At 60.5% G+C, this 115,343-nt stretch carries 94 protein-coding genes and 3 pseudogenes (2 of these 97 running past the window's edge); 36 read left to right on the top strand and 61 right to left on the bottom strand.

All coding sequences use genetic code 11. The features are described from left to right. From CAF63_RS06190 to CAF63_RS06180, 3 genes are all read right to left on the bottom strand, one after another. Positions 1–116: the 5' end (the start) of a DUF3829 domain-containing protein gene (locus tag CAF63_RS06190; protein WP_085683829.1), read on the bottom strand. 880 nt of this gene lie to the left of the window's left edge; the window shows 116 of its 996 coding nt (coding positions 1–116); its start codon is at positions 114–116; the stop codon falls past the left edge of the window. Beyond that, positions 113–1,759, bottom strand: coding sequence for a J domain-containing protein (locus CAF63_RS06185; RefSeq protein ID WP_085683828.1), 1,647 nt, complete (start codon positions 1,757–1,759; stop codon positions 113–115). Before CAF63_RS06185 ends, CAF63_RS06190 begins: the two co-directional genes overlap by 4 nt. 148 nt (positions 1,760–1,907) lie before the next feature. Next, a complete protein-coding gene (locus CAF63_RS06180; RefSeq protein WP_085683827.1) occupies positions 1,908–2,333 on the bottom strand; it encodes a YciI family protein in 426 nt (141 codons plus the stop codon). A 271-nt stretch (positions 2,334–2,604) separates the two neighbouring features. Here CAF63_RS06180 and tpx point away from each other — a divergent pair, with 271 nt between their 5' ends. The 7 genes from tpx to CAF63_RS06140 all read left to right on the top strand — a co-directional run bounded on the left by tpx (position 2,605) and on the right by CAF63_RS06140 (position 15,661). Next, complete coding sequence (gene tpx, locus CAF63_RS06175) at positions 2,605–3,105, top strand: thiol peroxidase (protein ID WP_085683826.1); 501 nt, start codon at positions 2,605–2,607, stop codon at positions 3,103–3,105. Positions 3,106–3,280: 175 nt separating this feature from the next. Further along, positions 3,281–4,588 carry an MdtA/MuxA family multidrug efflux RND transporter periplasmic adaptor subunit gene (locus CAF63_RS06170; RefSeq protein ID WP_085683825.1) on the top strand — a complete coding sequence of 436 codons (1,308 nt, stop codon included), beginning with the start codon at positions 3,281–3,283 and terminating at the stop codon, positions 4,586–4,588. Then, positions 4,585–7,680: an MdtB/MuxB family multidrug efflux RND transporter permease subunit gene (locus CAF63_RS06165; protein WP_085683824.1), complete on the top strand. Its 3,096-nt coding sequence runs from the start codon at positions 4,585–4,587 to the stop codon at positions 7,678–7,680. The genes CAF63_RS06170 and CAF63_RS06165 overlap by 4 nt, the downstream gene beginning before the upstream one ends. 142 nt (positions 7,681–7,822) lie before the next feature. Next, positions 7,823–10,930, top strand: a complete 3,108-nt coding sequence (locus CAF63_RS06160) for an efflux RND transporter permease subunit (protein ID WP_085683823.1) — start codon at positions 7,823–7,825, stop codon at positions 10,928–10,930. After that, positions 10,927–12,396 carry an efflux transporter outer membrane subunit gene (locus tag CAF63_RS06155; RefSeq protein WP_085683822.1) on the top strand — a complete coding sequence of 490 codons (1,470 nt, stop codon included), beginning with the start codon at positions 10,927–10,929 and terminating at the stop codon, positions 12,394–12,396. The genes CAF63_RS06160 and CAF63_RS06155 overlap by 4 nt, the downstream gene beginning before the upstream one ends. Before the next feature lie 351 nt (positions 12,397–12,747). Beyond that, the gene (locus CAF63_RS06145; RefSeq protein WP_085683820.1) at positions 12,748–14,829 is read left to right on the top strand and encodes a bifunctional diguanylate cyclase/phosphodiesterase; all 2,082 of its coding nucleotides are present in this window, start codon (positions 12,748–12,750) and stop codon (positions 14,827–14,829) included. Positions 14,830–14,914: 85 nt separating this feature from the next. Then, on the top strand, positions 14,915–15,661 hold the full coding sequence (locus CAF63_RS06140; RefSeq protein WP_085683819.1) for an SDR family oxidoreductase: 747 nt from the start codon (positions 14,915–14,917) through the stop codon (positions 15,659–15,661). Between the two features lie 147 nt (positions 15,662–15,808). Here CAF63_RS06140 and mapR read toward each other — a convergent pair whose 3' ends face one another. The 3 genes from mapR to CAF63_RS06125 all read right to left on the bottom strand — a co-directional run bounded on the left by mapR (position 15,809) and on the right by CAF63_RS06125 (position 19,225). Continuing rightward, on the bottom strand, positions 15,809–17,218 hold the full coding sequence (gene mapR / locus CAF63_RS06135) for a GntR family transcriptional regulator MpaR (RefSeq protein ID WP_039772397.1): 1,410 nt from the start codon (positions 17,216–17,218) through the stop codon (positions 15,809–15,811). A gap of 132 nt (positions 17,219–17,350) precedes the next feature. Beyond that, positions 17,351–18,781 (bottom strand): cytochrome c oxidase accessory protein CcoG, encoded by a 1,431-nt coding sequence (ccoG, locus tag CAF63_RS06130; RefSeq protein ID WP_085683818.1) that lies wholly within the window; start codon positions 18,779–18,781, stop codon positions 17,351–17,353. A 195-nt stretch (positions 18,782–18,976) separates the two neighbouring features. After that, a complete protein-coding gene (locus tag CAF63_RS06125) occupies positions 18,977–19,225 on the bottom strand; it encodes a DUF3203 family protein (RefSeq protein WP_011333950.1) in 249 nt (82 codons plus the stop codon). Between the two features lie 124 nt (positions 19,226–19,349). Here CAF63_RS06125 and CAF63_RS06120 point away from each other — a divergent pair, with 124 nt between their 5' ends. Beyond that, on the top strand, positions 19,350–19,886 hold the full coding sequence (locus CAF63_RS06120) for an MgtC/SapB family protein (RefSeq protein WP_085683817.1): 537 nt from the start codon (positions 19,350–19,352) through the stop codon (positions 19,884–19,886). Here CAF63_RS06120 and CAF63_RS28800 read toward each other — a convergent pair whose 3' ends face one another. After that, entirely contained in the window at positions 19,887–20,045 is a 159-nt protein-coding gene (locus CAF63_RS28800) for a hypothetical protein (protein WP_007952133.1), read from the bottom strand. 218 nt (positions 20,046–20,263) lie between these two features. Here CAF63_RS28800 and CAF63_RS06115 point away from each other — a divergent pair, with 218 nt between their 5' ends. The 3 genes from CAF63_RS06115 to glgB all read left to right on the top strand — a co-directional run bounded on the left by CAF63_RS06115 (position 20,264) and on the right by glgB (position 27,998). Continuing rightward, positions 20,264–22,261: an alpha-1,4-glucan--maltose-1-phosphate maltosyltransferase gene (locus CAF63_RS06115; protein ID WP_085683816.1), complete on the top strand. Its 1,998-nt coding sequence runs from the start codon at positions 20,264–20,266 to the stop codon at positions 22,259–22,261. Between the two features lie 152 nt (positions 22,262–22,413). Continuing rightward, the gene (treS, locus tag CAF63_RS06110) at positions 22,414–25,755 is read left to right on the top strand and encodes a maltose alpha-D-glucosyltransferase (protein WP_085683815.1); all 3,342 of its coding nucleotides are present in this window, start codon (positions 22,414–22,416) and stop codon (positions 25,753–25,755) included. A gap of 2 nt (positions 25,756–25,757) precedes the next feature. Beyond that, positions 25,758–27,998, top strand: a complete 2,241-nt coding sequence (gene glgB, locus CAF63_RS06105) for a 1,4-alpha-glucan branching protein GlgB (RefSeq protein ID WP_085683814.1) — start codon at positions 25,758–25,760, stop codon at positions 27,996–27,998. 86 nt (positions 27,999–28,084) lie between these two features. Here glgB and CAF63_RS06100 read toward each other — a convergent pair whose 3' ends face one another. The 19 genes and pseudogenes from CAF63_RS06100 to CAF63_RS29170 all read right to left on the bottom strand — a co-directional run. Further along, positions 28,085–29,155, bottom strand: coding sequence for an autotransporter outer membrane beta-barrel domain-containing protein (locus CAF63_RS06100; RefSeq protein WP_085683813.1), 1,071 nt, complete (start codon positions 29,153–29,155; stop codon positions 28,085–28,087). A 389-nt stretch (positions 29,156–29,544) separates the two neighbouring features. Then, complete coding sequence (locus CAF63_RS06095) at positions 29,545–30,342, bottom strand: endonuclease/exonuclease/phosphatase family protein (protein WP_085683962.1); 798 nt, start codon at positions 30,340–30,342, stop codon at positions 29,545–29,547. An 87-nt stretch (positions 30,343–30,429) separates the two neighbouring features. After that, positions 30,430–31,191: a PIG-L deacetylase family protein gene (locus CAF63_RS06090; RefSeq protein ID WP_085683812.1), complete on the bottom strand. Its 762-nt coding sequence runs from the start codon at positions 31,189–31,191 to the stop codon at positions 30,430–30,432. Between the two features lie 183 nt (positions 31,192–31,374). After that, positions 31,375–31,667: pseudogene (locus tag CAF63_RS28940) on the bottom strand (glycosyltransferase family 2 protein); the annotation flags it as partial. 4 nt (positions 31,668–31,671) lie between these two features. Continuing rightward, positions 31,672–32,271 (bottom strand): SAM-dependent methyltransferase, encoded by a 600-nt coding sequence (locus tag CAF63_RS06080; RefSeq protein WP_085683811.1) that lies wholly within the window; start codon positions 32,269–32,271, stop codon positions 31,672–31,674. After that, entirely contained in the window at positions 32,268–33,026 is a 759-nt protein-coding gene (locus CAF63_RS06075) for a PIG-L deacetylase family protein (protein ID WP_085683810.1), read from the bottom strand. Before CAF63_RS06075 ends, CAF63_RS06080 begins: the two co-directional genes overlap by 4 nt. After that, entirely contained in the window at positions 33,023–34,021 is a 999-nt protein-coding gene (locus CAF63_RS06070; RefSeq protein WP_085683809.1) for an acyl-CoA dehydrogenase family protein, read from the bottom strand. The genes CAF63_RS06075 and CAF63_RS06070 overlap by 4 nt, the downstream gene beginning before the upstream one ends. Position 34,022: 1 nt before the next feature. Continuing rightward, positions 34,023–36,182, bottom strand: coding sequence for a glycogen debranching protein GlgX (gene glgX, locus CAF63_RS06065; RefSeq protein WP_085683808.1), 2,160 nt, complete (start codon positions 36,180–36,182; stop codon positions 34,023–34,025). Positions 36,183–36,403: 221 nt separating this feature from the next. Beyond that, positions 36,404–36,739: a DUF2934 domain-containing protein gene (locus CAF63_RS06060; protein WP_085683807.1), complete on the bottom strand. Its 336-nt coding sequence runs from the start codon at positions 36,737–36,739 to the stop codon at positions 36,404–36,406. Between the two features lie 29 nt (positions 36,740–36,768). Next, on the bottom strand, positions 36,769–39,546 hold the full coding sequence (locus CAF63_RS06055; RefSeq protein WP_085683806.1) for a malto-oligosyltrehalose synthase: 2,778 nt from the start codon (positions 39,544–39,546) through the stop codon (positions 36,769–36,771). Further along, positions 39,543–41,621, bottom strand: coding sequence for a 4-alpha-glucanotransferase (gene malQ, locus CAF63_RS06050; protein ID WP_085683805.1), 2,079 nt, complete (start codon positions 41,619–41,621; stop codon positions 39,543–39,545). The genes CAF63_RS06055 and malQ overlap by 4 nt, the downstream gene beginning before the upstream one ends. Further along, positions 41,618–43,423 carry a malto-oligosyltrehalose trehalohydrolase gene (gene treZ, locus CAF63_RS06045; RefSeq protein WP_085683804.1) on the bottom strand — a complete coding sequence of 602 codons (1,806 nt, stop codon included), beginning with the start codon at positions 43,421–43,423 and terminating at the stop codon, positions 41,618–41,620. Before treZ ends, malQ begins: the two co-directional genes overlap by 4 nt. A gap of 15 nt (positions 43,424–43,438) precedes the next feature. Continuing rightward, positions 43,439–45,025, bottom strand: a complete 1,587-nt coding sequence (gene glgA, locus CAF63_RS06040) for a glycogen synthase GlgA (RefSeq protein WP_085683803.1) — start codon at positions 45,023–45,025, stop codon at positions 43,439–43,441. 522 nt (positions 45,026–45,547) lie between these two features. Then, on the bottom strand, positions 45,548–46,501 hold the full coding sequence (locus CAF63_RS06035; RefSeq protein ID WP_085683961.1) for a D-2-hydroxyacid dehydrogenase family protein: 954 nt from the start codon (positions 46,499–46,501) through the stop codon (positions 45,548–45,550). 13 nt (positions 46,502–46,514) lie between these two features. Beyond that, entirely contained in the window at positions 46,515–47,540 is a 1,026-nt protein-coding gene (locus CAF63_RS06030) for an alpha/beta fold hydrolase (RefSeq protein WP_085683802.1), read from the bottom strand. 85 nt (positions 47,541–47,625) lie between these two features. After that, a complete protein-coding gene (locus CAF63_RS06025) occupies positions 47,626–48,060 on the bottom strand; it encodes a YqaA family protein (protein WP_085683801.1) in 435 nt (144 codons plus the stop codon). Then, positions 48,060–48,506: a DUF411 domain-containing protein gene (locus tag CAF63_RS06020; protein WP_085683800.1), complete on the bottom strand. Its 447-nt coding sequence runs from the start codon at positions 48,504–48,506 to the stop codon at positions 48,060–48,062. The genes CAF63_RS06025 and CAF63_RS06020 overlap by 1 nt, the downstream gene beginning before the upstream one ends. Before the next feature lie 164 nt (positions 48,507–48,670). Beyond that, positions 48,671–49,198: pseudogene (locus tag CAF63_RS29175) on the bottom strand (methyl-accepting chemotaxis protein); the annotation flags it as partial. A gap of 333 nt (positions 49,199–49,531) precedes the next feature. Further along, a pseudogene (locus CAF63_RS29170) lies at positions 49,532–50,662 on the bottom strand (cache and HAMP domain-containing protein); the annotation flags it as partial. 382 nt (positions 50,663–51,044) lie between these two features. On the opposite strand from CAF63_RS29170, the gene CAF63_RS06010 reads away from it, so the two are divergent. Continuing rightward, positions 51,045–51,578, top strand: a complete 534-nt coding sequence (locus CAF63_RS06010; RefSeq protein ID WP_085683798.1) for a hypothetical protein — start codon at positions 51,045–51,047, stop codon at positions 51,576–51,578. A gap of 39 nt (positions 51,579–51,617) precedes the next feature. Here CAF63_RS06010 and CAF63_RS06005 read toward each other — a convergent pair whose 3' ends face one another. The 6 genes from CAF63_RS06005 to CAF63_RS28795 all read right to left on the bottom strand — a co-directional run bounded on the left by CAF63_RS06005 (position 51,618) and on the right by CAF63_RS28795 (position 59,064). Next, positions 51,618–52,535, bottom strand: coding sequence for a GNAT family N-acetyltransferase (locus tag CAF63_RS06005; protein ID WP_085683797.1), 918 nt, complete (start codon positions 52,533–52,535; stop codon positions 51,618–51,620). Next, positions 52,523–53,824 (bottom strand): phenylacetate--CoA ligase family protein, encoded by a 1,302-nt coding sequence (locus CAF63_RS06000; protein ID WP_085683796.1) that lies wholly within the window; start codon positions 53,822–53,824, stop codon positions 52,523–52,525. Before CAF63_RS06000 ends, CAF63_RS06005 begins: the two co-directional genes overlap by 13 nt. A 10-nt stretch (positions 53,825–53,834) precedes the next feature. Continuing rightward, a complete protein-coding gene (locus CAF63_RS05995; protein WP_085683795.1) occupies positions 53,835–56,270 on the bottom strand; it encodes an aldehyde dehydrogenase family protein in 2,436 nt (811 codons plus the stop codon). Position 56,271: 1 nt separating this feature from the next. Beyond that, the gene (locus tag CAF63_RS05990) at positions 56,272–57,402 is read right to left on the bottom strand and encodes an acyl-protein synthase (protein WP_085683794.1); all 1,131 of its coding nucleotides are present in this window, start codon (positions 57,400–57,402) and stop codon (positions 56,272–56,274) included. Further along, complete coding sequence (locus tag CAF63_RS05985; protein ID WP_085683793.1) at positions 57,402–58,661, bottom strand: MFS transporter; 1,260 nt, start codon at positions 58,659–58,661, stop codon at positions 57,402–57,404. The genes CAF63_RS05990 and CAF63_RS05985 overlap by 1 nt, the downstream gene beginning before the upstream one ends. A gap of 262 nt (positions 58,662–58,923) precedes the next feature. After that, entirely contained in the window at positions 58,924–59,064 is a 141-nt protein-coding gene (locus CAF63_RS28795) for a hypothetical protein (RefSeq protein ID WP_178081266.1), read from the bottom strand. 157 nt (positions 59,065–59,221) lie between these two features. Here CAF63_RS28795 and CAF63_RS05980 point away from each other — a divergent pair, with 157 nt between their 5' ends. Continuing rightward, complete coding sequence (locus CAF63_RS05980; RefSeq protein ID WP_085683792.1) at positions 59,222–59,410, top strand: hypothetical protein; 189 nt, start codon at positions 59,222–59,224, stop codon at positions 59,408–59,410. A gap of 18 nt (positions 59,411–59,428) precedes the next feature. Here the strand turns inward: CAF63_RS05980 and CAF63_RS05975 are convergent, their stop codons facing one another. Then, positions 59,429–59,806, bottom strand: a complete 378-nt coding sequence (locus CAF63_RS05975; RefSeq protein ID WP_085683791.1) for a fe2+ zn2+ uptake regulation protein — start codon at positions 59,804–59,806, stop codon at positions 59,429–59,431. A gap of 299 nt (positions 59,807–60,105) precedes the next feature. On the opposite strand from CAF63_RS05975, the gene CAF63_RS05970 reads away from it, so the two are divergent. Next, complete coding sequence (locus tag CAF63_RS05970; RefSeq protein WP_085683790.1) at positions 60,106–62,448, top strand: acylase; 2,343 nt, start codon at positions 60,106–60,108, stop codon at positions 62,446–62,448. Positions 62,449–62,511: 63 nt separating this feature from the next. Here CAF63_RS05970 and CAF63_RS05965 read toward each other — a convergent pair whose 3' ends face one another. After that, positions 62,512–63,513 (bottom strand): FecR family protein, encoded by a 1,002-nt coding sequence (locus CAF63_RS05965; protein ID WP_085683789.1) that lies wholly within the window; start codon positions 63,511–63,513, stop codon positions 62,512–62,514. A gap of 154 nt (positions 63,514–63,667) precedes the next feature. Here CAF63_RS05965 and CAF63_RS05960 point away from each other — a divergent pair, with 154 nt between their 5' ends. Beyond that, positions 63,668–63,937: a PepSY domain-containing protein gene (locus CAF63_RS05960; protein WP_085683788.1), complete on the top strand. Its 270-nt coding sequence runs from the start codon at positions 63,668–63,670 to the stop codon at positions 63,935–63,937. Positions 63,938–64,000: 63 nt separating this feature from the next. Here the strand turns inward: CAF63_RS05960 and CAF63_RS05955 are convergent, their stop codons facing one another. Next, the gene (locus CAF63_RS05955; RefSeq protein WP_085683787.1) at positions 64,001–68,776 is read right to left on the bottom strand and encodes a dermonecrotic toxin domain-containing protein; all 4,776 of its coding nucleotides are present in this window, start codon (positions 68,774–68,776) and stop codon (positions 64,001–64,003) included. Between the two features lie 205 nt (positions 68,777–68,981). On the opposite strand from CAF63_RS05955, the gene CAF63_RS05950 reads away from it, so the two are divergent. Then, positions 68,982–70,013 (top strand): Ldh family oxidoreductase, encoded by a 1,032-nt coding sequence (locus CAF63_RS05950; RefSeq protein ID WP_085683786.1) that lies wholly within the window; start codon positions 68,982–68,984, stop codon positions 70,011–70,013. 56 nt (positions 70,014–70,069) lie between these two features. Here the strand turns inward: CAF63_RS05950 and CAF63_RS05945 are convergent, their stop codons facing one another. After that, positions 70,070–70,387, bottom strand: a complete 318-nt coding sequence (locus tag CAF63_RS05945) for a YqjD family protein (protein WP_007957537.1) — start codon at positions 70,385–70,387, stop codon at positions 70,070–70,072. A 153-nt stretch (positions 70,388–70,540) separates the two neighbouring features. Here CAF63_RS05945 and CAF63_RS05940 point away from each other — a divergent pair, with 153 nt between their 5' ends. Beyond that, positions 70,541–70,795, top strand: coding sequence for a hypothetical protein (locus CAF63_RS05940; protein ID WP_007957535.1), 255 nt, complete (start codon positions 70,541–70,543; stop codon positions 70,793–70,795). Here CAF63_RS05940 and CAF63_RS05935 read toward each other — a convergent pair whose 3' ends face one another. After that, complete coding sequence (locus CAF63_RS05935; RefSeq protein ID WP_085683785.1) at positions 70,796–71,710, bottom strand: LysR family transcriptional regulator; 915 nt, start codon at positions 71,708–71,710, stop codon at positions 70,796–70,798. An 84-nt stretch (positions 71,711–71,794) separates the two neighbouring features. Between CAF63_RS05935 and CAF63_RS05930 the strand changes: the two genes are divergently transcribed. After that, positions 71,795–72,718 (top strand): carbon-nitrogen hydrolase family protein, encoded by a 924-nt coding sequence (locus CAF63_RS05930; protein ID WP_085683784.1) that lies wholly within the window; start codon positions 71,795–71,797, stop codon positions 72,716–72,718. 12 nt (positions 72,719–72,730) lie between these two features. Here CAF63_RS05930 and CAF63_RS05925 read toward each other — a convergent pair whose 3' ends face one another. From CAF63_RS05925 to CAF63_RS05915, 3 genes are all read right to left on the bottom strand, one after another. Continuing rightward, positions 72,731–73,204, bottom strand: a complete 474-nt coding sequence (locus tag CAF63_RS05925) for an LEA type 2 family protein (RefSeq protein ID WP_085683783.1) — start codon at positions 73,202–73,204, stop codon at positions 72,731–72,733. A 69-nt stretch (positions 73,205–73,273) separates the two neighbouring features. Continuing rightward, a complete protein-coding gene (locus CAF63_RS05920) occupies positions 73,274–74,740 on the bottom strand; it encodes a nucleobase:cation symporter-2 family protein (RefSeq protein ID WP_085683782.1) in 1,467 nt (488 codons plus the stop codon). A 99-nt stretch (positions 74,741–74,839) separates the two neighbouring features. Beyond that, complete coding sequence (locus tag CAF63_RS05915) at positions 74,840–75,739, bottom strand: LysR family transcriptional regulator (RefSeq protein WP_085683781.1); 900 nt, start codon at positions 75,737–75,739, stop codon at positions 74,840–74,842. 99 nt (positions 75,740–75,838) lie between these two features. On the opposite strand from CAF63_RS05915, the gene CAF63_RS05910 reads away from it, so the two are divergent. The 7 genes from CAF63_RS05910 to CAF63_RS05880 all read left to right on the top strand — a co-directional run bounded on the left by CAF63_RS05910 (position 75,839) and on the right by CAF63_RS05880 (position 81,540). Further along, positions 75,839–76,930, top strand: a complete 1,092-nt coding sequence (locus CAF63_RS05910; protein WP_085683960.1) for a polyamine ABC transporter substrate-binding protein — start codon at positions 75,839–75,841, stop codon at positions 76,928–76,930. Positions 76,931–76,956: 26 nt separating this feature from the next. Then, the gene (gene speB / locus CAF63_RS05905) at positions 76,957–77,916 is read left to right on the top strand and encodes an agmatinase (RefSeq protein WP_085683780.1); all 960 of its coding nucleotides are present in this window, start codon (positions 76,957–76,959) and stop codon (positions 77,914–77,916) included. A 178-nt stretch (positions 77,917–78,094) separates the two neighbouring features. Then, the gene (locus tag CAF63_RS05900; protein ID WP_085683779.1) at positions 78,095–78,811 is read left to right on the top strand and encodes a YafY family protein; all 717 of its coding nucleotides are present in this window, start codon (positions 78,095–78,097) and stop codon (positions 78,809–78,811) included. A 51-nt stretch (positions 78,812–78,862) separates the two neighbouring features. Further along, positions 78,863–79,204, top strand: coding sequence for a nuclear transport factor 2 family protein (locus CAF63_RS05895; protein ID WP_085683778.1), 342 nt, complete (start codon positions 78,863–78,865; stop codon positions 79,202–79,204). A gap of 22 nt (positions 79,205–79,226) precedes the next feature. Continuing rightward, on the top strand, positions 79,227–80,345 hold the full coding sequence (gene zapE, locus CAF63_RS05890) for a cell division protein ZapE (protein WP_085683777.1): 1,119 nt from the start codon (positions 79,227–79,229) through the stop codon (positions 80,343–80,345). Positions 80,346–80,362: 17 nt separating this feature from the next. Further along, positions 80,363–80,944 carry a DinB family protein gene (locus CAF63_RS05885; protein ID WP_085683776.1) on the top strand — a complete coding sequence of 194 codons (582 nt, stop codon included), beginning with the start codon at positions 80,363–80,365 and terminating at the stop codon, positions 80,942–80,944. Positions 80,945–81,042: 98 nt separating this feature from the next. Beyond that, positions 81,043–81,540, top strand: a complete 498-nt coding sequence (locus tag CAF63_RS05880; RefSeq protein WP_085683775.1) for a GNAT family N-acetyltransferase — start codon at positions 81,043–81,045, stop codon at positions 81,538–81,540. An 83-nt stretch (positions 81,541–81,623) separates the two neighbouring features. Here the strand turns inward: CAF63_RS05880 and CAF63_RS05875 are convergent, their stop codons facing one another. The 4 genes from CAF63_RS05875 to CAF63_RS05860 all read right to left on the bottom strand — a co-directional run bounded on the left by CAF63_RS05875 (position 81,624) and on the right by CAF63_RS05860 (position 86,553). Then, complete coding sequence (locus tag CAF63_RS05875) at positions 81,624–81,830, bottom strand: hypothetical protein (RefSeq protein WP_085603949.1); 207 nt, start codon at positions 81,828–81,830, stop codon at positions 81,624–81,626. 185 nt (positions 81,831–82,015) lie between these two features. After that, positions 82,016–84,262: a TonB-dependent siderophore receptor gene (locus CAF63_RS05870; protein ID WP_085683774.1), complete on the bottom strand. Its 2,247-nt coding sequence runs from the start codon at positions 84,260–84,262 to the stop codon at positions 82,016–82,018. Positions 84,263–84,408: 146 nt separating this feature from the next. Next, positions 84,409–86,157 carry a phosphoethanolamine transferase CptA gene (locus CAF63_RS05865; protein ID WP_085683773.1) on the bottom strand — a complete coding sequence of 583 codons (1,749 nt, stop codon included), beginning with the start codon at positions 86,155–86,157 and terminating at the stop codon, positions 84,409–84,411. 213 nt (positions 86,158–86,370) lie between these two features. After that, positions 86,371–86,553 (bottom strand): DUF6026 family protein, encoded by a 183-nt coding sequence (locus CAF63_RS05860; protein ID WP_085683772.1) that lies wholly within the window; start codon positions 86,551–86,553, stop codon positions 86,371–86,373. Positions 86,554–86,826: 273 nt separating this feature from the next. Here CAF63_RS05860 and gnd point away from each other — a divergent pair, with 273 nt between their 5' ends. The 3 genes from gnd to CAF63_RS05845 are packed head-to-tail and all read left to right on the top strand — an operon-like array spanning position 86,827 to position 90,127. Further along, positions 86,827–87,807: a phosphogluconate dehydrogenase (NAD(+)-dependent, decarboxylating) gene (gene gnd / locus CAF63_RS05855; RefSeq protein WP_085683771.1), complete on the top strand. Its 981-nt coding sequence runs from the start codon at positions 86,827–86,829 to the stop codon at positions 87,805–87,807. Beyond that, on the top strand, positions 87,804–89,327 hold the full coding sequence (gene zwf, locus CAF63_RS05850; RefSeq protein WP_085683770.1) for a glucose-6-phosphate dehydrogenase: 1,524 nt from the start codon (positions 87,804–87,806) through the stop codon (positions 89,325–89,327). Before gnd ends, zwf begins: the two co-directional genes overlap by 4 nt. Then, complete coding sequence (locus CAF63_RS05845; RefSeq protein ID WP_085683769.1) at positions 89,324–90,127, top strand: Cof-type HAD-IIB family hydrolase; 804 nt, start codon at positions 89,324–89,326, stop codon at positions 90,125–90,127. The genes zwf and CAF63_RS05845 overlap by 4 nt, the downstream gene beginning before the upstream one ends. A gap of 110 nt (positions 90,128–90,237) precedes the next feature. Here CAF63_RS05845 and nhaB read toward each other — a convergent pair whose 3' ends face one another. The 3 genes from nhaB to CAF63_RS05830 form a co-directional block, all read right to left on the bottom strand. Beyond that, positions 90,238–91,740 carry a sodium/proton antiporter NhaB gene (gene nhaB / locus CAF63_RS05840; RefSeq protein ID WP_085683768.1) on the bottom strand — a complete coding sequence of 501 codons (1,503 nt, stop codon included), beginning with the start codon at positions 91,738–91,740 and terminating at the stop codon, positions 90,238–90,240. Between the two features lie 74 nt (positions 91,741–91,814). Next, complete coding sequence (locus CAF63_RS05835; protein ID WP_085683767.1) at positions 91,815–93,104, bottom strand: hypothetical protein; 1,290 nt, start codon at positions 93,102–93,104, stop codon at positions 91,815–91,817. Positions 93,105–93,388: 284 nt separating this feature from the next. Beyond that, entirely contained in the window at positions 93,389–93,655 is a 267-nt protein-coding gene (locus tag CAF63_RS05830) for a hypothetical protein (protein ID WP_085683766.1), read from the bottom strand. Between the two features lie 343 nt (positions 93,656–93,998). Here CAF63_RS05830 and CAF63_RS05825 point away from each other — a divergent pair, with 343 nt between their 5' ends. Next, on the top strand, positions 93,999–95,324 hold the full coding sequence (locus CAF63_RS05825; protein WP_007957480.1) for a sigma-54 dependent transcriptional regulator: 1,326 nt from the start codon (positions 93,999–94,001) through the stop codon (positions 95,322–95,324). Between the two features lie 96 nt (positions 95,325–95,420). Here the strand turns inward: CAF63_RS05825 and CAF63_RS05820 are convergent, their stop codons facing one another. The 9 genes from CAF63_RS05820 to CAF63_RS05780 form a co-directional block, all read right to left on the bottom strand. After that, complete coding sequence (locus CAF63_RS05820) at positions 95,421–96,725, bottom strand: transporter (RefSeq protein ID WP_085683765.1); 1,305 nt, start codon at positions 96,723–96,725, stop codon at positions 95,421–95,423. A gap of 45 nt (positions 96,726–96,770) precedes the next feature. Further along, a complete protein-coding gene (locus CAF63_RS05815) occupies positions 96,771–97,517 on the bottom strand; it encodes a hypothetical protein (RefSeq protein ID WP_085683764.1) in 747 nt (248 codons plus the stop codon). A 44-nt stretch (positions 97,518–97,561) separates the two neighbouring features. After that, positions 97,562–98,242 carry a C39 family peptidase gene (locus CAF63_RS05810; protein ID WP_085683763.1) on the bottom strand — a complete coding sequence of 227 codons (681 nt, stop codon included), beginning with the start codon at positions 98,240–98,242 and terminating at the stop codon, positions 97,562–97,564. Positions 98,243–98,304: 62 nt separating this feature from the next. Then, positions 98,305–99,306 (bottom strand): heme utilization protein, encoded by a 1,002-nt coding sequence (locus CAF63_RS05805; protein ID WP_085683762.1) that lies wholly within the window; start codon positions 99,304–99,306, stop codon positions 98,305–98,307. Positions 99,307–99,377: 71 nt separating this feature from the next. Beyond that, a complete protein-coding gene (locus CAF63_RS05800) occupies positions 99,378–99,950 on the bottom strand; it encodes an adhesin (protein ID WP_085683761.1) in 573 nt (190 codons plus the stop codon). Position 99,951: 1 nt separating this feature from the next. Beyond that, positions 99,952–100,401 carry a hypothetical protein gene (locus CAF63_RS05795; RefSeq protein WP_085683760.1) on the bottom strand — a complete coding sequence of 150 codons (450 nt, stop codon included), beginning with the start codon at positions 100,399–100,401 and terminating at the stop codon, positions 99,952–99,954. A 356-nt stretch (positions 100,402–100,757) separates the two neighbouring features. Beyond that, positions 100,758–101,282, bottom strand: a complete 525-nt coding sequence (locus CAF63_RS05790) for an AAA family ATPase (protein WP_085683759.1) — start codon at positions 101,280–101,282, stop codon at positions 100,758–100,760. After that, a complete protein-coding gene (gene pnuC / locus CAF63_RS05785) occupies positions 101,279–101,842 on the bottom strand; it encodes a nicotinamide riboside transporter PnuC (protein WP_085683758.1) in 564 nt (187 codons plus the stop codon). The genes CAF63_RS05790 and pnuC overlap by 4 nt, the downstream gene beginning before the upstream one ends. A gap of 80 nt (positions 101,843–101,922) precedes the next feature. Beyond that, complete coding sequence (locus CAF63_RS05780) at positions 101,923–103,557, bottom strand: methyl-accepting chemotaxis protein (protein ID WP_085683757.1); 1,635 nt, start codon at positions 103,555–103,557, stop codon at positions 101,923–101,925. A 304-nt stretch (positions 103,558–103,861) separates the two neighbouring features. On the opposite strand from CAF63_RS05780, the gene CAF63_RS05775 reads away from it, so the two are divergent. Both CAF63_RS05775 and CAF63_RS05770 read left to right on the top strand, forming a co-directional pair. Beyond that, entirely contained in the window at positions 103,862–104,692 is an 831-nt protein-coding gene (locus tag CAF63_RS05775) for an undecaprenyl-diphosphate phosphatase (RefSeq protein ID WP_085683756.1), read from the top strand. Continuing rightward, positions 104,689–105,117 carry a DUF1294 domain-containing protein gene (locus CAF63_RS05770; RefSeq protein WP_085683755.1) on the top strand — a complete coding sequence of 143 codons (429 nt, stop codon included), beginning with the start codon at positions 104,689–104,691 and terminating at the stop codon, positions 105,115–105,117. The genes CAF63_RS05775 and CAF63_RS05770 overlap by 4 nt, the downstream gene beginning before the upstream one ends. Here CAF63_RS05770 and CAF63_RS05765 read toward each other — a convergent pair. Together CAF63_RS05765 and CAF63_RS05760 are read right to left on the bottom strand one after the other, a co-directional pair. Then, positions 105,114–105,473, bottom strand: coding sequence for an MmcQ/YjbR family DNA-binding protein (locus tag CAF63_RS05765; RefSeq protein ID WP_085683754.1), 360 nt, complete (start codon positions 105,471–105,473; stop codon positions 105,114–105,116). The two genes, CAF63_RS05770 and CAF63_RS05765, sit on opposite strands and share 4 nt — an antisense overlap. After that, positions 105,470–106,378: a LysR substrate-binding domain-containing protein gene (locus CAF63_RS05760; protein WP_085683753.1), complete on the bottom strand. Its 909-nt coding sequence runs from the start codon at positions 106,376–106,378 to the stop codon at positions 105,470–105,472. The genes CAF63_RS05765 and CAF63_RS05760 overlap by 4 nt, the downstream gene beginning before the upstream one ends. A 126-nt stretch (positions 106,379–106,504) precedes the next feature. Here CAF63_RS05760 and CAF63_RS05755 point away from each other — a divergent pair, with 126 nt between their 5' ends. Beyond that, positions 106,505–107,116, top strand: a complete 612-nt coding sequence (locus CAF63_RS05755; protein WP_085683752.1) for an FMN-dependent NADH-azoreductase — start codon at positions 106,505–106,507, stop codon at positions 107,114–107,116. Positions 107,117–107,351: 235 nt separating this feature from the next. Next, positions 107,352–108,389 carry a dienelactone hydrolase gene (locus CAF63_RS05750; protein WP_085683751.1) on the top strand — a complete coding sequence of 346 codons (1,038 nt, stop codon included), beginning with the start codon at positions 107,352–107,354 and terminating at the stop codon, positions 108,387–108,389. Between the two features lie 4 nt (positions 108,390–108,393). Here CAF63_RS05750 and CAF63_RS05745 read toward each other — a convergent pair whose 3' ends face one another. Both CAF63_RS05745 and CAF63_RS05740 read right to left on the bottom strand, forming a co-directional pair. Further along, the gene (locus tag CAF63_RS05745; RefSeq protein WP_085683750.1) at positions 108,394–109,581 is read right to left on the bottom strand and encodes an MFS transporter; all 1,188 of its coding nucleotides are present in this window, start codon (positions 109,579–109,581) and stop codon (positions 108,394–108,396) included. A 305-nt stretch (positions 109,582–109,886) separates the two neighbouring features. Then, positions 109,887–111,473 carry an ABC-F family ATPase gene (locus CAF63_RS05740; protein ID WP_085683749.1) on the bottom strand — a complete coding sequence of 529 codons (1,587 nt, stop codon included), beginning with the start codon at positions 111,471–111,473 and terminating at the stop codon, positions 109,887–109,889. A gap of 389 nt (positions 111,474–111,862) precedes the next feature. On the opposite strand from CAF63_RS05740, the gene lpxO reads away from it, so the two are divergent. Further along, the gene (gene lpxO, locus CAF63_RS05735; protein WP_085683959.1) at positions 111,863–112,762 is read left to right on the top strand and encodes a lipid A hydroxylase LpxO; all 900 of its coding nucleotides are present in this window, start codon (positions 111,863–111,865) and stop codon (positions 112,760–112,762) included. A 42-nt stretch (positions 112,763–112,804) separates the two neighbouring features. Here lpxO and CAF63_RS05730 read toward each other — a convergent pair whose 3' ends face one another. Beyond that, positions 112,805–113,665: a Ku protein gene (locus tag CAF63_RS05730; RefSeq protein ID WP_085683748.1), complete on the bottom strand. Its 861-nt coding sequence runs from the start codon at positions 113,663–113,665 to the stop codon at positions 112,805–112,807. A 176-nt stretch (positions 113,666–113,841) separates the two neighbouring features. On the opposite strand from CAF63_RS05730, the gene CAF63_RS05725 reads away from it, so the two are divergent. Both CAF63_RS05725 and CAF63_RS05720 read left to right on the top strand, forming a co-directional pair. Beyond that, a complete protein-coding gene (locus tag CAF63_RS05725; protein ID WP_085683747.1) occupies positions 113,842–114,183 on the top strand; it encodes a hypothetical protein in 342 nt (113 codons plus the stop codon). A 39-nt stretch (positions 114,184–114,222) separates the two neighbouring features. Further along, positions 114,223–115,343 carry the 5' portion of a PQQ-dependent sugar dehydrogenase gene (locus CAF63_RS05720; RefSeq protein ID WP_085683746.1) on the top strand. 25 nt of this gene lie beyond the right edge of the window, so 1,121 of the gene's 1,146 nt are visible here — the first part of the coding sequence; the start codon lies at positions 114,223–114,225; its stop codon lies off the right edge, out of view.

The following is a 115,343-nucleotide window of genomic DNA, read 5'->3' as shown; positions in this document are numbered from 1 at the left end:
GCATCACGTCCATCCAGCCAGAGATCGATCTGGAGGAAAGGACGGGTCGTACTGGTCAGCGCCATCACTACCAGCGCGAAGAAAATACCGACGCAAAACATTACTCTCGTGGTCATGGTCGCGCCTCCTTGCCGTACCACTGTTCAACGGTGGCCGGTGCGCTGCATTCGGCGGTGGTGGCCGGCAAGCGGCTGCACAGGCGTTCGGCCCAGGGTTGCAGGCCCTGATTGCGATTGACTGTGCCTTGGCTGGCGACCACCTTGAACACGCCGAGCACGAGGGCCAGCACCACAATCCCGAGGATCGTCACGCCGACTTTCACGGCAGGTCGGCTCTCTTCCCAGGACACCCGTGGCCGGGACTGCCAGCGCCGCACCAGTCCGAACGTTACAAGGGTTGCGGCATACACCACGCCGGCAATCGGGCCGAAAAACCAGGCAAGCCCGGCCACCATCAGCGCACCGGGCACGAAGTCGCGCAGCACGCCGAACGGCGGCCAGTCTTTGAGGGATCCGGGGCAAAGGCTTGTGCTGAGCCGGTCATCCAGCCGCCATACGCGATGAGCAGCGTTGTGCACCAACCAATTGAGCCCCGCCACGATCAGGCCAAACACCACGGTCGAGATCATGACGATATTGATCAGTCCACTGAGGCGCGCGCCCAACGGAATGTAATGGGTGAACGCGCCTATCAGGCAGGCCAACACCACGCCCACGTAGGTTGGCCAGTCATTGAAACTCAGCTCCCAGTCGCGCCAGAAAAACGCCGTGCCGCCGGGCATCTGCGCGCAGACATTGGGGTGATTGGCATACAGCTCCGAACTCAACTTGCGGCACTGCGCCCAGTCTTCTTCGCGCAAGCGTCGGGCCAGTGCGCGGCGGGCGCTGAACGAGCCGGTGCCCAGCAGCAGGCGGGCGGCGCGGTGTTCGGGGGTGGCGGGTGGTTCCAGGGCGAGCTGTTGCTGGCGTGCCACAAAAAACGGCGCATTTTGTCGAGCCAGCAGGCGTTGCCATTCGCCGTCAGGGCAGGGATTTCCTGTGCCGCCGTGCCAGCCTTGACCGCTGCGCACCCGTTCGAATACCTCGGGAGACCAAAAAGGCGAATCCAGCAGCATCTGGCTCAGGGCACGGTTGAACCATTGCTGATGTTGTTCAATCGCCAGCCAGTTGAAATCCGCACGGCGGGCGTAAGCCTGGAGGAATCCGTCGACGTCTTCGCGTTCGAGGGCATCACGCATCGGTTGCGTGATACGCGTGCGCTGCCGGGCCAGCAACAGCTCGATCGATTCCTCATCCAGCTCCAGCCGTTGCCAGGCGCTGAACCAGAAAAAGGTCGGCACTGCCCAGTCCACCAAGCTGTCGGAGGATTGCGGGTGTTCGATGCAGTGATGCAGCAGCGTGTCCTCGAAGATGTGCGCACAGCCTTGTTCGAGGGCGACGGTGTGGCGACGTTCGAGCTCTTCAACGCTGAGCCCGTCCAGCGAGCGGGTTGCCAGTTGCAGGGCGTCGACCTCGACCACGGTCAGGCCGCTCAAGTCCCAGGATTCTTCAATACCCTGTTCTTGCTCTTCGTCCTGATTCTGCTCGTGATACTGCTGCCATTCCTTGTACGCCAGCGCCTGCTCATAGGCATCGCGCAGCCGCTGGAAACCCTCGGGGTCGTCGTCTGGGCGGGTCTGTTTGAGCAGGACGGCATATTGGCGTTTGATAGTGCGCACATCGGCGTCGGCCGACAGGCCAAGGACGGTCCAGCAACTCATTGCGATGACAACTCCATAAAAACCGCGACACGATCCAGTGGTGGCATTGTGATGTTGCGCACCCTACCTGTTTCGCGTCGAAAAGTCCTCGTGTCTGTTCAGTCGCCACCGGCCGTACAGAAAATGCTGATGTTCTCCATTCGGGGCTTCAGTTTTTTTTGGCCTGCTCGCGTATGCGTTCTTCCTGCTCGCGCAGCTCCGGGGTGAACTCGGCGCCGAAATCTTCCGGGCTGAACACCTGGCGAATCTCGATTTCCGATTCAGTGCCTGGCATGGGGTTCGGGCAACGCTTGACCCACTCGATGGCTTCTTCTTTCGAGTTCACGTCCCAGATCCAGTAACCGGCGATCAGCTCCTTGGTTTCGGCGAACGGGCCGTCGATCACGCTGCGGCTTTCACCACTGAAGCGCACGCGGGCGCCTTTGCTGCTGGGGTGCAGGCCGTCGGCTGAAACCAGGATGCCGGCCTTGGCCAGTTGTTCGTTGTAGTTGCCCATGTCGGTCAGCAATTGCTCGCTGGGCATCACGCCGGCTTCGGAATCGTGGCTGGCTTTGACAATGATCATGAAGCGCATGGTGTTTCTCCGCAGGTGAGTGAGGGATTCATGGCTTAGTCGAACGGCTCGGGTCGGAATCGACAGGTCGTTAAAGAAAAGATGCAGACTCGCGTTTTAACAAGCATCACCTTCATTCGGAATGTGTCTGCCTTCGTCAGGCGCAGGGTTGTATCCAGTTCTGTGTGCCAGCACATGACAATTTCAGTTCAGGCATAGGTCGTCGGACAATTTCGTGGTTAACTTCCGCCTCTTGCATGCTTTCCCAACAACGTTAAGAAGGACTCCGTTCATGGCTCAAGTCACGCTCAAAGGCAACCCGGTTCAAGTCAACGGCCAACTGCCACAAGCCGGTTCCAAGGCGCCAGCCTTTTCCCTGGTAGCCGGCAATCTGTCCGACGTCACCCTGAAAGACTTCGCCGGCAAGCGCAAAGTGCTGAACATCTTCCCAAGCGTCGACACCCCGACCTGCGCCACTTCCGTGCGCAAGTTCAACGCTCAGGCCAACGAACTGGCCAACACCGTGGTGCTGTGCATCTCGGCTGACCTGCCGTTCGCCCAAGCCCGTTTCTGCGGTGCCGAAGGCCTGGAAAACGTACAAAACCTGTCGACCCTGCGCGGCGCCGAGTTCATCGAGAACTACGGTGTGGCCATCGCTGACGGCCCGCTGAAAGGCCTGACCGCCCGTGCGGTGGTTGTTCTGGACGAAAACGACAACGTCCTGCACAGCGAACTGGTCAAGGAAATTGCAGAAGAGCCTAACTACGAAGCGGCGCTGTCCGTTCTCAAGTAAGCGCTTTTACAATTGTTAACGGCCTGGCCCTGTCCAGGCCGTTTTCATTTGTGTATCAGTGTTTTGCCTCACACCTTGAAACGTAAGTGGAAGGTAAATTGCCGGTAAAGCTGCTTTGCTAAATCCCTGCCAGTGCTTATCGTTCAGCCTCCCGTAAAAGAAGCCCACGCGCCCAATGGTTAATCACTCCATGCAATCGTCTTCCCGAAACTCCCGTCGCTGGCTGTTGAGCCTGCTTGTCCTGCTGGTCATTGCCGGTCTGTGCTGGAAACTCTGGCCCGCCGGTTCGACCCACAAGGAGGGCGGCGAGAAGGCGCAGGCCGGGCACACCGGCCGTTCGGGGATGATGCGTCCGGGCTTCGGCGGGGCGGGCGGGCCGATTCCGGTGCGCGTGGCGCCCGCTGTCACCGGGGACTTCCCGCTGTACTACAAGGCCCTGGGCACGGTGACGGCGCTCAACACCATCAATGTGCGCAGCCGGGTCGGCGGCGAGCTGGTGAAGATCTATTTCGAGGAAGGGCAGATGGTCAAGGCCGGCGACCTGCTGGCGGAGATCGACCCGCGCCCGTACCAGAACGCCTTACTCCAGGCTGAAGGCACCTTGCTGCAGAATCAGGCGCAGTTGAAAAATGCCCAGGTCGATGTCGAGCGCTATCGCGGTCTGTATAAGGAAGACAGCATCGCCAAGCAGACGCTGGACACCGCTGAAGCGCTGGTCGGCCAATACCTCGGCACCGTGAAAACCAATCAGGCGGCGGTCAACGACGCCAAGCTCAATCTCGAATTCACCAAGATCCGCGCACCGATTGCCGGTCGCGTCGGCCTGCGTCAGCTCGATGTCGGCAACCTCGTGGCGGCCAACGACACGACTTCCCTGGCGGTGATCACCCAGACCCAGCCGATCAGCGTCGCTTTCACTCTGCCGGAAAACAGCCTGGAAACCGTGCTTGCCCGCTACCGCAGCGGCGCCAAGCTGCCGGCCGAGGCGTGGGACCGTGGCGACACCAAACTGCAAGCCACCGGCGTGTTGCAAAGCCTCGACAACCAGATCGACGTGACCACCGGCACCCTGAAATTCAAGGCGCGCTACGAGAACCGCGATCAATCGCTGTTCCCCAACCAGTTCGTCAACGTGCACCTGCTGGCTGACACCTTGAAAGGTGTGGTGCTGGCGCCGTCGGCTGCCATCCAGTTCGGCACCAATGGCACCTTCGTCTACGCGCTGGACGGCGACAAGAAAGTCACCATCCGCCAGTTGAAGATCGGCGCCAGCGACGGCGAAAACACCGTGATCACCGAAGGCCTGGCCGCCGGTGATCGCGTAGTACTGGAAGGCACCGACCGCCTGAAGGAAGGCAGCGAAGTGGAAGTGGTCAACGACAGCAAGGATGTGCCGACCACCCCGACCGAACACCTGCAAGGCAAGTCCGCCGCCACCGCGCCTGAGGCCACCGTCACTGACAAGGCCAAGAAGGGCGCATGAACATTTCGCGTCTGTTCATCCTCCGCCCGGTCGCCACCACGCTGAGCATGCTGGCCATCGTGCTGGCCGGTCTGATTGCCTATCGCCTGCTGCCGGTCTCGGCCTTGCCGCAGGTCGATTACCCGACCATCCGGGTCATGACCCTATATCCGGGCGCCAGTCCGGACGTGATGACCAGTGCCGTCACCGCGCCGCTGGAACGCCAGTTCGGGCAGATGCCGGGCTTGACGCAAATGGCTTCGACCAGCTCCGGCGGTGCCTCGGTGCTGACCTTGCGTTTCAGCCTCGACATCAACATGGACGTCGCCGAACAGCAGGTGCAGGCCGCGATCAACGCCGCGACCAACCTGTTGCCGACCGACTTGCCCGCGCCGCCGGTGTACAACAAGGTCAACCCGGCGGACACCCCGGTGCTGACCCTTGCCATCACTTCGAAAACCATGTTGCTGCCCAAGCTCAATGATCTGGTCGATACGCGCATGGCGCAGAAGATCGCCCAGATCAGCGGCGTCGGCATGGTCAGCATTGCCGGCGGCCAGCGTCAGGCGGTGCGGATCAAGGTCAACCCGGAGGCGCTTGCGGCCAACGGCCTGAACCTGTCGGACGTGCGCACGCTGATCAGCGCGTCCAACGTCAACCAGCCCAAGGGTAACTTCGACGGCCCGACCCGGGTGTCGATGCTCGACGCCAACGACCAGCTGACTTCGCCCAAGGATTACGCCAACCTGATTCTGGCCTACGCCAACGGCGCACCGCTGCGGCTCAAGGACGTCGCGCAGATCGTCGACGGCGCCGAGAACGAGCGTCTGGCGGCGTGGGCCAATCAGAATCAGGCCGTTCTGCTGAACATCCAGCGTCAGCCGGGCGCCAACGTCATCGAAGTGGTTGACCGGATCAAGGCGTTGTTGCCGAGTATCACCGACAACCTGCCGGCCGGTCTTGAAGTGACCGTGTTGACCGACCGCACCCAGACCATCCGTGCCTCGGTGAAGGACGTGCAGCACGAACTGCTGATCGCCATCGCGCTGGTGGTGATGGTGACGTTCCTGTTCCTGCGGCGTGCCAGTGCGACGATCATTCCGTCGGTGGCCGTGCCGCTGTCGCTGATCGGTACGTTCGGCGTGATGTATCTGGCCGGGTTCTCGGTCAACAACCTGACCTTGATGGCCCTGACCATCGCCACCGGTTTTGTGGTCGACGATGCGATCGTGATGCTGGAAAACATCGCGCGTTTCATCGAGGAGGGCGACAGCCCGATGCAGGCTGCGCTCAAGGGCGCGAAGCAGATCGGTTTCACCCTGATTTCCCTGACCCTGTCGCTGATCGCGGTACTGATTCCGCTGCTGTTCATGGCTGATGTGGTGGGGCGGTTGTTCCGCGAATTCGCCATCACCCTGGCGGTGGCGATCCTGATTTCCCTGGTCGTCTCGCTGACCCTGACGCCGATGATGTGCGCGCGTCTGCTCAAGCGTGAGCCGGAAGCACATGAGCAGGGCCGTTTCTACCGCGCCAGTGGTGCGTTCATCGACTGGATGATTGCCGCTTACGGGCGCAAGTTGCAGTGGGTGCTCAAGCACCAGCCGCTGACCCTGCTGGTGGCCATCGGTACGCTGGCCCTGACCGTGTTCCTTTATATGGTCGTGCCCAAAGGCTTCTTCCCGGTGCAGGACACCGGGGTGATCCAGGGCATTTCCGAAGCGCCGCAGTCGATTTCCTTCGCCGCGATGGGCGAGCGGCAGCAGGCGCTGGCGAAAATCATTCTGGAGGATCCGGCCGTCGAGAGCCTGTCGTCCTACATCGGTGTCGACGGTGACAACGCCACGCTCAACAGCGGTCGTCTGCTGATCAACCTCAAGCCCCATGGCCAGCGTGACCTGACGGCTGCCGAAGTGATTGCACGCTTGCAACCGCAGCTGGACAAGCTTGTCGGCATCCGCCTGTTCATGCAGCCGGTGCAAGACCTGACCATCGAAGACCGCGTCAGCCGCACCCAGTATCAGTTCAGCATGTCGTCGCCGGATTCCGAATTGCTCAGTCTGTGGAGCGGGCGTCTGGTCGAGGCCCTGGCGCAGCGTCCGGAGCTGACCGACGTCGCCAGCGACTTGCAGGACAAAGGGTTGCAGGTGTTCCTGGTGATCGACCGCGACGCCGCGTCACGGCTGGGCGTGTCGGTGTCGAATATCACCGATGCGCTGTACGACGCCTTTGGCCAGCGGCAGATCTCGACCATCTACACCCAGGCCAGCCAGTACCGCGTGGTGCTGCAGGCGCAGGCCGGGGAGAAGATCGGCCCGCAGGCGCTGGATCAGATTCACGTCAAGACCACCGATGGCGGCCAGGTGCGGTTGTCGAGTCTGGCCCACGTCAAGGAGCGTCAGGCGCAACTGGCGATCACCCACATCGGCCAGTTCCCGGCGGTGATGATGTCGTTCAACCTCGCGCCCGGCGTGGCGCTGGGGCATGCAGTCGACATCATCGAGCAGGTGCAGAAGGACATCGGCATGCCGATCGGCGTGCAGACCCAGTTCCAGGGCGCAGCCGAAGCGTTCCAGGCGTCGCTGTCGAGCACCTTGCTGCTGATTCTGGCGGCGGTGGTGACCATGTACATCGTGCTGGGCGTGCTCTACGAGAGCTACATCCACCCGATCACCATTCTGTCGACCTTGCCGTCGGCGGCGGTCGGTGCGTTGCTGGCGTTGCTGCTCAGTGGCAACGACCTGGGGATGATCGCGATCATCGGCATCATTCTGCTGATCGGTATCGTGAAGAAGAACGCGATCATGATGATCGACTTCGCCCTCGACGCCGAACGCACCCAGGGCATGGCGCCGGAACAGGCAATCTATCAGGCAGCGCTGTTGCGCTTCCGGCCGATTTTGATGACGACGCTGGCGGCGCTGTTCGGTGCGGTGCCGTTGATGCTGGCTACCGGTTCCGGCGCTGAATTGCGTCAACCACTGGGTCTGGTGATGGTTGGCGGGTTGCTGGTGAGTCAGGTGCTGACGCTGTTCACCACCCCGGTGATCTACCTGTACTTCGATCGTCTCGGCCGGCGCTTCGGCAAAACCAATGCTGAAGAGGTTGCGGTATGACTGTCTTGGCACATAACCCCTGTGGGAGCGAGCTTGCTCGCGAAAGCGGTGGGTCATTTATCACCCGTGTCGGATGTGCCATTGTCTTCGCGAGCAAGCTCGCTCCCACAGGAAAACTGTGTGAAGGCGGGGACTGCGGTCGATGAACCTGTCCGGTCCTTTCATCAAGCGCCCGGTGGCGACCATGCTCCTGAGCCTGGCGATCATGCTGCTGGGCGGTGTGAGCTTCGGTCTGCTGCCGGTGTCGCCGCTGCCGCAAATGGACTTCCCGGTGATCGTGGTGCAGGCGAGCCTGCCCGGCGCCAGTCCGGAAGTCATGGCGTCCACCGTGGCCACGCCGCTGGAGCGCTCGTTCGGCGCCATCGCCGGCGTCAACACCATGAGCAGCCGTTCCAGCCAGGGCTCGACCCGGGTGATTCTGCAATTCGACCTCGACCGCGACATCAACGGCGCGGCGCGGGAAGTGCAGGCGGCCATCAACGCTTCGCGCAACCTGCTGCCGAGCGGGATGCGCAGCATGCCGACGTACAAGAAGGTCAACCCGTCGCAGGCACCGATCATGGTGCTGTCACTGACCTCGGACGTGCTGGAAAAAGGCCAGCTCTATGACCTGGCCTCGACCATCCTGTCCCAGAGCCTTTCACAGGTGCAGGGCGTCGGTGAAGTGCAGATCGGCGGCAGTTCGCTGCCGGCGGTGCGCATCGAACTCGAACCCCAGGCGCTGAACCAGTACGGCGTGGCGCTGGACGATGTGCGCAAGACCATCGCCGAAGCCAACGTGCGCCGGCCCAAGGGCTCGGTCGAGGACGACCAGCGTCTGTGGCAGATTCAGGCCAACGACCAGTTGGAAAAAGCCAAGGACTACGAATCGCTGATCATCCACTACAACGGCGGCGCGGCGCTGCGCCTGAAAGACGTGGCCAAGGTCAGCGACGGCGTGGAAGACCGTTACAACAGCGGTTTCTTCAATGATGACGCGGCGGTGCTGCTGGTGATCAACCGGCAGGCTGGCGCCAACATCATCGAGACGGTCAACGAGATCAAGGCGCAGTTGCCGGCGTTGCAGGCGGTGCTGCCGGCCAGCGTCAAACTGAACCTGGCGATGGACCGTTCTCCGGTGATCAAGGCCACTTTGCACGAAGCGGAAATGACCCTGCTGATCGCCGTGGCGCTGGTGATTCTGGTGGTGTTCCTGTTCCTCGGTAACTTCCGCGCGTCCCTGATTCCGACGTTGGCGGTGCCGGTGTCGCTGGTCGGCACCTTTGCGGTGATGTACCTCTACGGATTCTCGCTGAACAACCTGTCGCTGATGGCGCTGATTCTCGCCACCGGGCTGGTGGTGGACGACGCCATCGTGGTGCTGGAAAACATTTCCCGGCACATCGACGAAGGGGTCAAGCCGATGAAGGCCGCGTACCTCGGGGCCAAGGAAGTCGGTTTCACCCTGCTGTCGATGAACGTCTCGCTGGTGGCGGTGTTTCTGTCGATCCTGTTCATGGGCGGGATCATCGAAAGCCTGTTCCGCGAGTTCTCCATTACCCTGGCCGCGGCCATCGTGGTGTCGCTGGTGGTTTCGCTGACGCTGACCCCGATGCTCTGCGCGCGCTGGCTCAAGCCTCATACGCCGGGCGAGGAAAACCGCCTGCAACGCTGGAGCCGCCGGACCAACGACTGGATGGTCGGCAAGTACGCCACCAGCCTCGACTGGGTGTTGCGCCACCGTCGCCTGACGTTGCTGAGCCTGATCATCACCGTCGGGGTGAACGTCGCTCTCTATGTGGTGGTGCCGAAAACCTTCATGCCGCAGCAGGACACCGGCCAGTTGATCGGTTTTGTGCGCGGTGACGACGGTCTGTCGTTCAGCGTGATGCAGCCGAAAATGGAAGTCTTCCGCCGCGCCGTGCTCAAGGACGAAGCGGTCGAGAGTGTGGCCGGGTTCATCGGTGGCACCAACGGCACCAACAACGCTTTCATGCTGGTACGCCTGAAACCGATCAAGGAGCGCAATATCTCGGCGCAGAAAGTCATCGAGCGCCTGCGCAAGGAAATGCCCAAGGTGCCCGGCGCGCAATTGATGCTGATGGCCGACCAGGACCTGCAATTCGGCGGCGGTCGCGAGCAGACCACTTCGCAGTACAGCTACATCCTGCAAAGTGGCGATCTGGGCGCCTTGCGTGAGTGGTATCCGAAAGTGGTTACCGCGCTCCGTGCCTTGCCAGAGTTGACGGCCATTGATGCTCGGGAAGGTGCCGGCGCGCAGCAGGTGACATTGATCGTCGACCGCGATCAGGCCAAGCGCCTCGGCGTGGACATGGAAATGGTCACGGCCGTGCTTAACAACGCTTACAGTCAGCGGCAGATTTCCACGATCTACGACAGCCTCAACCAGTATCAGGTGGTGATGGAGGTCAATCCGAAATACGCCCAGGACCCGGTGACGCTCAAGCAGGTTCAGGTGATCACCGCCGACGGTGCGCGGATTCCGCTGTCGACCTTCGCTCATTATGAAAACAGCCTGGAAGACGATCGGGTCAGCCACGAAGGCCAGTTTGCCTCCGAGAGCATTTCCTTCGACATGGCCGAAGGCGTGACGGTAGAGCAGGGCAGCGCCGCCATCGAGCGGGCGATTGCCAAGCTTGGTCTGCCGGAAGACGTGATCGTGAAAATGGCCGGTACTGCAGATGCGTTCGCCGCCACCCAGAAGAGCCAGCCATTCATGATCCTTGGTGCGCTGCTGGCGGTGTATCTGGTGCTGGGCGTGCTGTATGAAAGCTACATTCACCCGTTGACGATCCTGTCGACACTGCCGTCGGCCGGGGTCGGTGCGTTGCTGTCGATCTATGTGCTGGGCGGCGAGTTCAGCCTGATCTCGCTGCTCGGGCTGTTCCTGCTGATCGGCGTGGTGAAGAAGAACGCGATCCTGATGATCGACCTGGCACTGCAACTGGAGCGTCATCAAGGCATGGCGCCGCTGGAATCGATCCGCAGCGCCTGTCTGCAACGTTTGCGACCGATTCTGATGACCACGCTGGCAGCGATCCTCGGCGCATTGCCGTTGCTGCTGAGTCGGGCCGAAGGCGCGGAAATGCGCCAGCCACTGGGCCTGACCATCATCGGCGGGCTGGTCTTCAGCCAGGTGCTGACCCTTTACACCACGCCTGTGGTTTACCTCTATCTCGACAAGCTGCGCCATCGTTTCAACAAATGGCGTGGCGTGCGCACCGATGCCGCTCTGGAAACTCCGCTATGACTGACCGTTCGCTTATCAATCTGGCCACTGCCCGCGGCTCGCGCCTGCTGAGCCTGTCGCTGTGCGTGGCGATGCTTAGTGCCTGCGCCGTCGGCCCGGACTACCAACGCCCGCAGACCGCCGAAATTGCCCAGTACAAGGAGGCCGAAGGCTGGCGTCAGGCCAACCCGAGCGATTCCCTGGCGCGCGGTGCCTGGTGGGAGCTGTATGGCGACCGTCAGCTTAACGAGCTGATCGAGAAGCTCAACAGTTCCAACCAGACCGTCGCCCAGTCCGAAGCGCAGTACCGTCAGGCCCAGGCCTTGGTGCGCAGCGCGCGCGGGGCGTTTTATCCGAGCGTCGATCTGAGCGCCGGCAAGACCCGCTCCAGTCAGGGCACCGGCAGCAGCAGTTCGAGCCTGAGCAGCTCCTCCAGTGGTATTCGTGACACCTACAGCGCGCAACTCGGTGTCAGTTGGGAGGCGGACGTCTGGGGCAAGTTGCGCCGTGGCCTGGAAGCCAATGAAGCCAGTGCCCAGGCGAGCTACGCCGATCTGGCGGCGATGCGTCTGAGCCAACAGTCGGAGCTGGTGCAGAACTACCTGCAATTGCGGGTGATTGATCAGCAGAAACGCCTGCTCGAATCGACAGTGGCGGCGTACGAGCGCTCGCTGAAAATGACCATGAACCAATACAACGCCGGGGTTTCCGGGCGTGACGCGGTCGCGCAGGCACAGACTCAGCTGAAAACCACTCAGGGCGATCTGGTCGACCTGATCTGGCAACGGGCGCAGTTCGAAAACGCCATCGCGGTACTGACCGGCCAGCCGCCCGCCGAATTCAACATTGCCGAAACCCAGGACATTCCCAAGCTGCCGCAGATTCCGCTAAGCCTGCCGTCGCAGTTGCTCGAGCGCCGCCCGGACATCGCCTCCGCCGAGCGTTCGGTGATCGCTGCCAACGCCAACATCGGTGTGGCGAAGGCCGCGTACTACCCGGATTTCAGCCTGAGCATGAGCGGTGGCTACAGCAGCAGTACCTCGCAGAACCTGATCAGCCTGCCGAACCGCTTCTGGTCGGTTGGGCCGAAGATGACCTTGCCGCTGTTCGACGGCGGCATCCGCTCGGCTGAAGTCGACCGCACCGAAGCCGTGTACGACCAGACCGTGGCCAAATACCGCCAGACCGTGCTCGACGGTTTCCGCGAAGTGGAAAACTATCTGGTGCAATTGAAGGTGTATGAAGACGAAGCGGCCGTACGCCAGGAAGCCCTCGATGCAGCCCGTGATTCGTTGCGTCTGACCGAAAACCAATACAAGGCCGGGGTGATCGCTTACCTCGATGTGGTGGTGGTGCAGGCGACGGCGCTGAGTAATGAGCGCACTGTCCTGAATATCCTGCAGAGCCGCCTGATCGCCAGCGTGCAGTTGATCGCGGCGCTGGGCGGTGGCTGGGACGGGCAGTTGGAAACCACTGATAACCGCTAGTCTCATTGATCGTTCCCATGCTGATCGTTGATCGTTCCCACGCTCCGCGTGGGAATGCCTCAAGGGACGCTCCGCGTTCCAGCTCTGGAAGGGACGCGGAGCGTCCCGGGCTGCATTCCCACGCAGAGCGTGGGAACGATCTGCCAACGATCTGTCGCTTTACCGGGAACGATCTATTCTGTGTCTTGGTCACCGGGCTAGAGCCTTGTCAGACGATCAAACAAGCGTTTCATCGGGTTGATGGCCATTTGATTACTTTGTCAGTGAATTCTTTTACGCAATCAGTACAATCGGCGCATTTGGCCCCGCCGAGAACGGACGCAGTACAGCGGGGTGGTCACGAGAATTCTCATGCTCATCGGTAGCTATTCTTTCACGCTGGTTTTCATCTCTCTCTGTGTGGCGATCCTCGCTTCCTACACCGCGCTCGATCTCACCGGGCGCATTGCCACTGCCAAGGGCCGTGCCGTGCATTTCTGGACGGCCGGCGGTGCATTTGCCATGGGCATCGGCGTCTGGTCGATGCACTTCATTGGCATGCTCGCCTTCAAACTGCCGATCAGCCTGGGCTACGACATTTCGATCACGGCGCTCTCATTGCTGATCGCCGTGCTCTCCTGCGGTTTTGCCCTGTGGCTGGTCAGCCAGCCGAAACTGCCGGCCTGGCAACTGGCCTTTGGCGCATTGATCATGGGCGCCGGGATCAGCGCCATGCATTACACCGGCATGGCTGCCATGCGCATGCAACCGGGCATCGACTACGATCCGACACTGTTCGGCGCCTCGTTGTTGATCGCGGTCGGCGCTTCGGCGGCAGCATTGTGGATCGCCTTCCGATTGCGTCAGCAGTCGCCTTACGTGCGGTTGTTCCGTGCCGGGGCGGCGATTGTCATGGGCGTGGCGATTGTCGGCATGCACTACACCGGCATGGCGGCGGCGCGATTTCCCGAAGGGAGTTTTTGCGGTGCGGCACTCAACGGCCTGAACGGCAACGGTCTCGACAATCTCGTGCTGATCACCACGCTGGCGGTGCTGGCGATCGCGCTGCTGACCTCGATTCTTGACGCGCGCCTGGAAGCCCGCACGGCTGATCTGGCCCATTCGTTGACCGTGGCCAACCGCGAACTGACCCAACTGGCTTTGCACGACACCCTGACCGGTCTGCCGAACCGCATGCTGCTGGACGACCGGATCAATCAGGCGATGAAAAAGGTCAACGAGCAGGGCGGCTGTTTTGCGCTGATGTTCATCGATCTGGACGGCTTCAAACCGGTCAACGACGCTTTCGGCCACCACATGGGTGACCAGTTGCTGCGCGAAGTGGGGATACGTCTGCGTGAAGATTTGCGCAGTCTCGACACGCTGGCGCGGATCGGCGGCGATGAATTTGTCCTGCTGGTGCGCCTGACCGAACCCAACGATGCGCTGAGCCTGGCGGCGCGTCAGGTCGGTTTGATCGCACAGTCGTTCCGGGTTGCCGAGCATGAGCTACAGATTTCCGCCAGCGTCGGCATTGCCCTGTATCCGGGCAACGGCCACAACGCCCAGGAACTACTGATGAACGCCGACGCCGCGATGTACCACGCCAAAGGCGGTGGCAAGAACGGTTACAGCTTCTTCGACGCCTCGATGAACAGCAACGCCCGCAAGCAATTGCAATTGCTGCAGGATTTGCGCGCTGCGCTCGAATTCAATCAGTTCAGCCTGCATTACCAACCAAAATTCCATGCGGCCGACGGTCGTCCGGTCGGTGCCGAGGCGCTGTTGCGTTGGGAACACCCGACTCACGGCATGCTGATGCCGGACAAATTCATCGATTTGGCGGAGAAGACCGGGCTGATCATTCCGATTGGCGAGTGGGTGCTCAACGAGGCCTGCCGGCAGATGCGCGAGTGGTACGTGCTGGGTTACACCGACTGGAGGATCGCGGTGAACCTCTCGGCGTTGCAGTTCTGCCATTCAGGGCTGGTGCGCAGCGTGGCCAAGGCGCTGGCCACTCACCATTTGCCGGCCAACAGCCTGACTCTGGAAATCACCGAAACCACCGCCATGAGCGATGCCGACGCAAGCATGACGGTGTTGCAGGAGCTGTCCGACATGGGCGTCGACCTGTCCATCGACGACTTCGGTACCGGCTATTCGAGCCTGATGTACCTCAAGCGTCTGCCGGCCAACGAGTTGAAGATTGATCGCGGCTTTGTCCGGGACCTGGAACATGACAGTGACGATGCCGCCATCGTGTCGGCGATTGTCGCGCTCGGCCAGGCGCTGGGGCTGCGTATCGTGGCCGAAGGCGTCGAGACTGATTCGCAACAGGACTTCCTGACGCAACTGGGCTGCGATTCGCTGCAGGGTTATCTGCTCGGCCACCCGATGCCGGCGGATCGCTTCATGCAGGACATCGTGCGTGGCAAATCATTGGCGGTGACCTGAACAGCTGATCTCCGTTCATGCAAAACCCGACAATGACGGTTATTCTTGCCCCGACTGTTACGTGTGCATCGGGGGAAAGGCCAGCATGGATAAAGTCATTGTGATCACCGGCGGCGGCCGTGGAATCGGCGCCGCCACTGCGTTGTTGGCTGCCGAGCAAGGCTATCGGATCTGCATCAATTACCAGTCGGACGAACAGGCTGCTCATCACGTGCTCGAGCAGGTACGTGAGCGCGGCGCTACCGCTATCGCCGTTCGCGCCGACGTCAGTATCGAAGACGAAGTGGTCGCACTGTTTCACCGGGTCGACACCGAACTGGGCCGGGTCACCGCTCTGGTGAACAATGCCGGCACCGTCGGACACAAATCGCGGGTCGACGAAATGTCCGAATTCCGCATCCTCAAAATCATGAAAACCAACGTCCTGGCGCCGATCCTTTGCGCCAAGCACGCGATCCTGCGCATGTCACCCAAACACGGCGGGCAGGGCGGCAGCATCGTCAACGTTTCCTCGGTTGCCGCGCGGCTGGGTTCGCCTAACGAATACGTCGATTACGCGGCTTCAAAAGGTGCGTTGGATACGTTCACCATTGGTCTGTCCAAGGAAGTGGCGGGCGAGGGGATTCGGGTGAATGCGGTGCGTCCGGGCTACATTTATACCGATTTCCATGCGTTGAGTGGCGATCCGGATCGGGTCAGCAAGCTGGAATCGGCGATCCCGATGGCCCGTGGCGGGCGGCCGGATGAAGTGGCGGAGGCGATTGTCTGGTTGCTGTCAGACAAGGCTTCGTATGCCACCGGGACGTTTGTCGATCTCGGTGGAGGGCGCTAAGCCTCAGGACTTGCATTGCCTTAACTGGCCCCATCGCGAGCAAGCTCGCTCCCACAGTGATTTGAGTTGGCCACCGTTTTTGTGAACGGCATCGGACTCTGTGGGAGCGAGCTTGCTCGCGAATGGGTCAATGCGGAGACATCAGTCTCAAAACGACCGCACAATCCGCCCCAACGTCTCCATCGCCTTCTCCGCATCCTCGGTCCACGGGCTGCCGTAGTTCAATCGAATGCAATTCCTGAATCTTTGGGTCGGCGAAAATATCGGCCCCGGCGCGATGCTGATCCCCTGCGCCAACGCCATCTGAAACAACTTCAACGAATCCATCTGCGGCGGTAACTCTAGCCACAGGAAGTAGCCGCCCGCCGGTTGGCTCACGCGAGTCTGTGCCGGGAAGTAGCGGGCGATGGCGGCGAGCATGGCGCTTTGCTGTTCCTCCAAGGCGTAGCGCAGTTTGCGCAGGTGGCGGTCGTAGCCGCCGTGTTGCAGATAGTCGGCGATGGCCGCTTGCGCCGGCATCGAGGCGCACAGCGAGGTCATCAGTTTCAGCCGTTCGATCTTTTGCGCGTAGCGCCCGGCGGCGACCCAGCCGATGCGGTAGCCGGGGGCCAGGCTCTTGGCGAACGAGCCGCAATGCATCACCAGCCCTTCGGTGTCGAAGGCCTTGGCCGGTTTCGGCGCCTGCTGGCCGTAATAGAGTTCGGCGTAGACGTCGTCTTCGATCAGCGGCACTTGATGCTGTTTCAGCAGTTCCACCAGTTCCTGTTTCTTGGCCTCGGGCATGGTCGCGCCCATCGGGTTCTGGAAACTGGTCATGCACCAGCAGGCCTTGATCGGGTGTCGTTCCAGTGTCTGGGCGAGCACGCCGAGGTCGATGCCGTCGCGCGGGTGCACGGGGATTTCCACGGCTTTGAGTTTCAGACGTTCGAGCACTTGCAGGCTGGCGTAAAACGCCGGGGCTTCGATGGCCACCAGATCGCCGGGTTCGGTCACGGCTTGCAGGCACAGGTTCAGTGCTTCGAGGGCGCCGTTGGTGATCAGCAGTTCTTCCATCGGCAGCATCAGCCCGCCGACCATGTAGCGCAGCGCGATCTGCCGACGCAGTTGCGGGTTGCCCGGCGACATGTCGGTGACCACCATACGCGGGTCCATCTCCCGGGCGGCGCTGGCCAGCGAACGGGACAGGCGTTGCAGCGGAAACAGGGTCGGGCTGGGAAACGCCGAACCGAACGGCACGGTGCTCGGGTCCTTGATCGATTCGAGTACCGAGAACACCAGTTCGCTGACGTCGACCTTGGTGGACTCGTTGACCTGGCTGCTGATCACCGGCTCCGAAAACGGGCTCGGCGCGTGGGTGTTGACGAAGTAGCCGGAACGCGGGCGGGCGCGGATCAGGCCTCGGCGTTCCAGCAAGTAATAGGCCTGGAACACCGTGGAGGGGCTGACGCCGTAAGTCTGGCTGGCATAGCGCACCGACGGCACCCGCTGACCGGGGCCGAGGACGCCGGAGCGGATCAGTTCAGCGATGTCGTCGGCGAATTTTTCGTAGCGTTTCATCTTGGGTCCGGATTGATTTCATTCTGAAAGACCGTGTCGCCTTCCTTCGCGAGCAAGCTCGCTCCCACAGAGGAATGCGGTCAACTGTGGGAGCGAGCTTGCTCGCGAACGGCTGCGCCGCAGTCTAAGGGATCAGCGATTCATCGGCGCAACAAACCGGCTCTTCGCCACGCTATAAATCTCGGGCTCATCGCTGTCGGCAATCTTGAAACTCAAGGTCTGCGAGCTGCTGGCCGCACGTTCCGTGGTCATCGCCACCGACACCGGCACATCGACGATCTCGCCCGGTGCCAGGCTCAGTTCGGTCTTGCCTTGCAACTGAAAGCCTTCACCGTCCACCAGCGTCAGGTTGTAGTCCTGGCGCTGCTGGGTCTTGTTGATGACCTTGAGGGTGTAGATGTTTTCGATCTGGCCCAGACCGTTTTCACGGAACAGACCACGGTCCTTGGTCACATCCAGCGACACCATCGGCCGCTCGATCAACGCGAGGGCGAGGGCGCCGATCATCACCACCAGCACCGCGACGTAGCCGATCAGTCGCGGGCGCAGCAGATGCGTCTTACCGCCCTGAAGTTCACGCTCAGAGGTATAGCGAATCAGGCCTCGGGCGTAATTCATCTTGTCCATGATCGAGTCGCAGGCGTCGATGCACGCCGCGCAGCCGATGCATTCCATTTGCAGGCCGTCGCGAATGTCGATGCCGGTCGGGCAGACCTGCACGCACAACTGGCAGTCGATGCAATCGCCGAGCCCGGCTTCGGCCGGTTTCACCTCGCGTTTGCGCGGGCCACGGTTTTCGCCACGGGCCACGTCGTAGGAAATTGCCAGCGTGTCCTTGTCGAACATCACGCTCTGGAACCGCGCATACGGGCACATATGCATGCACACTGCTTCACGCAGCCAGCCAGCATTGATGTAGGTGGCGGCGGTGAAGAACAGCACCCAAAACAGGCTGACGCCGCCGATTTGCAAGGTCAGCAGTTCTTCGGCCAGCGGACGGATCGGGGTGAAGTAGCCAACGAAAGTCAGGCCGGTCAGCACGCTGATTGCCAGCCACAACGTGTGCTTGGCCGCACGCCGGGCCAGTTTGTTCAGGCTCCAGGGCGCGGCTTGCAGCTTGATCCGCTGGTTGCGCTCACCTTCGGTGATCTTCTCGCACCACATGAAGATCCACGTCCACGAACTCTGCGGGCAGGTGTAGCCGCACCACACCCGGCCGGCGAACACGGTAATCGCGAACAGGCCGAACGCGGCGATGATCAGCAGCGCCGACAGCAGAATGAAATCCTGCGGCCAGAAGGTCGCGCCAAAGATGTGGAACTTGCTCTCGGAAAGGTCCCAAAGCACTGCCTGACGCCCGCCCCAGTTCAGCCACACCGTACCGAAGAACAACAGGAACAGAAATCCCGCGCCGCTCATGCGCAAGGTGCGGAACAGGCCGGTGAAGCTGCGGGTGAAGATCTGGTTGTCGCTGGTGGCGTGTTTCGCCTTCATTGGGCGCGCCGGTACTTTTTTTATCTGGGGAGATGCTTCTACGGTTCGGACGGGGATTCGTTCGCTCATGGTCGTTCGCTCATCAGCCTCCATCAGGCCAGGGAACTATGAGCGCCGATCTGTTTGCATAACAGGCTCAGGTATTTCAATAAAAAGCGTATCAGATGACTTTTTAAGCCACGCCTGCGACAACTTGAAGCAGCCCGCAGGCCAAGGCGCAGATGCCTATCCCAGACGTCTGCGCCGATTGTTGATCGAGGTCAGTCAAATCACCGAATCACTGTCGTCGGCCTTCAGGTGTTTGCGTCCATCCCGGGCGCCTGCGACGGTCAATGCATCAGCTTCCGCTTCGGTGACGTAGATGCGCCGTCCTTCCACTTCGACGAACGACATGGCTTTTTCGCTATCTGTCCTGACTTCCAGCGTGTCGCAGATCCGTATTTCCTCACCATTCTCGACGGTGAAAAAACAGACTTTGGAATCCGGATTGCTTTCATCGATACGAAGGGGCATGGGCTTGTCCTTTTTTTCACGAGAGTTTGAAACGTTAGGGCGCGCGGTTCTGCAGATCGTTCTACGCAACCGATTAATGGTCGGCGCTGTCCATCCTTTATCAACTCATTACAAGGACTGGACGATGAACGCCTGGTGGCATGAAGTGTGGGAAACCCTGCAAGCGGAATTCGCTGACATTGGCGATGCGTCGCAGCTGACCCGGATCACCGTGCGCCTGCTGATGGCGGCGCTGCTGGGCGGCATTCTCGGCTTTGAGCGTGAACACAAGGGCAAGGCCGCCGGGGTGCGGACGCACATGCTGGTGGCCCTCGGCGCGGCGCTGTTTGTACTGGTGCCGCAATTGTCCGGGTCCCAGGCCGATGCCATGAGCCGGGTGGTGCAAGGGGTGATTGCCGGGATCGGCTTTCTCGGCGCCGGCACCATCCTCAAGAACCATGAAGGCGACGAAGGCCACGTGAAAGGCCTGACCACCGCCGCCGGCCTGTGGATGACCGCCGCCATCGGCGTCGCGGCTGGTCTGGGCCGGGAGGCCACGGCGGTGCTCAGTACGTTGCTCGCGCTGGGGATCTTCAGTGTCATGCCGCGGATCGTCAGAGTCTTCGAAAAGGATCAACTGGATAAGGATCGCATCGAGAAGGACCACCACGACCTGCGCTGATCAGACGATCACTGGCGGCATGGTCGTCGGCGGTTCTTCCTTGGGCGGTGGCGTGGTGCCAGGCGGTTCCTGTTCGGGGATCGGCTGCGGTTCGGTCTCGGGCAGGACCGGTTTGTCGATATTCGGGTCAGGTGTTTCGGCCGGAATCGGAATAGTCATCGGGTGAACCTCCGTGTGGCACTTGGCGTAGGAAGTGCTTAAGTGGATTGACCACTGCACTGCGAAATCGATCCGATTTTGTGGCGGGGCAAATCCCTGTGAACTTTTCCCGGCGATGGCCGCTCGGAACCTGAGAGATTTCATCACCGGGCGCAGGCCCGGTCGTGACCGCCAAACAGGCAAACGAGCGTCCTTGGGGCGTTAAGGAGAGATGCTCAATGACTGCTGAAAAACCTTCCGAACAGAGCTACAACCCGCACATGCCGCTGTCGCAGGCCTTGCTGTTGCCGCGCATCGTCATTGAAAACACCATGCCGACCCTCGACGGCGGACAATTTGCCGTCAAGGCAATCGCTGGTCGGGAGATCGTGGTCACCAGCAAGGTGTTCGCCGACGGTCACGACAAACTCGCAGTGCGCATCCGCTGGCGCGAAGAGGGCGATGAGAACTGGCAGACCGAAGTCATGAGCGATCAGGGCAATAACGGCTGGCGGGGTGTGTTTCAGCCGCAGCGCATGGGCCGTTATCTGTTCCTGATCGAAGCGTGGATCGACCAGTTCGCCAGTTTTCAGTACGAACTGGAGAAAAAACACACCGCCGCCGTCCCGGTCAGTCTCGAGTTGCAAGAGGGGCGAAACATGGTGCAGCAGGCCGCCGAGCGCAGCGAAGGGCAGCTCAGCGAACAGCTGGCCGGCCTGCACCACGAATTGTCCGGCCTGCTCGAAACCGAGCAGGTCGCGTTGTTTCTGCACTCGCGCAGTGCGCAACTGATGGCCGAGGCCGATCATCGCGCCTATCTGAGCCTCAGTCCGGAATTCCCGGTGGACGTCGAGCGCGAGCTGGCGGAATTCGCCAGTTGGTACGAACTGTTTCCCCGCTCGATCACCGACGATCCCGCCCGCCACGGCACCTTCAATGACGTGCACTCGCGCCTGCCGATGATTCAGGACATGGGCTTCGACGTGTTGTACTTCACGCCGATCCACCCGATTGGCCGCAGCCACCGCAAGGGCCGCAACAATTCCCTGACCGCCGGCCCGGATGATCCCGGCAGCCCGTATGCGATCGGCAGCGAGGAGGGCGGCCACGAAGCGATTCACTCGCAACTCGGTACCCGCGAAGACTTTCGTCGGCTGGTAGCTGCTGCCGCTGACCATGGTCTGGAGATCGCCCTGGATTTCGCCATCCAGTGTTCCCAGGATCACCCGTGGCTCAAACAGCATCCGGGCTGGTTCAACTGGCGGCCGGACGGCACGATCAAATACGCCGAGAACCCGCCGAAGAAATACCAGGACATCGTCAACGTCGATTTCTATGCGCCGGAAGCGATTCCGAGCTTGTGGGTCGAGTTGCGCGACATCGTGGTCGGCTGGGTGCAGGAGGGCGTGAAGATCTTTCGCGTGGACAACCCGCACACCAAACCGCTGCCGTTCTGGCAATGGTTGATCGCCGACGTGCGCACGCTGTACCCGGAAGTGATCTTCCTTGCCGAGGCCTTCACCACCCCGGCGATGATGGCGCGACTGGGCAAGGTCGGTTACACCCAGAGCTACACCTATTTCACTTGGCGCAACACCAAGGCCGAGCTGGCGACCTACTTCAGCGAACTCAATGAATCGCCGTGGCGCGAGTGCTACCGGCCGAACTTCTTCGTCAACACCCCGGACATCAACCCGGCGTTCCTGCATGAATCGGGGCGCCCCGGATTTTTGATTCGCGCGGCGCTGGCGACCATGGGCTCGGGCCTGTGGGGCATGTATTCGGGGTTTGAGCTGTGTGAATCGGCGCCGGTGCCGGGCAAGGAGGAATACCTCGATTCCGAGAAGTACGAGATCCGCGTCCGCGACTTCAACCAGCCCGGCAACATCATTGCCGAGATCGCCCAGCTCAACCGCATCCGCCGGCAGAACCCGGCGCTGCACAGCCATCTGGGCCTGAAGATCTACAACGCCTGGAACGACAACATTCTGTATTTCGGCAAGCGCAGCGCGGACGGCAGCAACTTCATTCTGGTGGCCGTCAGCCTGGATCCGCATAACGTACAGGAGGCGAATTTCGAGCTGCCGCTGTGGGAAATGGGCCTGCCGGACGATGCCACCACCCACGGCGAAGACCTGATGAACGGCCATCGCTGGGACTGGCACGGCAAGTACCAGTTCATGCGGATCGATCCGGCGTATCAACCGTTCGGAATCTGGCGCATTACTTCTTCCTGATGATGATCGTTCCCACGCTCCGCGTGGGAATGCATCCCGGGACGCTCCGCGTCCCAGCGGTGGACGCAGAGCGTCCAAGGCGGCATTCCCACGCAGAGCGTGGGAACGATCAGTAGCAGCTTCGGCTTCAATGAATTGAACAGGAGTTTCACATGGCGAAGAAACCCAAGGCAGCCACCTTCATCAAGGATCCGCTCTGGTACAAGGACGCGGTTATCTATCAAGTTCACGTCAAATCCTTTTTCGACTCCAACAACGACGGGATCGGCGACTTTCCCGGCCTGATCGCCAAACTCGATTACATCGCCGAACTCGGTGTCAACACCATCTGGCTGCTGCCGTTCTATCCCTCGCCACGTCGCGACGACGGTTACGACATCGCCGAATACCGCGGCGTACACAGCGATTACGGGACGATGGCCGATGCCAAGCGGTTCATTGCCGAAGCGCATAAACGCGGGTTGCGAGTGATCACCGAGCTGGTTATCAACCACACCTCGGATCAGCACCCGTGGTTTCAGCGTGCGCGCAAGGCCAAGCCCGGTTCGGCGGCGCGGGACTTCTACGTGTGGTCGGATGACGACCAGAAATACGACGGCACCCGGATCATTTTCCTCGACACCGAAAAGTCCAACTGGACCTGGGACCCGGTAGCCGGCCAGTACTTCTGGCACCGCTTCTATTCGCACCAGCCGGACCTCAATTTCGACAACCCGCAAGTCATGAAAGCCGTGCTCTCGGTGATGCGCTACTGGCTGGACATGGGCATCGACGGCTTGCGCCTGGACGCGATTCCATACCTGATCGAGCGCGACGGCACCAACAACGAAAACCTGCCGGAAACCCACGATGTCCTCAAGCAGATCCGCGCCGAGATCGACGCCAACTACCCGGATCGAATGCTGCTGGCCGAGGCCAACCAATGGCCGGAAGACACCCAGCTGTATTTCGGCGATACCGACGCCGAGGGCGTGAATGGCGACGAATGCCACATGGCGTTCCACTTCCCGCTGATGCCGCGCATGTACATGGCGCTGGCCCAGGAAGATCGCTTCCCGATCACCGACATCCTGCGCCAGACCCCGGAGATCCCGGCCAATTGCCAATGGGCGATCTTCCTGCGCAACCACGATGAGCTGACGCTGGAAATGGTCACCGACAAGGAGCGCGACTACCTGTGGAACTACTACGCCGCCGACCGTCGCGCGCGGATCAACCTCGGCATTCGCCGGCGACTGGCGCCATTGATGGAACGCGACCGCCGCCGCATCGAGTTGCTTAACAGTCTGCTGTTGTCGATGCCCGGCACGCCGACCCTTTATTACGGCGATGAAATCGGCATGGGCGACAATATCTATCTGGGCGACCGCGACGGCGTGCGCACCCCGATGCAATGGTCGATCGACCGCAACGGCGGATTTTCCCGCGCCGATCCGGCCAGTCTGGTGCTGCCGCCGATCATGGACCCGCAGTACGGCTTTCAATCGGTGAATGTCGAGACCCAGTCCGGTGATCCGCATTCGCTGTTGAACTGGACGCGACGTTTGCTGGCGGTGCGCAAGCAATCCAAGGCGTTCGGTCGTGGCACCTTGAAGATGCTCTCGCCGGCCAACCGTCGCGTGCTGGCCTACACCCGCGAATACACCGGTCCGGACGGCAAGCATGAAATCATCCTGTGCGTGGCCAATGTGTCGCGCAGCGCGCAAGCCGTGGAGCTCGACCTGTCGGCCTACGTCGGCATGGTGCCGGTGGAGATGCTCGGCGGTAACGCGTTCCCGCCCATCGGTCAGCTGAATTTCCTCCTGACCCTGGCGCCTTACGGTTTCTACTGGTTCGGCCTGGCGGCGGAAAACCAGATGCCTAGCTGGCACGTGGAACCGGCGCAGAGCCTGCCGGACTTCACCACGCTGGTGCTGAAAAAACGCATGGAGGAACTGCTCGAAGCACCGTCCCGCGCTACCCTCGAACAGGCGATCCTGCCGAACTGGCTGCAGAACCGCCGCTGGTTCGCCGGCAAGGACGCTGTCATCGAACAAGTGAAACTGGCCTATGGCGTGCGCTTCGGCGACGCACAGCATCCGGTGTTGCTCAGCGAAATCGAAGTGCAGAGCGGCGGGCAGACCAGCCGTTATCAATTGCCGTTCGGCTTTATTGCCGAAGATCAGGTCGGGCCGGCATTGCCGCAGCAACTGGCTTTGGCGCGGGTACGCCGGGTGCGTCAGGTCGGGTTGATTACCGATGCGTTCAGTCTTGAAGCGTTTATTCGCGCGGTGCTGCAAGGGATGCAGAGCGGTACGGTGCTGGAATCCAGTGAGGGCGAGATCCGTTTCGAAGCAACGCCGCAACTGGAAAAACTCGGCCTCGGGGCCGAATCGGAAGTGCGCTATCTGTCCGCCGAGCAATCCAACAGTTCGGTGGTGATCGGCAACAGTCTGGTGCTCAAGCTGATCCGCAAAGTCGCGTCCGGCGTACACCCGGAACTGGAGATGAGCGCTTACCTGACCGATGCCGGATTTGCCAATATCTCCCCGCTGCTCGGTTCGGTGATTCGCCGCGGCGCCGATGGTGAAGACAACCTGCTGATGATTGCGCAGGGCTACTTGAGCAATCAGGGCGATGCCTGGGAGTGGACGCAGAACAACCTCGAACGGGCGCTGCGCGACGAGTTGGCGGACGCTGTGTCCGAACAGGCGCAGCACTACAACGCCCTGGGTGAGCTGAAAGACTTCGCCGGTATGCTCGGCCAGCGTCTGGGGGAAATGCATCAGGTATTGGCAGCGCCGAGCGACAACCAGGACTTCGCGCCGCAAGTCAGTTCGGCCAAGGATGCGCAGGCGAATGGCAAGGATGTCGCGGCGCAGGTCGAGCATGCGCTGAAGCTGCTCAAGCAGCATCAGGGTGAACTCGACGCGGCGGATCAGAAGCTTGTTGCTCGGTTGCTCGACAACAAGAAAACCATCCTTGCCCACGTGCAGGAACTGGCTAGGCAATCGGCTGGCGGTTTGCGGATCCGCGTTCACGGCGATCTGCATTTGGGGCAAGTGCTGGTGATCAAGGGCGACGCGTACCTGATCGACTTCGAGGGCGAACCGGCGCGGCCACTGGCCGAGCGCCGAGGCAAGCACAGTCCGTACAAGGACGTCAGTGGTGTGCTGCGCTCCTTCGACTATGCCGCGGCCATGGCCCTGAATGTGCACAGCGTCGACAACAGTCCCGAGGCCGAAGCCGCGCGTCGGCGGGTCACGGAGCGTTACCTGCGTGAAGCCCGGGAAGCATTTCTCCAGGCATATCGCCAAGCGGCGGCTAATCTTGATCATGCCTGGCAGGATCCTGAAGGTGCCGACGCCGCACTGGCGTTGTTCGGTCTGGAGAAAGCGGCCTACGAAGTGGCCTATGAAGCCGAAAATCGCCCCACCTGGCTGCCCGTGCCGCTGCACGGTCTGTACGGGTTATTGACGGGGCTAAAACCCTTTTCCGATCTTGGTGGAGAGTAGTCATGAGTTTCTCGAACAAGGAACAGGGTCAAGTGAACGAACGATTGTTGCCCAGGGCGAAGGACATTGATGCCCTGGTGCGCGCAGAACATCACGACCCGTTTTCCATTCTTGGCCCCCACGGCGATGGTGCCGGCGGGCAGTTCATCCGGGCGTATCTGCCCGGCGCGTTAAGCGTTTCAGTACTCGATAAACATAGTGGCGAAGAGCGCGGCCCGCTGGAGGCTACCGAAACACCGGGGCTGTTTGTCGGCCATTTCGAGGATGCGCGGCCGTACTTGTTGCGCACCCGCTGGGCGGGTGGTGAACAGGTCGCGGAAGATCCTTACAGCTTTGGTCAGTTGCTCGGTGAAATGGATTTGTATTTGTTCGCCGAAGGCAATCATCGTGATCTCAGCAGCTGCCTCGGCGCGCAGCTGAAAACCGTCGATGGCGTCGACGGCGTGCGCTTTGCCGTGTGGGCGCCGAATGCCCGACGGGTATCGGTGGTCGGCGACTTCAACGTCTGGGACGGGCGCCGGCACCCGATGCGCTTGCGGCATCCGTCCGGCGTGTGGGAGTTGTTCATTCCGCGCCTGCAAGCGGGGGAGCTGTACAAGTACGAAATTCTCGGTGCCCACGGCATCCTGCCGCTCAAGGCCGACCCGATGGCGCTGGCCACCAGTCTGCCGCCGGACACCGCCTCGAAAGTCGCCTCGCCGTTGCAGATCGACTGGCAGGATCAGGACTGGATGACTGGCCGTCGCGAGCGCCAGCAACACAATGCGCCGCTGTCGATCTATGAATTGCACGCCGGATCCTGGCAATGCGAACTCGATGATCTGGGCGAAGTGGCCCGCCAGTACACCTGGCCGGAGCTGGCCGAGCGGCTGATTCCCTATGTCAAGGAACTGGGGTTCACCCATATTGAACTGATGCCGATCATGGAGCATCCGTTCGGCGGCTCCTGGGGTTATCAGTTGCTGTCGCAGTTCGCCCCGAGCGCGCGTTACGGCACGCCGGATGAATTCGCGGCATTCATCAACGCCTGCCATCAGGCCGATATCGGGGTGATTCTCGACTGGGTGCCGGCGCATTTTCCGACCGATACCCATGGTCTGGCGCAGTTCGATGGCACCGCGTTGTACGAGTACGGCAACCCTCTGGAAGGCTTCCATCAGGACTGGGATACGCTGATCTACAACCTCGGCCGTACCGAAGTGCACGGCTACATGCTGGCCTCGGCGCTGCACTGGTTGAAGCATTTCCACGTCGACGGGCTGCGGGTCGATGCGGTGGCGTCGATGCTCTATCGCGATTATTCGCGCAAGGCCGGCGAGTGGGTGCCGAATCGTCATGGCGGTCGCGAGAACCTGGAAGCCATCGATTTCCTTCGCCACTTGAACGACGTGGTCGCGCTGGAAGCGCCGGGCGCGCTGGTCATCGCCGAAGAATCCACGGCGTGGCCGGGCGTCAGCCAGAGCACCCAGCAGGGCGGTCTCGGCTTTGCCTATAAATGGAACATGGGCTGGATGCACGATTCGCTGCACTACATCCAGCAGGATCCGGTGTACCGCGCCCATCACCACAATGAGTTGAGTTTCGGTCTGGTTTACGCCTGGTCCGAGCGTTTCATCCTGCCGATCTCCCATGACGAGGTGGTGCACGGCAAGCATTCGCTGATCGACAAGATGCCCGGCGACCGTTGGCAGAAATTCGCCAACCTGCGCGCCTATCTGAGTTTCATGTGGACCCATCCGGGCAAGAAGCTGCTGTTCATGGGCTGCGAGTTTGGCCAGTGGCGTGAATGGAATCATGACCAGCAACTCGACTGGTATTTGCTGCAATATTCGGAGCACAAAGGCGTACAGAAACTGGTCGGCGACCTCAACCGGCTCTACCGCGATGAACCGGCGCTGCACGAGCAGGACGATGCGCCGCAAGGGTTTCAGTGGTTGATCGGTGACGATGCGATCAACAGCGTCTATGCGTGGCTGCGCTGGAGCAAGGACGGAACGCCGGTGCTGGTGGTGGCCAACTTCACTCCGGTGCCGCGTCAGTCGTACCGCGTGGGCGTGCCGTTTGCCGGGCGCTGGAAGGAATTGCTCAACAGTGACGCCGACACCTATGCCGGTTCCAATTATGGCAACGGGGGCGGGGCGTTCACCGAAGAGGTGGCCAGCCATGGGCAGGCGTTGTCGCTGGAACTGAACCTGCCGCCGCTGGCGGTGTTGATCCTTAAGCCCGAGGGTCCAAGCGAGTAACGGGACGCCCCCACGCGAGATCGCTCCCCCGCGGATTACTGATCGTTCCCACGCAGAGCGTGGGAACGATCATCTGAGGCTAATCTTCACCACCGCATCCGGATCCCCAGGCTGCCAATCAACCCGTTCAGGTCGTTGTCATCCACATCGCTGCTGTAGTCGGCGCTGACGTACAGGCTGACCGCCGGCGTCACCCGGGCCACCAGGCCCAGACCCAGTTCCACCGTGGATGACTTGCGGCTGCTGCTGATCTTGTCCACCTGATCCAGCGTCACCGTGTTGCCGGTGTACACCGTATGCCACAAGTTCGTGCGCACGTAGGGTTCGACCGGCAGGCCGTTCAGGTCGTAGCTACCTTTCAAGCGCGCACCGACCCGACCGCTCCACGATGAAATGTCGCTGGAAGACGCATTGCCCGAGCCGGCATAGGGTGTGTCCAGGGTGATGCGCTGGTTGATCAACTGCGCTTGCGGTTCAACCACCCAGTTTTCACCGAGTCCGATCGGGAATCCGCCTTCCACCGACAGCGTCATCGCGCTGCCTTCGGTGGCCAGGCGTGCGCCTTGCTCGTTACGGCTGAAACCGCTGACCCGGCCGCCACTGGCCGCCAGATCGACGTGCCAGCCCTGCGGGCCGATCAGGCTGTAGTAAGCGCCGAGGCTCTGGCCTTGCAGGTTGAGGGTGTCGGTGGTCGGGTCGGCGAGGGCGCGACTGGTGATCAGGCCGTTGCTGTTGCCTTGAATCTGACTGACGCCGCCGATCAGGCCGATTTGCTGGGTGTGGCCGCTGCTGCTTTTCAGGGTCAGCACGGCGGGGCCCTTGAAGTCGCCAGTACCGGGCATGGCGAAGCCGGGGCTGAGGACGTCGGTCTGTGCCTGACGTGAGGTCGCTCCGTAAAGCTGATCCCAGGCCGAGGGGGCGAGGTCTTCAGTGATCAGGCGCGTACCGCGCAGGTCCGGCTGTAGGCTCAGGCGTTGCGGCCCAGGGGTCACGACCGTCGCAGGGAGGGTCATGACGGGAATGTCCTGGCGATACCAGGGTGTCGCCTCGTCCGCCACAGGACCCGCCTGCGCCTCCATGGATGAACAAAGCAAGATAGAGCTGGAAACAGTGCAAAAGGTAATTTTGATCTCTTGTGAGGTGAGTGAGGTTCTCATGGCAGTCTGCCTTGCTATCGCATGCGGTATCTCGCCTTGGCGTCTCTCCTACCCCGAATGAGGGGCGACCGAATGGAGCGTGGCGAACCCGTGGCCGCTCGTTTTGACGAGTGACCTGAGGCTCGCCCCGAGTAGTATTTCCGGGGGTAGTAAGGTAGAGCTAAGAAGATGCGTGCCACTGCGTCAAGAAATTGGACGATGAGTGGTATGGTCAAAACGGATGGCTCAAGCTTCTGTTTTTTCGCGATTATCTAAGTTCTTGTTTGTAGGGGGAAACGCTGGAAAAGCCGCGAAACAGAGATGTTTCGCAGCCGACAACCGGTCTGTTGGCAGGTACAGGGATCAAAGTCGGGTGGCGCTGCAGGGATGCAATAGCTGTCAGTATCGCCTTACAAATGCACCTCGACCGCCAGCGGCAGGTGATCGGAAAGATGGGTCCAGGGCTTGTTCCCCAGTATCTGCGGCTCATGACTGGTGGCATTGCGCAGATAGATGCGATCCAGGCGCAGCAACGGGAAGCGGGCAGGGTAGGTTTTGGCCGGCCGGCCATGATGGCGCTCAAAGGCTTCGTGCAGGTAATCGCGACGGGCGAGGGCAGCGTTGCCCTGCAATTGCCAGTCGTTGAAGTCACCGGCAATGATCACCGGTGCATGGTCGGGCAGGGATTCGAGCAACTGGCAGAGCAGCTGCAACTGCAATTGCCGATGGCTTTCGAGCAGGCTCAGGTGCACGCAGATGGCATGGACTTCGACGTGTCCCGGCACATCCAGCACGCAGTGCAACAGGCCACGGCGTTCGGGCCCGGTGATCGATACGTCGAGGTTGCGGTACTCGCGAATCGGGTATTTCGACAACAGAGCGTTGCCGTGATGGCCATCGGGATAGACGGCATTGCGCCCGTAGGCAAAATCGCTCCACATGCTGTCAGCGAGAAATTCGTACTGCGAGGTTTGCGGCCAGTCGTTGTAACGACTGGAATGCCGCTCGTGTTCGCCTACCACTTCCTGAAGAAACACCAGATCGGCCGAGGTGCTGCGCACCGCTTCGCGCAGTTCCGGAAGGATGAAACGTCGATTGAGCGCGGTGAATCCTTTGTGCGTGTTGACCGTCAGCACCCGCAGGCGATGAATGGCGGACGGGTTCGCGGGCTGTGCGTCGACGACGTGACGCTTGGGATCGCTGGACACGTTCACTCCTCTGAATCATGACTGCCTGTTCATGCGACTGATCCGCGCGGGGGCAGTTCACTTTGAGTGACTGCCCGCGTTGCGCCATCAATCGACGAAGATGATTTCGTAGGGCAGGCGCATACGCTCCAGAATAGCCTTGGGCAGTAGCGGTGCTATGCCGATCGCCGGTTCGCCATTGAGTTGACTGGCGTAAGCATGAGTGGCGTGGCTCTTGCGCGCGACGGTCCAAGTGTCGAGACGCAGCTTGCGTGCACGATGCCACGGAATCTGCGCCTGATCGCGTTCAGGCCAGTGCCAGGCCCAGACCGGCACATCGTGATAGGTTGCACCGACCTGTTGCGCCGCAATCGCACTGGCCCGGCCAACCACTTCATGATCGTCGCTGCCGTCGTTGCGCCAGGTACTGAAGACAACATCGCCGGGACGCAGGTAGCGGGCGATGAATTCGGTGAGCTGGGTTTGCTGGTCGTGCAGGGCATTGTCGGTGAAACCGCCACGGACCCACTTCAGGCTATGCATGGGCAGACCGAGACGACGCAAGGCTTCGACACTTTCCTGTGGGCGGAACACGCTCAGGCGCTTCTCTGACCATTGACGCGAGCCCGGATGGCTGGCGCTGCCGTCGGTGATGGAGAGCAATTGCAGGGGGTGCCCGAGGCTGGAAAGCAACTGCAGCAGACCGCCGCAGGTCACCACTTCGTCCCCAGGATGGGGGGCGATGACCACCGCGCGCGCGCCTGCCGGGACAAGGCTGCGGGTATTGATGACAGGGATGTTGTCGATTTGCGGGGCGCTGTTCCAGATCTGCGCCGGCAAGCCGCTTTCGCTGAGGGATAACGGTTTCATGAGTACGACGTCCTTGTTGTGGCGGGCCTTCGTCCTGCGCGCAGTCGTTGATGCTGCGCCCATGACCCTTGAAGGCAGTGTGCTGGCAATATGCAGCGCTCCGAACCCTGGATTGCCGCGATGCAGAGTATTGCTCAAGACCGGTGATTCGTCGCGTGACAGATCGATCTGAGCCGCTTTTTTTTATTCAGTCTGTGCCAACTGTCGCAGATAGTCGCCGAAACCGCCCCGTGCGCGACTGTCCAGCCGAGCACTGGCATGCACCTGCGGTCGATGACTCCAGGCAACGTGTGCGCCGCAACGTTCCAGCCGACGCACCAGTTGCACATCCTCATCGCAGGCCAGCGGCTCGAAGCCTCCGGCCCGGCGATAGGCCTCGGCACTGATCCGAGGTTGGCGCCGTGAATGTGTCGGTGACCCTCGCGAGCCTGATAGTGATGGTGATAACGGATTTGCGCGGCTTCATCGATCGAGTCGGGCTCATCGCAATCCCTCCAGCGCCGCTACAGAGCGGGGTTCGCGGCTCCATAGTTCGAGAATGAAATCCGCTTCCTGATGAAGCACCAGGCGCGGCAGCTTCAGTTGCTCGTGAATCAGATCGTGTACCTGACGGGCATTGAGCGGACAACCCTCGATCGACGGGCGCCAATGACACGCCAATAGCTGTCCGCTGGCAGTCAGGGAGCGATGAGCATGATGGATGACCGCTGTCAGGTCTTCAGGGTCCAGGTAGTAGCCGATTTCACTGAGCACGATCAGGTCGAACTGCTCTTGCGGCCAGTCGTCGGGCAAACGGCCCTGATGCACTTTGACATGCTCGAACAGAGTCAGCCGGGTGCGTGCCAGATTGACCGCTTTGCGGACGGTGTCGCTGCACACCAGCCGGTCGCAGCGCTCGGCAAGTGCCGCGCTCAACTCGCCGTTGGCGCATCCCGCTTCATATACCGCCCGATAATGCCGGCGGGGCAGAGCGGCGAGGGTGATGGCGCGTTTGCGCTGTTCATACCAGCGCTCGCGAAAGGCCCAGGGGTCGTCGTTGCCGGCAAACAGGCCTTCGAAATAGCGGTCCTCGACACTCATAGAAATACCACCTCGAAAGGTTGCAGCAACCGATCCAGCACCAAAGGCGCCAATACTGGCGGCAGGCCGGCGTCCGGGTCGCCTTCCAGCTGACTGGCGAAGGCATGTATGGCGTGGCGTTTGCGGGCCACCTGCGCCGGTGTCAGAGAGATCTTGCGCGCCCGCTGCCATGGCACGCAGGCATCCTCCGGACTTGCCCAGTGCCAGGTCCAGACCGGCAGTTCATGACAGACAAGGCCGGAACGGCGCGCGGCCTCCAGACTGGCCCGCCCCACCGCTTCATGGTCACAGTGACCGTCCTCGCACCACGTGGTAAACAGCACATCGCCGGGCTGCAAATAACGGGCGATGAAGTCGCTCAACTCGGCTTCGCGTGCGGCCACTTGGGTATCCGGAAACCCACCGCGCAGCCATTTCAAACGGTGCATCGGCAGCCCGAGCCGGCGCAGGGCTTCGGCGGACTCCTGAGGACGAACCACGCTCAGGCGCTCCACTGGCCAGCGATCAGAGCCGGGGTGACTGGCGCTGCCGTCCGTGACGGAGATCAGTTGCAGCGCCCGGCCTGCCGCAGCGAGCAACTGCAGAAGTCCGCCGCAGCCGAGCACTTCGTCGTCCGGATGTGGGGCGATGATCACGGCCCGAGAGCCCGGCGGCACCAGCCTGAGAATATCGATGCTGTGCAGTTCAGCCAGGTGTCGCGAGTTCTGCCATTGGTGCAGGGTTGTGCCCTGGCCGACGATCGGATCGGGTTTCATAACGTCCATGTCTCATTCGGTTGTCGGGCGACCGATTGGCCGAGGGCGGCGAGGTCGCGTTCGGCGTGGCTCTGGCGCACAAAGACCGGCAGGTCGGCCATCAGCCGGGCGAAGTGGCGATCCTTGCAGAACGGCCCGGCGCCGAGGGCACGACCGGTGTCGCGGATGACCTGTTCGACGGAGTGCTCGACGACTGCGCGCACGCGCCGGGCCATGAATTCGGCGTTGGCGTCGGGGTGAGCGTCGATGTCCGCAGCACTGGCACGCAAGGCCGCTGCGGCTGCATGTAATGCCGTGTCGACGGCACCCAGATGGGCAAGGGCGTGAGGCTCTTCGCGTTGCGCGCAGTGCTTGCGCAAGCGCTCGGAGATCTGGCGTGCCGCGCCGTACCAGCAGGCCGCGATTCCGATCCCGCCCTGCCAGAAGCCCGGTCGTTGCAGGTAGTCACCGGGGGCGCCGATGGCTTGTCCCTCGACATCGTCGAAGGTGACTTCGACACTGCCGGTCGCGCCCATCCCCACGGCCTGCCAGCTTTCACCCGTGATTTTCACCCCCGGCTGATCCATGGCCACCGCAATCAGTTGCTGGTGCTCATGCTGATCCCATGCGGTCAGCAAGCCGTGACTGAGCACGGTAGCACCGGAACACCAGGCTTTTCGCCCATTGAGTCGCACCAAGTGTCCCGCCGGCGTGATCCGCACTCGTGCGTCGGGTGGTTCGGCCGCCCACATGCCCCACGTACTGCCCGGCGTCGGCGACCCGCCGAGTTGCTGGATGATCGCCAGGGCATCGGTGTGCCCTTCGTAGAGTTTGCACAGGCTCAAGTCATGGCCGGCGACGGCGGCCAAGGCCCGGAAACGCTCGAGCGTCTGACCGCTGCCGGGCATTGGCAGGCAATCCAGCCCGGCTTCGACCATCTCCCGCAGGCATCGGCCGAGGGCCGCCGTATCGGGATAGTCCGGGATGCGCTGCGCAAGATACTGGTCCAGGTCCATATCAGTCCTCTTCGTCACGTTGCAGTTCGAACAACAACAACGAACGTCCGGTGACCGAGTACTCGTGGCCAAACTGGAAGCGTTCCTGACCACGGATCGACGGCTGATTGGTGTCGATCATGCAGGTCCAGAAACTGCCTTCAGGCACTTCCGGCAAGGTGAAATTGACGATGTCGTGATGGGCGTTGACCACCAGCAGCAATGTGGCGTCGGCACCCTTGCGGCGAATACCGGTTTCCTGCGCACGGCCATCGAGCAACATGCCCAGGCAGCGGTTGTGCGCGTCGTGCCAGTGTTCGGTGGTCATCTCGCTGGCGTCCGGCGCCAGCCAGGTGATGTCCTTGACTCCGATGTCTTCGTTGTATTCGCCGACCAGGAACCGCCCGCGCCGCAGGATTGGGTACGCCAGGCGCAATTTGATCAGGCGCTTGACGAATTTCAGCAGCGCCTTGCCATCCTCACTCAGATCCCAGTTGACCCAGCCGATCTCGCTGTCCTGGCAGTAGGCATTGTTGTTGCCGTCCTGAGTGCGGGCGAACTCGTCGCCGGCCACGATCATCGGTGTGCCTTGGGCCAGCAGCAACGTGGCGAAGAAGTTGCGCATCTGCCGATGGCGCAGGGCGATGATTTCCGGATCGTCGGTGGGGCCTTCGACACCGTGGTTCCACGACAAATTGTTGTTGCTGCCGTCCTGATTGTTTTCGTCGTTGGCCTCGTTGTGCTTGTCGTTGTAGGACACCAGATCGTTGAGGGTGAAACCGTCGTGGGCGGTGACGAAGTTCACCGACGAATATGGCCGGCGGCCGCGCTGGTTGAACATTTCCCCGGAGGCGGTCATTCGGCTGGCGAAGTCGGCGAGCTGGCCGTCATCGCCTTTCCAGAAGGCGCGCACGGTGTCGCGGAACTTGTCGTTCCATTCGACCCAGCCCGGTGGGAAGTTGCCGACCTGATAGCCGCCGGGGCCACAGTCCCAGGGCTCGGCGATCATTTTCACCTGTCGCAGCACCGGGTCCTGGCGGCAAGCGACAAGGAAACTGTGCCGTTCATCGAAACCGTCGTGATAACGCCCGAGAATGGTCGCCAGGTCGAAACGGAAGCCGTCGACATGCATCTCGCTCGCCCAGTAGCGCAGCGAGTCGGTGACCATTTGCAGCACGCACGGGTGGCTCAAATCGAGGGTGTTGCCGGTGCCGGAATCGTTGATGTAGAAGCGCTTGTCGTCGGGCATCAAGCGATAGTACGAGGCGTTGTCGATCCCGCGCATCGACAGGGTCGGGCCTTGCTCGTTGCCCTCGGCGGTGTGGTTGTAGACCACGTCGAGGATCACTTCGAGATTGGCGTCATGCAGGTGCGCGACCATTTCCTTGAACTCGGCAATCTTGCCGCTGGCCAGATAACGCGGGTCCGGGGCGAAAAACGCGATGCTGTTGTAGCCCCAGTAATTGGTCATGCCCTTTTGCAGCAGGTGCTGGTCATTAACGAAGGCGTGGATCGGCAGCAACTCTACCGACGACACCCCGAGCTTGCGAATGTGTTCCAGCACATCGTCGACCATCAGCCCGGCGAACGTACCGCGCACGTTCTCCGGCACGGAAGGGTGGCGCATGCTGATGCCGCGCACATGGGTTTCATAAATGATCGTCTTGTCCCACGGCACGCTGACACGCTGGTCGTGGCCCCAGGTGTGCGCCGGGTCGATGACTTTGCACTTGGGCACAAAGGGCGCGCTGTCGCGTTCGTCGAAGCTGAGGTCGGCGTCCGGGTGGCCGATGGTGTAACCGAACAGCGCTTCGGACCATTTCAACTGGCCGACCAGTTGTTTGGCGTACGGGTCGATCAGCAATTTGTTGTGGTTGAAGCGGTGGCCGTTGGCCGGGTCATACGGGCCGTAGACCCGGTAGCCGTAGATCAGTCCCGGATGGGCATCGGGCAGGTAGCCGTGGTAAATCTCGTCGGTGTACTCCGGCAATTCGATGCGTTCGAGTTCGACTTCACCGGCATCGTCGAAGATGCACAGTTCGACTCGGGTGGCATTGGCGGAGAACAGTGCAAAGTTCACTCCCAGACCATCCCAGGTTGCGCCGAGCGGGAAGGGCAGGCCTTCACGGATTCGCGTGGGCTCGGCTTGAGCGGCGGGCTCGGCTTTCTTTGGACGGGTCATAGGTGCTCCTGCAAGTCAGTAAGTCGGGGTGAACATCAATCTTCTGTGGGAGCGGGCTTGCTCGCGAATACGGTCTGTCATTCAAAGATGCTGGTGACTGATAGATCGCCTTCGCGAGCAAGCTCGCTCCCACAGAGACTTCATATTTTTTGAGGACGAGTCGGCCCTCGGTGGCGAGCGAACCCGCCACACGGTCAATCAGTTCAATGGTTCGGGTGACGTCAGGACGCCGGGGGCTTGCGTGGAGCGCGCGGTTTTTTCTCGGCCGCTTTCTCACCCGGAGGAACTACGGTTGCGACAGCGCCGGCAGGTTTGGCCTTGGTAGAAGCGGTCTTGGTTTTAGCCACTGGCGCCTTGCCATTGGCGGCCGTTGCAGTGGAAGTCTTGCCAGCAGTTTTACTACCGGCTGCCTTGGGCGATTTCTTCGGTGCAAGGGCTTCGGCTTCGGCCAGTTTGCGCGCCATCTCCCAGTGGCGCGATTCCTGGCCTTCGGGTTTACCTTCGGATTCCCAGATCTGATAGGCGAATTCGCGGATGCGTTTATCGTCGGTACTCATCGCAATGCTCCTGAACTGAACTCATGCTGCTAGACGTGTTGGATAAGCAGATTGACCGGGAAGTCCCCCAGTGCGGCGCTGACGTGCAGCTCCCTGTTTTTTGTGACTGCGCTGCTTGAAAAAAGTCCCTTCAGATTTTCGTCAGAGGCGTCGAACGGTAAAACTACTCGCGTGTCGCCCCAGCGCAGCGCATCGACCTTCGGTATGGCACTGTTTTCCAGCAGTGTTGCGCAACGGATCGGCACGACTACGATGATCCGTTGCCCCCCATGCTCGCGGGCAAACGCGAGCACGTTGTGCGCCTGGCTGCCCAGTATCTCGAGGGCCTGGTACGAACCCTGGCGAAACAACTCGGTGTCGTCGGCGCGCAGACGCAGTACCTGGGCGATCAATGCCTGCTTGATTCGCCCGTCGCGCCAGTTCACCAACAGTTCCTGAACCGGACCGGGAGTCTCCAGCGCCTGCTGCCGGGCGGCGTAGTCCACTGGCCGGCGGTTGTCCGGGTCGACCATGCTGAAGTCCCAGAACTCGTTGCCCTGATACAGATCCGGCACTCCCGGCACTGTCATGCGCAGCAAGGTTTGCGCCAGCCCGTTCAGAGCCCCGGCAGCAGCAATGCTGTTGACGCTCTTGGCCAGGGCCCCGCGCAGCAGTTCGCCCTCGGGTGCCAGCAGCAACTGTTCAGTGAACGCTTGCGCCGCGTTTTCGTAAGCCTCGTTCGGTGCACTCCAGCTGCTTTGCAGCTTGGCTTCGCGCAGGGCTTTCTGCTGCCACTGCCAGACACGTTTGGCGTAGTCGGCGAAACCGGCCTGATCGTCGTCGCGCAGGTCCAGCGGCCAACTGCCGAGCAGCGCCTGATAGAGGATCAATTCGTCTGCCGACGACGGCAGTTGATCGTCATGGCGCAGCGGCCGGGCGAGGGCGCGCCACAACTCGACCTGTTCGGCGTACCAGTGGCTGCGTTCACTGAGCACGGCCAGTCGCGCGCGGGTGTCCTCGCCGCGTTTGTGATCGTGGGTGGCGGTGGCCAGCAGGTTGTCCGGGAAGCTCGCCAGCCGTTGCTGGTTCACCGCGTGAAAGTCGCTGACCGGCGCGCTGAACTGTTCGGTGTTGTAGCCGACGTCATTGCGCGACAGCAGCACCGCCGAGCGATACAGCGCGGTGTCTTCCACCGCTTTGGCGGCGGCTGGTGAGGTGAGTTGCTGAAAGCGCACGCAGGCGTGTTTCAGAATCTTGCGCGAACGGCCACGGGGCTTGCGTCGCCACGGCTGGCCGCCGAGCCATCCGGCTACAGAGTCGAGCACCGGCCAATCGGCTTCGCTCAATGTCTGCCGGGCACCGTCCATGGCCTGCTGGAAAAACACTTCGTCCCGCGCCGAACGACCCATCGGGGTGATGTAGGTGCGATAGACCGGGAAGTGCACGATCAGCGCCTGCAACACCCGACGGATCGAGCCGAGCGTGAGGTCGCGGGTCATCAGGTCATCGCGCGCCACTTGCAGCAGGGCCTGGGCGACGCTCTCGCAATCGCTGGCCAGCGAACCGTTGAGGATCTGCTGGCGCGCCAGTTGCGCTTCTTCGATAAACGCAGAGGGACGTTCGGTGCGACGTTTCCACAAATCACCCAGCACATGTTCGCCGTCCGGGTCGTGTTGCAGCAGCGACAACTGATTCATGAATTCGTAACCGGTGCTGCCGTCCACGGACCAGTCGGTGGGCAGGGTTTCACCGTCGCCGAGGATCTTCTCGACGTAGATTGGCAAGTGCCGGCCCGGTGCCAGGTGGTTGAGGCGACGGCGCAGTTTGCGGCAGTAACTGCGCGGGTCGGCGAGGCCGTCGATGTGGTCGATGCGCAGGCCGTCGATCAGGCCTTCGCCGATCAACTGGAAGATCTTGCCGTGGGTCGCTTCAAACACCGCCGGGCGCTCGACCCGCAAACCGCCGAGTTCGTTGATGTCGAAGAAACGCCGCCAGTTGATGTCATCCGCCGCCGTGCGCCAGCTCGCCAGACGATAGCTTTGCCGTTCCAGCAATTGGTGCAGGCGCTGAAAACCTTCTTCGGTCTTCGAATCGTAGTGCGTCAGGTTGCGCTCAATGGCTTGTAGAACGTCGGGGTCGCTGGCCAGTTGCTGAAGTTCTTCCTTGAGCGGGAGGGCCAGCGAGCGGGCGTCGGTCTGATAACTGAGCGCGCTGAAGCGGTCGGCGAGGGCTTTGAGCGCTTCGTTCGAGGTGTCATCAGCTTTGAGCAGTTCGCCGTAATCGCCGGGGCAGATCGGGAAGTGATGCTCGTAATGCTCGACGTGGAAGGTGCCGCTCTCGGCGCTGAACACCAGCGGCAGGGTCGCGTCCTGGAGCGCGACGCCGTAATCGCTGCCAAGAAACGGCAGCAGTAACTGGCCTTCCATCAACGGGTCAGGGGAGTGCCACTGAATGTCGAAGAATTCGCCGTAGGGACTGAGCCGGCCCCATTCCAGCAGATCGAGCCACCATGGATTGTCGCCGCCCCCGACCGCCATGTGATTGGAGACGATGTCGAGGATCAGCCCCATGCCGTGCTCGCGCAGGCTGGCGACCAGACGGCGCAAGGCCGGCTCGCCGCCGAGTTCCGGATTGACGCGGGTCGGGTCGACCACATCGTAGCCGTGCATCGAGCCCGCGCGGGCGGCGAGCAACGGCGAGGCATAAATGTGGCTGATGCCGAGCCGGGCGAAGTACGGCACCAGCGGCACTGCTTGATCAAGGGTAAAGCCGCGATGAAACTGCAGGCGGACCGTGGCCCGCGGTCTCTGGATAGGCAATGTACTCATCGGTCACGCTCGGCTGCCTGAAGACGCGCGCAAGCCAACAGTTCCAGGCGTCTCGCGGCGTCGATGCCATCAAGCAGCGCTTCACTGGTGCCGGGCAGGCGGCGTGACCAGTTGGGGTGGGTGTCGATGGTGCCGGGCAAGTTGGCTTGTTCGTCGAGTCCCAGCGCATCTTCCAGTGGCAGCAGCACCAGCGGCGCGCGGGTGTGGCCGAGGAAACGCACAGCGGCGTCGACTACCTGATCGGCCTCGTGGGATTCCTCGCGAAAGTTTTGCGGGTCCTGGCTCAGTGCACCGCGCAAGCCTTCACGCTCGCGTTCGCGGTAGCGGCGCCAGTCGATTTCGCCATTGGCATCGATCAGCCCGAGCCGCGCGTTCCAGTCGATGTCGCGGCCATGCCACCAACCGTTGAGCGTTGGCAGGTCGTGGGTGCTGGTGGTGGCCAGGGCGTTGTCCGGCCAGTCGAGGATCGGTTTGAAATGGGTGTTGTCCTGTTCGAACAGCAACACGCGCATGCCGAGCATGGCCCGGGCGATGAGCTTTTCCCGCAGACCATCGGGCACGGTGCCGAGGTCTTCACCTAGCACGATCGCTTGATGGCGATGGGACTCGAGGGTCAGCAGACGCAGCAGGTCATCCACCGGGTAATACAGGTAGGCGCCGTCCGCCGGGGCTGCACCGTTGGGGATCACCCATAACCGTTGCAGACCCATGACATGGTCGATGCGCAGCCCGCCGGCGTGGGCGAAATTGGCGCGCAGCATGTCGATGAACGCACGAAAACCGTTGCGCACCAGACCTTCCGGGGAAAACGCAGAAATGCCCCAGCCCTGGCCGGAGCGATTGAGGATGTCTGGCGGCGCGCCGACGGTCAGCGAGGCCAACAGCTCGTCCTGAAAGCTCCAGGCTTGACTGCCGGCACCGTCGGCGCCCACCGCCAGATCGGCGATCAGGCCGATGCCCATGCCGGCGCTGCGAGCGGCGGTCTGGGCGCGTTCGAGGCAGCGGTGGATCAACCATTGGCAGAACGCGAAGTAGCTGATGCGCTCGGCGTATTCCTCGGCAAACGCGCCGAGGGCGGCACCGCGCGGGTCGTGCCAGTGTTCCGGCCATTGGCGCCAGTCGAGGCTTTCGCCACGGGCGGCGCGCATTTCCTGGATGGCTTCGAAGCGACAGTGGTTTTCCAGCGCTTCGCCGCCGGCATCGCGAAAACTGGAGAAGTCGGCGTGCAACGGGTGTTCGCCGCCGATGAAGCCGTCGTACAAGGCTTGCAGCAGTTTCAGTTTGGCTTCGGCGGCTTTCGGCCAGTCAATCAGTTTCAGGTTTTCCAGTTGCTCGAACTGATCGGTCAGGCCGGCCGCGTCAATCGCATCGCGCAGCGCGCGCTCGCCGAGGATTGCGCCGGGTGCGGCGTACAACGAATTGAGAAACAGCCGACTGGACGGCGAGTAGGGGCTGTAGCGCCCGGTGTCGGCGCTGAACATCGCGTGCAGCGGGCTGATCGCCAGCGCATCGGCGCCGCGCTCGCCGGCCACCCGGGCTAGTTCTTCCAAAGCCTGGGTGTCGCCGAAACCGCCATCGCCGGGTCGGCGCAAGCCATAAAGCTGCACGCTCAGGCCCCACACGCGAGGGATCGGGCTGTCCACCGCGTCACCCACGCTGAAGCAGCGCTCCGGTGCGACGGCCAGAGTGAATTGCTGATCGGCGATGTGCACTTGCTGGTAGCCGACCGGAATCTCGCCGGGCAACACGGCCTTGGCATCCAGCTTCAGGCTCAGGCGCGAGCCGTCTTCAAGGTGAACCTCGCAAGGGGTATCGGGTTCGAAATAGCGGGCCAGGTCCAGACCCACGCCGACGTCTGCGGTGAGCAGCGGAGGCAGATTACGATTTTCCTGCACCTGTTGCAGTTCGAGCAGGCTGGCGTCGATTTCCTGGGCCGTTCCGGCCGGGTGACCGAGGCCGGTCAAAACATTGCGCAGCACCGCCGGGGCGACTTTTTGCTGGCGGCCGTTGGCGTCGATCCAGTCGACGGCAAGGCCGGCTCGGCTGGCGAGAATTTCCAGTTGCGCATCGCTCATAGGCGCTCTCCATCCAGGGGGGGCAAAGGGGTTGCGGCCGTGAGGCTGACGAGCGCGCAATACGGGGGCAGTTGCCCCTTATCCGTCAGGTCGACAGCGGGAGGCTGGCTGAACAGCCATTCCGTATCGCCCTGTGGTGGGTTGACCACTGGCGTGTCACCGAGGTTCAGGTCGATTCGCAGCTCGCTGCCATCACCCAGCCGCCAGCGCGCGCTGACGGCGCCCGGCCCCAATACATGGGCGCCAAGGGCTTGGGTGCCGGGCAGGTTGGGAATGATGTATTGATGGCGCAATTGCAGAAGCTGGCGATACAGCGCCAACGTCGCTCGTTGCCGAGGTGTGCCGCTGCCGACCAGCCGCGGTTGTGAGGCGTGAAAGGTTTGCTCGGCGTTCGGGTCGGGAATCTGCTCGCGTTTATGCGGATCGGAGAAAGCACTGAACGCTGCAAACTCATTCCGGCGGCCTTCGCGCACCAGCTTCGCCAGTTCGCCATGGTGGCTGGTGAAAAACAGGAAGGGTTGTTCGGCGGCGTATTCGTCGCCCATGAACATCAAGGGAATCATCGGCGACAGCAACAGCAGTACGGTCGCTGCTTCCACCGCGCGCGGGTCGGCCAGTTGATGCAGACGTTCGCCGAAGGCGCGGTTGCCGATTTGATCATGGTTCTGCAGGAACAGCACGAACGCGGTGGAGGGAAGATGCTCGCTCGGCTCGCCACGGGGTTCGCCATGGCGGGTGATATGACCCTGAAACACGAAACCCTGGCTCAGGCAGCGGGCCAGTTGTTCGGTGGGCTGCTCGGCGTAGTCAGCGTAATAGGCATCGGTTTCACCGGTCAGCAACACATGCAGGGCGTTGTGGCCGTCGTCGTTCCACTGCGCGTCGTAGGCTTCTTCCAGCAGGCTGGCCTGATTGTGTTCGTTCTCCACGGTCAGCCAGACGTGGCGGGCCGGGTCGATCTGCTGACGGACGCGACGGGCGAGTTCCTGGAGGAAGTCCGGGTCCTCGATGGCGTGCACCGCGTCCAGGCGCAGGCCGTCAAAGCGGTACTCCAGTAACCACATCAGCGCGTTATCGATGAAGAAGTCCCGCACCTCGCGACGCCGGAAATCAATCGCGGCGCCCCACGGCGTATGTTTGTCTTCGCGAAAAAAGCCCTTGGCGTAGCGATGCAGATAATTGCCGTCCGGGCCGAAGTGGTTGTAGACCACGTCGAGAATGACCGCCAGACCGTGACCGTGGGCGCTGTCGATCAGGTGTTTGAGTTGTTCCGGCGTGCCATAGGAAGCTTGCGGCGCATAGTGCAGCACGCCGTCGTAACCCCAGTTGCGATCGCCGGGGTATTGCGCGATCGGCATCAGCTCGATGGCGGTAATGCCCAGGGCAGCGAGGCGTTCAAGGTGTTGCTCGACCTCGGCAAAACCGCCGAGCGCGCCGACATGCAACTCGTAGATCACCGCTTCATTCCACGGTCGACCCTGCCAGGTCACATGCCGCCACGGGTAGGCGTGGGGATCGACCACCACACTGTGGCGATCCAGATCCCCGTCCTGCGCTCTGGAGGCCGGGTCCGGCACCTCAAGTTCACCATCAATGTTGAATCGGTAGCGAGTGCCGGCCGGGCAGCGGCTCTTGATCACGAACCAGCCGTCATTCTGCGGCAGCATCGGCAGTGACTGGCCGTTGTCCATTTCGACACTTACGTAAAACGCATCCGGCGCCCACAACGCAAACTGTGTGTGGTCAGTCTCCAGCATGATCGCGCCGTGGGGCCAGGTTTCATGGGACCGTAACGGCTTCATCGACAACCTCCCTGGTTATTTGTGGTGGGTTTTACCCAGCGCCTTGGCCACCAGTTGTTCGTAGAGATCGGCATAGGGTTCGACGGCTTTGCACCAGTTGAAAGGGGCCGCCATTGCCCGGCAACGCATGGCATTGAGCAGCTCTGGAAAGGCAAAAACCTTGAACGCGCGGCTCAGTGCTTCGCGATAGCTGTCCACTGTCGATTCGTTGAAGAGAAAACCGGTGACGCCGTTTTCAATGGTGTCGGCCAGGCCGCCGGTATTGCGCGCTACCGGCAACGAACCGAAGCGCTGGGCGTACATCTGGCTCAGACCGCAAGGCTCATAGCGTGATGGCATCAGCAGGAAATCGCTGCCGGCAAACATGCGGCGGGCATCGGTTTCATTGAAGCCGATGCGCACGCCGATCTGGCCGGGAAAGCGCAGCGCCAGTTCGCGCATGGCCTGTTCTTCTTCCGGCTCGCCACGGCCGATGATCGCGATCTGGCCACCGTTCTGCACGATGTACTCCGAAACGGCTTCGGTCAGGTCCAGGCCTTTTTGATAAACCAGACGCGAGACCACGGCAAACAGCGGGCCTTCAGAGTCTTGCAGACCGAACAGTTCACGAACGTGCGCTGCGTTGATGGCTTTGCCTTCCCAGTCGCCGATGGCGAACGGTGCAAACAGATGCGGGTCGGTGGCGGCGTCCCAGCTTTCATCGATGCCATTGGGGATGCCGCTGAGCAAACCTTGCTGGGTCTTGGCGGCGAGAAAACCGTCGAGACCGCAGCCGAAATCCGGGGTGGTGATTTCCTGCGCGTAGGTGGCACTGACGGTGGTGATGTGGCTCGAATAGGCCATGCCGGCCTTGAGGAACGACATCTTGCCGTAGAACTCCATGCCTTCCTGTTGCAGGGCATGGGCGGGAATCCCGAGTTCCGGGCACGAGCCAAGGCTGGTCACGCCTTGATAAGCGAGGTTGTGAATGGTGAACAAGGTCGGCGTGCGCTGCCCGCGCCAGTGCATGTAGGCAGGCGCCAGGCCAGCCGGCCAATCGTGGGCGTGCACCAGATCCGGGCACCAGTGGATTTGCGCGAGGTTGGCGGCGATATCGGCAGCGGCCAGACCCAGGCGGGCGAAGCGAATGTGGTTGTCCGGCCAGTCGCGACCATTGTTGGCGCCATACGGGCCGCCGTCGCGAGCGTAGAGTTCAGGGCAGATCAACACATAAATCACCAGACCGTCAGGCATGTCCATGCGCCCGATCTTGCAGGGCGGCAGCGCGGCGTGGCCACCCAGTTCGCCAATGATGTGGATCGGATTCTCGCTGTTCATCACTTGCGGGTAACCAGGAATCAATACACGAACGTCGTGCAGATGCGCCATGGCACGGGGCAGGGCAGCGGATACGTCGCCCAGACCGCCAGTTTTCACCAGATCGGCGATTTCCGAGGTCACGAACAACACTTTCTTCTTGTTGGGGTTCTGACTGGCCACCGGGGTCAGCGTCTTGGTGCCCGGGACGTTGATCGACCGGCTGCCGGGAACGCTCATGGTGCTGGAATCGCCGACCGGCTGATGAGCACGCTCTCCCTGAATATCCAATGCCGCACTGATCATATGAATCTCCCGTTTTGTTGATCTGATTCTTGTGTCGAACAAGCTATGGCCAAGTCCCGTGGCCGGGCGCAAACGCGCCACGCATCGGTAAGCAAGCTACCCAACACGCGCAAGCAGAATGCAGGTGAGGAGGCCGTTGCAAGACTTGAACCAGTCGCTTTCGCCCTGTCTTTCAGATGACTCGTCGCGATCAGCAAAAGTTTCGATTAATTTTCCGCTTTGTGACCGGTCGGTTTTGTCCCGCGAAAATCAGTCTAGGCCAGATCCTAGAGCGGGCCATGCCAACGGCATCAATTGTTCGACAATCTGTTACGGGCTCACGAATACCGTGGCTTTGAGAGGGGGCACGCTCCGACGAAGTGCATGTTTGGCGGAGCCGATGACGCAAAATGGTGACCGACCAGTCACCATTTCGGGCGTCGGGAAAGTGCGAGTGCACTGTTGCGGTGCGGACAGTTGTGTTGGCGGGCGGACAGCGGGTGCTGCTTCGCGGGCAGGGATTGCCCGCGAAGGTGAGGAGGCTCAGTTGAGCAGGCGGATTGGTTCTCCAGCTGACCAGGCTTGAATGTCTTCGATCATTTGCGAAAAGAACATCTGATAGTTCTGCCGGCTGACGTAGCCGACATGGGGAGTGGCCAGCACGTTATCGAGCGTGCGAAACGGGTGCAGGGCCGGCAACGGTTCCTGATCGAACACGTCCAGTGCTGCACCGCCGATGCGCTGTTTCTGCAAAGCCTTGATCAGTGCCGCTTCGTCGACGATCGGCCCGCGAGCCGTGTTGACCAGCAGGGCGGTCGGCTTCATCCAGTCCAGTGCCTGGGCGTCGACCAGACCCCGGCTGCGGTCGCTGAGCACCAGGTGCACCGACAGCACGTCAGCCTGTTCGAACAATTGCTGCTTGCTGACATAAGTGACACCGGCCTGTTCGGCGCGCTCGGCGGTGAGGTTTTCGCTCCAGGCGATCACGCGCATGCCGAACACCTGACCGTACTGCGCCACCCGCTGGCCAATGCTGCCAAGCCCGAGAATGCCCAGGGTCTTGCCGTGCAGGTCGCCACCCAGGCCTTGCTGCCACTGGCCGGCGCGCAGGGCGTTGGCCTCGTTCACCAGATTGCGGGTGGCGGCCATGATCAGCGCCCAGGTCAGTTCCGGTGCGGCGTGTTTGTAACTGTCGGTGCCGCTGACCTTGATTCCGAGCTTCGCGGCGGCCTGCATGTCGAGGGCCGCATTGCGCATGCCGCCGGTGACCAACAGTTTCAGGTTCGGCAAGCGTTTGAGCAGGTCTTCATCGAAGCGCGTGCGTTCACGCATCACGCAGATCACTTCGAACCGGCCCAGACGCTCGGCCAGCGTGGCGTTATCCGCCGGGTACTCATGAACGAAGGTGACTTCGCCGAGATTGTCGAGCACCGACCAGTCGACCACGCCACGGGCCACATCCTGCCAGTCATCGATCACCGCAATCTGCACCGCCATCAGCATTACCTCTTCAACGAACGGGATTGGTTTTGTCCAGCCAGCCCAGCAGTGCCTCGTGGAATTTCGCCGGCTCTTCCATCTGCGGGGCGTGGCCCATGCCGGGGAATTCCACCAGCGTGGACTGAGGAATCAGTTTCGCCACCTGCTTGCCAAGTACTTCGTAGTGACCGATTTTCGCCTTCACTTCCGGCGGCGCGATGTCCTTGCCGATGGCGGTGGTGTCGGAGGTGCCGATCAGCAGCAGGGTCGGCATCTTCAGGTCCTTGAACTCGTAGTACACCGGTTGGGTGAAGATCATGTCGTAGATCAGCGCCGAGTTCCATGCGACCTGAGTCTTGCCCGGCCCGTTGCTGAGGCCGGCGAGCATGTCCACCCAGCGGTCAAATTCGGGTTTCCAGCGGCCGTCGTAATAGGTCGTGCGCTCATAGTCGCGAATGCCGTGAGCGGTGACTTTAAGTTCGCGCTGATACCACTGATCGACGCTGCGATACGGCACGCCGAGGGCTTTCCAGTCTTCCAGCCCGATCGGATTGACCAGCGCCAGTTGCTCGACCTGATCCGGGTATTGCAGCGCGTAACGGGTGGCGAGCATGCCGCCGGTGGAGTGGCCGAGCAGGGTGGCTTTCTGAATGCCCAGCTTCTTGACAAGCTCTTGGGTGTTGGCCGCCAGTTGCTGGAAACTGTACTGGTAGTGATCGGGTTTGCTGGAGGAGCAGAAACCGATCTGATCCGGGGCGATCACCCGGTAACCGGCCTCGCTCAGGGCCTTGATCGAACTGTCCCAGGTGGCGCCGCAAAAATTCTTGCCGTGCATCAGCACCACGGTGCGCCCGTTGGCCTTGCCGTGGGCGGCGACGTCCATGTAACCCATCTGCAGCGACTTGCCCTGGGACTGAAAGGCAAAGTGTTTGAGGGTGTAGGGATAATCGAAACCTTGCAGTTCCGGGCCGTATTGCGGGCCTTCGGCGTGAGCAAGCAGGGGCAGGGCGGCGGTCAGCAACAGGCCGGGCAGCCAGCGGGTCAGCGACACAGACATAGGACAACTCCACAAGAAATCGGCCGATGCTGGAACGGCCGGATTAGGGCGACGTTAAACACAGGCAATGTCCGGGACCGATCGTTCAACCGAGCCAGCCCAGGGTGAGTATCGCCAGCACTCCATAGCGGGCGCCTTTGGCGATAGTGACGATCAACAGGAATCGACCGAGGGGTTCGCGCATGACCCCGGCGATCAGCGTCAGCGGATCGCCAATGACCGGTAGCCAACTGAGCAGCAGCGACCAGTGACCATAGCGCTGATAGTGAGCGCGGGCGCGCGCCATGTGCTTGGGGCTGACCGGAAACCAGCGCCGGTCCTGAAACCGTTCCAGCCCGCGCCCCAGCCACCAGTTCACCGACGAACCGAGGACGTTGCCCAGCGTCGCCACCGCCAGCAGGCCCCAAAGCCAGTAACGATCGCTGACCAGCAGCCCGACCAGCACGGCTTCCGATTGCAGCGGCAATAACGTCGCCGCCCCGAACGCGGCCAGGAACAGCCCGAGATAACCCGCCGTCATCAATGGGCCGGGTAATCCGCCACCACGACGTCAGCGCCGTCTTTCTTCAGGCCGATTACTTGATAAGCATCGCTCATGCCGTCCATTTCCATGCCCGGCGAGCCCATCGGCATGCCCGGTGCGGCAATGCCCAGCAGATCGTCACGCTTGCTCAGGGCCAGCACTTGCTCTGCCGGAACGTGGCCTTCGACGAATTTGCCGTTGATGATTGCGGTGTGACAGGACGCCAGACGCGGCGGCACGCCATGTTGCTGCTTGAAGCTGCTCATGTCGGATTCGACGTGGTCTTCAACCTTGAAGCCGTTGGCTTCCAGATGGCTGATCCATTTCTTGCAGCAGCCGCAGTTGGCGTCGCGGTGGACTTCGATCGGGATGAGGTCGGCGGCTTGCGCCAGAGAGGAGATGAAAAGGGCGCTCAGGACGGCCAGACGCAGATGGTTTCGCATGGAGGGCTCTCGGCTCAAAGGAGAAACGGTCAAAAAAGGAAGGCATTTTGACCGGTTTTTCCTGCCGGGCATCAACGGAGTGTTTCCAAGTGATACGGAGCAGGCCTGCCAACATGATCGTAGATCAAGCCTGACAGGCCGCTGAGTGCAAGATGACAAAAATGTCAGCGAACCTTGAAGCGCCCCATGATCGCGCTCACCCGGCTGTTGGCTTCCAGCAGTTGACGGGTGTTGAGTTCGCTGGCCTGACCGCTTTCCACCAGTTCATCGACCATGTGGCGGATCTGCACCATGCTGCGGTTGATCTCTTCGGTGACCGCGCTCTGCTGTTCGGCGGCGGTAGCGATCTGGGTGCTGAGGCTGTTGATGTGGCTGACGGCACCGGCCATTTCATCCAGCCCGCTGTTGACCCGGGTGGTGGCATCGGCGGCCGACTGGCAACTGGCCTGGGTGTTTTCCATGGCGCTGACCGACGAGCTCACGCCTTGGGTCAGGCGGGTCAACATCTCGTTGATTTCCGAGGTACTGGCCTGCGTGCGGGCGGCGAGGGCACGGACTTCGTCCGCCACCACCGCAAAACCGCGACCCTGTTCACCAGCCCGTGCCGCTTCGATCGCAGCGTTGAGCGCCAGCAGGTTGGTCTGGCCGGCGATGGCGCCAATCACACCAAGGATTTCGGTGATGCGCTGGGCATCCTGCTGCATGCTTTCGACCTTGTGGGTAGCGCTGGCCACCTCGTCGATCAAGGCCACAACGCTGCCGGAGGCTTCACCGACCACGATGCGGGAGCGGTCGGCGTTTTCGTTGGCGCGTTGGGTGAAGGCGGCGGTTTCGGCGGCATTTTGCGCGACGCTTTCGGCGGTCGAGCTCATTTCGTTGATCGCGGTAACCGTCTGATCGGTTTCCGAAGCGTGGCGCAGCAGAATCTGGCTGGTATGCGCCGAGGTGCGTTGCAGGTTGTCGAGGCTCGAAGCCATGGCGCCGGTAGCCTGGGTGACCTCGCCGATCATGTTTTGCAGGTAGGCGATGAAGGTGTTGACCGAATGCCCGATGGCGCCGAGTTCGTCTTCAGCGCGGATGGTGATGCGCCGGGTCAGGTCGGCATCGCCGCTGGACAGCGAATCGATGTTGGCTTTCAGCGCTTTCATGCGCGAAACCAGTTGGCGGATCGCGTAGACCTGCAACAGCACCAGCAGGATCACCAGCGGAATCTGCAACAGGCTCAGGCTGCTGAGCACGTCGTCACGCTGGGCGGTGAGCATTTTGGTCGGCAGCGCGGTGGCGAGGAACCACGGGGTGCCTTCGATCGGGCGCATGAAGAAGGTGCTGGCTTCACCGTGGTTGTCGAATTCGACGCGTTGCGCCTGCTCACGGTTTTGCAGCCCGGCCTTGACCTGGCTGGCGAAGGTCGAGCCGCCGGCCAGTTCGCTGATGTTCTTCAGCACGATCGGTCCGCTGATGCGCGAGCTGTTGCTGATGATCTTGCCGTCGGCCTCGACGATCAGCATTTCGGCGTTGAGGTCTTTTTCCTTGCGCGCCACCAGATCGTTGAAGAAGCCCAGGGTCACGTCGATGGTCGAGACGCCCCAGGCGCTGCCGTTTTTCTGGATGGCCATGGCGCAGTTGGTGCGTGGTTCGGCGCTGGCGTCATCTTTATAGGCAGCGGCCCAGGCGCACTGGCCGCGCGGGGTCTGCATGCCGCCCTTGTACCAGCTCTGGTCGTAATAGTTGGGGGCCGCGTCGCTGTTCCAGAAGGTGTTTACCGCCAGTTTGCCAGAGGCATCACGGTGCCAGAACGTACTGAACTTGTTGCGTCCGGCCTCGCGCTGGCCGGGCAATGGCCAGATCCCGCCGCCAAATACTTTCAGTTCGCCGTATTGATCCACCAGCCCCGGCAACACGTTGTCGATGACTGCGCTGTCGAGCAGCGGGATGGTCTGGGTGATGCTGCGCTGTTGCGCCTGGACCTTGTTCAATTCGCCCTGGATCTGCTCGGCCACCTCAGCGATGCGATTGAGCACGACTTGTTCTTCGGTATGGCGCAGCTTGGGCGCGACCAGCTGGCTGATGCCAACCACCGTCAGAACCGACAACAACAGAATGAACAGAACCAGAAACAGCGTGTAGCGAGCCTGAATGGTGCGGAATGCGGGCATGGAAACCGGTCCTTGAGCAGGGATTCTTATTGTGGGCAGGAAAAAAAACAGCGCGGGTTTCCTAACGTATCGTTGGGTTCTCGGGAAGCTTTAGGTACTTTCGTCCTAAAAGATGCGATCCCGACCAAAGGAACGTATCCGACCCGATACACGAGAACTAACCATCCCGGACATTAGAGGAATAATCCCGCTTTAATCACCTTGTCATGATCGCTCTAGTCCCGTATTTAGGGGTGGTTTACGGTTTGTATCGTGAATGTACAAAAATTGTAAAAAAGTGCAGAAAGGAGTTGGTGCCACTAGTTTGCCGGCCGATACTCCGGGCAACTCAAAAGTGGTTCAACAAGGAGCTTTTCATGTTTTCTTCGCAAGGAGCTTGCGCATGACTATCGGATATACCGGTGCCTGGCAACCCAAGGCGGGTTTGCTGGTTCGAGATACAGGAAGCTCGAGCAAACCGGTTTCTCAAAGCGTGAAGGTCAAGCAGATGCTGGCCCTGGTCGGCAACGACCCTACCGCGATCAGTACGGCGGAGATGGACAAGCAGGGTCTGCACAAGAACATCAAGGGTTTCGATCCCACCAATGTTTCTGCCAAGCAATTGGGCAGCCTGAGTGCAATGCTGCGCAGCCGGGGCCTGATTTCAGAGATCACGTCCATGACCTTGCTCAATGCTGGCGACAAGTTCGATCGCTTCGGCATACAGACGGATCCGGATGCCAAGTTCAATGCGCTGGAGTACTTCGCAACGCAACTGGATACCATCCAGAACAACAACCTCAAGGGCAACAAGTACGCGAATACGTTGATTCCTGAGTACAAGAAAGCCATCTATGTGCTGCAGAACCTGAAGACCTACGGACAGGGCGGCGAACGCAAGCCGCCAACCGATCAAGGCGTCAGCGCCAAGGCATGACGGACAAGGCCCGCCCGGCAACGGTGCGGGCCTTGTCGTTTATGGCGTTTTCAGTCGCCGACGCTGCATGTCGTCATGCAAAAACTGCATTTGCGGGCAATGCAGCGTCAGTGCCTTCGGCTGAAATCCTCGATGAAACAGCGCCAGCCATCCTTCCCCTTTTTCATCGGGCGCCAATCCGGTGAAGACAAACCCCGTTTCCGACAATTTGCACCAGGCACTGTCGAATCCCTGCGTCATTCTGAGCCTGATCGAAATCAGCCAATGTGCCGGCAACTGCTGCAATTGCCTGAGAAGTCCCTCGTCGAGCGCCTCCAGTACACTGTCATAGCGACCCCAGCGCTGTTCCAGCTGCGCGGGTTCGCCGATCCAGGGGGAAGCGGTGTCCCGGCTCCCGAGCACATCGATCATCTTCTGCATGAATTTCCCGTAGTCATCGGGCCACTTGAGTTTCGGCAGCGGGCGCTGATAGTCGTCTATCCGGGCGTACCCCAGGATCAGCGTCTCCGGTGCCGAATCGCCAAAGGGCGACGGGGCGTAATCAGGCAGCAATCCGGTATTTTGAAAGCCCAGGCTGGCGGCCATCCTTTGTGTGTACGGGTGATGGGTCATCTGTTTGATCGTCACCCCCCGGTAGCCGAGCGCCTGGGCGTGAATCAGCAATTGTTGGCCCAACCGTGTGGCAATGCTTTGGCCACGGGACTGCGGGTCCACCACAGTCAGCGCCAGTTCGGCGATGCGCGACTCTCTGTCGCGAATTAACGACGCGTGCCCCAGCATCTGATCCCCCGACACCGCCACCAGTGAATGCCAGCGACCGCCGACCTGGTTCTGGCTGATCATGCGAGGCAGGTACACATGCGGTTGAGCGTAATGATCGCCGTAGATCTTCCTGAACAATTGGCTGACGGCGAGCGCGTCGCTGTTGCGGTAACTGCGCAGAATCAGCGTTTCCATGGGTGATCCTCCGCATGCAGGTTGTCGTAGTCGCGCAAATCCACGACGCGCTGCTGTTTGCCCGAACGAGGATGGCGGGACAGATCCTGAATCGCGCAGCGCCGGATCTGCAACTCAAGCAGATGCTGAGCGCTCAACTGCTCGATCAACGGATAATCGGCGGTCAATGCATGGTGCAGCATCCGGTCTGCGTGTTCGCCAACTGGAGACGCCGCATCCGGCACCCATTTCAAGAGCAGGACGTCGCGCCCTTCGTCTTGCTCGATCACCAACTGCCAATCGTCACTGCCGGTGAGGCGCTGCACGGTCTCGCCGATTGACTGTGGCATGAGGGTCAGTATTCCCACGCGCAACCGCTGGCTGTCGGCGCAACGTCCCCTCAGTGCAAATTTGCGCCGAGGTGTGTTGGCCGGCTCTCGCCAGCAGGCCCGGTCACCGACCGGGTAACGGATCAACGGCATCAGTCGGCGGGTCAGGTTGGTCACCACCAATCGTCCCACTTGATCACATTGTGTAATCGCCTCACCGGTTTGTTCATCGAGGATCTCTACCAAGCTATGCCCCTCAGCTACTCGATGTTCACCCAAGGCGCAGTCTCGGTGACTGGCCCCCATGAAACCGGCGTCGACACTGGCGTAACCGATAGAGGCAATGCGGGCGGCGGGAAATACGCGCCCCAACCGTTTCATTTGTGCAGGGAACAGACTTTCGCCGGCATAAAGCAGGGTTGTTACTCCTTCGAGTACCCGGCTGTGCTGTTCGAGCCAGGCCGCGAATGTCAAAAAATGGGCCGGCAGACCCGCCAACACATTGATCCGGTGCTGGACGATGGCATCGGCCAGAATGTTCGAGTCGACCTGCCCGGTGAAGGGGAATTCAACGACATCCGTCTCAACGTGCGCGAGGGCATCGTGAGTGAACAGGAAGCTTGCGTACAGGTCGCCGGCAAAGAACAGGTTGGCGATGCGATCACCCGCAGACAATTGCCCGGAAAGACTGCGACCGAATGCCGAGACCATGGTTTGCCATTCGTGGCGTTGAAAGACTGAAAACTTGCCGGCACTGGTGGTTCCCCCCGTCTTGAACACCAATGCGTTGTCCATCGAGGCGGTCAGGACAGGCCATTGGTCGAGGTTCTGGCTGTCCTTCCAGAAAGCAATGGGGTCGATCACCGGAAGTTCACCCAGTGCCTTGACGTTATCGGGGACACCAGTGAAGTGGCTCGCATAAAAGCTTGAATGCCGGCGTGCATATGCCACGAGTTCGCTCAACTCAATCCTTGTGTTCATGGTGCATTCCTTAGACTTCAGAGACGGGGCGGGTGCCCCGGTTGTCGATCACCAGCGGCGTCTTGCCGCTATGCTTGTTCCGGCTGAACCGATCGATTGCACAGACTTCTGCGTCGACCGTCAGAAGTCCGGTCTGGATCAGGGTCGCCAAGGTCGGGTAATCCTGAAGACGGCGCTGGACGTCAGCGGGCGGCAAAGGGCTGCGAAACAGCATGCGCTCGAGACCGTCGGGTGCATGCTCCAGGGTCACTTGAAATTCCGCTTGCAGACACTCCGCCAGCGTTGTCAGGCAAATGAAGTCTGTGCCGATGCGCATCAGCCGGCCATGACGCTGCAGCAACTCGAAGCGCGGAGTGGGCAGACCGCATGCGCACTGGCCGGGAATCCAGCGGCCGCTGTCGCCAAGGTCATATCGCACGACGTCCTGACCTTGGCGTTCAATGGAGGTGAAAACCAGACGTCCGGTTTCATCGCCGATCACCGGGAGATCGGCCTGGAACCCGACAATCTCCAGATGCTGGATATCACTCATCAAATGGAACACACCGTCAGGGGTCGCCGGACAGGCATGGCCGAGCGGCCCTGCGTCGACACTGCCGTAAATCGCCGACCGGATGAGTTTGACGCCACAGCTGTGCATCAATGCACGGCTCTGCTCGCCGGGGTGTTCGCCGCCAAGGAAGACTTTTTCGATGCCTCCATAGTCCTGCAATCGTGCCTGCTCGTTGAGAAACAGGCGGTGGAGGGTGCTCGGCATGCCGACCAGCGTGGTCACGCGCTGATCGATGATCAACCGGGCGATTTCACGGTAGTCGTCATCGGCTGGCGCCCCCATTGGCAGATGGGCTACACCCAGCAGCTCCAGCACTTTGGAAAAGCTGAAGAAGCCGCCATACAAACCGCCACTGAAGAACAGATTCATCACCCGGTCGCTACCCGGATCGAGACCCGCCGCAAACAGGCCGTCGGCGGCAGCGCGCATCTGGCGATGGAAATCGCGATAGCTGAAACCTGACAGTGCCGGTGTTCCGCTGCTGCCGCCCGAGCGGAAGTACAAACGGGCCGCTGGATTGATCGGGCGGGCGACAAAGGCTTCTTTGCTCATGATGGGCAGGCCTGCCACGCAGGGTGGTGTCGGCAGGGGATCAAGTGTGGCGAGGGCGTTCAGCGTCGTAACGGGCAGGCTGACCGATACCCGTCGACTCAAACGCTGCAAGGCATAAACGCCGTCGTGAGGTTCACCCTCGTAACCTTCGTGAATCGATTCGATCGGGGTGATTCGCGTGACGCCGGCCGCGATCAACGTCTGCGACAGATCGGCAGTTTCATGTTCAGAGCAGATCAAAGCGCAGCTTTGCAGCACGTTTCGCCAAGGCAACAAGGCTTTGGTGATCTGCGCACGTGGCAGCGGCTTGAGCAGCACACTGCGAAACAGCGGCGAGGGGCCGAGCTGCCGGTCATGGGTCCAGATCACCTGCCAGTCCGGCGCCTGCCAGACGTGGCCGGCGGTGCCGGAAAAACTGTAAGCCAGTTGCGCCATTGCGACACGGGTGGTGATTTCCGAAGCTTCCTGAACCGACGGCACCAGGGCCGGCCAGCGTTGGGCCCGGCGTTCGAACGCCTTTGCCAAACCCTCACCGATGGTGCGCAGAACATCCTCGTTATTGCTGTCCACCAGCAGCCACTGTGGGCTGGAGCAAGCTTGCTGGTCGAGGCGGCAGACTTCATCCGCCACCGCATCCAGCGCCTGCGCCTGCGCCTGCGCCGAGGCTGACTCTGGGGTGAGGTAAACAAAGCTGATTCGGTGCCCCCAGTCGATCCAGCGGCATCCGGCGGGAAGTTGTTCGCGGATGGCTTGTAGCGCCAATTCGCCGCCCCATGCCGAAACACCATTGGCTCGCTGGCACAATTGACCGATGCGGTCAGTGGACGCCGGAATGACCGCGATATGCCCCGCGATCTGTCCCGTAACGTCGCATTGCGCCAGGGCATGGAGCAACCGGGCGGTAAGGCCTTGGTCGCTGCTGCTGGGGCGCAGCCAGTTGACGTTGCCGGCCAGCAGGCTTTCGATCACGGCGCAGAAGGCCAGCAGCGGTGCGTTGCCGGGGGTGATGTGAACCACCAGCCCCAGCGGGCTCCAGCGTTCAAAACGCGGCTGGTGATAATCGATGCGACGCAGCGTGCCCGGTTGCTCGCCGAGTTCGCGCTCAAGTTTGCGTCGCAGGGCATCGGGTTGGCAGAACTCGAACAGTGACCGGCGTTGCTCGGGCTCGATGGGCAATGCCCTGTCCGGGTCTTGCAGACGTTCTGCAAAAGTGGCGGCTGCGCCCAGCACGGTCGCTGTGTCGAGTGTTCTGGCCAATCGTTCTGGCAGATCCAGATAAAGCTGTTGCAGTGCGGCTTCGAGGGTGCGGTCGGCGTGAAGCTGTCCGTTGATCAGGTACATATCAGTGCTTCCCCAGCAGTTCAGAGGCGGCCATGGCACAGCTACGGCCAGCGGTGGTGGCGGCGCGGCCGTGCAGTTCGAACCAGTCTGTGGACAGACCACAGCCACAGCTGGCGCCTGGATGCAGGGTGGCGAGATCGCTCATGACCACCGCATGTGCCGGACTCGACGAAATGTAAGGCGAGACAAAGCTCAGCAAGCCCTGACGGCCATACGGAAATACTGTGGAGTCGGATGGATTGCGCACAAATACCTTCGAATAGACGGGAACATGGAAATGATGGTGAGCACATTCGAGGTAAGGCACCGGGTGTTCGACCGCGCCGTAACCGTCCCGGCAGCGGGAGGTCTCAAGGCCCAGTTGTCGGTGGATGTGTTCGTACAGTTGTTGACGAGGGATTTCTTGAGCCGCATGGGTTTTCCAGCCACCCCCGAAGAGTGCCAGCGAGCCCGGCGCCAGTTGCAGGTCTGCCACCCCGGTGGCCTGCATGCGTTGCAGGGTCTGCCAGAGAAAAGCAGGGAAGCCGAAAATTCGCACCGGCAGGCCTTCTTCGGCAAAGGATTGCAGCGCAGCGATGACGCCAAAGCCGTCGAATGCATGGCCGCTGCCGGTACGGCGCAGGGCATAAGCCACTCGATTGGCCGGCGCGAACCGGCACAGAAACTGGTCGGTAAAGGAGGTTCCCAGGCTGATCGCCCCCTCAGGCTCATAGCTCAGAAGTAAATAGTTGCAGGGCGTATGCGGGGTGACCCAGTCATAGTGGTGGAAAATGCGTTCGACCATGTACTGGGCAGCCCCCAGACTGCGCTCGTCGTAGCGCATGCGGCTTTTCTGACCGCTGGTGCCCGAAGATGTCAGCTCGATTGCGGTTTTACCCGTGGCGCTGAGCAACTGTTGCTGCTTGAAAAAGCTCGCGAATATGGGCGGCAGACGGGACCAGTCGTCGAGACTGTCTAGGTTGTCCACGGTCAGCCCGTTAGCCTTCAGCCAGTGCTCGTAGCCTGGGGTGTGAAGGCTGTGGAATCGGCTGATCTCGGCCATGGCCTGGTTGAACAGACCGTCCGGTACGAAATCCGGACAATAGGGTTGCGTCAACGCGCACAGCGCATCGCTTTTGGGGAAATGGAACATCAGACGTCCTTATCATTATGTTGAACGGTCGCCGCTGCCGGAGCAGGTAGAAACCGGTTAAGCAGGGGCAGGCTGAGCAGGCCGCCGAGGGCGGCCCAAAGGGCGAAGAATTCGAGACGCAGACCACCGCCGATGGCGGCAATCAACCAACCGCCGATGCCCATCACGGCAATCGAAATCATGCCGATAGCGGAGGAAACCAGGCCTTTGCCGTCATCGCTGCAAAACAGCGCCAGCCGGTATAACGCAGCGTTACTCATGCCCAGGCCCACGGCGTATAGCGCGAGGCCGGCAATCACTGCGATGAGGGGGAGGCTTGTCATCGCGGCCACCACCAGGGTCAGCAGACCCAGGCAAAACGGCCACAACGCCAGGCGAATCAATTGCGGCAGTTCACGTGTGGCCAGCAGTCGGTCGAGGATCAGATTACCGGCCATGACCGCCGAGAAGACTGGAATCTGCCACAGGGCATATTCCCGGGTTGTCAGGCCCAGCGACTGGATCAGCAACAGTGGTGCAAGGCCGATCCAGGCGATCAATGGCAGGCTCATCAGGCCAAGTGCGACGCAAGTCCCGAGAAATGTCCGGTTGCGCAGCAGAGCAAGGTAGCGCGTACTGATCTGGCGGAGGGAAAAGGCAATCGGTGCGTGCTGGCTACCATCCCGACGGACCACCCCGATCGTTTCAGGCATGCAGGCATACAGTCCGATCCATGCAAGTCCGCCAGCCAGGCCCAGGCCGAGGAACAGTTCGCGCCAACTGAGCCATTCCAGCAGCAGACTGCCAAGCAAGGGCCCGATCAAGGGCGAAAGCAGTGCGACATTGCCGAGCAGCGCCATGAGGCGAACCGCATCAGCTTCGCAGAACACTTCCTGAAGCGCGGGATAGCTGACAGCCACCACAAACCCCAGCCCCATACCTTGCACAAGCCTTAACGCGTTGAAGACTTCAATATCGGGCGCCAGCGTTGTCGCTGCACACGTTGCGCCGAACAGCGCGCAACCGGCCAGCAACAGCGGCCGACGGCCAAAACGGTCGGAAAGCGGCCCGATCAGCCATTGCAGGCAGACGCCTCCGATCAGGTAAAGATTGAAGGCGTTGGGAATATGGCGAACGTCGGCCTGCAGGTCCTGTGTCACGGTGAGCATGGCCGGCATGACCAGGTCGCTGGCCATATAGGTCAGCCATTCAAACAGCACGAGGGCCAGACAGAAGCCTAGGGTGGACCGGGGTGAGAGTTTGACGAGTGTTCTTTGCATACGCTTCCACAGGGTTCGAGAGGGAGCGCAAAGGGTAGAGGCGGGGTCAGAAGGTTCCTACGTCACTGCTGTGACGGACTATGACGCGGGTTTTCATGATGTTGCTCAGGTGCGGATGCCTACTTTTGAAGGCGAAATGCCTGACAACATTACCCATCGAGTCCTAAGAAAAATGCCCACAATCCTGTGGGCATTTTTGCTGACACTAAATCAGTTGTTGCATTTGATTGGGCGCACGCGGGTGTCCCTTCAGTGACAGGGTCTAGCGATGGTAGTAATAACCCGGACCCTGCGGCGCATAGTGGCGATGGTCGCCATGCCAGCCGCCGTGGGGAAAGATGATGCAGCCGCTCAGGGTGAGCAGTGCAAGGACAGGAATCAGCCAGGTGATTCGACGCAGCATTTCAAAGATCCTCATGGTTTAAGCCGCTTGAAGCCAAAGCTCTTGATCGGCTGTAACATGAGACCCCGTTTACCGCGGCGCATCCCCGTGAAACGGTAAGCGCATGGCATCGACTTCGATACAAACCCGATACATTCCAACGGTTCAGGAACCTGTAATGACCCATAAACAACGCTTGATATATTCGATTTTGATCGCCCTCGCGGTATTGGCAATCATGCTTGGTCTGTCCTGGCTGCAGAATGCCGGAAAGATCAGTGAACAGACATTCCAGTACATCGCCATCGGTGTGGCGGTGGTTGTCGTGGTGATCAATGGTGTGATGCGCCGCAAGGTCAAGCCTTGACGGCGTATGCCGGACGCGTCAATCGCTGTTGAGCACGGCGGCAGCCTGTGGATGCAGGGTGTAGCTCTTGTCGGCGTTGAAGGTGATCACGCCTTCGGCGCACAGGCGCTTCAAAACTTCCCGCACGCTGAGAAAGGACAGTGGAATGTCCAGATCCAGCAACTGGCTGTGTACGCCACGAACGCCCAGGCGACGGTCGTCCTCGGCGGCGACCAGCAGGGCGTCGATGACTTTCAGCCGTATCAGACTGGTGCGCAGGCCGAAGCTCTTGAGCAGCAACCGGATGCGCTCATTGCCATGGCGCTCGATCCGTTGTCCGAATACGCCGGCGTGCGAACCCATGGAAGCTCCTTGTGGTGGCTGGCTACCGTCCGATGGTAGTTGCGGGTTGTACATGCGATTACTCCTTTTCAGAGCCTGATCAGGAAAGGTTTTTCGTGCTCTCTCTAAACAAGACGTTTCAGCCCGACAAATCATGAAGCGAAAAATGTAGAAAATTTGTCGTCGATTTGTCCTTTCTCCGTGATTGCGGCTCGAAACGGGTCTGCGGCCGACTAAATTTTTTTCGTCGGTTTCGTTTTCTGGAAAGGCTCATTGCGCGTGGACGCGTGGGTGATTTCAGGGCGGAGCCGCAGTGCAGACGTGTTCGAACACGGCGCGCGATCCGTTCCCGGGTATTTCGATCAGGAGCGAGCGTGACTATTTCCAGGCAATTAACCGGATTGACCCTTGCCGGCATGTTTCTCGGGCTGAGCCTGTCGGTGCAGGCGTTCAGTCCATCCGGCCAGACCGGCGCCGACATCCGTCGTACAGGATTTGGCGTACCGCACATCCGCGCGGAAAACGAACGCGGTCTTGGTTTCGGCATCGGTTATGCCTATGCGCAGGACAATTTGTGCCTGCTGGCCAACGAGATCGTGACGGTCAACGCTGAGCGTTCGCGTTATTTCGGACCGGAACAATTGACGGTCGAAGAGCGTGAGAATCGCGTCAGCGATCTGTTTTTCAAGTGGCTCAATACCCCGCAAGCAGTAGGTGCCTTCTGGCAGGCGCAGCCGGTGGAGGTGCGTGAGTTGGTGGAAGGTTATGCCGCCGGCTACAACCGTTATCTGGCCGAGCGTCGCCAGCAGGGATTGCCACAACAGTGCCAAGGGGAATGGGTCCGCGATATCGCGGCGGAGGACCTGGTAAAACTCACCCGTCGTCTGCTGGTCGAGGGCGGTGTCGGTCAGTTCGCCGAAGCGCTGGCGGGCGCTACGCCACCGCAGGCCACCGCGCGAATCGACAGCGATGCCCGCGCTTATCAATTGGCGGATACGCGCCTGCAACGTTTTGCGCTCGACCGTGGCAGCAATGCCGTTGCCGTCGGCAGCGAGCGCTCGTTCAACGGCCGTGGAATGCTGCTGGCCAACCCGCATTTCCCTTGGGTTGGCGGCATGCGGTTCTATCAGATGCACCTGACCATTCCCGGCAAGCTTGATGTGATGGGCGCTGCGTTGCCGGGCTTGCCGATGATCAACATCGGCTTCAATCAGCACCTGGCCTGGACGCACACTGTCGACTCCTCCAAGCACTTCACTTTGTATCGCCTTCAACTCGATCCGAAAGATCCAACCCGTTATTTGCTGGATGGCCAGTCCTTGCCGATGAGCAAGCAGACGGTCACGGTTCAGGTCAAACAGGCGAACGGACAGGTAGTGCCGGTTTCGCGCGAGATCTACAGCTCGCAGTTCGGCCCGATCGTGCAGTGGCCGGGCAAGCTCGACTGGGACAACCAGTACGCCTACAGCCTGCGCGATGCGAACCTGGACAACGACCGGGTGCTGAAACAGTGGTATGCGATGAACCGCGCCGCCAATCTCAAGGACTTGCAGGATTCGGTGCACACAATTCAAGGCATCCCTTGGGTCAACACCCTGGCCGTGGATGACAAGGGACAGACGCTTTACATGAACCTGTCAGTGGTGCCGAACGTCAGCGCGGAAAAACTGGCCAAGTGCAGCGACCCGCGTGTCGGGCTGCAAATGATCGTGCTCGACGGCTCCAACAGCGCCTGTGCCTGGGATATCGATCCGCAGGCTGCGCAAAAGGGCATTTACGCTTCCGCCCAATTACCGCAACTGCTGCGCAAGGACTTCGTACAGCACTCCAACGATTCCGCGTGGCTGGCCAACCCGGCGCAACCGTTGACCGGGTTCTCACCGCTGATCAGTCAGGAAGGCCAGCCACTGGGATTGCGCTCGCGTTTTGCGCTGGATCGTCTGGCGACCCTGAACAAAAAAGGTCCGCTGTCGGTGCAAGACCTGCAACACATGGTGATGGATGATCAGGTGTTTCTGGCAACTCAGGTAGTGCCGGATCTGCTGAAATTTTGCGAGTCGCAGCCGGTTGCCGAAGCCGCGCTGAAGTCGGTGTGCTCCAGTCTGAAAGCTTGGGATGGCCGGGCGAATCTGGAATCGGGCATGGGGCTGGTGCATTTCCAGAACATCATGCGCGCGTTGCAGACGTCACCGGATGTCTGGCGTGTGACCTTCGATCCAAAGGATGCGCAGAACACGCCACGCGGGCTGGCCGTTGAAAAACCTAAAGTCGCCAAGGCCTTGCGTGAGGCCATGCTGGCGTCGGCCGAGACGGCCGCGAAGATGGGGCTGACCGACAAAACCCGTTGGGGTGATGTGCAGGTGGTCAGCAGCGGTGGCCAACAAACGCCGATTCATGGCGGGCCGGGGACGTTGGGTATTTACAACGCGATTCAGAGCGTCCCGCGTGAAGACGGCAAACTGGAAGTGGTCAGCGGCACCAGCTATTTGCAAGTCGTGACGTTCGACGAGAAAGGACCGCATGCTCAGGGTCTGCTCGCGTTCTCGCTGTCCAGTGACCCGGCGTCGAAATATTCCCGGGATCAGACCGAAGCCTTCTCGAAGAAGCAATGGAGTGTGTTGCCGTTCACCGAGCAGCAGATCAAGGCCGATCCGCAGTATCAGGTTCAGACCGTGCGTGATGATCTTGAAAAAGCGGGGAAAGTAGCGGCGCACTAACCCGTTGTCGTAGCACCGCAATGATCGCAACAGACGAAGGCCGCTCCCTCACGGGAACGGCCTTCAGTTTTTTGCCGGCTGTTGCGGCATCGGGTTGATCACCGGGTTGCCGTCCTTGTTGCGCGTCAGAAACACCGGCAGGACTTTGGGCAGCGAGCTGGCGAAGCTGTTCAGCTCCCTGATGTTGTAGATGCCACCCACCCGGATCGCGCCCGTCGAGTTGTCGGCGAGCATCAGGGGTTTGTCCAGGTATCGGTTGATCTGCGGCAAGGCCTCGTTCAACGACAGATTGTCGAGCACCAGTTTGCCGCTGCGCCAGGCCAGCGAAGTGTCATTGGCGTAGGTCTGGCTGATCTGCGGGATGTAGTCGCCGTGCTTGTAGCGGGCTTGCATCGAGGGTCCCAGACGCAAGCCGTCTCCGGGCAGCCGGGCATTGCTGGTCACCAGAACGGAGCCCTCGATCAGGTTCACTTTCACCTGATCTTCATACATCCAGACATTGAAGCGGGTGCCGGTGACGCGAATCTTGCCTTCGGCGGCCCTGACAACGAACGGATGACTCAAGTCATGGGTGACTTCGAAGAACGCCTCACCCTTTTTCAGGGTGACGCGACGCTCATCCTTGTAGTTGCTGTAGGTCAGTTCGGTGTTGAGGTTCAACTCTACCTGGCTGCCGTCACCCAGGGTGACGTGATGCACGTTGTCAGTGGCAGCGAAATGCTGATAGCTGTTGGGCAGCCAGCCCATATTCCATCCGGTCCAGGCCGCCAGTGGCAATGCCAGCGCACAGACAGAAGCTGCTACAGCGTACCGGCGCCATGATTTGACGGGAGGGCGGATTGGCACAACGGCGGCGGGTTCAGGGCGTGGCAAATGCTCGGCAACGTCCCAGATCTCCAGCATGGCCTCATATTCGAATGCGTGAAGTGGATGAGCATCGCGCCATTGTTCGAACGCGAGCCGCTCTTCAGTAGTGCAGTCGACGGCGTGCAGACGCATGCACCAATGCGCGGCGGCATCGGTGATCGCATCGTATTCGTCTTCTGAAAGGGGGTTCTGGGTCATTGACTCGTCCTGATTTGCTGCATTCTAACCTTGAGGGCGAGGCGCCGAGAACATCCGTCATGGCAATTGCCCATCAAAGTGGAACTTATTTTTCACGCAAGCGCCCAAAAAACCAGGACGTCCGTTGAACACTATCCACAAATGGAGTGAAAAAATGATCAAAAAAACCTGTGCTGCCCTGTTTGCCACCGTTGGTTTGCTCAGCGCTGGCGCTGCAATGGCTGACCGGCCGGGTGCCGGCTGGATCACGATCGAAAAGGCCATTGAAATCGTCAAGACCAAGGCCGGGTATGTCGAGGTGTATGAAATCGAGGCCGATAACAACGGCTATTGGAAGGGGGAAGGGCGCAAAGCCGATGGCGTTGTCTACGAGTTCCGCATCGATGGCGCCTCGGGCAATGTATTGCGTGATCAGAAAGACTGAGTTTTCTCAGCTGCCAGGCGCGCTAAAAAGCGCAGGTTCAGCAACCTGCGCTTTTTGTCAGGCTTATGGCACCGGATCGAGTCGGCGACCGATTTCGCAAATCAGTCGAGCTATAGCGTCGGCATTACGCAGAATCACATCGATGCGTACCTCCGGGGATCCTTGATCGCAAAAGGCGTCGCGTGCTTCCTGCAGGGTTCGGCCCCCCGTCATCTTGAGAACCTCGGCGTAGATCGTCGCCATGTCCTGGTCGCGATCGAAGCCCATCCAGTTTCTTGTACTCACATCCAGTGTCGCAAACAACTGAGCGCGTGGCGTCTGCAGAGAAAGTGCCGTCCGTTGTTCTCCTTCAAGATCATTCTGCAGCAGTGTTCCTCTGGGCGTATCCGTCAGGATCAGGTCTGAAAAAGGTTCGCGTGCGCGAAAAGTCACAATGTCGAGCGCCTTGCTGAACTGGTGGGCGAACTCATGAATCAGCGTTGAGGCCCGCGCATGGCCATTGAGATCGAACGTTTTGCTGATGTGAGGCAGGTAGTGATCCAGTTGCTGATCAAAGAAGTGCTCGGTGAAATGCACTTTCATACTTTTGTCGCCGTCGAATACAAAGGCGATGACATCGTCAAAGAGGCGATTGGAACCTACGATAAAGCGGTCGCTGTTCATCAGATCCTCATCTTCCGTGACCAGTGCCTTGCAAAGGGGTTCGATGATCTTCGCGATTTTCGAAACAACACCGTCGGTAATGTTGTCGATGTCAAAAAGATCTTCGAGAAACGCCTGCACTCGATCACTCAACGTTACCGTCTTGTGAAGTGTGAGATTGTGCAGGCAATTGAAGGCGTAGAAGCGGGCCAGGTCGATGGCTTGGACCAGCATTCGGGCTTTTTCCGGATGCCTGCTGCGAATCTCCGCCATTCCCCGTGCCTCGATGTTCATCATCGAACGCCGCATTCGCGAATAGGATTGGCTTTTATACATTCTCGACAGGGTTTTGCCGAAGTGAACAATCCGATGCGGGTCGACGACCAGGGCGTTTGCGGTTTTCACCAATGCAGGTCCTTGCTGATCCTGCCCCTTCAATACCCAGCTCGCCCCATTTTTAACGACTTGATAGACCTTTCCGGCGCAAGCCGCGTAGTGGCGGTTGCTGGACGGATGCCTGTAGATGCCTTCTTTGGAACTGTATTCAAGATCCTTCAGCGATACTGAAGTCCCTTCAAAGGGTCGCAATGCAGTACGAAGCGGGGCGGTCAGATCAATCTCGCCAAGGCTTGGCGCGACAAGCACTTCGTTCAAAGGCGCCGCTACCGAGGACTCCGCCGCCATCTCCGGTATCAGGGCAATTTCGACCATGTCCAGCGCGCCATGGATGAAGGAATCCATGGCCTTTTTCCAGTGATGGTTTTGCAACGCCTCTTCTGCGCCCTGGATATGTTCAAAGCTACTCCACAGAAAGTGCAGAAAGTCGATTTTTCCTTGAGCCATTCGGGAAACCTGCCTGAGGCCATCACTGAACACACCCAGCGCAGCCTCCCAGTCGGACTGGCCATCAGGATTGTTCTGCGAACTCAGGAGTTGTTTCAGCAACTCGACGTTGTCGTTGAACAGATGTTCGAGAAAGTTGCCGGCAATCGAGCTGACATTCAGCGTCATTTCGCTCCTTTCTCCGAAAGTCGTCTCCAGCAGGCTGATGAACAGGGATCTCTGAGATTCCGGCAATCGTCTGACCAGTAAATCCTGAAGGGCCCCCGGTGTATTGAGTGCTGCGATCAGAGCGTCGTCATCCTCAAATTCGTGAAAGAACCGCTCGGCATAAGGCGAGTAGAGCACCCTCGGCCCCGTATGGCCGGCGCCCGGGCCGAAAATGTACATGCCCAGTGCGTTCACGGCAGCAGCGCCGGCCGTCTTGATCAGTGACAGCGGATAGGCAATGGCGTGAGCCCCGGTTACGGCAGTGCGGGCTAGCGCGTCGGGCATATCCAGCACCTGACGAATGAAACCGAACCCGGCGTCGGACAAGTGTTGCTGGAGTTTCAACGCGTGGCTTTGCTGCAAAAGTTGCCACGGAACCTGGCGCAGGAACCGCTCCTTGGCCGTACGGGTTCCAGACGGAGCACTCGACAAGGCATCGTCTACCTGGCGAGCAAAAGTCTCGGGAATTGCCAGCGACAACAATAACTGAGTGACAGACTTTGGATCGAGACCGGCAGGCAGTGCCTCATCCGTTTTCGACGTCACCGTAAAACCGGTTCCCTGAGCGATATTGATGTGGTTCAGGGCATGTTCCACCAGACTCCGCCCGGGGCCGGCCAGCGTCAGGGACGGCGTGATTTCAATCTGCACCGGATCGAGTTTGTTATCGGGAAAACGAGCTTCGAGCAGCGAGGTCAATGTCTGGTTTACGTAGTTTTGCAGTGAAGGTACGCCAGCGAGATAGTCCCCATCCTCTTGAACACTGTGGCGCCATTGTTCGAGCAGCTCGATGTGCAGCTGTTGTTCCTTGACGGGTGCCATGCCGAGCCAGGAGGGAAGCGTCTGTTGTCTTTGAATGGCCCGCGCATGTTGACCCGCCAGTTGCAAGTGGCGAGTCAGCGGTACTTGACTCAGTCCGCTCAAGCGTTTCAATCGTCCTGTGGGGTCTGTGATGCGTGAGCGTACCTGTTCGCAACAATCGAGGTAGTGGTCGATGGTCGACTGCATCTGATGGTGCAACACGTTGTTCCTGATCAACTGCAACGATCCCAGTTCGTAGTGCTGATGAAACCTTGTCTGCGTCGGTCGAACGTTTTCCAGCAGCGACAGGCGCCGGATAGGGTCACCCAGGCGTCGGTTCAGCTCCCGCTGCGCCAGGGTGACGTTATCGAATACTTCCAGTCCGAACGCCGGCGTCCACAAAACGGCCCGGCCCGAGTGCCGGGGATCAAGCCCGCCGCGCTCCGTGATGAGCAGGCAATGATCCAGAGGCAACAGGTTTACCGAGTCGGGGCACGTCAGGCTGAGTGCAAAGGCGTCGGGTCTGAAACCATTGAGTGGCAGCCGTTGCGCCGGAGTCGGATGAGCAGAATCGATGACGGTCGCGATCATGTCTTGCAGCGATCGACTCAGTGAGCTGTTCATCATCCGCAGTTTCGCTTCAGCGTTGACTCCCACATACCAGGCGTGCGCCAGCTGTGGCTTCAAGCCTTCCAGATAGGTGCGCTGTAACGCGGGAGTTTTCATGGGCTGCAGCGTAAGCATACTGACAACTTCGCTTTCGATGTCGCTGTAAGTCTTGATGGCCGCAGCAGCCTTGTCGGCCAGTACTACTGAGGGTGTGGCGTTGCCGGTGAGCACGGGTTGCGTTGTCCAGCGGCCCTGCGCATCAAGCCTCGACAACTGCTCATGAATCATCGGGCGGATATCCAGCGCCTTGTCGAACAGTGCATGAAGATTGACCGCGCCATCGCTGCAGCGGTAGACCTGCAAGGCGTACTCGATGTTTTGCCGTTGTTTGGTAATGATTGCCTCGAACAGGACTTTGAAAATGTCCCCGGCCAGACGCTCGCCTGAAACATGAGGTTCACGGAAACCAAGAAAGCGGCTGCGCTCTTCCAGGTTCAACAGGGCGTAAAGTTCGTCTTCATGCCCGCGTGCCAGAAATTTTGCCTGCAGGGTGTCCTTCAGGTCGTCGTAGTCCTTGAGCGTTTGCAGGCCTAGATTCGGCGTGTAGAGGAAGGCTTCGGTTGCGTTGATCATCAACGAACCTGCCAGCTCGACGTAGTTGGCCTGGCGCTCCCACAGGCGAACGCTTTCGAAAGTGGGTAAGCGTACGGCCGTGGTGGCGGGGCGAATGAGCTGATGCAGCGTATCGAATTGCGTGGAATCAATGATGTGGGTTTCACGTTTGATCATCAGCTCGGCGCGCGCCCGGTCTTCAAGCGCTTGGGCAAAAAAAGTGCGGCGCATCGATCCATCTGCCGAAGGTGCGTCCCAGTATTGTTCCAGCTGTCTGAACAGAAAGACTGTGAGTTTGCCCGATGCAGCCGTAACGGCATTCTCCCAATGCTCCTGATCGTCGGGTTGCGCTTTTCTTCCCGGGTTGTGGTACTCGCGGGACTGGGCGTTTGGCCAGCGCTGATGACGATAGAGCATCAGCACTGCTTCGCTCAGGCTCATGGATTCGAGCCAGTGCCTGCCTTGTCCTTCGGAATCCTCACCAGCATTTGAGTCGGTGTAAAAACTGACGCGCGTCTGCGATTGCTGCAGAGTCCCGAAGTGAGGTCTGAGCAAACCGTTCAGCACACTTTCGAGTACCTGTGTCAATGAAGGCAGGCGTTCGAGCTCATCGTTCAGCGCTCGAGTATTGTGAAAACCGGCTTGATCCAGAGCCGCGCCCAGTTCCTCGAACACATCGCCTTCGATGAGCGTAAATGTGATGGAGACGGGCCCGCCTTCCTGCAACCGCTTGCGCTCGGAGAGTGCCAGAAATGCCAGCAGATCCTCTTGAGAAACAGTGTCGTTGAGGGAATCTTCGAGCCGCGCTTTCAAGGCAGCACGGTTTTCAAATTTCTTCAGGCCGCCATAAGGGGTATAGAGGATGTGGCCTTCATCGTCTGGCGTGGCGCTGAGGACAAAACTGCCAGGCAACGGTATCGGCGCACGTTCGGCAACATGGAGCAAAATGCGCTCTGCAGACATCGCAGGCGTTTGCTGTTTGCGCAACGTAGCGCTGGTCAGTCTTGTATGAGCCAGCCATCGGAAGTCCCTTTCCGTCAGGCCGTGTTTTTTCCCCAGCGTGTGCCATAGGCCCGAGGCGTAGAAAACTTCAGGAAACAGCAGGGGGGCAAGAGGGTTGGGCATTGGCAAGTCTCGAATGAAGGCTGTTGTAGGGGCCGGTAGGTCGGGACCGAAGAGTAGAAAGAGGAGTGGGGCCGCAGGTATTACATAGTTACCGCGTTCCAGTGACCTGCCGCAGGGTTGACAGGCGACAGGTCTGGCGTGGTAAATCGGATCGCAAGTTGTTCGTACGCTGTTGTTCCCTCCAATAATTACTCTGGAGCTTCAGATGTCTGCGCCACACGATCATGCGGTTTCGTCCACGGTGTCCCTGGACGAGTTGACTCAACTGCTGGAAACGATTTTCACCCGTCACGGTACCTCGTCCGAAGTCGCCAGAACGCTGGCCGCCAATTGCGCCAACGCCGAGCGGGACGGTGCTCACAGTCATGGGGTTTTCCGGATTCCCGGTTATGTCTCGACGCTCAATAGCGGCTGGGTCAACGGCAAGGCCGTGCCGAAGGTCGAGGACGTGGCTTCAGGGTTCGTCAGCGTCGATGCCGGCAACGGTTTTGCTCAACCTGCGCTGGCGGCGGCACGTGCGCTGCTGGTGGAAAAAGCCCGCAGTGCCGGGATCGCCGTATTGGCGATCCGCAACTCCCATCACTTCGCAGCACTGTGGCCGGATGTCGAACCCTTTGCCGACGAAGGGCTGGTCGCGCTGAGCGTGGTCAACAGCATGACCTGCGTGGTGCCGCACGGCGCCGACCGGCCATTGTTCGGCACCAACCCGATCGCCTTTGCCGCACCACGGGCCGACGGTGCGCCGATCGTGTTCGACCTGGCCACCAGCGCCATCGCCCATGGCGACGTGCAGATCGCCGCGCGCAAGGGCGAGAAGCTGCCGGCGGGCATGGGTGTCGACAGCCTCGGCCAGCCTACCTGCGACCCGAAGGCGATTCTGGAAGGCGGCGCGTTGCTGCCGTTTGGCGGGCACAAAGGCTCAGCGCTGTCGATGATGGTCGAGCTGCTCGCCGCCGCGCTGACCGGCGGCAATTTCTCGTTCGAATTCGACTGGAAGAATCATCCGGGAGCCAAGACCCCGTGGACCGGCCAGTTGCTGATCGTGATCGACCCGAGCAAGACCGCCGGGCAAAGCTTTGCCGAACGCAGTCGGGAACTTGTGCGGCAGATGCACGGGGTCGGACTCAAGCGACTGCCGGGGGATCGCCGGCATGTGCAGCGTGCAAAGTCATTGGCCAAGGGCATCGAACTGGATCAACAGACCTTGGCGCAGTTGCGTGAACTGGCGGGCGAATAACGTTTTGCCGGACATGAAAAAGGCGAGCCTGTTGGCTCGCCTTTTTTTGTTCGCGCTCAGCGGCGACCGAGCAGCAATCCGACCACCAGACCGAAACCGGCGGAGATCGCCACGGTCTGCCACGGGTGCCCGCCGATGTAGCTCTCGGTGGCGTCCACCGCCGGTTTGGTGCGGTCACGCACGCTGGTGACCGAATCCAGCGCCTGCTGCAATTTCTGGGCGATTTGCCCGCGCAGGGTCTCCGCTTCCTCGCCGACCAGCGAGGCACTGCTCTTGAGCAGTTTTTCCGACTCTTCGATCAGCGCCTGAAGTTCGCTGAAGGCCTGGTCCTTGATTTGGTCTTCGGCGGCTTGAACGGCGGTTTTACGGGCCATTGGTTGACTCCTTGCTGGTAAATGGACAGTGAACAATGGAGTGCGGCGCGACTTGAAAAGTTGCAGCGATTTTCCATCCGGATCAAAAACCAGCGTCAGAGGTTTCCGTCCAACGTGTAAGATGTCGCCATTTCATGCAGCAGGTAATTCCCGATGAGTTTCAATCTGGCCGACAAATCCCTCGCAGAGCGCGCCGCGCTGGAAGATGAAAAATCCCGACTGTTCGAACTCTGGCAGAACAATCTGGGCAAAGCCAAGGGCGAAGCCGCGCGGTTGTTCGGCGAGCGCTCCAAGCGCAAGGGCAAATGGGCCGAGTTCGTGCGCGCCGAACTGGACGGCATGTCGCCGCCGGAATTCGCCAACATGGTGCGCAGTGAAGTCAATCGCCTGATGGCCGCCAACAAGTAATCACTCGGCCCTGAAACTGGTGCCAATCGCCTCGCGCACCGTCAGCACCACCGGATCGATCTGGGTGCTGGTGCGCCAGCCCAGTTCGATCGGGTAACGCGGCAGCGCCAGCGGGCAGGGCAGCAGCGCCAGCCCGCTCAGTGAGGCAATGGCCTGCGCGGCGTGGGTCGGAATGGTCGCCACCGCCTCGCTGCCCTTGAGCAGATGCGGCAACGCCGCGAAATGCGTGGTCGAGGCGCAGACCCGGCGAGTCCGGCCCAGCGCCGCCAGCCCTTCATCGGTGATTCCGATAAAACCGCCCGACGACACCAGAAGGTGCTCACGGGCGACGAATTCTTCCAGATCGATCTGCTGCTGGCCGGGCGCAAGGCTCGTTGGGTCGACCAGACACGCGTAACCCCCTTCACCCAACACCTGACGGCTGAGCAGCCGCTCGGCAAATCCGCCGGCGGTGATCGCCAGATCGATGCTGCGTTCCATCAGCGCCCGGGCGACGATCTGGCTGTGGGTCTGGCGGAAGATCAGCCGCAGTTTCGGCGCGCGGCGGGCGATCTCCTCGATCAGCCGACGGCCGTAAGCGATTTCGAAATCGTCCGAGAGGCCGACGGTGACCGAGCGTCCTTCGTAGTGATGGGCGGTCGGGTCGACCATCGCCAGGCTTTGCCGGCACTTGTTCAACGCATCGCTGACCACCGGTTTCAACTGGTTGGCCTTGAGCGTCGGCGCCAGACCCCGTCCGGTGCGCACGAACAATTGATCGCCATACACCTCGCGCAACCGGCGCAACGCCGCGCTGACCGCCGATTGCGTTACGCCCAGACGCAACGCCGCGCGGCTGGCACTGGACTCTTCATGCAGGGCTTCAAAGACTTTCAGCAGGTTGAGGTCGACGGTTGCGATATTCATCTGGTTCATATCATTCAGCAGTGGATCGGTCTTTATTCATGATCCCGTGGCGCCGGAGAATGAGCAACACCTGAACTTCACGGAGTGACCGACATGCCCAAATCAATCGTTGCCGCCCTGCAGATCGGCGCCTTGCCCGGTGGCAAGGCTGAAACCCTGGAACAGATCCTGAGCTGGGAAACCGCGATCATCGAATCCGGTGCAGCGCTGGTGGTGATGCCCGAAGCGTTGCTCGGCGGTTACCCGAAAGGCGAGGGCTTCGGCACGCAGCTGGGTTATCGCCTGCCGGAAGGCCGCGAGGCCTACGCCCGTTATTTCGCCAACGCCATCGACGTGCCGGGCGCAGAAACCGACGCGCTGGCCGGGCTATCGGCCCGAACCGGGGCCAACCTGGTGATCGGCGTCATCGAGCGGGCCGGCAGCACCCTGCATTGCACCGCGCTGTATTTCGACCCGCAGGCAGGCCTCGTGGCCAAACACCGCAAATTGATGCCCACCGGCACCGAACGGCTGATCTGGGGCAAGGGCGACGGTTCGACGCTGCCGGTGCTCGACACTCAGGTCGGCAAGCTCGGCGCGGTGATCTGCTGGGAAAACATGATGCCGCTGATGCGCACGGCGATGTACGCGAAAGGTATTGAGGTCTGGTGTGCGCCGACCGTGGACGAGCGCGAGATGTGGCAAGTCAGCATGCGCCACATCGCCCATGAAGGGCGTTGCTTTGTGGTCAGCGCCTGTCAGGTGCAGGCCTCGCCGAATGAGTTGGGTGTGGAGATCGCCAACTGGCCGGGGGATCGACCGTTGATTGCCGGTGGCAGCGTTATCGTCGGGCCGATGGGCGACGTGCTGGCCGGGCCGTTGCGCGGCGAAGCCGGATTGCTCACCGCCGAAATCGACACCGCAGAACTTGTACGCGCCCGCTACGACTTCGACGTGGTCGGCCACTATGCGCGGCCGGATGTGTTCGAGTTGAGCGTCGACGAGCGGGCCAAACCGGGTGTGCGTTTCACCGCCTGACGACGATGCTTTTTACCAGGTTGCAGCACTGGCCCTGGGCAGGCTCAGCTTGCCGGTATCGACAAAGCGCATCGTGCCAAACAACCCGCCGGCCAGTTTGCCGCGCAGCACATAGGGCAGGTTGTCGAGGGTTTGCGTGTGGCTCAGGCCCAATGTCTGGCGCAGCACCGAGAACGCTGAAATGCTCACTGGCACGCTGACAATGGTTTCGGAGAACCGTGGAATCGAGCCGCTCTGATCGCTCACACCCGACGCCAGCGAATGACCGTTGACCTCCAGATCCAGCGCGATGCCGTTGTAGTCGATGGGCGTTTCGTTGGGGTTCTGCACCCGCAGCTTGATCGCGAAGCGCACTTCCAGATCCTGGCTCGGCAGCGGTTCGAGGCCGACCACGTTGATGTTCACCGGGTCGCGGTTGGGGAACAGCGCACAGGCGCTGAGGGAGAGCAGAAGCAGGGACAGGATGACGGTTTGGATGCGGCGCATTGATGCTCTCTCATTGAAAAAGGGCTGAACCGTTACCGGTATCAGCCCTTTTTCATGGAGCGGACAGGATCAACGGTTCAACTGTGCGACAGCGGCGTTTATGGCGGGTTCAGCTTTGGCCGGCAGGTCGGGGTTTTCCATGACCTGAAGGATAGAGGCTTCCGGGTCGAAGTCATCTTCTTCCAGTTCGATGAACTCTTCCGGCAGGAAGATATTCAGCACGATGGCACACAGCGCACCAACGGTGATCGGCGATTGGAAGATGTTGCGCAGCGCCTGCGGCAGTTCGCGCAGCACTTCCGGTACGGCGGCGATGCCCAGGCCCATGCCGACGGAAATCGCCACGATCAGCATGTTGCGACGATGCAGGCCGGCCTCGGCGAGGATCTTGATCCCGGCCACGGCCACGGTGCCGAACATCACCAGTTCGGCGCCGCCGAGCACCGGTTTCGGCATCAATTGCAACACCGCGCCGATCATCGGAAACAGACCCAGCAACACCAGCAGGCCGGCAATGAAGAACGCCACGTAGCGGCTGGCCACGCCGGTGAGCTGAATCACCCCGTTGTTCTGGGCGAAGGTCACCATCGGCATGCTGTTGAATACCGCCGCCATGGCCGAATTGAGGCCATCGGCGAGCAGCCCGGACTTGATCCGGCGGATGTACAGCGGGCCTTTGACCGGTTGCCGGGAAATCATCGAGTTGGCGGTCAGGTCACCGGCAGCTTCCAGCGGCGACACCAGGAAAATAACCGCCACCGGCACGAACGCCACCCAGTCGAAGCTGAAGCCGTATTTGAACGGCACCGGTACGCTGACCACTGGCACTTCTGGCAGGTTGGCGAAATCCACGGTGCCCATCAGCCACGCCACCACGTAGCCGAGGGTCAGGCCGATGACGATCGCGCCCAGGCGCAGGAACGGCACATCGACCCGGTTCAACACCACGATGGTGCCCAGCACCAACGCCGCCAGGAACACATGGCTGGCCGCGCCCAGATCCGCCGCACCGAAGCCGCCGGCAATGTCGGTCATTGCCACTTTGATCAGCGACAGGCCCATCAGGGTGATGATGGTGCCGGTCACCACCGGGGTGATCAGCATGCGCAATTTGCCGATGAACTGACTCAGCACCACTTCGATGAACGCGGCGAAGAAGCACACGCCGAAGATTGTCGACAGGATCTCATCGGTGCCGCCGCCCCGGGCCTTGACCATGAAACCGGCACTTAGGATCACGCTGATAAAGGAAAAACTGGTGCCTTGCAGGCACAGCAGCCCCGAACCGACCGGGCCGAAGCGCTTGGCCTGAACGAAGGTGCCGAGGCCGGAAACGAACAGCGCCATGCTGATCAGGTACGGAATTTCGCTTTGCAGGCCGAGGGCACCGCCCATGATCAGGGTCGGGGTGATGATGCCGACGAAGCTGGCCAGCACGTGTTGCAGGGCGGCAAACACCGTTGCGGTGAAGTGCGGACGGTCGTTGAGGCCGTAGATCAAATCGTTGTTGCGCGGGGCTTTTTCAGAGACGGTCATGGTGGTTTGCGTGCCGCAATGCGGGGCCGGGTCGGAAAATGGGTGCGCAGGATGCCGTAAGCGGGAGGCGAGGGCAACGCATTAAAACTGCCCAAAAGGTCAGGTTCGACCAAAGGCGCAGAGCAAATCCTGCTCAAAGGCTTTCTGTGCATCTCCCGGCACCTGCGCCCGATGCCGGGCCAGATGGAACGCCACGTCAAAGCTTAACTCCCCTTCGCGAACCGGTCGCAACAGGCCTTTGTCCTGCCATTGGCGGGCGTAATGATTGGGCAGATATCCGACGTGCTTGCCGGACAGAATGAAGGCGAGGGTGCCTTCGACCTGTTCCGAGCGCGCCGAGCAGACCTTGCCCTGAAACGGCTCGTCACTGCGCAAAAACCGATACGGGTGATCGACCCGGTCACAGGCCTGCAACGCGGCGTCATCGGGCGCCTCGTCGGTAAACAGCGGGTGACCGGGCGCGCAATACAGATGCTGGGTTTCGCTGAACAGTTCGCGGTAGTCGAACGCGCTCTGCACTTGGGAGAAATAACCGATGGCCAGGTCCAGCCGCTGTTGCAACAACAGGCGCTCCATTTCGCCGGGCATGGCGCTGATCAGCTCGATGCGTACCGATTCGTCCCGCTCGCGAAACCGCCGGATCGCATCCGCCACCCGTTGCAGCACCGACTGATCGACCGCCTCCGACAGACCCAGCCGCACTTCACCGATCAGGCGCCCGGCGACGCCGTTGGATTGATGGCGGAAGGTTTCAATCGAATCGAACAGCGCCCGCGCGGCAATCAGCAGTTGCTCGCCCTTGGGTGTCAGGCTGAAACCACCCTTGCCCCGATTGCACACCCGATAGCCGAGACGCGTCTCAAGCTTGGCCATCTGCTGGCTGATGCTCGACTGGCTCAGGCCCAGCTCACCTTGCGCAGCGCTGAAACCGTTGGATTCGACCACCCCGAGAAACAGCCGCAGCAGTTGAAGATCGACATCGTGGAGCTGACCGAGCATTACATTACTCCGGGATAAAGTCAGGTTAACAAACTTGATATTTCTCGAATGTATCCGACGGCGCATCCTGCCACCACTTCCTTCGGTCAGGTGTTCGTCATGGCTCCCGTCTTCAAGCTGTGTTTGCCCGCTTTGTTGCTAACCGTCTCCATCGCCGCCCAGGCCGAAGAGAAAACCCTCAATCTCTACAGCTGGGCCGATTATGTGGCGCCGGAAACCTTGCAGCGCTTTGAAAAGGAAACCGGTATCCACGTGCGCTACGACACTTTCGATACCTCCGAGGTGCTCGAGACCAAACTGCTGACTGGCGGCAGCGGTTATGACGTGGTGGTGCCTTCGTCCAGCGTACTGGCCCGTGGTCTCGCGGCGGGAGCGCTCAAGGAAATCCCCCATGAAGGGCTCAAGGGTTACGCCAATCTCGATCCCGATCTGCTGGAAAAACTGGCGGCGGTCGATCCCGGCAATCGCTACGGCGTGCCATACACCTGGGGCACGCTGGGGCTGGGCATGAACGTCGAAGCAATCAAACAGCGGCTGCCGGATGTGCCGCTCAACAGCCTCGATCTGCTGTTCAAGCCTGAATACGCCAGCAAACTCAAGGATTGCGGAATCGCGATTCTCGATTCACCTCAGGAGGTGATCGGCCTGGCACTGCACTATCTCGGTAAAGATCCCTACAGCACCGACAAGACCGATCTGGCCGCCGCTGAAGCCTTGTTGCAGAAGTTGCAGCCTTCCGTTCTGTACGTCGCCACTGGCCGGCAGATCAACGATCTGGCTAACGGCAGCGTCTGCCTGGCGCTGACCTACAACGGTGACGCGAGTATGGCCGCCGATCAGGCACGCAAGGCCAACAAGCCGTTTGAGGTCGCTTACCGGATTCCCAAGGAAGGCACGCTGGTGTGGCAGGACAACCTCGCCATCCCCAAAGACGCGCCGCACCCGGAAGCCGCACGCACCTTCATCGAATTCATGTTGCGCCCCGAATCCGTGGCGGCGCTGACCAATACGTTGTTCTTCGCCACCGCCAACCAGGCCGCCACGCCGCTGGTGGACGAAGCGGTGCGCAACGATCCGGACATTTACCCGAAACCCGAAGTGCGCGAGCGGCTGTACGCCGACCGCAGCATGAGCCTCAAGGACATGCGCCAGCGCACACGCTTGTGGACCACTTTCCGTAGCCGCCAATAGCCCTTCACAACAACAGGAACACTCCGATGGACGTGCCCATGCAAAACGATCAGGCCCTGACCCGTGACAGCCTTTTCGGCACCGCTGCCGAAAGCACCTACGCCGGGATCACCAGTTTCATGCGCCGGCGCTACAGCCGTGACTTGCGCGGCGTGGACGTGGCGGTCAGCGGTGTGCCGTTCGACACCGCCACCAGCAACCGTCCCGGCGCGCGTTTCGGGCCGCGCGGGATTCGTGCAGCCTCCACCGGGATTGCCTGGGAACGGCACTGGCCATGGGCGTTCGACCCGTTCGATCATCTGGCGGTGATCGACTACGGCGATTGCGACTTCGATTACGGCGCCCCGCACACCATCCCGGAAAGCATCGAAGCCCACGCCGAGCACATCCTGAGTTCCGGCAGCGCGATGCTCACTTTTGGCGGCGACCACTTCATCAGCTATCCGCTGCTCAAGGCCCATGCGCGCAAGCACGGCACGCTGTCGCTGATCCACTTCGATGCCCACAGCGACACCTGGCCGGACGAGGGCGGTAAACGGGTCGATCACGGCACCATGTTCTGGCATGCGGCGCGGGAAGGGCTGGTGGATCCGGCGCGCTCGGTGCAGATCGGTTTGCGCACCACCAATGACGCTCATCAGGGCTTTCAGGTGCTGGACGCGCGGCAAGTGCATCGGCGCGGCTGCGAAGCGATCGTCGAGGCCATTCGTGCGCGAGTCGGGGATAACCCGGTGTACCTGACGTTCGACATCGATTGCCTCGACCCGGCCTTCGCACCGGGCACCGGGACCCCGGTGTGCGGCGGGTTGAGCACGGTGCAGGCGCTGGAGATCCTTGGCGGCCTGCGCGGGATCAATCTGGTGGGCATGGACGTGGTGGAAGTGGCGCCGGCCTATGACCATGCGGACGTGACGTCGCTGGCGGCGGCGACCCTGGCCATGGAGATGCTTTGCCTGTACGCCGCGCGCCACAAAGTTGATAGGTAGCCAGCCACAACATAACCCGTGGGAGCGAGCCTGCTCGCGAAGGCGTCCGTTCAGCCGACATCATCGTTGCCTGTCACACCGCTTTCGCGAGCAGGCTCGCTCCCACATTGCTCCTGTCATGTTCTGACACCAGCCTCTGATATGCTCCGGCACCTTCCTCGTTCAGAGCCTGCCCATCGTGTCGCGAACCACTCGTCTGTTGACCCTGCTGCAAGTGCTGCGCGGCAAGAAACGCCCGGTGACCGCCGCGACGCTGGCCTCCGAACTGGAAATCTCCGAACGCACCCTCTATCGCGACATCGCCGAACTGACGGCGCTCGGGGCGCCAATCCATGGCGAGGCAGGCATCGGTTATGTGTTGCGCAGCGGTCTGTTTCTGCCGCCGCTGATGCTCAACGCCGACGAGACCGAAGCCATCGTGCTGGGCCTGCGTTATGTCGATCAGCGCGGCGACGAAGTGCTGAGCAAGGCTGCGGCGGATGCTCTGGCGAAAATCGCTGCGGTGCTGGACCCTCAGGCTCAGGAAGCGCTGCGCAATCCGACTGTAATGCCCGGGCCGCCGGGTTACGGGTTTCCGCAAAACGCGGTGCCGTTGAACGTTTTCCGCCATGCGATCCGCGATCAGGCCAAGCTGCATATCGATTACGCCGATGCGCAGCAGGTGCAGAGCCAGCGCTTGATCTGGCCGCTGGCACTGGGCTTTCTCAACGAGGTGCGGATCATCGTCGCGTGGTGTGAATTGCGCGGCGCCTATCGCACCTTTCGCACGGACCGGATTGCCGCCGCCAGCCTGCAGGGCGAGCGCTATCCGGGACGGCGCAGCGACCTGCTGCGCACCTGGCAACGGCAGATGCAACTGGACGAAAACGGCCGTTTCACTCCTGACAAGAACTGACGCAGGGCTGTTCTAGGATGGCGACAGAACCCGAAAAAAGGAGCTGTAATCATGTTCCATCCCACCTCGATACTCGCCCCGGCCATCGTTGAGTACATCAACGCCGCCAATGCTCGCGATACGTCCCGGGTCGGCAGTTTTTTTGCCGAGGATGCCCATGTGTTCGATGAAGGCCATCATCAGGTCGGCCCGCAGGCCATCGCCAACTGGATGCAAGACACCGCTCGGCGCTATCAGCCACGGGTCGAAGTGCTCGGCGTCCAGCAGCGCACCGGCAAAGTGCTGGTGCAAGGGCTGATTTCCGGAACGTTCCCCGGCAGCCCGCTGGAGCTGCGCTACACGTTCCGGCTCAACGAGCAGGGCAAAATCGCTCGGCTGGATATTTCCCTGTAGCCATCGTGGCATACTGCCGCGCATGACTTTCGACTCCCCCCTGAGCGCCTGGCAATACGCCGTCGACCACAAGGGCTTCATCCAGGATGAAGCCCAGGAACACGCGGTCTGGGCCTTGCAAAAATGCCATGAAGCCCTGCATGCCGGTGCCCGTTCGGTCACCGGCGTTTACCTGTGGGGCCCGGTCGGGCGCGGCAAGACCTGGCTGATGGACCAGTTCTATCAGAGCCTTCGGGTGCCGGCGCGGCGGCAACACTTTCATCACTTCATGGGCTGGGTGCATCAACGCTCGTTTCAACTGACCGGGATCGCCGATCCATTGCGGGCGCTGGCCCGTGAGCTGGCGGCCGAGGTGCGGGTGCTGTGTTTCGACGAGCTGTTCGTCAATGACATCGGTGACGCAATCATTCTCGGGCGGCTGTTTCAGGTGATGTTCGACGAAGGCGTGGTGGTGGTCTGCACCTCCAACCTGCCGCCGGATCAGTTGTATGCCGACGGCTTCAACCGCGATCGCTTTTTGCCGGCGATCACTGCGATCAAGCAGCACATGCAAGTGGTCGCGGTGAATGGCGCCGAAGATCACCGATTGCATCCTGGCGCCATCGAGCAGCGCTACTGGGTTGCCACTTCGGGGCAGGAGAGTGCGCTAAGCCAAGTCTTCGACGCCTTGGCCGCCGGGCAAACCGTCAGCGCCGAACCGGTGCCGGTCGGTTACCGCGCCCTGAGCGTGGTGCAGGCCAGCGATTCGGTGCTGTGGTGCCGTTACGCCGACCTGTGCGAGCAACCCTTCGCGGCCATGGACTTCATTGCGCTGTGCGACACCTACCGGGCTATCCTGTTGAGCGAGGTGCCAAACCTCAGCGCGAAAAAGCGCGAAGGGCGGATCGCCCGTGGCACAGAGGACGGCGCCGAACGGGTGGTGGCCGGCGATCGCGAATTGCCGCAACTTTCGGTGCATGACGACGGCGTGCGCCGCTTTATCGCGCTGGTCGACGAGTGCTACGACCGCAAGGTGCCGCTGTACATTGAGGCCGAAGTGCCGATGGACGCGCTGTACACCGAGGGCTACCTGGAATTCCCGTTCCGCCGGACCCTCAGCCGCTTGCAGGAGATGCAGCTGCAACGCTTTGCCGAGACCTGAAATACGGAGGGCGCGACATGACTCAGCCACTGTCCCACCATTTGCTGACCATGGCTTATCAGAATGCCTGGGCCAACCATCGACTGGCCAAGGCCTGGGGCCAGCTCGACGACGCGCAGCTGGCAGCGCCACGGGTGAGTTTCTTCCCGAGCATCCGCCTGACTCTCAACCACATCCTCACCTGCGACTGGTTCTACGTCGACGCGCTGGAACGCGAGTTGCGCGGTGACGAGCCGCATCCCGATTGCTACGTGTTTTTCAACGCTGACGAACCCTTCACCGAGGCTCAGGCCTTGCGTCGTGAACAGGCGCATGTCGACCGTCGGCTGATCGCCTATTGCGAGCAACTGCGCGATAACGATCTGGGGCGTATCGTGACCATCGCCCGCGACACGCCGCAGCACGACAGTCGTTTGCGGATGATTTCGCACCTGTTCGAACACCAGATCCACCACCGCGGCCAGGTCCACGCGATGCTTAGCGGCACCTCGGTGAAACCGCCGCAACTGGACGAGTTTTTCTGTGCTGGCGAGTCCGGTTTGCGAGCCGAGGATTTCACCGAACTGGGCTGGACCGAAGAACTTATCTGGGGGCACTGAAAGCGCCGGGTTGTCGCCGGGATCTGCCTCGCGCTAAGGTCGTCGAGCCTATCAGTGCGTATCACACGCGCCGGGGTCCCGTGCGATCGAGGAAGGAAATGGATTCCGCAGAAATTCTTGTGCTTCAAGCCAGTTACACCAACCCGGTGCATGCCGAGGCCATCGGCGTGGTGCTCAATCACTACGCCGAAGACCCGATGGGCGGCGGCCATCCCATTGCCCCCGAACTGTTGCAACAACTGCCTGCCGAACTGGCCAAGCGGCCCCACGCGTTCAGCGTCCTGGCGTTTGTCGGTGGTGAGCCGGCAGGGCTGGTGAACTGCTTTGAAGGGTTTTCCACGTTTGCCTGCAAGCCGCTGGTCAACGTGCACGACGTATCGGTGGTGACGAAGTTTCGCGGCCTGGGGCTGAGTCAGAAAATGCTGCGCAAGGTCGAGGACATCGCCCGTCAGCGCGGGTGCTGCAAGATCACCCTGGAAGTGCTCGAAGGCAACGCTGTGGCGCAAAATTCCTACGCCAAATTCGGCTTCGCGCCGGGCATGTTCGACCCCAATCACGGGCGCATGCTGTTCTGGATCAAGGAACTGCAGGCGTAAAAAAAGGCGCCCGGAAAGGGCGCCCAACTGTCATCTGCGGGGCCAGAGCGGAGCCATCGCAGGTCCATCGGTAAAACGTTCGCTCAAGGGCGATAGGACTCGGTGACCTGGGCGGTCTGGTCGTCCGGAACCTTGAGCTCGTTAGTCTTCGCCTCAGCCTGCTGGCTCTGTGCGGAATGAACCGGGAAATTGGCCCAGTAATGTCTCATGCGCTCGGCGCCGCCTTCGGCGAATGCGCTGGCAGATGCAAGGGTGAGTAGACCGGCAAGGATTGCAGTCGTGGTTTTCATGGTGCCTCCTACGAAAAATGTCGGAGCCGTTCGTCCATGAATCTAAGCCTCGGGGCGCAGTGTCCGTCGAGGGCATTAACAACAGGTTAACGCTCGTTCAGTTTAGGTTTTACCAAGTGTTTCCACGGCGTATCGGACGAACGCTGCACGCGTGAATGGCGCGTGCAGCTCACGAGGGAAGGGCGTCAGAGTTTCCAGTCGAGGCTCAGCGTCACAGTGCGAGGATCGCCCCAGAACACGCCGTTGTAGAAGCCGACGTTGTCGTAATACTTCTTGTCGAACAGGTTGTCGATGTTGAGGGACGCCGACAGGTGTTTGTCAAACTCATAACGCGACATCAGCTTGACCACCGTGTAGGCGTCCTGACTGATTCGCGCTCGCTCGGTGATGATCCGGCCGTTGGCGCCGCGTCCGACCGGGCGATTCGAGTTGCCGTAAATGTCGCTCTGCCAGTTCGCTGCACCGCCCACGGTCAGGGCACTCCAGTTGCCCGGCAGACGATACGTGGTGGAGAGACGGAACATGTTCAACGGCTGGTTGGTATTGCTGCGCTGTTTTTCGCCATTGAGCGAGTGGGTGTAGGTGTAGCCAGCGGTCATGTTCCAGCCTTCAAGGAGCTCGCCCGAGACCTCGGCTTCGAACCCGTTGACCTTGTTGCCCTTGCCACCGGACTTGTAGAACTCTTCCTGGGTCACCGGATCCGGCGGGACAGAATCATCCACTTCGGCGACGTTGTCCTGTTTGCTCCAGAACAGCGCCGTGGCAAGGTTCAGGCGCTCATCCAGCAGGCTGGCCTTGAGCCCGATTTCATAGTTGCTGCCGACGATCGGTTCGATGAACTTGCGGTTGGCATCGCGGTAGGTCTGCGGTTTGAAGATGTCGGTGTAGCTGGCGTAAACGGTGTATTCCGGCGTCAGGTCATAGAGCAGGCCGGCGTAGGGCGTCCACATGTCGTTGTGCTGCTGGCGGCTGGCATCGACGCTTTCCAGCTGAAGGTTGTCGTCAAAGGTGTTGGCCGTTTTTGATGCTTTCCAGCTTCCGTACCGGGTGCCGAGAACCGCGTGCAACTCGTCGGTCAGGCTCAGTCGGGTGGCCAGGTAGCCTGCTTTTTGGCGTGTGCTGTCTTTCGAACCGGTAAACCCGGTCACGGTGTCGGGGAATTTGGCGATGTCGCCCATGTACTTCCAGTCACGAATCGTGCTGTAACCGCGCGAGATTAACCCGTCAACGGTGTAGGGCGAGCTGGAGCTGCGTTCGGCTTCGCCATAACCGATCATCATCTGATGTTCGCGGCCCAGCAGCGAGTAGGGGCCGGACAGGTTGAAGTCATACGCCTTCATGCGCTGCGGGCCGATCATGTGCGAGGTGTAGGCGGTCATGCCGCTGCGATCGGGCTCGGGGAAACCGGCGCCGGCGTAGTAGACCTTGCCGTCGGTGTCGCTCTTGCGGTGGGTGTAGGCGGCTTTCAGATGCCAGTCGCCCGCCAGGGCCTGATCGAGAGTGGCAAACGCGGTCTTGTCGCGCAGCGGCCAGGAGCTCCAGGACGTTGCCATGTTGGTCGAACGTCCGAGGCTGGCCTTGCTGCCATCGGCGTTCCAGTACGGCAAAGTGCCCCAAGAGGAGCCTTGCACCTGTTTGTCCTGATAGTCATAACCGACCGCCAGCACCGTCGAGTCGGTCAGATCCGCTTCGAGGATGCCGTAACCGACTTCCCGTTGCAGGGCGTATTTGTCGCGAAATGAGCCCTGGTCGCGGTAGGCCAGCACGCTGCGTCCGCGCAGGCGTCCGTCGAACGCAAGAGGGCCGCCAACATCGACGTAACTGTAGTAATCGTCATAGCTGCCGCCACTGACGCCGGTCTGGGCGTGCCACTGCGCGGTCGGGCGTTTGCGCACCATGTTGATGGTTGCCGACGGATCGCCTGCGCCGGTGGTCAGGCCCGTCGCACCGCGCACGACTTCGATGCGATCGTAGATGATGGTGTCCGAATCGGACTTCATGTACTGGAAAGTGTTGAGCATCCCGTCGATCTGGAAATTGTTGATCGGGTAACCACGGGAGGAATAGCTGACCCGGTCCGAGTCGTTGTGCTGCACCACGATGCCGGTGGTTTGACTCATGGCCTCGGACAATGTACCGAGTTTGAAATCATCCATCTGCTGACGGGTGACCACGGAAACTGACTGGGGTGTTTCCTTGATCGACAGGTTCAACCGGGTGGCGGTACTCATCGCCCCGGTGGTGTAGGACCCGGTGTTTTCGGTGGTGTTGCCAAGGCCTTGCGCGGTGACGTTGGTGGAGGCCAGCTCCAGTGCCGGCGTGGTGGAGGATGACTGTTTTTCTGTGTCGGTTTCAGCCAGCAGATCCGGGCTGAATGCAACACTGCACAGACCCAGCGTGAGGGTCATGGAACGGGTAATGGGCGCGAACATCGCAGCCGACTCCTTGTCTTCGAGTGGAAAATTCCTTTGGTTCAAAGACGAAGCGTGGCCACGGGATTTAGTAACAAACGAGAAATATTGTCATTTGAAGGCGTTGCGTCAAGATGAAAAGAAGGGCCGTTTCCGGCCCTTCTTTGTTATTGCTGCACCACCTCTGGAGCTGTGCCGGCGGGTTTCTTCGGCTTCATCAGGCTGAAGTCGATCAGCGCTCGCTGTTCGCGTTCGTAAGGGTTGCCGATCAACAGCGGACGCGGCTTGAAGCTGTCGCTGACCAGGCTCTTGCTGCGATCCAGTTCATCGAAACTCAAACCGGCCAGATCCGCCCAGGTGTGGATCAGATGCGAGCTGCTGTAAGGCCGGCTCAGATCTCCCGCAAAACTCCAGTCGTGGGTTTCACGCCACTTCGGCGACGCCCAGGCCATGAATGGAATGGTGTACATCGGCGCCGTTGGCTTGTTTTCGTTACGGCCCAACGTGCTGTGGCCCACCGAGTCGAACACGTCTTCACCGTGGTCGGAGAGGTACAGCAAAAAGCCGTTCGGATCGGATTTGGCGTAGTCCTTGATCAGGCTCGAGACCACGAAGTCGTTGTACAGCACTGCGTTGTCGTAACTATTGTAAGTCGGCACCTGATCGTCACGCACGCCGGCCGGAACACCGTTGCGATCCTGAAACTTGTCGAAGCTCGGCGGATAACGGTACTGGTAGCTCATGTGCGTGCCGAGCAGATGCACGACGATCAACTTGCGCGGCGCCGCGTCGGCCAGCGCTTTGTTGAACGGCTCGATCACGTCGCCGTCGTACTGCGCGGCGTTCTGGTTGCGGTTGTTGTTCAGGTACACCTGCTCGTCGGCCTGTTCGGAGAACGTCGTGAGCATGGTGTTGCGTTTGGTCATGGTCTGCTGGTTGGTGATCCAGAAGGTCTTGTAGCCAGCCTGTTTCATCATGCTGACCAGCGACGGCGTGGACAGGTACAGGTCCGGGTTTTCTTCGTCAGCGAAGGTCAACACCTGTTGCAGCGCTTCAATGGTGTACGGGCGCGGGGTGATGACGTTGTCGAAGACCGACAGCTGATCCTTGAGCTTGTCCAGCTCCGGCGTGGTCTTGCGCGGGTAGCCGTAAAGGCTCATGCGCTGGCGGTTGGTGGATTCGCCGATCACCAGCACCAGGGTCGCAGGCTGATTGGCGCCCGCGTCCTTGAGGTTGTGCAGCGGCGGGATCTTGCTCGCGCTGTGCAACATGCCCTGCATTTCACTCAGCGTGTCGAGATAGCGGTGATAGGCCACGGCCATCTGCCAAGGCACGGCTGGCTCGATGCGGGTTTCGAATTTTTCGAAGCCACCGGCGAAACTGCCGGTGCGCATTGTCTGCTTGACCAGCGGATAACCGACCACGGCCACCAGAATCGCCATGGCGGCGACGAACGCGCGGCCACGGGGCATGTACACCGGGCGCAGGCGGGTCCAGAGGAAATACGCGAACGCGGTGTGTGCGAGGAACGCCGGAATCATCCACCAGGCGAAGTACTGGGTCATGTACTCGCCGGCTTCGGACACGTTCGACTCGAACATGATGAAGATGACGCTCTGGGAAAATTCCTGCTGGTAGATGAAGAAGTAACCCAGGCTGGCCATCGAGCAGGCCCACAGCACCACACCGATCAGCGCGGCAAGCAAGCGGGTTCGTTTGGGAAACAGCAGCATCGGCGCCAGCCACACGGCGCTCATCACGAAGGCCTGGCGGAATCCGGTAAAACCCGAAGTGCCGGTCAGCTGGATCAGCAGTTGAGTGATGCCGGAAAAATACCAGAAGAAAACGAACAGCCAGATGAAGCCGGCCCAGTCGAAACCTGTCGCAGGCGTATTGCTGCGTTTGAACACTGCCATTCAGGACTCCAGCGCAATCGTCACATCCACCGCCGGAACACTTCATGACCGAGTGCATGAAAGCCGACGAACGGAGGCCGCGCGCAAACACGCACGGCGGGAAAGCGCGGGAGTATCAACAAGCGAATGTGAAAACTTTGTTAGTTGCCGGAAATGGCCGGGGGGGCAGCATGTCGGGAACAGCGTGGGCCGCTCCCGAATCGGGCGGGGAGATCAGGCGCTGGGTGAGCGCTGCACGCGTGGCAAGGGTTGCGGTTGAGCGCCCTGAGTCAGCAGGCGCAATTGCGCGAGTTCCTGCTTGAGCTGGTCGCGTTCATCTTTCAACTGCCGCAATTCATCGCGACGGATGGTGACGTACAGGGTTTGTGGCGGCATTGCTGTGTGTACTGTGCCCATTGCTCACCTCGCAAATGGCGTGTCTCAACTGTAGTTCAGCCCCGAATTCGGTTGCTGACATACTATCGGCGCCGATTTTGATTTCTTTTGCTCGTGAATGGAACTTTTTTATTTTTCATGGTCGTTGTGTCTTCGGCACGTTTCCCGACGTTATCAGTCTGGATCGGGCACAATGCCCGGAAACTTCATGCCAACGCTCTGGACTAACCCTCCATCAGCCACGTTGGGCTATACCTTTGACACACCTTTATTCGTAGTAAGGAGCATCAGCACATGCAACTCGGGATTATTGGACTGGGCCGCATGGGCGGCAATATTGCGCGACGTCTGATGCTCAACGGTCACACCACCGTTGTTTACGACCGCAATACCGCCTTTGTCGACACCCTGGCCGCCGAGGGCTCTACCGGCGTCGCCGACCTGCCTGCACTAGTCGCAGGCCTGGCCAAGCCGCGTGCGGTGTGGGTCATGCTGCCAGCCGGCGCGCCGACCGAAGACACCATCGAAACCCTGAGCACTCTGCTCGAGGCGGGCGACACCATCATTGATGGCGGCAACACCAACTATAAGGACGACATCCGTCGGGCCAAGACCCTGGCCGAGAAGGGCCTGCACTACATCGACGTCGGCACCTCCGGCGGCGTCTGGGGCCTGGAGCGCGGCTACTGCATGATGATCGGCGGCGATGACGAGACCGTTAAGCGTCTGGATCCGCTGTTCGCAGCCCTGGCGCCGGGCATGGGCGACATCCCGCGCACCAAGGACCGCAAGTCCGATGATCATCGCGCCGAGCACGGCTACATCCACGCAGGTCCCGCCGGTGCCGGTCACTTCGTCAAGATGATCCACAACGGGATCGAGTACGGGATGATGGCGGCTTTCGCCGAAGGCTTCGATATCCTCAAGACCAAGTCCAGCGAGCTTCTGCCGGAAGATCAGCGTTTCGACCTGAACGTGGCCGACATCGCCGAAGTCTGGCGCCGTGGCAGCGTAGTGTCTTCGTGGCTGCTCGACCTGACCGCCGATGCGCTGGCGGTCGATCCGAAACTCGACGGTTTCTCGGGCTCCGTGGCAGACAGCGGCGAAGGTCAATGGACCATCGAAGCGGCAATGGAGCAAAAGGTGCCGGTACCGGTGCTGTCCAACTCGCTGTTCTCGCGCTACCGCTCTCGCGGTCAGGGCACTTTCGGCGACAAGATTCTTTCGGCCCAGCGCTTCGGCTTCGGCGGCCACGTGGAGACACCGAAGAAATGACCCATACGATCCGCAGAAAATCCAAGGCAGAACCCGCACCACCGACCACGCTGTTTTTGTTCGGTGCCCACGGCGACCTGGTCAAGCGCTTGCTGATGCCGGCGCTGTACAACCTGAGTCGCGACGGCTTGCTTGACGAAAATCTGCGGATCGTTGGCGTTGACCACAACGCCATCACCGATGAAGCCTTCGCGCAGAAGCTCGAAGACTTCATCCGCACCGAAGTGGCCGCGAAGGTCGGCAAGGGCGATCAGATGCTTGATCCTGCCTTGTGGGCCAAGCTCGCCAAAGGCATCAGCTACGTCCAGGGCGACTTCCTGGACGACAGCACTTATTCTGCGCTGGCGGCGAAAATCGCCGACAGCGGCACCGGCAATGCGGTGTTCTACCTGGCCACCGCGCCACGTTTCTTCAGCGAAGTGGTGCGCCGACTCGGCAGCGCCGGGTTGCTCGAAGAAACACCGGAAGCCTTCAGAAGGGTGGTGATCGAAAAACCGTTCGGCTCCGACCTGCAAACCGCCGAGGCGCTGAACGCCTGCCTGCTCAAGGTCATGTCGGAGAAGCAGATCTACCGGATCGATCACTATCTGGGCAAGGAAACCGTGCAGAACATTCTGGTCAGCCGGTTCTCCAACAGCCTGTTCGAAGCTTTCTGGAACAATCACTACATCGACCACGTGCAGATCACCGCCGCCGAAACCGTCGGCGTCGAAACCCGTGGCAGTTTTTACGAGCACACCGGCGCTCTGCGGGACATGGTGCCCAATCACCTGTTTCAGTTGCTGGCCATGGTCGCGATGGAGCCGCCGGCCGCGTTCGGCGCCGATGCGGTGCGGGGCGAGAAGGCCAAAGTAGTCGGTGCGATCCGGCCCTGGACCACCGAGGAAGCACGGGAAAACTCGGTGCGCGGCCAGTACGGCGCCGGTGAAGTTGCCGGCAAACCGGTGGCCGGTTATCGCGATGAGAACAACGTCTCGCCCGAAAGCACCACAGAAACCTACGTCGCGCTGAAGGTGATGATCGACAACTGGCGCTGGGTCGGCGTGCCGTTCTACCTGCGCACCGGCAAACGCATGAGCGTGCGCGACACAGAGATCGTCATCTGCTTCAAACCGGCGCCGTATGCGCAGTTTCGCGATACCGAGGTCGACGAATTGCAGCCGACCTACCTGCGTATCCAGATCCAGCCCAACGAAGGCATGTGGTTCGATCTGCTGGCCAAACGGCCGGGGCCGGCATTGAACATGGCCAACATCGAGCTGGGCTTCGCTTATAAGGATTTCTTTGAAATGCAGCCGTCCACCGGCTACGAAACCCTGATCTACGACTGCCTGACCGGTGACCAGACGCTGTTCCAGCGTGCCGACAACATCGAGAACGGCTGGCGCGCGGTGCAGCCGTTCCTCGACGCCTGGCAACAGGACGCGAGCGTGCAGAGTTATGCCGCTGGCGAAGACGGGCCGAAAGCCGCCGATGATCTGCTGACTCGCGATGGTCGCGTCTGGCATGGTCTGGGATGAGCGAGCCGATCCGTTTTCTGTTGAGCGACATGGACGGCACGCTGTTGCTGCCCGATCACAGTTTGAGTCAGCGCACGATTGACGCGGTTCGTGCGCTCCGCGAGGCGGGCGTGTTGTTTAGCCTGGCCACCGGGCGTCCACCCAAAGCTATGCTGCAGCAGATCGAAGCGCTGGGCGTCGACCTGCCGACGGCGGCGTTCAATGGCGGCACGATCGTCAACCCGGATGGCAGCATTCTGGTTGCTCATTACCTGCCCGCGACGGCAGCGTTGACCGCACTGGCGCTGTTTGCCGATCAGCCAGATGTCGAGATCTGGGTGTTCAGCGGCGGCGACTGGCTGCTCAAGGATCCGCACGGGCCGATGGTGCCACGCGAACAGCACGGGCTAGGCTATCCGCCAGTGGTGGTGGAGAGCTTCGAGCCGTATCTGGAACGTATCGACAAAATCGTGGCCACCAGCAACAACACTGAACTGCTGATTGAACTGGAGGCGCGTTTGCTGCCGAAGGTTGAAGGACTGGCGCAGGTGTCTCGCTCTCAACCGGTGTACCTGGACGTGACGGCGGTCGAGGCGAACAAAGGCTCGGCGCTGGTCACGCTGGCTGAACACTTGGGCGTTCCGCTGGCGCAGACGGCGGCGATTGGCGATGGTGGCAATGATCCGGCGATGTTTCATTGCGCCGGTCTGTCGATCGCCATGGGGCAGGCCGAGGACGCGGTGAAGCGTCAGGCTGACGTGGTGACCGGGCCGAACACCGAAGATGGCGTGGCGCAGGCCATCGAAAAGTACATCCTGTAAAACAATGTGGGAGCGAGCTTGCTCGCGATGGCGCTAAGTCAGTCAGCATCGTGGTTGACTGACACACCGCTATCGCGAGCAAGCTCGCTCCCACATTTTTTATCTTGTTTCTACAGCCAGTAACTGACGGCGTACCAGCCGAGCAATCCCATTACGACGGTGTAAGGCAACGCCATCCAAACCATCCTTCCGTAGGACAGACGCACCAGCGGCGCAATCGCCGACGTCAGCAGAAACAGAAACGCCGCCTGACCATTGGGCGTCGCCACACTTGGCAGGTTGGTGCCGGTGTTGATCGCGATGGCCAGCGTCTCGAAGTGTTCGCGGCTCATGTGGCCGGACAGGAACGCCTGCTTCACTTCGGTGATGTAGATCGTGGCGACGAACACGTTGTCGCTGATCGCCGACAGCAGGCCGTTGGCGATGAACAGCATTCCCGGTTGCTGATCGGCCGGCAGTGCCAGCACCCACTGGATCAGCGGCGCGAACAGTTGCTGGTCGTGAATCACCGCCACGACGGCGAAGAACACCACCAGCAGCGCGGTGAACGGCATGGCGTCCTTGAAGGCGCTGCCCAGTCGGTGCTCGTCGGTGATTCCCGTGAAAGCCGTGATCAGCACGATCACCATCAGGCCGATAAGGCCGACTTCCGCGATATGGAACGCCAACCCGGCGATCAGGATCAGCGCAGCGAAGCCTTGCACCAGCAGTGCTGCGCGCTGGCGAGGTGTGCGTTCGGCGTTGTCTTCGGCCGCGTAGTTGGCCAGCACGGCACGTACGTTATCCGGCAGCAGCGTGCCGTAACCGAACCAGCGCAGTTTCTCCAGTAGCAGGCAGGTCAGCAGGCCTGCGACCAGAACCGGCAACGAAACCGGTGCGACCTTCTGGAAAAACTCCGCAAAATGCCAACCCATTTCATGGCCGATCAGCAGGTTCTGTGGTTCACCGACCAAGGTGCAGACGCCGCCCAATGCCGTGCCGACAGCGCCGTGCATCAGCAGGCTGCGCAGGAAGGCGCGAAACTGTTCCAGGTCCTCGTGATGCAGCTGGGGCAGATGCTGGTCATCGCTGAATTCGCTGTCCTGGCGCGGATCGTTGCCGGAGGCCACCCGGTGGTAAACCGAATAGAAACCCACGGCGGCGCTGATGATCACTGCGGTCACGGTCAGTGCATCAAGAAACGCCGAGAGAAATGCCGACAAAAAGCAGAACATCAGAGCCAGCAGCGCCTTCGAACGCACGCCCAGCAACAGGCGCGAGAACAGGAACAGCAGCAGGTCTTTCATGAAGTAGATGCCGGCGACCATGAACATCAGCAGCAGAATCACCGGGAAATTGTGCTGCAGCTCTTCATACAACGCCTGGGGCGTGGTCATTTTCAGCAGCAGCGCTTCGATCAGCAGCAAGCCGCCGGGCATCAGCGGATAGCACTTGAGTGCCATGGCCAGGGTGAAAATGAACTCGATCACCAGCAGCCAGCCGGCCGCGACCGGGCCGACGGTCCACAGCACCAGTGCGTTGAGAATCAGAAACCCGACGATGCACGCCTTGTACCAGCGGGGCGAATGCCCGAGAAAATTGTGCGCGAACGCCTGGGCCATCGAACCGGACATCGGTTGCTCCTTGTATTAAGAAGCGCGCAAGTTGCCGTAAGCGATGGGCAAGATCAAGTGTGGGAAGGTTCGCATCAATGATTCAGATAACGCGCGACCAATGCGCGGTAGTTACCGTCCAGCGAATAACCGCCCACCAGTATCTCGCCACCCGGCTGGATCGCCAGTGAAGTGGCGGTATCGAGGCTGCGCCCCAGCCGCGTACGCAACCAGCCATTACCGGAACCGAAGCTTCGATCAAGGCTGCCGTTGGCCAGATAGCGGGCGACGATGAAATCGGCCTCAACCCCGCCGATGGTCGCGCCGACCGCGATGATGCGACCGTCCGGCATCACTTGCGCCGCGCTCCACTGGCAGCCGCTGGGACCGATTTCCAGCAGATGCGGCTGGCCACCGTTGCGGTGCAGGTCGGGGCGACCGTTGCCATGAACAGACTGCGCCATGCATCGAATCGGATCGCGACTGCTGCCAAAACAATGGAGATGCTCTGCCGATTCGATGACCTGAGTGACCAGAGCGCTGCGCCCCTGGACTTTGAAGGCCAGGAAACCGTCCACTGCAAAACGTTCGTCGAGCCGTCCGTCCGGCAGGTAGCGGGCGAGCAGGCCTTCCTGAGGAAAGCCAATGGATCCGGCTACCACGATTCGTCCGTCGTCTTGTAGCAGCAGACCGCCTAACCAGGTATTGAGCAGCAAGTGGCGAACCATGACGAAACCGCGACCGTTGAACGATGGGTCGAGGCTGCCATCGGGTTTGAGGCGGATCAGCATGCCGACATGATCGGCGAGGGCGCGGTGGTGATTGGCAATCAGCAGGATATGCCCGTCCGGCTGTACGGCGAAATCACAGGCTTCAGCGCCCGGAACGCCCGGTGGTAGCCAAGCGTCGCGGGTGCCCATGGACAGGTCGCCGGGCAGGCGGACAATTTGCCGGCCATTGTCACCGAAATCCGGGTCAGATCGACCCTGGGTATCGAACAGGGCCAGGGCGGGCAGGGTGCAATGTTCTGATTCATAGTGCAGACCCGCCAGCAGAATCCGCCCGTCAGGCAAGACCTGAACCTTGCTGCCGGTGGCTTCGAATCCGGCGGCGAACCGGCCGATCACGCTGCCTTGAAAACCGAACCCCAGATCCGCGGAGCCGTCTTCGAGCAGGCGGGCAAGACCGAAACGGCTGCCTTGCGCAGTGCCCACCTTGGCGGCGACCAGAATTCGACCTTGCGCATCGAGCGCCACGCTCTGGGTCAGGCTGGACGTACTGCCGGCGAAGTAAACCTGAGCAACGCCGTTACTGGAAAACGTCTTGTCGAGTTGCCCGGCGTTATTCGCCAGCGTCGGCAGCGCTATAGCGATCTGGGATGACATGCATGCTTCTCCTTGCGAGTCGACCAATTTCCGGGAGGCGGAACGGGTAACTGCATGAGCGAAACATTCAATCCCTGAATACGCGCAAGTACAACTGACAGAACTAACAGGTGGAGGGTCGCACTGTGCCAGAACAGTGTCTTTTTGAACCAGTCGCAAGCCTGCCAAGCATTCAGGCGGGAAAGTATTGAGGAAAGTTGTACAAAAAGACTGAAGTTGGAAAAAGATTCGCAACTAACAGAAGAGGGCGGATGACTTTAACGTCATCCGCATTTCCCGAATTATCAGTGTGGCATTGACCAGGATTGCAATGCGTAGCCTTCTTCGCTCAGTTCGGCGCGGGCCTGTTGCAGCAAGTGTTCAAGTTGCGCAGGGTCAGAGTAAGCACTGCTTGGAATCTGGGTGCGACCGATGTGGGAATTGGTACGGTCGATAACGGTCAGGCTCAGTTCGCCATTGCCGTCTTGTGGGGCCCAGGCGACGCATTGAAAAGGTTTGAATGCGCGGTTGGCAATCAAAAGAGCTTCGTTGATACGGAGCGGGGCGGTCATGGGATCTTCTCTCTATTAGTGCCCAATCAAGTGATGTGCCGTCGGTTGGGCTTACCGTTCGGCGATACTTGTACTGATGCACGCAACCTGCTGGCAGGTCACACAGAATTTGAAGAAATTTCGACTTTCTTTCAGATCGTCAGTCTTCGACCTGTCTTTGAAAGCCTGATGAAAGAAACAAGTAGATAGCTGACTAATAAACAAGCTTCTTATAACTGCTTCAGTTGTACATCTATAAGCAATCGATACAAGGCGCCGTCAAATTCTTGCTAATGTTACAGCCAGGTCTGCCAAATGACTGTTTTTTCAATCATTTCCTTTAATTTGGCGCCAAGGAACAGTCATGAGCGAAGCGCCTGCGTTACGACGTTTATTGGTAGTCGACCCTTGTGACGACTGTCACCGATTGCTGCCCGGTTTGCGTGCCGTAGGCTGGGACGTGGACAGCTGCAGCCTGGAGAATGCCGCCGATCGTTCCTGCGATGTTGGTCTGTTGCGCCTGCAGCCTTTTCACCTGGAACGCCCCGAGGCGGTCAAGGAGTTGATCAGCCGCAGTGGCACCGAATGGATCGCCGTGTTGAATCAGGAAGTGCTGCGCTTGCAGAACGTCGGCGATTTCGTCTGCGAATGGTTTTTTGACTTCCATACCTTACCGTTCGACGTCTCGCGGGTGCAGGTCACCCTTGGTCGCGCGTTCGGCATGGCACGCCTGCGCGGTCAGGGCACGATTCACGTCGATCAGCCGGAACATGAGTTGCTGGGCGACAGCAAACCGATTCGCGAGCTGCGCAAGCTGCTGAGCAAACTCGCTCCCACCGAGTCGCCGGTTTTGATCCGTGGCGAAAGCGGGACCGGCAAGGAATTGGTCGCCCGCACCCTGCACCGGCAGTCGCAACGCCACAGCAAGCCGTTTGTGGCGATCAACTGCGGGGCGATTCCCGAGCATTTGATCCAGTCCGAGTTGTTCGGCCACGAAAAAGGCGCGTTCACCGGCGCTCATCAGCGCAAGGTCGGGCGTATCGAAGCGGCGAATGGCGGCACGTTGTTTCTCGACGAAATCGGCGATCTGCCGCTGGAGCTACAGGCCAATCTGCTGCGATTCCTCCAGGAAAAACACATCGAACGGGTCGGCGGCAGTCAGCCGATACCTGTGGATGTGCGGGTGTTGGCAGCAACGCACGTCGACCTCGAGGCCGCGATCGAGAAGAAACGCTTTCGTGAGGACCTGTATTACCGGCTCAATGTGCTGCAAGTCGTGACCGCGCCGTTACGCGAGCGCCACGGCGACCTGTCGATGCTGGCCAACCATTTTTCCCATTTCTACAGCCACGAAACCGGCCGTCGTCCTCGCAGCTTCAGCGAAGACGCGCTGATTGCCATGGGCAAGCACGACTGGCCGGGCAATGTCCGCGAACTGGCCAACCGTGTGCGCCGGGGCCTGGTGCTGGCTGAAGGGCGGCAGATCGAGGCCCGTGACCTGGGGCTGATCAGCCAGCAGTCGATCGCGGCACCCATGGGTACGCTTGAAGACTACAAGACCCGCGCCGAGCGCCAGGCGTTGTGCGATGTTTTGAACCGGCACAGCGACAACCTCAGCGTCGCTGCCAAAGTGCTGGGGGTTTCCCGGCCGACTTTCTACCGTTTGCTGCACAAGCACCAGATCCGCTAGGGCGCGGCGCTTCCTGAGGGCAGGAAGCTGAAAAGACCCGCTGCGATGCAAGTCGCAGCGGGTCTTTTCATGATGTTGCGTTGATTGTGTCGCGGTTTAGAAGTAGTACGGGAATTTCAGGCTGAAGGAAAAGTCCGGGGCATCGTCCGTCATGCCGATGGACAGGTTGGGCACGATGGTCAGATTGTCGGTGGCCGCAATGGTCATGCCGACGTTGAAGTAACCGGCGTTGGCGTCGCTGGACACCACCGATTCCCAATCCCCGCCATCCTGTTTCAGCTTGCTCTTGCGTTGCACCAGGTCAGACACGGAGAACGACATACTCATCTTCTCGTTCAGTGCGAAGGCAACGCCCGCACCGATCTGGAAGCTGTCGCCAATGCGTACCTTGCCCGGGTTTTTCTGGTTGACGGTCGAACTGATGTCGTCGAACGATTCCTCGAAGTTGTGGGTGTAGGACAAGCTGCCGAACAAGACCGCCGGGTCAAACGTCTTGACCAGCGAGATGCCCGGGGTGATCGACCAGACGCCGTTGCCGGTTGGCAGGGTGTCCGGCACGAACAGGTTCGAGTTGGCATCGGTCTGGCGCAACTTGATACCGAACGGGTCTTTCCCCGTAGGCGCCTTGACCCGCAAGGACACCACAGCGTCCGGGGTGTTGACCGACTCGTCCATGAACTTGTAGGCGATACCGAAGTTGACGTCGCCAATGGTCGGATCGCGAGAAACATCCTGTTCGGTGGTGACGTTGGAGGCGCCACCATTGCCGCCGCCGGACTGATACGTCGATTCGCGGTAGACCACCGGTACGTTCAGATCGAACTGCCAGCGGTTGTCAAAGTTGTAGCGTCCTGTCAGATCCAGGGTCCAGGTGTCGGCCTTGATCCGGTCGAGGTTGATGTTGCCCAGAAAGATCGAGTCGAGTGCAAGGAAGCCGTTGAGAATCAGCTGGCGGGTGTCGTAGCGTGAATAGGTCACGCCGGTTTCAAAGCTGAACTTGCCGCCGCCAAAGAAGCCGCTGGCTTCGTCGTACAGGTTGGATACGCTCTGTGCCGGTTGTGAATCATCGGCCAGCGATTGGCCGTAGGACGCGCCGCCTCCCCCGGCGGCGCCTCCCGATGCTGCTGCAGCCCCAGTGCCGTTGGCAACCCGGTTGCCTTTCATGTCGGAAGGCGATTTGGCCAGGCGTTTTGGGGGCGGAGAGGCGGGTTGATCTTCGACCTGGCGGACCCGTTGTTCGAGTACCGCCAGGGCTTTTTGTTGTACTTCGTATCGTTGCTTAAGCTCCAGAAGTTCCTGTTTAAGGGCTTCTACATCCGCATCAGGTGCTGCTTGCAGCATCGCCGCGGGGAGAAGAGTACTCAAACATACAGCGGCACGCAGTGATACTGATCGATACATGAATAAGCCGTCCCTTTAAGCCCAATGATCGAGACTCAGCGTAGTTCAATATCCGATATTGCGTAGTGCCCTTAGTTGAGTGAGATTGCAGTCCAGTGCACCGGCAGTCATGCCGTTATTGTTCAGCACCACGTTAAGTTGCGTCAGATTGTTGACCACGTTGGCATTGCCCAGCAGGCGAGTGTTTTGCAGCAGTCCGCCCTGGGCGACCTGTTGCAGTGCTGCGCCTTGATTGCCAGAGGCCTGGATGGCCATCTGGACGCCGCCGTTAGTGGCCGAAACCGCTACGCTGCCGGCGGCGTTGCTGCCGGTTATCGTTTGTCCGGCCATCAGGGCCTGGCCCTGTACCGGCACCAGTGCGGGGGCCTGGCTGGCTTCTTTGACGTTGATCGCAACGTTGTTGTAAGCGGTGTTGCCATCGCCGGCGGCGCGCACACTCTGCGTCACGCCCTGGCTGGTGTTGAGTCCCGCGCCACCCACGACCGTGCCGGTACCCAGTTCAGGAGTACTGCCATTGCCGTGTTCCTTGATGGTCGAGACATAAAATTCGGGTTTTACCGAAGCTGCCTGCAATTGCATCGAGGCTGACGCTCCGATGAGATCTCCGCTGGCATTGCGCCAGGTACTGCTCATGACGACACCGAAGCTGATGATCCGGCCCGGCATGACATAACGACCGCGTAGCTCTGCGAGCTCCTGGTCCTTGATTTCAATGGGTTTGAATCCTGCATTGGCGTAGCCTGAAGCGCTCGCTGCCAGGCAGGCGGCGGCCAGCCAGTATGAGGTTTTCATCTGCTGCTCCCGGGACATCCAGCCCCACTCTTTATAATCGGCGATTAAAAGAAGTCGCTCTGTATGAACCCGAAGTCCATCAATTCAGCATCTTTGACAGGGTTGAAACTATCCAGCTTGTTTTTGGCCGTTAGTGGCACCGGAGGACTGCGTAGTGCATTTGTTTTGTCATATCCGGGACCAACGATGGCAAAGACAATACCGTTCCAGCCTTTGACAAAGTCATCATGGGCGTAGCGTTTGTGTCCTAAAACCGGGTCTCCGATGTAAACCCAATCCTTGTCCGCCCGCTGCAGCACCACGAAATGCTTGTAGCCGCGAATTTCCATCAGTACCACCACCGGAATAGTCACTGCGTCGAGTTTTTCCCGGGGAATCTTGTAGCCTCTGGCGCGCATGCCGATGCTTTCTATATAGCGCTTCATGTCCAGCATGGAAAAACCTTGAGTACGGACAAGGTCCTGGTCTGCATTGACCAGCATGCCTTTGATGACGTGCTCTTCATCGACGTCGAGCCAATAGGCCTGGCGCAAAACCGTAGCCAGCGCAGCGGCACCGCAGCTGAAATCGGTTTTCTGTTGAACGATGTCAGCGAACTTGCGCTCACGAATACTTTGCACGTCTTTATAGACGAGCGTGCCACCTGGCAGGGCAGCGACGGGCATCTGGGCAGCCTGGGTCAGGCCAGAGATGCAAAGGAAAGCGAGGAGGGCAGTCTTACGCATGATCGATACGCCTTTCGGACTGAGGAAAAGCCCCGTTTCCGGGGCTTTCGTTTCGATCGCGATTACATGCAGGCTTTGCAACCTGCGGCGATGGACAGCGAGTTGCTTTGTTGGTTGCCCACACCTGCCGATACGTTCGCTCCGCCGTTGCCGGAGAAGTTGTTCATCGAACCGGTCATGGTTGCGGTGTTGGTTACAGGGTTTTTCCAGCCATCTTTGGTCAACACTTGTTGAGTGGTGACGCCAGCGAGGCCAAAGGTGCCCACAGCTTCGAACTTGGCTTTTTGGTCATCGTTGCCGCCGTGGCCGCCGCCACGGTTGCCATAACCACCGTGGTGGTCATCGTCTTCGATGGTCGCAGTACCTTTGGCCTTGAACACGCCAGCGGCTGCGAAAGTACCGGTGAGGGTGTCTTTTTTGTAGGTCTGCACGCCTTTGTTATCTACGACCAGGCCAGTGGAAGACTGGTTGGCAGCAGCAGCGGCAGTGGCTACACGACCACCCGATACGGCGATTGCCAGGTTGTTTTTCTGTTGATTGAAGTTGCCGGAAGTCACGTTGATGCCGATGTTCCCGGAACCGTTGTTGCCAGCGTTGTTAAGTGTAGCGGTGTTGGTGGTCGACGAGTTTTTCACATAGTTGTTGTTGTTGACTTGAGTGGCACTCGAGGCAGCAACAGCAGTACCGAAGATGAAACTTTCGTCGGCGGTGGCCAGTGCGGCGGCGTTGTCTTGTTGGTTGCCGTCGCCGGCTGCAACGTTGGCGCCCATGTTGCCGTTGGAGTTGTTCAGCGAGTTGTCAGCCCTCGCATCGTTTTTAGTGCCCTGGTTTTTCACCACGTTGCCATCGCTGTTTTGTGCATCGAGCACTGCAGCGCCGGCGCCGGCGGTAATTTGCAGAAGTTGTTCCAGGGTAGGGCCTTTTGGACCATGGTTGTTGCCATGACCATTGCCGTGCCCATTACCATGACCGTGATCATCATCACGACCGCCTGCCTGTGCTGCGATTGCCATCACTGCTGCGAGAGCGAAAACCAGTGGTTTGAGGGCCATTGTAGGTTTCATGGTGTTTCTCCGTCGTGCTTATTAGTTGGTTAAGTGTTGGTACTTTCTAATTGCACTGCTTCTTGTTTGGGTCAGTCTGCGACCCGGATGCTCAGGGTGTTAGCCATTCGGTTCCCCACCCCGGCACTCTGGTTCACCTGGATTACCCCGCGGCTGCCGGTGAAGGCCTGATCACTTGTCGTGACCTGGCGACTGCCGGGTGAGGTGCCAGTTGCTCCTGAGCTCGGTAACAACGCCACGTTCTGTTGGGAAAGGGCGCTATCGTCAACGGCCTGCGGGGCAGCACTGATGCTGACGCGCGTGACGTTGGCCATCTGGTTGTTGGCCCCGGCGCCCTGGTTCACGCCCAGGATCCCGTTGCCATTACTGAAAGAGTTGCCGCCGATGTTGGCGCTCGCATTGATCGAGCGGTCGGCAGGAGTGTCGATTTTCTGTTTCACGCTGGTGGTCGCGTGGGATTCGGTGCCAATGGCGATCGCCTTGACGTTGGCCTGTTGCATCTGGTCGCCGGCGGCCTGGTTGACGTTGAAGTTGCCGCGGTACTGAACGCCGGAGTCTTGAATGTTCGCGTTGTGCACAGCGCTTGGGTCGGCCATCACGCTGGAGCAACCGAGCAGGGCGAGCAGGAGCAGGGAACGATTCATGTCATTGGCCTCCAGCCATGCGGGTCAACGGAGCAAGACCGGAACTCATCGCACGGTTGACGGTATTGGAAATCGAGCCGCCGGCACCGCCGCCATGGCCGCTGCTCATGCCGGGCAGGCCGTTCTGGTTGGTCAGGTTGTTCATGCCGGGCAGGTTGGAGCTGGGGGTATTGATGTTGCCGCGGATGGAAGAGCCGCTGGCGACACTGGCGAAATCGCCATCACTCAGTTCCGTGTTGCTCAGGGTCGAATTGACCCGGGCCGAAGGGTTGGCATTGACGGTGGTCGGGTAGGGGTCTTTGCCGCCACTGCGGCCAATCGGGATTGGCTGGACGTCACGATTGAGCACGATCACGCCATTGCCTTCGGCCTGAACGTTGAAACTGAGGAAAGTGCTGGCGGCTGATCCGATCAGCAGAAGGCAGGTAAAGGCTTTGTTGATGTTCCCCACGGCGGCAATTCCTTCTTCAGTGGGCTGGGCCAGGTCAGCGTTGTGAAGGAGAGAGCGAAAGCTGTGCCGCTTTTGAAATATCTTTCAGTTTCAAGGGGTTGTGTGGATTGGAGGCAGGACTGATACACAAGCTGTTTCATCACTGAAACAAGTCACTGCCTTCGCAACCCCATAAAGTCATTGCAAAGCTCTGGAACAAGGGTTCGCGCACAAGTGTTTCAGCTACGTAACAAGTCGCATGACAAAGGGGTGAAGGGCGCTGAGACGGGCACTTTGCACCCGCAGGGGTGTTTCAGGAACGGACACTTTGGCCCCAAAACAGGGGGAAGCGCGGGGCATTCGCCCCGAAAACCGGGTCAGTCCGCGAGCAGGGTGCGCACCGCGTCGAAGGCTTGCTGCTGGCGTTCGGCCCAGTTGCCCTGAATGATCTCCAATGGTTGATGATGGGTTCGCAGCCAGGTCTGGGTGGCCTCATAAAACGCGAGTCGTTCATTCAAGTCGGGCTGGCAGCGTTGACCATCGTCCGTCCATTCGATCTGCTCGGGGGAGAGCAGCAGGTGCAGGTCGTAATGACGCGCCAGCAACTCGGTTTCCAGCCAGGGCGGGCAATCGCCGAACAAGGTCTGGCTCCACAGGATATTGCTCAACAGATGCGTATCGAGAATCAGCAGTCGCGGCTGCTGCGCGCGTGCTGCGTCTTCCCATTGCAACTGGCCGCGCGCGATCTCGGGGATGTCGGCCAGGCAGGTATCGCGACGTTTCTGCTCGATAAACCAGCGCACATATTCGTCCACCCTCAAACCACCGAACTGCTGTTGAATTCCGGCCGCCAGCCAGCTCTTGCCCGTGGACTCGGGACCGGTCAGAACAATCACTTTCATCGTTGTAACGCCGGATCGGCACGCCATTCGCGCCAGCCTTGCACCGCGATCAGGGTGAACAGCGCATACAGCGCCGCCGTGAGGTACAGCCCTTTATAGAGGAACAGCCCGACGAAGATCACATCCAGCACGAACCACAACGCCCAGCATTGCAGGCGTTTGTGGGCCATCCAGAACTGCGCGACCAGGCTGAAGGCGGTCAGCGCCGCGTCGAGCCATGGTTGCGCAGCGTCGGTCCAGTGGGCCATGGCCGCTCCCAACAACAGACTGCCCACCGCGCCGATAGCCAGCCCCTGCGCAATCGAGCGGTTGTCGAGCCGGCTGACTTCGCGCCCGTCATGCATCGTCCCGGCCCGCGTCCACTGCCACCAGCCATACACTTGCAGCCCGGCATAAACCACCTGCAGCAGCATGTCCGAATACAACTTCACCTCGAAGAACACCCAGGTGTAGAGCGACACCATGACCAGCCCGATCGGCCAGCACCACGGATTCTGTTTGACCGTGAGCCACACGGCGATCACACCGAGGGCGGCCGCAAACAGTTCAAGCCCGGACATGCAGGATCCTTGGGGGGAGTAAAAGGGAACGGATTGTACCGAAAAACAGATGGGAAACGAGTTCCCACCTGTAAGGGAGGTCAGACGCGGAACTGACGCAGCAAACCGTTCAATTGTTCGCTGAGCTGGCCCAGGCGCACGCTGGCCACGCTCGACTGTTCCGCTGCCAACGCGGTGCTGTGGGACAAACCGGCCGCCTGGGTGACGTTCTGATTGATGTCTTCGACCACATGCGCCTGTTGCAGCGTTGCGCTGGCAATCGAGGCGTTCAGGCCGTTGAGGTTGCGCAGAGCCTGGCCAATGGCGTTGAGGCTGGCGCTGGCCAGGCCCGCCTGCTCGATGGTCAGTTGCGAAGCCTTGCTGCTGTCTCCGATGACCTTTACGGCGGCTTCGGAGTGATTTTGCAGACGTTCGATCATCGTCTGGATCTCGGCCGTGGACTTTTGCGTGCGCTGTGCGAGCAGGCGCACTTCATCGGCAACCACCGCAAAACCGCGTCCCTGTTCACCGGCGCGGGCCGCTTCAATCGCGGCGTTGAGGGCGAGCAGGTTGGTCTGCTCGGCAATCGAGCGGATCACCTCCAGCACACTGCCGATCTGCGTGCTCTCGGTTGCGAGTGTGCGGATCACTTCGACGGCCTGGTCGATGGTGCCGGACAGCTTGTCGATCTGTTGCAGACTGCCGTCGATATTGATCTGGCCTTGTTGGGCCTGGGCTTCGGCGTCGCGCATTTCGCTGGCGGCGTGTTCGGCGTTTTTCGCCACGTCCTGCACGCCGTAGGTCACTTCGTTGACGGCGGTGGCCACCAGCTCCATCTGCTGCGACTGCTGCTGGCTGCGCTGCTGGGCCTGAGTCGCATCATTGCCCAGTTCGCTGGACGACTGCCCCAGTGCACTGGCGGACACCTGCAACTCGCCGATCACTCGACGCAGCTTGGTGGTAAAGGCATTGAAGTGATGGGCCAGTTGGGTGACCTCATCCTGGCCGTGGGTGTCGAGGCTGCGGGTCAGATCGCTTTCGCCGCTGGCGATGTTCGCCATGGCGTTCACGGTTTCCTGCAACGGGCGGACGATGCTGCGGGCAATCAGGATCACCAGCAACGCCATGATCACCGCAATGACCAGACCCACCACGGACGCCTTGATCACCTGGCCCTGGAACTCGGCCTGAACGTCATCGACGTATACGCCCGAACCGATGACCCAGCCCCAAGGCTCGAACAGCTTCACGTAGGAGGTCTTGGCCACCGGTTCACTGGCGCCGGGTTTGGGCCAGCGATAATCGACCATCCCGGCGCCCTTGGCCTTGGCGATGGCGACCATTTCGTTGAACACCGCGAAACCGTCCGGGTCGCGAATCGCCGAGAGGTTCTGGCCTTCAAGCTTGGGGTTGGTCGGGTGCATGACCATCTCGGGCGTGAGGTCGTTGATCCAGAAGTAGTCGTTCTGGTCATAGCGCAGGCCACGGATCGCGGTCAGCGCCTGTTTTTGCGCCACATCGCGGGTCAAGGTGCCCGCAGCTTCAAGGCCTTGGTAATAGGTCAGCAAACCGCTGGCGGTCTGTACCACATGCTGGGTTTTCTGGGCTTTGGCATGGTACAGATCGTCATGAATCTGCTTGAGCATCAACACGCCCAACGTCAACAACATGACCACTGCCACAATCAAGATGAGCCACAAGCGTCGGCTGATCGACACACTGCGCAAGCTGTTCATAACGCGGTCACTCCGGATTCTTTTTCTTGTAATAAACCACCGCCAGCATCCAATCACGTTTCGGTGACCGGGCATACGCGACCCAAGTCGTATAACGCGGCAGCGCTATTACGGCTTGTCTGTTAGGATTTCGGCGCCGCGCGTGAAAACCTGAATCCAAATTGATTTTTCACGGAATTTTGACTGTTTCGTGTGGATCCTGTGCGTGCGGAATCGGTACAGCTTCAACCCGCTACGCTGAACGCAGTGAACGTAAAAAAATACTATCGGGGCATGCCGCCGGGCATCGCTCTTTGGGGGATTGATGGATCTTTGGACCGCCTTGCAGGCATTGATTCTAGGAGTTGTAGAGGGGCTGACGGAGTTTTTGCCCATTTCCAGTACCGGACACCAGATCATTGTCGCCGACTTGCTCGATTTCGGAGGCGAGCGGGCCATGGCGTTCAACATCATCATCCAGCTCGGCGCGATTCTCGCGGTGGTCTGGGAATTCCGGCGCAAGATTCTCGACGTGGTCATTGGCTTGCCGACCCAGCCGAGTGCGCGGCGTTTCACCGCCAACCTGCTGATCGCCTTCCTGCCCGCCGTGGTGTTGGGCGTGATTTTTGCTGACTTGATTCACCATTATCTGTTCAACCCGATCACCGTGGCCGCCGCACTGGTGGTGGGTGGGATCATCATGTTGTGGGCCGAGCAGCGACAACATGAAGTGCACGCCGAAACCGTCGACGAGATTCGCTGGACGGATGCGCTGAAAATCGGTTTTGCCCAATGCCTGGCCATGATCCCGGGGACATCGCGCTCCGGCTCGACGATTATCGGCGGCCTGTTGTTCGGCCTGTCGCGCAAGACGGCTACCGAGTTCTCGTTCTTCCTGGCCATGCCGACCATGGTCGGTGCGGCGGTATATTCGGGTTACAAGTACCGCGACCTGTTCGTTCCGGCCGACTTTCCGGTGTTCGCCATCGGTTTCGTCACGGCGTTCATTTTCGCCATGATCGCGGTGCGCGGCCTGCTCAAGTTCATCGGCAGTCACAGCTATGCGGCGTTTGCCTGGTACCGGATCGTCTTCGGTCTGGTGATTCTGGCGACCTGGCAGTTCGGTTGGGTCGACTGGACGGCCGCCCAGCCATGAGTGATTCCCGCGCACGCCGCCCGGATCGCGGTCCTTCCGGTGGCAATATCCAGCACTTGAAATTGAAACTGGTGGTGCTGCTGATCGTCTGCGCGTTGCCACTGTTCGGCTCATTGTCGATGTGGCTGCGCGGGATTTCCCTGGTGCCGCTGACGGCCTACGGGCCGGTCAGCGTGCTGGCGTTTTTCCTGTACTGGGCGGACAAGCGCAAGGCCCGCGCCGACGCCTGGCGTACGCCGGAGAACATTCTGCACGCGGTGGAACTGGCCGGTGGCTGGCCGGGCGCATTGATCGCCCAGCAGGTGTTCCGGCACAAGACGCGCAAGGTGTCGTTCCAGATTCTGTTCTGGATGATCGTGGCGTTGCACCAGATATTCTGGGTCGATCAGTTGTTTCTCGGTTCGAACCTGCTGGCGCTGTTTTAAAGCAGCAGCCCGATCTGCACGCGTTTGGGCAACTTGCTCACCACCAACTGGTGAGAGCGTTGCAGCAGTCCTTGAAGTTCCTCGGCGCCCAGCGGGTAGGGCGGGTGCATGATGATCCATTGCGCTCGTGCCAGATACGGCGCCGGGTGAATGCCCGGCCGGTCGCAATGACCGAGAAACAGGTCCTTGTCGACCTTGAATGCCAGTGAGTCGCCGCGCAAACCCTGCAAGGCAAACATCTTGTTGCCGGCAATCGAAAACACCCGCACGCCACCCCATTTGTAATCTTCCCGGGCACCGGGCAAGGCCAGGCAGAACTCCGCAACATCCTTTTCGCTCATCTTTCCTTGTTTCATAACAGCCGCTCTCCACAGGCATTGAATGATTCGACCAGGTGATCGATCCACGCGCGAACCGCCGGCATCACCCCGCGCCGATGCGGATACACCGCTTGCAGCCAGCCGCCGGGCAGTGACCATTCAGGCAGCAATTGCACCAGCGTGCCGTTGTTGAGTTCCGCTTCGCAATACATCATCGGCAGCAAGGTGAAGCCCTGACCGGCCAGCACACAGGCTTTGCGCACAATGAAATCATCGATCCCCAGCCGGGCCTCCAGCGCCAGATCGCAACTTTTTCCAGTCTGATCGAGCAGGCGCACATGGACCATGCGATCGGCCTCCAGTGCGCCGAGCACCGGCAAGTTTTTCAGGTCTTGCGGGTGACTGATCTCGACGCCCTCTATAAAGGAAGGACTCGCCACCACCACCATTTGCGCCTGACGCAAACGACGGGTCACCAGCATCGGGTCTTCATCGCCATGTTCGCGTACCCGCAGTGCCACATCGATGCCTTCGGTGATCAGATCCACCCGGCGGTTGATCAGGGTGACCTCCAGCTGTACCTGCGGGTATTTGTCGAGGAAGTTGCTGATCACCACTGGCAACATTTCATGAGCGAGCCCAGTCGGGCTGGAAACCCGCAGTCGTCCGCGGGGCTCACTGGACATGCTGGCCACCGCTTCATCGGCCATTTCCGCTTCCAGCAACATGGCCTGGCAGTGCCGCAGATAACGCTCGCCAACGGCGGTCAGCTTCAACTGGCGGGTGGTGCGTTGCAGCAGGCGTGCGCCGAGGCGCTCCTCCAGCTCGGCAATCCGTCGCGACAGGCGTGATTTGGGGATGCCCAGCAGTCGCCCGGCAGCGGCGAATCCGCCGGCCTCGACCACTTTGGCGAAATAGTAGAGATCGTTGAGGTCTTGCATGGGAAGTCCAACTGTTCTATCAGTGGGACGAACTATCGCATTGTTGCCGTCTAATCAGCTATTGGTTTCGTCGGTAGGATTGTCTCCATTCCGTCGCCACCGGCGATTCATTCCAGGAGATTCCACATGAAACTGCTGCACATCGATTCGAGCATTCTGGGCGACAACTCCGCTTCCCGTCAGTTGAGCAGTCAGGTCACCAAAGCCTGGCAAGCCGCCGAGCCAAACGCTGTCGTGACCTACCGCGACCTGGCCGCCGACGCCATCAGCCATTTCTCGTCGACCACCCTGGTGGCCGCCGGCACCACCGCTGAACTGCGCAACGCCGCCCAACAGCACGAAGCCGAACTGAGCGCCACCACCCTGGCCGAGTTCATCGCTGCCGACGCCATCGTTGTCGCCGCGCCGATGTACAACTTCACCGTTCCGACTCAACTGAAGGCCTGGATCGACCGCATCGCTGTCGCCGGCCAGACTTTCCGTTACACCGAAGCCGGCCCCGAAGGCCTGTGCGGTGGCAAGAAAGTGGTGATCGTTTCCACCGCCGGTGGCATTCATGCCGGTCAGGCCTCGGGCGTAGCTCACGAGGAATACCTGAAACTGGTCTTCGGTTTCCTCGGCATCACCGACATCGAAATCGTCCGCGCCGAAGGTCTGGCTTACGGTGAAGAGGTTCGCAACAACGCCATGAGCGCAGCCCACACCAAGATCAGCGAGCAACTGTTCGCCGCCGCGTAAGGCTTGCGTAAAGAACAGCTCCTGTTCAGGCAATCGAAAAAAAACTCTGTATTCTGGTTCTGCAAGGGCCAGATACGGAGTTTTTTGTTTCTGACTGTTACATAATCTGGCCCGGGTTATGCAGTCTGATGATCAACGTCTGAGTGCAACGCCGCGCCGGATCACCGAACCACGGAGTTTCGGGCGTCGAACACAACGGATCTTTCGATTGAGTAACAACAGGGTGGGGCATCCCATGATGCGTCTTTGTGCAGCGTTACTGATTTGCCTGCTCGGCAGCCTGACTTCAGTGCACGCTGCGCCTGGGCAACACCCGCGCTGGAGCGTCGGCTATCACGAGATGACGTTCCTCGATCCACTGGATCTGCAACCGATGCGCGCCATCGCGTTCTACCCCTCCAGCGACCGAGAACACATGAGCCTGCTCGAAGGCTATTCGGTCGAGGCCGGCGAAGACACCAAAGTCGCCATTGGCCGTTTCCCGATGCTCATGCTCTCCCACGGCAACACCGGCACGCCACTGGCCCTCCACGATCTGGCGACGTCCTTGGCGCGCAAGGGCTTTGTGGTGGTGGCGGTGATTCATCCGGGCGACAATTCCAAAGATCACAGTCGCCTCGGTACATTGAGCAACCTCTACGGACGGCCGATCCAGATTTCCGAAGCCATCACCGCGACGCTGGGCGATCGCATGCTCGCGCCATATGTCAACGCCGAACAGGTTGGCGTGATCGGCTATTCGGCAGGCGGCGAAACGGCGTTGATTCTGTCCGGTGCACAGCCTGATCTGGATCGTCTGCGCCGTTACTGCCAGGAGCGCCCGAACGACCGCGATGCCTGCAACACTCAAGGTGAGCTGATTGTCGACCGTGACGACTTGCAGCCGGTGGCAGATCCGCGTGTGCATGCCTTGTTGCTGATGGCGCCGCTGAGTCTCAAGTTTGGTCGTCACACCCTGGCCGATGTGCATGTGCCGGTGCTGCTCTACAGCGGCGACGGCGACAAGCTGGTGGCCTTCGATAAAAACGCCGCTGCCCTGGCGCGTAAGCTGCCGACCGCGCCGGACTTCAAACTGCTGGCTGGGGCAGGGCACTTTGTGTTCATGGCGCCGTGCACCGAAGAGCAGATCCTCGCCATGCCGGCGCTGTGCACCGATGCCGATGGCGTCGACCGCGAAGACATCCACCGCAACCTGATTTCCGAGGCCGGGCGGTTCTTCTCCCATGCCTTGGGCAGGCCGACTCGCGCGGGGATGCAGACGGCGGATCAGTGAGCGTTTACGCCATGGCCCGGCGCTTGAGCAACAGGGTCAATCCCAGTCCGGTCACGGACAGCACGGCCGCACTGAAGAAAATCCACGAATAGCCCAGATTCAGCGCCACCGCGCCCATCAACGGCCCGGCAATCGCCAGCGCCAGATCGAAAAACACCGCATAAGCACTCAGCCCGGCGCCGCGACTGGAGTTGGGCACTTGCTTGATCGCCTCGACGCCCAGCGCCGGGTACACCAGCGACAACCCAAACCCGGCCAGACCGGCGCCAATCAAGGCATACGCGGTCGAGGGCGCCAGCCACAGCATCACCAGCCCGACGGTTTCGATGGTCATGCAGGCAATCGCCGAGGTGAATCCACCGAAACGCCCGATGGCCGAAATGAATAGCAGCCGCGACAGAATGAAACACACGCCGAACACGGTCAGGCAGTACGCTGCGCCGGTCCAGCCGCGATTGAGGTAATACAGAGTAATGAAGGTGGTCAGCGTGCCGTAGCCAATCGACGCGAGACTCAGACTGGCGCCGAACGGTGCAATCCGCCCGAACACCGCCCAGAACGGCAGCCGTTCACCGCGCACCACCGGCACCGACGGCTTGTTGCGGATCAACAGCAGTGCGCCGGCCGAGAGCAGCGACAACGCAACCCCAAGGCTCTCGAACCCGTAATCGGCGACCATCACCACACCCAGCGGCGCGCCGATGGCAATCGCACCGTAAGACGCGATACCGTTCCAGGAAATCGAGCGCGCGGTGTGTTCGACGCCGACTTGACCCATGCACCAACTGATGGTGCCGACGCCGATCAGACCCTGGGCGATCCCCAGCAGCAGGCGACCGACGATCAGGATCGACAGGCTCAACAACGGCAAGCTCTGCAGCAGCGTCGAAATCAGCGTCAGCACACCGCTGAGCACAATCCCTGACAAGCCATACACAATCGCCCGCTTGGTGCCGACGGTGTCCGACATGCGCCCGGCCATTGGCCGGCTGAGCAGAGTGGCCAGGTATTGCGAACCGATCACCAGCCCCGCGATCACTGCACTGAAACCCAGTTGCTCGTGCACGTAGCCGGGTAATACCGCAATCGGCAGGCCGATGCAGAGGAACGCGATAAAGGTATAGAACACGATGGAGACGATCTGCAGGGTGATCGCCATGGAGCTTTGCGGAGGCTTTTGCTGCGCAGACATGAGGACTCGTTCGCGGGCGGCGGTGGGAGAGTTCGCATCATGGCTTGGCGGTGAAATAAAAGAAAGCAGGCTAACTATCGTTTCCACGTTTCCACGTTTCCACGTTTCCATGTTGATCGTTCCCACGCTCCGCGTGGGAATGCAGCCCGGGACGCTCCGCGTCCCTTCCAGAGCTGGAACGCGGAGCGTCCCTTGAGGCGTTCCCACGCAGAGCGTGGGAACGATCAGCACGCAGAGAGCGTGGGAATGAGAAAAAAAAAGCCCCGTCACAAGGACAGGGCTTTCTGTTTACCGCTCGTTTCGACTCAGAACACCACGCCTTGGCTGCGCAGGTAATCGTCGTAGGTGCCGCTGAAGTCGGTCACGCCGTTCGGGCTCAGCTCGATAATGCGCGTGGCCAGGGACGATACGAACTCACGGTCGTGGCTGACGAAAATCAGCGTGCCCGGATAGTTTTCCAGCGCCAGGTTCAGCGCCTCGATCGATTCCATGTCCAGGTGGTTGGTCGGTTCGTCCATCACCAGTACGTTCGGCTTTTGCAGGATCAGCTTGCCGAACAGCATGCGACCTTGTTCACCACCGGAAATCACCTTCACCGACTTGAGGATCTCGTCGTTGGAGAACAGCATGCGACCGAGGGTGCCACGGATCACTTGCTCGCCCTGAGTCCACTGACCCATCCAGTCGAACAGGCTGACGTCGTCTTCGAAGTCGTGAGCGTGATCCTGAGCGTAGTAGCCCAGCTCCGCGCTTTCGGTCCACTTCACCGAACCTGCGTCCGGGGTCAGTTCGCCCATCAGCGTGCGCAGCAGGGTGGTCTTGCCGATACCGTTCGGACCGATGATCGCGACGCGCTCGCCGGCTTCAACAGTGAAGCTGAAGTTCTTGAACAGGGTCTTGCCGTCGAAGCCCTTGGACATCTGCTCGATGGTCACGGCCTGACGGTGCAGCTTCTTGGTCTGTTCGAAGCGGATGAACGGGCTCACGCGGCTCGATGGCTTGACCTCGGCCAGCTGGATCTTGTCGATCTGCTTGGCGCGGGAAGTGGCCTGCTTGGCTTTCGAGGCGTTGGCCGAGAAGCGGCTGACGAACGTTTGCAGTTCGGCAATCTGGGCTTTCTTCTTGGCGTTGTCCGACAGCAGTTGCTCGCGGGACTGGGTCGCCGCGGTCATGTACTCGTCGTAGTTGCCCGGGAACAGGCGCAACTCACCGTAGTCCAGGTCGGCCATGTGGGTGCAGACGCTGTTCAGGAAGTGACGGTCGTGGGAAATGATGATCATGGTGCTGTTACGCGCCGTCAGAATCGTTTCCAGCCAGCGGATGGTGTTGATGTCCAGGTGGTTGGTCGGTTCGTCGAGCAGCAGCACTTCCGGATCGGAGAACAGTGCCTGAGCCAACAGAACACGCAGTTTCCAGCCCGGCGCAACTTCGGTCATCGGGCCGAAATGCTGTTCCAGCGGAATGCCCAGACCCAGCAGCAGTTCACCGGCGCGGGATTCGGCGGTGTAACCGTCCATCTCGGCGAACTCGGTTTCCAGCTCGGCCACGGCCATGCCGTCTTCTTCGCTCATTTCCGGCAGCGAGTAGATGCGATCGCGCTCGGCCTTGACCTTCCACAGCTCTTCGTGGCCCATGATCACGGTATCGATCACGGTGAATTCTTCGTAGGCGAACTGATCCTGGCGCAATTTACCCAAGCGTACATTCGGCTCCAGCATGACCTGGCCGCCGGACGGCTCGAGGTCACCGCCGAGGATCTTCATGAAGGTCGACTTGCCGCAACCGTTGGCGCCGATCAGGCCATAACGGTTGCCGTTGTTGAACTTGACCGAAACGTTTTCGAACAGCGGCTTGGCGCCGAACTGCATGGTGATGTTAGCTGTAGAAATCAAAGGTTTTTCCTGCGAAGCATTCTGAGAAGCGAGGTGCGGCTGGAGCGCTTGGCCCGAGTCAAAGTGCGCTGAGGCGGGGCAATTCCCGTCATCAACCAAGGGGGCGCGTAAAGTTTGGCGGCGATTGTACTGGTCTGGCTCTTTAAACGATAGGGCAGTGACACCCGGATTGCCGATTGGCGCAATCGCGGGACAGTTTTTCACAGATGAAGGTTCACTATTGGTTACAAACTGTGGCTAAAATGCCATCCATTCACTCAATGCCTTGTACGGCATGGGCTCAAGGATGCGCCACCGGGACGCTTTTTGATATCAGACCACTGCCACAGACCTTGGGCCACAGCCCTAAAGGCGCGCAGTTTGTTCACTTCTGACGTGTGACGATTTCCGTGAAACTCATCATTGCCGCTGTATATGTCATTTCCATTGCATACGTTCACCTGCGCGGTCGCGTACGCCACAAACTCGGTCGTCAACTGAGCGATCACTCGACGTTTCTGGCGCCGATCAACTGCTTCCTCTATCTATTCTCGAAGAAACCCAACACGCCTTACCTGGATCCGAAGGACTTCCCGGATCTGAGTCCGTTGCAGACGCACTGGGAAGAAATCCGCGAAGAAGGCCGCAACCTGCTGCGCGCCGGCGAAATCAAGCGCTCGAATCAGTACGACGACGTCGGTTTCAACTCGTTCTTCAAGACCGGCTGGAAGCGTTTTTACCTGAAGTGGTACGGCGACAGCCACCCGTCGGCGCTGCAACTGTGCCCACGCACCACTGAACTGGTGCAGAGCATCGGCTCGATCAAGGCTGCGATGTTCGCCGAGCTGCCGCCGGGCTCGAAACTGGTGCGTCACCGCGATCCGTATGCCGGCTCCTACCGATATCACCTGGGTCTGGAAACGCCGAACGATGCCGGTTGCTATATCAACGTCGATGGCGAGAACTATCACTGGCGTGATGGCGAAGCCGTGATGTTCGACGAGACCTTCATTCATTACGCAGAAAACACCACCGATCAGAACCGAATCATCCTGTTCTGTGACGTCGAGCGTCCGATGAAGTATCGCTGGGCAGCGGCATTCAACGGTTGGTTTAGCCGTACCGTGATGTCGGCGGCCGGTGCACCGAACGACGCAGGTGACCGCACCGGTGGCATCAACCGCTTGTTTACCAAAATCTACAAGATTCGCCTGCGCGGCAAAGAGCTGAAAAAGCGCAATCGCAAACTCTACTACATGGAAAAGTGGGCGATCTTCGGCGGTCTGCTGGCGATCTTCATTCTGATCTGATGAATCGGGCGACTGTTGAAAGACAGTCGCCCGATTTCATTTTCATGACGCTTTTTTGGTCTTCTTCGCCGCTGTGGTCTTGCTGGCGGTCTTCTTCGCAGGTTTCGCCGGGGCTTTCCCGCCGAGGCTGCGCTTGAGCAATTCGGTCAGGTCGATAACATCGGCCGATTTGCGCTCTTCTTCGCCATCAACGGTCTCAACATCTTCGATCTTGCCTTCATGGGCCTTCTTGTCCACCAGCGCCATGATCTTGTCTTCAAACTCGTCGTTGTAATCCTCGGGCGTCCAGTCCGCTGTCATGTCTTCCACCAGCCGTTTGGCCATGTCCAGTTCACCCTTGGCAAGCTGCGGCTTGGTCACTTCGCTACCCAGCGCCAGTTCATCAAGGCTGCGCACTTCCTGCGGCCAGCGCAGCTTCACCAGCACCAGCGCCGACTCCAGGGGCATCAACGCCGCCAGATACTGACGCGTGTGTAAAACCACGCGGGCGAGGGCAACCTTCTGGGTTTTGTTCAGGGTTTCACGCAGCAAGGCGTAGACCTTGCCACCGCGCTTGTCCGGGGCCAGGTAATAGGGCGTGTCGATGTTCTGCAACGGGATCTGCTCGCTGTCGACGAAGGCGAAAATGTCGATGGTCTGGGTCGACACCGGGTGCGCCGAACGGATTTCTTCTTCGCTGAGCACCACATAGCGGCCTTTTTCGAACTGCACACCTTTGACGATGTGCTCCTTGGTGACTTCCTTGCCGGTCACCTTGTTGACCCGTTTATAGCCGACCGGGTCCATGCTGCGGCTGTCGAGCCAGTCGAAATCCACACCCTGCGAGGATGTTGCCGACACCAGCGCCACGGGGATGTGCACCAGACCGAAACTGATTGCGCCTTTCCAGATTGCCCGAGCCATGTGCTGTTCTCCGAGTGATGTTCGGGTGACCTGCGGTCGCGCGTGAAAGTTTCCAGAAGTTGCTGACGGTCAAGCCGTGTTACATCTTGTTTATCGGGAACGGGTTAACAAATCCGAACCCTAGGCGTAGCGTGGACTCGAAGGCTCCAACCCACGTGCATCGAGAGAGGCCGTCCATGAACCGTTTTCTGTTTGGCATCGCTTTGCTGGCCTTGAGTGGCGGGCTGGTTCACGCCGATTCCCCGATGTCGTCTTCATTCCCGTTGCTGGCGCAAAGTCCGACCGGCAACAGCAACAACCCTTACAACAGCCCGATCCGCCGGGCCAATCCAAACAGCATGCAGGGCACACAACCCAATGCGCCGGCCATCCGTGGGCCGAACACCGTTCCGGTGCCGCGTCCACCCACTCTGGAAAACCGTGGTATCGGCAACGGTCAGCCGTTGCGCTCCGTCCCGAGCACACCGCCAACCTTCATTCTCAATCCCCCCGTCCGTGACAGCGGAAGCAACCGTTGAATGGCATTCAGCCTCTCAAACGAACAAAAGGAATCGTGCATGTTGCGTAAAACTCTACTGGCCGGTCTGTGTGCCAGCGCTGTGATCTGCTCCCCGGCATTCGCTGCCGCTCCCAAAGAACTGCAAAGCGAGCAGGGCACTCTTGAAGTCACAACGATTACCCAGGGGCTCGAGCATCCTTGGGCCTTGGCGTTCCTGCCGGATCGTCAGGGCATGCTGGTGACCGAACGCCCCGGCAACCTTCGTGTGGTGGGCGCTGACGGCAAACTGTCCGCTCCGATCACCGGTGTGCCGGATGTCTGGGCCAAGGGGCAGGGCGGATTGCTTGACGTGGTGCTATCACCGGACTTCAAACAGGATCGCCTTGTATACCTGTCCTACGCCGAGGGCGGCGGTGCGGGTGGCACCGCCGGCACGGCCGTCGGGCGCGGTCGTCTGTCGGACGACCTGAAAGCCCTGAAAGACTTCAACGTGATCTTCCGTCAGGAGCCGAAACTGTCGGTCGGCAACCACTTCGGCTCGCGGCTGGTGTTCGACCGGGACGGTTATCTGTTCATCACCTTGGGCGAAAACAACGACCGCCCGACCGCACAGGATCTGGACAAGCTGCAAGGCAAAGTCGTGCGGATCTACCCTGACGGCAAGGTGCCGGATGACAATCCCTTTGTCGGCCAGTCCGGCGTACGCCCGGAGATCTGGTCCTACGGCCACCGCAATCCCCAAGGCGCTGCGCTCAATCCGTGGACCGGCACCCTGTGGGAAAACGAGCACGGACCTCGCGGTGGCGATGAGGTGAACATCATCGAACGTGGCAAGAACTACGGCTGGCCGTTGGCGACCCACGGCATCAACTACTCCATGCAACCGATCCCGGAAGCCAAGGGTAAGACCGCCGAAGGCACGGTAGGGCCGCACCATGTCTGGGAAAAATCCCCGGGCGTTACCGGCATGGCTTTCTACGATGCCGATCGCTTCAAACCCTGGCAGCACAACGTCTTCATCGGGGCACTGGTGACGCAGGAACTGATCCGCTTGCAGTTCGACGGCGACAAGGTGGTGCACGAAGAACGTTTGCTGGGTGAGCTGAAACAGCGGATCCGTGATGTGCGCCAGGGACCGGACGGTTACCTGTACGTGCTGACCGATGAGTCCGACGGTTC

This window comes from Pseudomonas sp. B20(2017), assembly GCF_002113125.1.
GTDB lineage: Bacteria > Pseudomonadota > Gammaproteobacteria > Pseudomonadales > Pseudomonadaceae > Aquipseudomonas.
This window is presented reverse-complemented; position numbering and strand designations above follow the sequence as displayed.

What these genes read in the sequence shown, in the direction of transcription:
- CAF63_RS06185 (WP_085683828.1), bottom strand. Translation starts at nt 1,759, where the DNA reads ATGAGTTGCTGGACCGTCCTTGGCCTGTCGGCCGACGCCGATGTGCGC.
- CAF63_RS06180 (WP_085683827.1), bottom strand. Translation starts at nt 2,333, where the DNA reads ATGCGCTTCATGATCATTGTCAAAGCCAGCCACGATTCCGAAGCCGGC.
- tpx (WP_085683826.1), top strand. Translation starts at nt 2,605, where the DNA reads ATGGCTCAAGTCACGCTCAAAGGCAACCCGGTTCAAGTCAACGGCCAA.
- CAF63_RS06170 (WP_085683825.1), top strand. Translation starts at nt 3,281, where the DNA reads ATGGTTAATCACTCCATGCAATCGTCTTCCCGAAACTCCCGTCGCTGG.
- CAF63_RS06165 (WP_085683824.1), top strand. Translation starts at nt 4,585, where the DNA reads ATGAACATTTCGCGTCTGTTCATCCTCCGCCCGGTCGCCACCACGCTG.
- CAF63_RS06160 (WP_085683823.1), top strand. Translation starts at nt 7,823, where the DNA reads ATGAACCTGTCCGGTCCTTTCATCAAGCGCCCGGTGGCGACCATGCTC.
- CAF63_RS06155 (WP_085683822.1), top strand. Translation starts at nt 10,927, where the DNA reads ATGACTGACCGTTCGCTTATCAATCTGGCCACTGCCCGCGGCTCGCGC.
- CAF63_RS06145 (WP_085683820.1), top strand. Translation starts at nt 12,748, where the DNA reads ATGCTCATCGGTAGCTATTCTTTCACGCTGGTTTTCATCTCTCTCTGT.
- CAF63_RS06140 (WP_085683819.1), top strand. Translation starts at nt 14,915, where the DNA reads ATGGATAAAGTCATTGTGATCACCGGCGGCGGCCGTGGAATCGGCGCC.
- mapR (WP_039772397.1), bottom strand. Translation starts at nt 17,218, where the DNA reads ATGAAACGCTACGAAAAATTCGCCGACGACATCGCTGAACTGATCCGC.
- ccoG (WP_085683818.1), bottom strand. Translation starts at nt 18,781, where the DNA reads ATGAGCGAACGAATCCCCGTCCGAACCGTAGAAGCATCTCCCCAGATA.
- CAF63_RS06125 (WP_011333950.1), bottom strand. Translation starts at nt 19,225, where the DNA reads ATGCCCCTTCGTATCGATGAAAGCAATCCGGATTCCAAAGTCTGTTTT.
- CAF63_RS06120 (WP_085683817.1), top strand. Translation starts at nt 19,350, where the DNA reads ATGAACGCCTGGTGGCATGAAGTGTGGGAAACCCTGCAAGCGGAATTC.
- CAF63_RS28800 (WP_007952133.1), bottom strand. Translation starts at nt 20,045, where the DNA reads ATGACTATTCCGATTCCGGCCGAAACACCTGACCCGAATATCGACAAA.
- CAF63_RS06115 (WP_085683816.1), top strand. Translation starts at nt 20,264, where the DNA reads ATGACTGCTGAAAAACCTTCCGAACAGAGCTACAACCCGCACATGCCG.
- treS (WP_085683815.1), top strand. Translation starts at nt 22,414, where the DNA reads ATGGCGAAGAAACCCAAGGCAGCCACCTTCATCAAGGATCCGCTCTGG.
- glgB (WP_085683814.1), top strand. Translation starts at nt 25,758, where the DNA reads ATGAGTTTCTCGAACAAGGAACAGGGTCAAGTGAACGAACGATTGTTG.
- CAF63_RS06100 (WP_085683813.1), bottom strand. Translation starts at nt 29,155, where the DNA reads ATGAGAACCTCACTCACCTCACAAGAGATCAAAATTACCTTTTGCACT.
- CAF63_RS06090 (WP_085683812.1), bottom strand. Translation starts at nt 31,191, where the DNA reads ATGAAACCGTTATCCCTCAGCGAAAGCGGCTTGCCGGCGCAGATCTGG.
- CAF63_RS06080 (WP_085683811.1), bottom strand. Translation starts at nt 32,271, where the DNA reads ATGAGTGTCGAGGACCGCTATTTCGAAGGCCTGTTTGCCGGCAACGAC.
- CAF63_RS06075 (WP_085683810.1), bottom strand. Translation starts at nt 33,026, where the DNA reads ATGAAACCCGATCCGATCGTCGGCCAGGGCACAACCCTGCACCAATGG.
- CAF63_RS06070 (WP_085683809.1), bottom strand. Translation starts at nt 34,021, where the DNA reads ATGGACCTGGACCAGTATCTTGCGCAGCGCATCCCGGACTATCCCGAT.
- glgX (WP_085683808.1), bottom strand. Translation starts at nt 36,182, where the DNA reads ATGACCCGTCCAAAGAAAGCCGAGCCCGCCGCTCAAGCCGAGCCCACG.
- CAF63_RS06060 (WP_085683807.1), bottom strand. Translation starts at nt 36,739, where the DNA reads ATGAGTACCGACGATAAACGCATCCGCGAATTCGCCTATCAGATCTGG.
- CAF63_RS06055 (WP_085683806.1), bottom strand. Translation starts at nt 39,546, where the DNA reads ATGAGTACATTGCCTATCCAGAGACCGCGGGCCACGGTCCGCCTGCAG.
- malQ (WP_085683805.1), bottom strand. Translation starts at nt 41,621, where the DNA reads ATGAGCGATGCGCAACTGGAAATTCTCGCCAGCCGAGCCGGCCTTGCC.
- treZ (WP_085683804.1), bottom strand. Translation starts at nt 43,423, where the DNA reads ATGAAGCCGTTACGGTCCCATGAAACCTGGCCCCACGGCGCGATCATG.
- glgA (WP_085683803.1), bottom strand. Translation starts at nt 45,025, where the DNA reads ATGATCAGTGCGGCATTGGATATTCAGGGAGAGCGTGCTCATCAGCCG.
- CAF63_RS06035 (WP_085683961.1), bottom strand. Translation starts at nt 46,501, where the DNA reads ATGGCGGTGCAGATTGCGGTGATCGATGACTGGCAGGATGTGGCCCGT.
- CAF63_RS06030 (WP_085683802.1), bottom strand. Translation starts at nt 47,540, where the DNA reads ATGTCTGTGTCGCTGACCCGCTGGCTGCCCGGCCTGTTGCTGACCGCC.
- CAF63_RS06025 (WP_085683801.1), bottom strand. Translation starts at nt 48,060, where the DNA reads ATGACGGCGGGTTATCTCGGGCTGTTCCTGGCCGCGTTCGGGGCGGCG.
- CAF63_RS06020 (WP_085683800.1), bottom strand. Translation starts at nt 48,506, where the DNA reads ATGCGAAACCATCTGCGTCTGGCCGTCCTGAGCGCCCTTTTCATCTCC.
- CAF63_RS06010 (WP_085683798.1), top strand. Translation starts at nt 51,045, where the DNA reads ATGACTATCGGATATACCGGTGCCTGGCAACCCAAGGCGGGTTTGCTG.
- CAF63_RS06005 (WP_085683797.1), bottom strand. Translation starts at nt 52,535, where the DNA reads ATGGAAACGCTGATTCTGCGCAGTTACCGCAACAGCGACGCGCTCGCC.
- CAF63_RS06000 (WP_085683796.1), bottom strand. Translation starts at nt 53,824, where the DNA reads ATGAACACAAGGATTGAGTTGAGCGAACTCGTGGCATATGCACGCCGG.
- CAF63_RS05995 (WP_085683795.1), bottom strand. Translation starts at nt 56,270, where the DNA reads ATGTACCTGATCAACGGACAGCTTCACGCCGACCGCACCCTCGAAGCC.
- CAF63_RS05990 (WP_085683794.1), bottom strand. Translation starts at nt 57,402, where the DNA reads ATGTTCCATTTCCCCAAAAGCGATGCGCTGTGCGCGTTGACGCAACCC.
- CAF63_RS05985 (WP_085683793.1), bottom strand. Translation starts at nt 58,661, where the DNA reads ATGCAAAGAACACTCGTCAAACTCTCACCCCGGTCCACCCTAGGCTTC.
- CAF63_RS28795 (WP_178081266.1), bottom strand. Translation starts at nt 59,064, where the DNA reads ATGCTGCGTCGAATCACCTGGCTGATTCCTGTCCTTGCACTGCTCACC.
- CAF63_RS05980 (WP_085683792.1), top strand. Translation starts at nt 59,222, where the DNA reads ATGACCCATAAACAACGCTTGATATATTCGATTTTGATCGCCCTCGCG.
- CAF63_RS05975 (WP_085683791.1), bottom strand. Translation starts at nt 59,806, where the DNA reads ATGTACAACCCGCAACTACCATCGGACGGTAGCCAGCCACCACAAGGA.
- CAF63_RS05965 (WP_085683789.1), bottom strand. Translation starts at nt 63,513, where the DNA reads ATGACCCAGAACCCCCTTTCAGAAGACGAATACGATGCGATCACCGAT.
- CAF63_RS05960 (WP_085683788.1), top strand. Translation starts at nt 63,668, where the DNA reads ATGATCAAAAAAACCTGTGCTGCCCTGTTTGCCACCGTTGGTTTGCTC.
- CAF63_RS05955 (WP_085683787.1), bottom strand. Translation starts at nt 68,776, where the DNA reads ATGCCCAACCCTCTTGCCCCCCTGCTGTTTCCTGAAGTTTTCTACGCC.
- CAF63_RS05950 (WP_085683786.1), top strand. Translation starts at nt 68,982, where the DNA reads ATGTCTGCGCCACACGATCATGCGGTTTCGTCCACGGTGTCCCTGGAC.
- CAF63_RS05945 (WP_007957537.1), bottom strand. Translation starts at nt 70,387, where the DNA reads ATGGCCCGTAAAACCGCCGTTCAAGCCGCCGAAGACCAAATCAAGGAC.
- CAF63_RS05940 (WP_007957535.1), top strand. Translation starts at nt 70,541, where the DNA reads ATGAGTTTCAATCTGGCCGACAAATCCCTCGCAGAGCGCGCCGCGCTG.
- CAF63_RS05935 (WP_085683785.1), bottom strand. Translation starts at nt 71,710, where the DNA reads ATGAACCAGATGAATATCGCAACCGTCGACCTCAACCTGCTGAAAGTC.
- CAF63_RS05930 (WP_085683784.1), top strand. Translation starts at nt 71,795, where the DNA reads ATGCCCAAATCAATCGTTGCCGCCCTGCAGATCGGCGCCTTGCCCGGT.
- CAF63_RS05925 (WP_085683783.1), bottom strand. Translation starts at nt 73,204, where the DNA reads ATGCGCCGCATCCAAACCGTCATCCTGTCCCTGCTTCTGCTCTCCCTC.
- CAF63_RS05920 (WP_085683782.1), bottom strand. Translation starts at nt 74,740, where the DNA reads ATGACCGTCTCTGAAAAAGCCCCGCGCAACAACGATTTGATCTACGGC.
- CAF63_RS05915 (WP_085683781.1), bottom strand. Translation starts at nt 75,739, where the DNA reads ATGCTCGGTCAGCTCCACGATGTCGATCTTCAACTGCTGCGGCTGTTT.
- CAF63_RS05910 (WP_085683960.1), top strand. Translation starts at nt 75,839, where the DNA reads ATGGCTCCCGTCTTCAAGCTGTGTTTGCCCGCTTTGTTGCTAACCGTC.
- speB (WP_085683780.1), top strand. Translation starts at nt 76,957, where the DNA reads ATGGACGTGCCCATGCAAAACGATCAGGCCCTGACCCGTGACAGCCTT.
- CAF63_RS05895 (WP_085683778.1), top strand. Translation starts at nt 78,863, where the DNA reads ATGTTCCATCCCACCTCGATACTCGCCCCGGCCATCGTTGAGTACATC.
- zapE (WP_085683777.1), top strand. Translation starts at nt 79,227, where the DNA reads ATGACTTTCGACTCCCCCCTGAGCGCCTGGCAATACGCCGTCGACCAC.
- CAF63_RS05885 (WP_085683776.1), top strand. Translation starts at nt 80,363, where the DNA reads ATGACTCAGCCACTGTCCCACCATTTGCTGACCATGGCTTATCAGAAT.
- CAF63_RS05880 (WP_085683775.1), top strand. Translation starts at nt 81,043, where the DNA reads ATGGATTCCGCAGAAATTCTTGTGCTTCAAGCCAGTTACACCAACCCG.
- CAF63_RS05875 (WP_085603949.1), bottom strand. Translation starts at nt 81,830, where the DNA reads ATGAAAACCACGACTGCAATCCTTGCCGGTCTACTCACCCTTGCATCT.
- CAF63_RS05870 (WP_085683774.1), bottom strand. Translation starts at nt 84,262, where the DNA reads ATGTTCGCGCCCATTACCCGTTCCATGACCCTCACGCTGGGTCTGTGC.
- CAF63_RS05865 (WP_085683773.1), bottom strand. Translation starts at nt 86,157, where the DNA reads ATGGCAGTGTTCAAACGCAGCAATACGCCTGCGACAGGTTTCGACTGG.
- CAF63_RS05860 (WP_085683772.1), bottom strand. Translation starts at nt 86,553, where the DNA reads ATGGGCACAGTACACACAGCAATGCCGCCACAAACCCTGTACGTCACC.
- gnd (WP_085683771.1), top strand. Translation starts at nt 86,827, where the DNA reads ATGCAACTCGGGATTATTGGACTGGGCCGCATGGGCGGCAATATTGCG.
- zwf (WP_085683770.1), top strand. Translation starts at nt 87,804, where the DNA reads ATGACCCATACGATCCGCAGAAAATCCAAGGCAGAACCCGCACCACCG.
- CAF63_RS05845 (WP_085683769.1), top strand. Translation starts at nt 89,324, where the DNA reads ATGAGCGAGCCGATCCGTTTTCTGTTGAGCGACATGGACGGCACGCTG.
- nhaB (WP_085683768.1), bottom strand. Translation starts at nt 91,740, where the DNA reads ATGTCCGGTTCGATGGCCCAGGCGTTCGCGCACAATTTTCTCGGGCAT.
- CAF63_RS05835 (WP_085683767.1), bottom strand. Translation starts at nt 93,104, where the DNA reads ATGTCATCCCAGATCGCTATAGCGCTGCCGACGCTGGCGAATAACGCC.
- CAF63_RS05830 (WP_085683766.1), bottom strand. Translation starts at nt 93,655, where the DNA reads ATGACCGCCCCGCTCCGTATCAACGAAGCTCTTTTGATTGCCAACCGC.
- CAF63_RS05825 (WP_007957480.1), top strand. Translation starts at nt 93,999, where the DNA reads ATGAGCGAAGCGCCTGCGTTACGACGTTTATTGGTAGTCGACCCTTGT.
- CAF63_RS05820 (WP_085683765.1), bottom strand. Translation starts at nt 96,725, where the DNA reads ATGTATCGATCAGTATCACTGCGTGCCGCTGTATGTTTGAGTACTCTT.
- CAF63_RS05815 (WP_085683764.1), bottom strand. Translation starts at nt 97,517, where the DNA reads ATGAAAACCTCATACTGGCTGGCCGCCGCCTGCCTGGCAGCGAGCGCT.
- CAF63_RS05810 (WP_085683763.1), bottom strand. Translation starts at nt 98,242, where the DNA reads ATGCGTAAGACTGCCCTCCTCGCTTTCCTTTGCATCTCTGGCCTGACC.
- CAF63_RS05805 (WP_085683762.1), bottom strand. Translation starts at nt 99,306, where the DNA reads ATGAAACCTACAATGGCCCTCAAACCACTGGTTTTCGCTCTCGCAGCA.
- CAF63_RS05800 (WP_085683761.1), bottom strand. Translation starts at nt 99,950, where the DNA reads ATGAATCGTTCCCTGCTCCTGCTCGCCCTGCTCGGTTGCTCCAGCGTG.
- CAF63_RS05790 (WP_085683759.1), bottom strand. Translation starts at nt 101,282, where the DNA reads ATGAAAGTGATTGTTCTGACCGGTCCCGAGTCCACGGGCAAGAGCTGG.
- pnuC (WP_085683758.1), bottom strand. Translation starts at nt 101,842, where the DNA reads ATGTCCGGGCTTGAACTGTTTGCGGCCGCCCTCGGTGTGATCGCCGTG.
- CAF63_RS05780 (WP_085683757.1), bottom strand. Translation starts at nt 103,557, where the DNA reads ATGAACAGCTTGCGCAGTGTGTCGATCAGCCGACGCTTGTGGCTCATC.
- CAF63_RS05775 (WP_085683756.1), top strand. Translation starts at nt 103,862, where the DNA reads ATGGATCTTTGGACCGCCTTGCAGGCATTGATTCTAGGAGTTGTAGAG.
- CAF63_RS05770 (WP_085683755.1), top strand. Translation starts at nt 104,689, where the DNA reads ATGAGTGATTCCCGCGCACGCCGCCCGGATCGCGGTCCTTCCGGTGGC.
- CAF63_RS05765 (WP_085683754.1), bottom strand. Translation starts at nt 105,473, where the DNA reads ATGAAACAAGGAAAGATGAGCGAAAAGGATGTTGCGGAGTTCTGCCTG.
- CAF63_RS05760 (WP_085683753.1), bottom strand. Translation starts at nt 106,378, where the DNA reads ATGCAAGACCTCAACGATCTCTACTATTTCGCCAAAGTGGTCGAGGCC.
- CAF63_RS05755 (WP_085683752.1), top strand. Translation starts at nt 106,505, where the DNA reads ATGAAACTGCTGCACATCGATTCGAGCATTCTGGGCGACAACTCCGCT.
- CAF63_RS05750 (WP_085683751.1), top strand. Translation starts at nt 107,352, where the DNA reads ATGATGCGTCTTTGTGCAGCGTTACTGATTTGCCTGCTCGGCAGCCTG.
- CAF63_RS05745 (WP_085683750.1), bottom strand. Translation starts at nt 109,581, where the DNA reads ATGTCTGCGCAGCAAAAGCCTCCGCAAAGCTCCATGGCGATCACCCTG.
- CAF63_RS05730 (WP_085683748.1), bottom strand. Translation starts at nt 113,665, where the DNA reads ATGGCTCGGGCAATCTGGAAAGGCGCAATCAGTTTCGGTCTGGTGCAC.
- CAF63_RS05725 (WP_085683747.1), top strand. Translation starts at nt 113,842, where the DNA reads ATGAACCGTTTTCTGTTTGGCATCGCTTTGCTGGCCTTGAGTGGCGGG.